Origin of the sequence: Chloroflexus sp. MS-CIW-1 (genome assembly GCF_030444705.1) — a bacterium.
GTDB lineage: Bacteria > Chloroflexota > Chloroflexia > Chloroflexales > Chloroflexaceae > Chloroflexus.
Genome location: NZ_JAUBWR010000001.1, coordinates 581,715 through 697,057, shown reverse-complemented (window position 1 = coordinate 697,057; position 115,343 = coordinate 581,715). Strand labels below are relative to the sequence as shown.

The 115,343-nt window shown below is 54.1% G+C and carries 89 protein-coding genes and 1 rRNA gene (2 of these 90 cut by a window edge); 47 read left to right on the top strand and 43 right to left on the bottom strand.

Annotated elements, in window-relative coordinates:
* Positions 1–440, bottom strand: partial view of a glutamate 5-kinase gene (gene proB / locus QTO31_RS02775; protein ID WP_031459375.1) — the 5' end (the start) only. The gene continues 667 nt to the left of window position 1, outside the view; the window shows 440 of its 1,107 coding nt (coding positions 1–440); the start codon lies at positions 438–440; the stop codon falls past the left edge of the window.
* A gap of 119 nt (positions 441–559) precedes the next feature.
* Positions 560–2,347, bottom strand: a complete 1,788-nt coding sequence (locus QTO31_RS02770) for an aldehyde ferredoxin oxidoreductase family protein (RefSeq protein ID WP_301428019.1) — start codon at positions 2,345–2,347, stop codon at positions 560–562.
* Positions 2,348–2,462: 115 nt separating this feature from the next.
* Between QTO31_RS02770 and QTO31_RS02765 the strand changes: the two genes are divergently transcribed.
* Positions 2,463–3,896, top strand: coding sequence for a cyclic nucleotide-binding domain-containing protein (locus tag QTO31_RS02765; protein WP_301428018.1), 1,434 nt, complete (start codon positions 2,463–2,465; stop codon positions 3,894–3,896).
* 11 nt (positions 3,897–3,907) lie between these two features.
* Here the strand turns inward: QTO31_RS02765 and QTO31_RS02760 are convergent, their stop codons facing one another.
* The 10 genes from QTO31_RS02760 to QTO31_RS02715 form a co-directional block, all read right to left on the bottom strand.
* Positions 3,908–5,023 (bottom strand): glycosyltransferase family 4 protein, encoded by a 1,116-nt coding sequence (locus tag QTO31_RS02760; RefSeq protein ID WP_031459372.1) that lies wholly within the window; start codon positions 5,021–5,023, stop codon positions 3,908–3,910.
* 426 nt (positions 5,024–5,449) lie between these two features.
* Positions 5,450–6,079 carry a uracil phosphoribosyltransferase gene (upp, locus tag QTO31_RS02755; RefSeq protein WP_031459371.1) on the bottom strand — a complete coding sequence of 210 codons (630 nt, stop codon included), beginning with the start codon at positions 6,077–6,079 and terminating at the stop codon, positions 5,450–5,452.
* Positions 6,080–6,382: 303 nt separating this feature from the next.
* On the bottom strand, positions 6,383–7,120 hold the full coding sequence (locus QTO31_RS02750; RefSeq protein WP_031459370.1) for a response regulator transcription factor: 738 nt from the start codon (positions 7,118–7,120) through the stop codon (positions 6,383–6,385).
* A gap of 102 nt (positions 7,121–7,222) precedes the next feature.
* Positions 7,223–8,512 carry an ATP-dependent Clp protease ATP-binding subunit ClpX gene (clpX, locus tag QTO31_RS02745; protein WP_301428017.1) on the bottom strand — a complete coding sequence of 430 codons (1,290 nt, stop codon included), beginning with the start codon at positions 8,510–8,512 and terminating at the stop codon, positions 7,223–7,225.
* Positions 8,513–8,568: 56 nt separating this feature from the next.
* Complete coding sequence (locus QTO31_RS02740; protein WP_031459368.1) at positions 8,569–9,234, bottom strand: ATP-dependent Clp protease proteolytic subunit; 666 nt, start codon at positions 9,232–9,234, stop codon at positions 8,569–8,571.
* A gap of 10 nt (positions 9,235–9,244) precedes the next feature.
* The gene (locus QTO31_RS02735) at positions 9,245–10,807 is read right to left on the bottom strand and encodes a trigger factor (RefSeq protein WP_301428016.1); all 1,563 of its coding nucleotides are present in this window, start codon (positions 10,805–10,807) and stop codon (positions 9,245–9,247) included.
* Between the two features lie 189 nt (positions 10,808–10,996).
* Positions 10,997–11,167, bottom strand: coding sequence for a hypothetical protein (locus QTO31_RS02730; protein ID WP_160173270.1), 171 nt, complete (start codon positions 11,165–11,167; stop codon positions 10,997–10,999).
* Between the two features lie 95 nt (positions 11,168–11,262).
* Positions 11,263–11,703: an NUDIX hydrolase gene (locus tag QTO31_RS02725; RefSeq protein WP_031458018.1), complete on the bottom strand. Its 441-nt coding sequence runs from the start codon at positions 11,701–11,703 to the stop codon at positions 11,263–11,265.
* Positions 11,704–11,709: 6 nt separating this feature from the next.
* Entirely contained in the window at positions 11,710–12,630 is a 921-nt protein-coding gene (locus QTO31_RS02720; RefSeq protein WP_031458017.1) for a cytochrome c biogenesis CcdA family protein, read from the bottom strand.
* On the bottom strand, positions 12,627–12,932 hold the full coding sequence (locus tag QTO31_RS02715; protein WP_301428015.1) for a hypothetical protein: 306 nt from the start codon (positions 12,930–12,932) through the stop codon (positions 12,627–12,629). The genes QTO31_RS02720 and QTO31_RS02715 overlap by 4 nt, the downstream gene beginning before the upstream one ends.
* A 308-nt stretch (positions 12,933–13,240) precedes the next feature.
* Between QTO31_RS02715 and QTO31_RS02710 the strand changes: the two genes are divergently transcribed.
* From QTO31_RS02710 to QTO31_RS02675, 8 genes are all read left to right on the top strand, one after another.
* Positions 13,241–14,374, top strand: a complete 1,134-nt coding sequence (locus tag QTO31_RS02710; RefSeq protein WP_301428014.1) for a glycosyltransferase family 4 protein — start codon at positions 13,241–13,243, stop codon at positions 14,372–14,374.
* A gap of 629 nt (positions 14,375–15,003) precedes the next feature.
* Positions 15,004–16,023, top strand: coding sequence for a LacI family DNA-binding transcriptional regulator (locus QTO31_RS02705; protein WP_301428013.1), 1,020 nt, complete (start codon positions 15,004–15,006; stop codon positions 16,021–16,023).
* Positions 16,024–16,175: 152 nt separating this feature from the next.
* Positions 16,176–17,660, top strand: a complete 1,485-nt coding sequence (locus QTO31_RS02700) for an ABC transporter substrate-binding protein (protein WP_301428012.1) — start codon at positions 16,176–16,178, stop codon at positions 17,658–17,660.
* Between the two features lie 75 nt (positions 17,661–17,735).
* Positions 17,736–18,725 (top strand): carbohydrate ABC transporter permease, encoded by a 990-nt coding sequence (locus tag QTO31_RS02695; RefSeq protein WP_301428011.1) that lies wholly within the window; start codon positions 17,736–17,738, stop codon positions 18,723–18,725.
* On the top strand, positions 18,725–19,789 hold the full coding sequence (locus QTO31_RS02690; protein WP_301428010.1) for a carbohydrate ABC transporter permease: 1,065 nt from the start codon (positions 18,725–18,727) through the stop codon (positions 19,787–19,789). Before QTO31_RS02695 ends, QTO31_RS02690 begins: the two co-directional genes overlap by 1 nt.
* Before the next feature lie 7 nt (positions 19,790–19,796).
* Positions 19,797–21,656 (top strand): glycoside hydrolase family 3 protein, encoded by a 1,860-nt coding sequence (locus QTO31_RS02685; RefSeq protein ID WP_301428009.1) that lies wholly within the window; start codon positions 19,797–19,799, stop codon positions 21,654–21,656.
* A 98-nt stretch (positions 21,657–21,754) separates the two neighbouring features.
* Complete coding sequence (locus QTO31_RS02680) at positions 21,755–22,519, top strand: family 16 glycosylhydrolase (protein WP_411278398.1); 765 nt, start codon at positions 21,755–21,757, stop codon at positions 22,517–22,519.
* 68 nt (positions 22,520–22,587) lie between these two features.
* On the top strand, positions 22,588–25,041 hold the full coding sequence (locus tag QTO31_RS02675) for a glycoside hydrolase family 3 C-terminal domain-containing protein (RefSeq protein ID WP_301428007.1): 2,454 nt from the start codon (positions 22,588–22,590) through the stop codon (positions 25,039–25,041).
* A gap of 176 nt (positions 25,042–25,217) precedes the next feature.
* Here the strand turns inward: QTO31_RS02675 and QTO31_RS02670 are convergent, their stop codons facing one another.
* Positions 25,218–26,951, bottom strand: coding sequence for a long-chain-fatty-acid--CoA ligase (locus QTO31_RS02670; RefSeq protein ID WP_301428006.1), 1,734 nt, complete (start codon positions 26,949–26,951; stop codon positions 25,218–25,220).
* Between the two features lie 156 nt (positions 26,952–27,107).
* Positions 27,108–27,278 carry a hypothetical protein gene (locus QTO31_RS02665; protein ID WP_152555976.1) on the bottom strand — a complete coding sequence of 57 codons (171 nt, stop codon included), beginning with the start codon at positions 27,276–27,278 and terminating at the stop codon, positions 27,108–27,110.
* A gap of 221 nt (positions 27,279–27,499) precedes the next feature.
* Between QTO31_RS02665 and QTO31_RS02660 the strand changes: the two genes are divergently transcribed.
* Positions 27,500–28,540 carry a tagatose 1,6-diphosphate aldolase gene (locus QTO31_RS02660; protein WP_301428005.1) on the top strand — a complete coding sequence of 347 codons (1,041 nt, stop codon included), beginning with the start codon at positions 27,500–27,502 and terminating at the stop codon, positions 28,538–28,540.
* 180 nt (positions 28,541–28,720) lie between these two features.
* Here QTO31_RS02660 and QTO31_RS02655 read toward each other — a convergent pair whose 3' ends face one another.
* From QTO31_RS02655 to QTO31_RS02645, 3 genes are all read right to left on the bottom strand, one after another.
* On the bottom strand, positions 28,721–29,821 hold the full coding sequence (locus QTO31_RS02655) for an aminopeptidase (RefSeq protein WP_301428004.1): 1,101 nt from the start codon (positions 29,819–29,821) through the stop codon (positions 28,721–28,723).
* Between the two features lie 10 nt (positions 29,822–29,831).
* The gene (locus tag QTO31_RS02650; RefSeq protein WP_367620630.1) at positions 29,832–32,333 is read right to left on the bottom strand and encodes a U32 family peptidase; all 2,502 of its coding nucleotides are present in this window, start codon (positions 32,331–32,333) and stop codon (positions 29,832–29,834) included.
* Between the two features lie 109 nt (positions 32,334–32,442).
* Complete coding sequence (locus QTO31_RS02645; protein ID WP_031458006.1) at positions 32,443–33,444, bottom strand: radical SAM protein; 1,002 nt, start codon at positions 33,442–33,444, stop codon at positions 32,443–32,445.
* Positions 33,445–33,599: 155 nt separating this feature from the next.
* Here QTO31_RS02645 and lepB point away from each other — a divergent pair, with 155 nt between their 5' ends.
* From lepB to QTO31_RS02615, 6 genes are all read left to right on the top strand, one after another.
* Complete coding sequence (gene lepB, locus QTO31_RS02640) at positions 33,600–34,310, top strand: signal peptidase I (protein WP_031458005.1); 711 nt, start codon at positions 33,600–33,602, stop codon at positions 34,308–34,310.
* 15 nt (positions 34,311–34,325) lie between these two features.
* Entirely contained in the window at positions 34,326–35,474 is a 1,149-nt protein-coding gene (locus QTO31_RS02635; protein ID WP_301428002.1) for a glycosyltransferase family 4 protein, read from the top strand.
* A gap of 54 nt (positions 35,475–35,528) precedes the next feature.
* Positions 35,529–35,717: a twin-arginine translocase TatA/TatE family subunit gene (gene tatA / locus QTO31_RS02630; RefSeq protein ID WP_028457550.1), complete on the top strand. Its 189-nt coding sequence runs from the start codon at positions 35,529–35,531 to the stop codon at positions 35,715–35,717.
* Between the two features lie 244 nt (positions 35,718–35,961).
* Positions 35,962–37,281, top strand: coding sequence for a GTPase ObgE (gene obgE, locus QTO31_RS02625; protein ID WP_301428001.1), 1,320 nt, complete (start codon positions 35,962–35,964; stop codon positions 37,279–37,281).
* Entirely contained in the window at positions 37,278–38,762 is a 1,485-nt protein-coding gene (locus tag QTO31_RS02620) for a S10 family peptidase (protein WP_301428000.1), read from the top strand. The genes obgE and QTO31_RS02620 overlap by 4 nt, the downstream gene beginning before the upstream one ends.
* A 3-nt stretch (positions 38,763–38,765) precedes the next feature.
* A complete protein-coding gene (locus QTO31_RS02615) occupies positions 38,766–39,590 on the top strand; it encodes an alpha/beta fold hydrolase (RefSeq protein ID WP_301427999.1) in 825 nt (274 codons plus the stop codon).
* Between the two features lie 65 nt (positions 39,591–39,655).
* Here the strand turns inward: QTO31_RS02615 and QTO31_RS02610 are convergent, their stop codons facing one another.
* The gene (locus tag QTO31_RS02610; RefSeq protein ID WP_031458000.1) at positions 39,656–40,609 is read right to left on the bottom strand and encodes a tyrosine-type recombinase/integrase; all 954 of its coding nucleotides are present in this window, start codon (positions 40,607–40,609) and stop codon (positions 39,656–39,658) included.
* Between the two features lie 1,040 nt (positions 40,610–41,649).
* On the opposite strand from QTO31_RS02610, the gene QTO31_RS02605 reads away from it, so the two are divergent.
* The 6 genes from QTO31_RS02605 to QTO31_RS02580 all read left to right on the top strand — a co-directional run bounded on the left by QTO31_RS02605 (position 41,650) and on the right by QTO31_RS02580 (position 50,222).
* Positions 41,650–43,962, top strand: a complete 2,313-nt coding sequence (locus tag QTO31_RS02605) for an RNA-binding domain-containing protein (RefSeq protein ID WP_031457999.1) — start codon at positions 41,650–41,652, stop codon at positions 43,960–43,962.
* Between the two features lie 84 nt (positions 43,963–44,046).
* Positions 44,047–44,706, top strand: coding sequence for a response regulator transcription factor (locus QTO31_RS02600; RefSeq protein ID WP_031457998.1), 660 nt, complete (start codon positions 44,047–44,049; stop codon positions 44,704–44,706).
* Positions 44,707–44,731: 25 nt separating this feature from the next.
* Positions 44,732–45,691, top strand: coding sequence for a ring-cleaving dioxygenase (locus QTO31_RS02595; protein ID WP_301427998.1), 960 nt, complete (start codon positions 44,732–44,734; stop codon positions 45,689–45,691).
* A 442-nt stretch (positions 45,692–46,133) separates the two neighbouring features.
* Positions 46,134–47,021: a zinc metalloprotease HtpX gene (htpX, locus tag QTO31_RS02590; RefSeq protein WP_031457995.1), complete on the top strand. Its 888-nt coding sequence runs from the start codon at positions 46,134–46,136 to the stop codon at positions 47,019–47,021.
* A gap of 331 nt (positions 47,022–47,352) precedes the next feature.
* The gene (locus QTO31_RS02585; RefSeq protein ID WP_301427997.1) at positions 47,353–49,359 is read left to right on the top strand and encodes an immune inhibitor A domain-containing protein; all 2,007 of its coding nucleotides are present in this window, start codon (positions 47,353–47,355) and stop codon (positions 49,357–49,359) included.
* A 23-nt stretch (positions 49,360–49,382) separates the two neighbouring features.
* On the top strand, positions 49,383–50,222 hold the full coding sequence (locus QTO31_RS02580) for a hypothetical protein (protein ID WP_301427996.1): 840 nt from the start codon (positions 49,383–49,385) through the stop codon (positions 50,220–50,222).
* Positions 50,223–50,224: 2 nt separating this feature from the next.
* On the opposite strand, the gene QTO31_RS02575 is transcribed toward QTO31_RS02580, so the two are convergent.
* Entirely contained in the window at positions 50,225–51,643 is a 1,419-nt protein-coding gene (locus QTO31_RS02575) for a malic enzyme-like NAD(P)-binding protein (protein WP_301427995.1), read from the bottom strand.
* 489 nt (positions 51,644–52,132) lie between these two features.
* On the opposite strand from QTO31_RS02575, the gene QTO31_RS02570 reads away from it, so the two are divergent.
* The 7 genes from QTO31_RS02570 (at position 52,133) to QTO31_RS02540 (ending at position 59,680) form a co-directional block, all read left to right on the top strand.
* Entirely contained in the window at positions 52,133–52,468 is a 336-nt protein-coding gene (locus QTO31_RS02570) for a hypothetical protein (RefSeq protein ID WP_301427994.1), read from the top strand.
* The gene (locus tag QTO31_RS02565; RefSeq protein ID WP_031457989.1) at positions 52,461–53,729 is read left to right on the top strand and encodes a glutamate-5-semialdehyde dehydrogenase; all 1,269 of its coding nucleotides are present in this window, start codon (positions 52,461–52,463) and stop codon (positions 53,727–53,729) included. The genes QTO31_RS02570 and QTO31_RS02565 overlap by 8 nt, the downstream gene beginning before the upstream one ends.
* 2 nt (positions 53,730–53,731) lie before the next feature.
* Positions 53,732–54,478: a type 1 glutamine amidotransferase gene (locus QTO31_RS02560; RefSeq protein ID WP_301427993.1), complete on the top strand. Its 747-nt coding sequence runs from the start codon at positions 53,732–53,734 to the stop codon at positions 54,476–54,478.
* 24 nt (positions 54,479–54,502) lie between these two features.
* Positions 54,503–54,754 carry a hypothetical protein gene (locus QTO31_RS02555; RefSeq protein WP_031457987.1) on the top strand — a complete coding sequence of 84 codons (252 nt, stop codon included), beginning with the start codon at positions 54,503–54,505 and terminating at the stop codon, positions 54,752–54,754.
* 454 nt (positions 54,755–55,208) lie between these two features.
* Entirely contained in the window at positions 55,209–56,597 is a 1,389-nt protein-coding gene (locus QTO31_RS02550; RefSeq protein ID WP_301427992.1) for an FAD-dependent oxidoreductase, read from the top strand.
* Positions 56,597–57,739 carry a glycosyltransferase family 4 protein gene (locus QTO31_RS02545; protein WP_301427991.1) on the top strand — a complete coding sequence of 381 codons (1,143 nt, stop codon included), beginning with the start codon at positions 56,597–56,599 and terminating at the stop codon, positions 57,737–57,739. The genes QTO31_RS02550 and QTO31_RS02545 overlap by 1 nt, the downstream gene beginning before the upstream one ends.
* A 774-nt stretch (positions 57,740–58,513) precedes the next feature.
* Positions 58,514–59,680 (top strand): PP2C family protein-serine/threonine phosphatase, encoded by a 1,167-nt coding sequence (locus QTO31_RS02540; protein ID WP_301427990.1) that lies wholly within the window; start codon positions 58,514–58,516, stop codon positions 59,678–59,680.
* A 121-nt stretch (positions 59,681–59,801) separates the two neighbouring features.
* Here the strand turns inward: QTO31_RS02540 and QTO31_RS02535 are convergent, their stop codons facing one another.
* The 4 genes from QTO31_RS02535 to QTO31_RS02520 form a co-directional block, all read right to left on the bottom strand.
* On the bottom strand, positions 59,802–60,983 hold the full coding sequence (locus tag QTO31_RS02535; RefSeq protein WP_301427989.1) for a thiolase family protein: 1,182 nt from the start codon (positions 60,981–60,983) through the stop codon (positions 59,802–59,804).
* Positions 60,984–61,455: 472 nt separating this feature from the next.
* A complete protein-coding gene (locus tag QTO31_RS02530; protein WP_236631096.1) occupies positions 61,456–61,842 on the bottom strand; it encodes a hypothetical protein in 387 nt (128 codons plus the stop codon).
* Between the two features lie 258 nt (positions 61,843–62,100).
* Entirely contained in the window at positions 62,101–63,063 is a 963-nt protein-coding gene (locus tag QTO31_RS02525) for a CPBP family intramembrane glutamic endopeptidase (RefSeq protein ID WP_301427988.1), read from the bottom strand.
* 188 nt (positions 63,064–63,251) lie between these two features.
* The gene (locus QTO31_RS02520) at positions 63,252–65,621 is read right to left on the bottom strand and encodes an alpha/beta hydrolase family protein (RefSeq protein ID WP_301427987.1); all 2,370 of its coding nucleotides are present in this window, start codon (positions 65,619–65,621) and stop codon (positions 63,252–63,254) included.
* A gap of 785 nt (positions 65,622–66,406) precedes the next feature.
* Here QTO31_RS02520 and pdxS point away from each other — a divergent pair.
* The 9 genes from pdxS to QTO31_RS02475 all read left to right on the top strand — a co-directional run bounded on the left by pdxS (position 66,407) and on the right by QTO31_RS02475 (position 75,293).
* Entirely contained in the window at positions 66,407–67,288 is an 882-nt protein-coding gene (gene pdxS / locus QTO31_RS02515; protein WP_031457980.1) for a pyridoxal 5'-phosphate synthase lyase subunit PdxS, read from the top strand.
* Between the two features lie 43 nt (positions 67,289–67,331).
* Entirely contained in the window at positions 67,332–67,904 is a 573-nt protein-coding gene (pdxT, locus tag QTO31_RS02510) for a pyridoxal 5'-phosphate synthase glutaminase subunit PdxT (RefSeq protein WP_031457979.1), read from the top strand.
* Positions 67,901–68,896, top strand: coding sequence for a hypothetical protein (locus QTO31_RS02505; protein ID WP_031457978.1), 996 nt, complete (start codon positions 67,901–67,903; stop codon positions 68,894–68,896). The genes pdxT and QTO31_RS02505 overlap by 4 nt, the downstream gene beginning before the upstream one ends.
* 6 nt (positions 68,897–68,902) lie before the next feature.
* Complete coding sequence (locus tag QTO31_RS02500; RefSeq protein WP_031457977.1) at positions 68,903–70,522, top strand: R3H domain-containing nucleic acid-binding protein; 1,620 nt, start codon at positions 68,903–68,905, stop codon at positions 70,520–70,522.
* Positions 70,523–70,590: 68 nt separating this feature from the next.
* Complete coding sequence (gene tmk, locus QTO31_RS02495; RefSeq protein ID WP_031457976.1) at positions 70,591–71,271, top strand: dTMP kinase; 681 nt, start codon at positions 70,591–70,593, stop codon at positions 71,269–71,271.
* A 30-nt stretch (positions 71,272–71,301) separates the two neighbouring features.
* Positions 71,302–71,628 (top strand): cyclic-di-AMP receptor, encoded by a 327-nt coding sequence (locus tag QTO31_RS02490; protein WP_031457975.1) that lies wholly within the window; start codon positions 71,302–71,304, stop codon positions 71,626–71,628.
* Positions 71,629–71,632: 4 nt separating this feature from the next.
* Positions 71,633–72,145 carry a zinc ribbon domain-containing protein gene (locus tag QTO31_RS02485; protein ID WP_031457974.1) on the top strand — a complete coding sequence of 171 codons (513 nt, stop codon included), beginning with the start codon at positions 71,633–71,635 and terminating at the stop codon, positions 72,143–72,145.
* On the top strand, positions 72,142–73,113 hold the full coding sequence (locus QTO31_RS02480; protein ID WP_301427986.1) for a P1 family peptidase: 972 nt from the start codon (positions 72,142–72,144) through the stop codon (positions 73,111–73,113). Before QTO31_RS02485 ends, QTO31_RS02480 begins: the two co-directional genes overlap by 4 nt.
* Before the next feature lie 404 nt (positions 73,114–73,517).
* The gene (locus QTO31_RS02475; protein ID WP_301427985.1) at positions 73,518–75,293 is read left to right on the top strand and encodes a peptide ABC transporter substrate-binding protein; all 1,776 of its coding nucleotides are present in this window, start codon (positions 73,518–73,520) and stop codon (positions 75,291–75,293) included.
* A 188-nt stretch (positions 75,294–75,481) separates the two neighbouring features.
* Here the strand turns inward: QTO31_RS02475 and QTO31_RS02470 are convergent, their stop codons facing one another.
* Both QTO31_RS02470 and QTO31_RS02465 read right to left on the bottom strand, forming a co-directional pair.
* On the bottom strand, positions 75,482–76,663 hold the full coding sequence (locus QTO31_RS02470; protein ID WP_031457971.1) for a glycosyltransferase family 4 protein: 1,182 nt from the start codon (positions 76,661–76,663) through the stop codon (positions 75,482–75,484).
* Positions 76,664–76,669: 6 nt separating this feature from the next.
* A complete protein-coding gene (locus QTO31_RS02465; protein ID WP_031457970.1) occupies positions 76,670–76,912 on the bottom strand; it encodes a cyclic-di-AMP receptor in 243 nt (80 codons plus the stop codon).
* 180 nt (positions 76,913–77,092) lie between these two features.
* On the opposite strand from QTO31_RS02465, the gene QTO31_RS02460 reads away from it, so the two are divergent.
* Entirely contained in the window at positions 77,093–77,782 is a 690-nt protein-coding gene (locus tag QTO31_RS02460; RefSeq protein WP_031457969.1) for a phosphoribosyltransferase, read from the top strand.
* A complete protein-coding gene (locus QTO31_RS02455) occupies positions 77,779–80,823 on the top strand; it encodes an ATP-binding protein (protein ID WP_301427984.1) in 3,045 nt (1,014 codons plus the stop codon). The genes QTO31_RS02460 and QTO31_RS02455 overlap by 4 nt, the downstream gene beginning before the upstream one ends.
* Positions 80,824–80,960: 137 nt before the next feature.
* Here QTO31_RS02455 and QTO31_RS02450 read toward each other — a convergent pair whose 3' ends face one another.
* The 6 genes from QTO31_RS02450 to QTO31_RS02425 form a co-directional block, all read right to left on the bottom strand.
* Positions 80,961–82,064, bottom strand: coding sequence for an ABC transporter ATP-binding protein (locus tag QTO31_RS02450; RefSeq protein WP_031457967.1), 1,104 nt, complete (start codon positions 82,062–82,064; stop codon positions 80,961–80,963).
* A 16-nt stretch (positions 82,065–82,080) separates the two neighbouring features.
* Positions 82,081–83,097 (bottom strand): ABC transporter ATP-binding protein, encoded by a 1,017-nt coding sequence (locus QTO31_RS02445; RefSeq protein ID WP_031457966.1) that lies wholly within the window; start codon positions 83,095–83,097, stop codon positions 82,081–82,083.
* A gap of 472 nt (positions 83,098–83,569) precedes the next feature.
* Positions 83,570–85,249, bottom strand: a complete 1,680-nt coding sequence (locus QTO31_RS02440; protein ID WP_031457965.1) for a cbb3-type cytochrome c oxidase subunit I — start codon at positions 85,247–85,249, stop codon at positions 83,570–83,572.
* 39 nt (positions 85,250–85,288) lie between these two features.
* Positions 85,289–85,777: a cytochrome c oxidase subunit II gene (locus QTO31_RS02435; RefSeq protein ID WP_031457964.1), complete on the bottom strand. Its 489-nt coding sequence runs from the start codon at positions 85,775–85,777 to the stop codon at positions 85,289–85,291.
* Positions 85,774–85,935: a hypothetical protein gene (locus QTO31_RS02430; RefSeq protein ID WP_152555975.1), complete on the bottom strand. Its 162-nt coding sequence runs from the start codon at positions 85,933–85,935 to the stop codon at positions 85,774–85,776. The genes QTO31_RS02435 and QTO31_RS02430 overlap by 4 nt, the downstream gene beginning before the upstream one ends.
* 14 nt (positions 85,936–85,949) lie before the next feature.
* Entirely contained in the window at positions 85,950–86,612 is a 663-nt protein-coding gene (locus QTO31_RS02425) for an SCO family protein (protein ID WP_031457963.1), read from the bottom strand.
* A 744-nt stretch (positions 86,613–87,356) separates the two neighbouring features.
* Here QTO31_RS02425 and QTO31_RS02420 point away from each other — a divergent pair.
* Positions 87,357–88,841, top strand: coding sequence for a phytoene desaturase (locus QTO31_RS02420; RefSeq protein WP_031457962.1), 1,485 nt, complete (start codon positions 87,357–87,359; stop codon positions 88,839–88,841).
* A gap of 85 nt (positions 88,842–88,926) precedes the next feature.
* On the opposite strand, the gene murJ is transcribed toward QTO31_RS02420, so the two are convergent.
* Positions 88,927–90,492: a murein biosynthesis integral membrane protein MurJ gene (murJ, locus tag QTO31_RS02415; protein ID WP_031457961.1), complete on the bottom strand. Its 1,566-nt coding sequence runs from the start codon at positions 90,490–90,492 to the stop codon at positions 88,927–88,929.
* Positions 90,493–90,593: 101 nt separating this feature from the next.
* Between murJ and rpsT the strand changes: the two genes are divergently transcribed.
* Positions 90,594–90,887 (top strand): 30S ribosomal protein S20, encoded by a 294-nt coding sequence (rpsT, locus tag QTO31_RS02410; protein WP_031457960.1) that lies wholly within the window; start codon positions 90,594–90,596, stop codon positions 90,885–90,887.
* A 155-nt stretch (positions 90,888–91,042) separates the two neighbouring features.
* On the opposite strand, the gene holA is transcribed toward rpsT, so the two are convergent.
* From holA to QTO31_RS02395, 3 genes are read right to left on the bottom strand one after another with little or no spacing between them, the layout of a single operon-like run.
* A complete protein-coding gene (gene holA, locus QTO31_RS02405) occupies positions 91,043–92,014 on the bottom strand; it encodes a DNA polymerase III subunit delta (protein WP_031457959.1) in 972 nt (323 codons plus the stop codon).
* Positions 91,989–93,134, bottom strand: a complete 1,146-nt coding sequence (locus QTO31_RS02400; protein ID WP_301427983.1) for a hypothetical protein — start codon at positions 93,132–93,134, stop codon at positions 91,989–91,991. The genes holA and QTO31_RS02400 overlap by 26 nt, the downstream gene beginning before the upstream one ends.
* A 16-nt stretch (positions 93,135–93,150) precedes the next feature.
* Positions 93,151–94,623 (bottom strand): PPC domain-containing protein, encoded by a 1,473-nt coding sequence (locus tag QTO31_RS02395; RefSeq protein ID WP_301427981.1) that lies wholly within the window; start codon positions 94,621–94,623, stop codon positions 93,151–93,153.
* Positions 94,624–95,736: 1,113 nt separating this feature from the next.
* Here QTO31_RS02395 and QTO31_RS02390 point away from each other — a divergent pair.
* The gene (locus QTO31_RS02390) at positions 95,737–96,060 is read left to right on the top strand and encodes a DUF4342 domain-containing protein (RefSeq protein WP_301427979.1); all 324 of its coding nucleotides are present in this window, start codon (positions 95,737–95,739) and stop codon (positions 96,058–96,060) included.
* 325 nt (positions 96,061–96,385) lie between these two features.
* Here QTO31_RS02390 and QTO31_RS02385 read toward each other — a convergent pair whose 3' ends face one another.
* Positions 96,386–97,576, bottom strand: coding sequence for a hypothetical protein (locus tag QTO31_RS02385; protein ID WP_301427978.1), 1,191 nt, complete (start codon positions 97,574–97,576; stop codon positions 96,386–96,388).
* 701 nt (positions 97,577–98,277) lie between these two features.
* On the opposite strand from QTO31_RS02385, the gene QTO31_RS02380 reads away from it, so the two are divergent.
* From QTO31_RS02380 to QTO31_RS02370, 3 genes are read left to right on the top strand one after another with little or no spacing between them, the layout of a single operon-like run.
* On the top strand, positions 98,278–98,898 hold the full coding sequence (locus QTO31_RS02380; RefSeq protein WP_031460480.1) for a hypothetical protein: 621 nt from the start codon (positions 98,278–98,280) through the stop codon (positions 98,896–98,898).
* A 7-nt stretch (positions 98,899–98,905) separates the two neighbouring features.
* A complete protein-coding gene (miaB, locus tag QTO31_RS02375; protein WP_301427977.1) occupies positions 98,906–100,306 on the top strand; it encodes a tRNA (N6-isopentenyl adenosine(37)-C2)-methylthiotransferase MiaB in 1,401 nt (466 codons plus the stop codon).
* Positions 100,284–101,132, top strand: coding sequence for a tetratricopeptide repeat protein (locus tag QTO31_RS02370; RefSeq protein ID WP_031460478.1), 849 nt, complete (start codon positions 100,284–100,286; stop codon positions 101,130–101,132). Before miaB ends, QTO31_RS02370 begins: the two co-directional genes overlap by 23 nt.
* 395 nt (positions 101,133–101,527) lie before the next feature.
* On the opposite strand, the gene QTO31_RS02365 is transcribed toward QTO31_RS02370, so the two are convergent.
* From QTO31_RS02365 to accD, 7 genes are all read right to left on the bottom strand, one after another.
* Positions 101,528–103,336 carry an ABC transporter ATP-binding protein gene (locus tag QTO31_RS02365; protein ID WP_301427976.1) on the bottom strand — a complete coding sequence of 603 codons (1,809 nt, stop codon included), beginning with the start codon at positions 103,334–103,336 and terminating at the stop codon, positions 101,528–101,530.
* Between the two features lies 1 nt (position 103,337).
* Entirely contained in the window at positions 103,338–105,155 is a 1,818-nt protein-coding gene (locus QTO31_RS02360; protein ID WP_301427975.1) for an ABC transporter ATP-binding protein, read from the bottom strand.
* A 462-nt stretch (positions 105,156–105,617) separates the two neighbouring features.
* Positions 105,618–106,838 carry a hypothetical protein gene (locus QTO31_RS02355; protein ID WP_301427974.1) on the bottom strand — a complete coding sequence of 407 codons (1,221 nt, stop codon included), beginning with the start codon at positions 106,836–106,838 and terminating at the stop codon, positions 105,618–105,620.
* A 169-nt stretch (positions 106,839–107,007) separates the two neighbouring features.
* Positions 107,008–108,249: a hypothetical protein gene (locus tag QTO31_RS02350; RefSeq protein WP_301427973.1), complete on the bottom strand. Its 1,242-nt coding sequence runs from the start codon at positions 108,247–108,249 to the stop codon at positions 107,008–107,010.
* A 131-nt stretch (positions 108,250–108,380) separates the two neighbouring features.
* Positions 108,381–109,556, bottom strand: a complete 1,176-nt coding sequence (locus QTO31_RS02345; protein WP_301427972.1) for a MalY/PatB family protein — start codon at positions 109,554–109,556, stop codon at positions 108,381–108,383.
* Between the two features lie 81 nt (positions 109,557–109,637).
* Positions 109,638–110,486 carry an acetyl-CoA carboxylase carboxyltransferase subunit alpha gene (locus tag QTO31_RS02340; protein ID WP_301427971.1) on the bottom strand — a complete coding sequence of 283 codons (849 nt, stop codon included), beginning with the start codon at positions 110,484–110,486 and terminating at the stop codon, positions 109,638–109,640.
* 18 nt (positions 110,487–110,504) lie between these two features.
* Complete coding sequence (gene accD, locus QTO31_RS02335) at positions 110,505–111,422, bottom strand: acetyl-CoA carboxylase, carboxyltransferase subunit beta (protein WP_301427970.1); 918 nt, start codon at positions 111,420–111,422, stop codon at positions 110,505–110,507.
* 1,078 nt (positions 111,423–112,500) lie between these two features.
* On the opposite strand from accD, the gene QTO31_RS02330 reads away from it, so the two are divergent.
* Positions 112,501–115,343: ribosomal RNA gene (locus tag QTO31_RS02330) — 23S ribosomal RNA — on the top strand (it continues 99 nt past the right edge of the window).

The following is a 115,343-nucleotide window of genomic DNA, read 5'->3' as shown; positions in this document are numbered from 1 at the left end:
TTGTCGCCAACTCGAATTTCAGCCGTCGCCACCGCATCATTTTCATTGATAATCGGTACGATACCCTGCGCGAGACAGAGGGTAAGCGTATTACGAGCATTAAGGTAACGGCGTCGGTCGCGGAGATCATCACGGGTGAGTAATGCCTGTGCTACTTGCAACCCGTACAATTCAAAAATCTGTTCGTAAAGATGCATCAAACGGCTCTGACCAACCGCAGCAAAAACCTGCTTCATCGGAATAGTGCTGCGCTGCTGCGGGCTGACACCGAGCCGCTCCTTGCCGGCAGCAACTGCCCCTGATGAGACGAGTACTACCTCGTGACCGCTCTCCTTCAGGCGTGCAATTTGTCTGGCTAATTCGACAAAATATGGTCGATGAAGTCGGTCAGTCCCGGCTGTCAAGACACTGGTTCCTAGTTTGACCACGAATCTGCTCATATCACACCAGGTTGTATATCACCCTTTGGCTAACCCTGCTTGCGGAAGGGTTCGTGTGGTATTCTCTCCCTAGCGGCTGGCCCGATCTCTCTGGCAGGGAGAGCCAGGAGAGGGTATAACTATATCCCCAACTCGGCCAGCCGTGCCGACGTGGGATCACCTGCCGAATCCCAGCCGTGGCGTGCATAATACTCGGCCAGGAGCGAGTCTAATGGCGGGGTATGACCGGCAGTTGGGCCACTGCTCAGTGGTTCACGCAGGTAGCGCTCGGGCAGTGTATCCTGACTGTTACTAGCATAACGACGAGTAAACAGACGGTCAAGCGTGACAATTCGCTCGCCAATACGAACCAGATCGGCCCCCGAAACGGTACGCCCGCTGACTGCACCGAGTAAGGCAATAAGTTCGCCTGGCGTGATCTGATAGGCCATCAGGCCCATCCGCCGACAGAAACCACTGGCATCAAGTGCGGCGGCAAACCGTTCGTGCCAGATTAAACGTAACGCTTTTCCTTCACTCTCTCGTGGCCCACTGGCCGGTGGCGGCAGCCAGGCTGGAGGTTCTGCGACCAGCTCTTCAAACGTCATCGCGTAGCGATAGTCACCTCCTATCGGACTGGTCGCCATTGCCAGCCCGATTTCAGTTAATGCCCGCGGATCGAGCGCTGGCATTGCCAGTCCCTTCACCTGCGGCGCAAACGCTGATGAACCCCACACGGCCTCTTGCATCTCGCCTACGCCAAGTGAGAGAATATCACGCTTCTCTTGCCGCTGACTCATTCGGTCGAGAGCGGCAATCACCGCTGCACTGTCTCCCCAGTTCAGCGTGCGTTGACGCACAAGACCTTCGTCTTGGGCCTCGGTCATAAAAGTGATGGCGGCTGCGGCAGATGCCGGATCAATACCCAATCGGAGACAACGATCGGCAATAGCCAACATCGCATCGGCATCGGTAATACCGACACGGGCAGCAAAGCCGGCAATCAGTTCGAGACTGGGAAGCGGGTGGGTTTCTCCACTTCTGGTCCGTAAATCGATATAACAGGGCAGCGGGCAATGCGCACAACCCCGTTCGTGTCTACCACCACGGCGAGCGATCTCGCTAAACATACGGGCGATCGCGACCCCATCAGCCGGTGTGCGTGCATCGCGACTGGTAAGTGCCCCTAATTTGATAGCAGCCGGCAGCAGACCGGCGCTGCCGATTGCCCGAATAGCATTTGCGGTCGGATGTTGTTCACCGCGCTGCTGGATCGATTGAAGGACACTTTGCATACGCGCAGGATCAACGGCTGGCAGAGGTGATCGATCCCGCACGACAATGGCCTTGAGCTTTTTATCGGCCATCACGGCACCGGTTCCGGCAGGTTCAACCAGATACTGCCCCTCGGCAACGATACTAGCATACGCCACTCCAGCCTCACCGGCAGGGCCAAGCGCCAATACCCGTATATCGCTACCTAGTTCGTTACTGAGCGTGGCCGTCGTCACAACGGTGTCGCGCCCAATCAGATGGCGGGCCGAACGCAGGCGCACGGTATCGCCATCGATGAACAGGTAACACCAATCAGGCGCTTCGCCGCGAATAATCAAAACATCAATTCCATTCCGGCGCAGCGCTGCTCCCCAATGCCCCGGCGCCCAACCGTAACTAATTCCGCCGGTTAACGGCGAACGTGTACCAACCGTAAAGCCGCCGGTCGCAAAGGCACTGCTACCGGCCAGAGGACCGGCAGCAAAGATGAGCAGATTATCTGCCGAAAGTGGCGGTGTGTCCGGTTCAAGCTGATACCAGAGTAACCACGCAATAACCCCTCGCCCACCCAGATAGTCGCGTTCGACTTCGTTGGGTAAGGTCTGGCGCGCATGGCCACGAGCAAGATCAATAGTAAGACTACGCAACGGCATGCGATTATCCTGTATGGGTGCGATTTTCGCCGTTCTATTATACTGCTCTTAGGCGATCTGTATGGTACAATAGAGATGCTTTACCCTCACTCTGTATTGTACCGCAGAGCTGCCTATGTCGTCATTAAAACGCCCCAGGCGCAATCATCTGGATCAGGCGCGTACTGCACATCTGCAAGAACGTCGGCAAGCTGCAATCGCCGCATTAGCCGCGCTCGACTGTCTGCGCGGCGTTTCACCCACCGAGCTGGCTGTTTTGTACGAACGAGGTGTCTTTCGCGCTTTTCCCGCTGGAGCGACAGTAATCGGTCAGCGACGTGGCTTTCGCTACCTCTTTTTTTTGTTGCGTGGCTCATTGCAGTTGCGATTGCGTGACAAAGATGGGCACGAAGTGTTAATGGGAGTATTAGGACAGGGTGATTGCTTTGGCGAGGGGCCACTCTTCGGGAAGTTCTTTCGCCATATGAGTGCCCTGACCCAGTCGGTCTGCTATCTCTTACAAATCGAGATTGCCGCTCTGCGTGACGAGCTGGCAACATTACCCCTACTCACCACGGCTCTCCGCCAGGTGTATCGGCGCCGCATGATCGATGCAACGCTGGCCCGTATTCCTGTTCTAAGTCAGTTGCTCCCGCTCGAACGCATAGAAATCGCATCCCGGTTGCAGCCACGCCATGTACCGCGTGGGACGCTGGTGGTCAAGCAGGGTGAACCTGCCGACTCACTCTACCTGATCGAGAGCGGTCAGGTGATTATCGAACAGAGTGGGCAAACGATTGCCAGCCTGAGTGAAGGCGATCTTTTTGGTGAGATTTCATTACTGACCGGCGGTACCCATCGAGCTAATGCCCGTACCCTGACCACGACCGATCTGTTGGTCTTACCGGGCACGGATTTTTATCGTCTGATTCGGCAGTATCCAACCCTTGAAGCTGAGTTACGGACAATTGCCGATCGCCGTTTGAAGCATTTAGCTGCGGTACGAAGCGATGCGGCGCGTGTTCGTGACATCGAACTGGCAGTGAATCGTGGGGTGCTGCGCGCAACTCACGTGCTGGTTCGTGATCCGGCCCGCTGTCCACCCGGTTGCCGCTTGTGTGAAACCGGCTGTGCTGCCCGCCATGGTCATACCCGACTTCATCTGAATGGCACACCCATTGATCGCTTTGATGTTCTCGATCACTGTCGGCAGTGTAGCGTTGGCGCCGAGTGCGTTGAAGCCTGCCCGGAAGACGCCATCGAACGGGTGGATACCGGCGTGTTGCGTATTACTGCGCGTTGTACCGGCTGCGGTGAATGCGTAAGCGCTTGTCCATACGATGCTGTGCAGTCAGTGCCCCTTCGTCCTCATGCCAGCGGCCCGTTATGGCAACTCTTCCGCCGCTTGCAGCAGCGGCTACGTCCGTCTATTCCGCTGACGCCTATCGGTGTGACGCACCGTGCCGATAAGTGCGATCTGTGCTTTGGCCATTCTGATCTAGCTTGTGTGCAGGCCTGTCCTATCGGAAACCTGCGTCTAATGCCAGTTGAAGATGTCGTGCCCTTGTGAAGAAGACCGATTTACCGGCGTCTACGGTCAGGTTGTAAGAGCAAGAGAACAGTGAAGATCGATCCGGCCAGGACGAGCAAGGCGATCAACTTGAACAAGGGCGTAAAGAAATCGAAGATACCAATTGCCCCAAATGTGATGCTTAGCCCGTAGTAACAGCCGACCACTTGACGTTGACTCAATCCCAGATCGAGCAAACGGTGGTGCAAATGGTCGCGTCCGGCTTGGGCAGCCGACCGACCGTGCAACGTGCGTGAGAGGATCAACCACGCCATATCAACCAGCGGTACCCCCATCACCAAGAGTGCGGTCGCAAGTTTGGCACCCCCAATAATCGCGCAGATACCCAGTGTATAGCCAATTGTCATCGCGCCAACATCACCCATAAAGATGCGGGCCGGATGCGTATTGTATAGCAGAAATGCTGCGCAAACACCGCTCAGCGCCAGCGGCAAGAGGGCAACCGTCAATTGTGGTGGATCGAGCGTTAAGGTGTGAATGGCAAGCACTATTCCCGCAATGCAGGTTACCCCGGCGGCCAGTCCATCAAGACCATCGATCCAGTTCACCATATTTTGGATGCCAACGATCCAGAACACCGTGGCGGCAATCGCCAGCCACGGACTGAGGTTGTGCAGGTGAATCTGGTTGACGAAAGGAAAATTAAATGCGGTCAGAATAATCCCCCGCGCTTCAGTAGGGTGCCCTAACGCATCGGGGTAGAGTGTTTGATCCCAGGCATACGGGCCGACGGCGATCAGAGCAGCCACAATGTGCACCCCCAGGCGGGGTAGAGCGGGCAGATCGTAGAGATCGTCAAGAAAACTGATCAGTGCAATCGGCGCAATGCCCAAGAGGAGCAAGCCGATCCGCAGATGTTCAAACGGCGAACGGCGCAGCACAGGATCGATAGCTTCAACGCCAAGACTCACCACAAGAGCGCCTACCAGACCAGCGATCATAGCCAGCCCACCAACGACCGGTGTTGGTTCACGATGGACATGGCGTGGGCCAGGATGCGCTACCCATCCCTCCTGGCGCGCTAAACGAATCAGCGGCGGAACGAGGATGGCGGTAATCGTAAAGGCGATCAGTGGAATACTGGCAATGGCGAAGATTGTGACCATGATAGTCCTGCGCTGCTCGAAAGCCTTGCTCGAAAAAAAGACTATTCGTATCCGCCATACGGCTTGGTTCGCAACCCGTGTGGCGATGTGCAGGCAATCATATCAGATTTTGGTGAAAAGTCGGATACTAATGCACCTACCCCGCCACTCGGCGCAGCGACCGTGCCCATGCTGCCCATCCCGCAACGCCACCATGACACGCATCCCGTGACCATCGTCTCGGCGGATAGCGGTGCACCGGATGCCGCTCCGGTGTACGGGCGCAGCAGTGCTATGCCCTGACCGATCTGCTGCTGCGATAGGATAGGTCGGAGAGGCGCTCTATGAATATCGTCGTGGACACCAGCAGGGGCAAGACATCGCCTCGCCCCTGCTGACCAGGTTCATTCGATATAGACGTGACGATACGATTATTCGGAAAGGCTCTTAGCCGGTTCCAAACTGGCGATCACCGGCATCGCCTAAACCGGGCACAATGTACCCTCGCTCGTTGAGATGGCTGTCGATGGCTGCCAGGTGAATGGCCACATCGGGGTGTGCGCCGGTAAGCGCCCGTACTCCTTCTGGGGCTGCGATCAATCCCAGAAACTTGATCCGTTGTGCCCCCCACCGTTTCAGAATATCTACTGCCGCCACTGCTGAACCACCGGTTGCCAGCATCGGATCAACAATAATTGTTAGATCGATGTCTGGCTTGCTCGGCAACTTGTTGTAATACGTGACCGGCTGCAATGTCTCGTGGTCGCGATAAAGACCAAGGTGCCAGACATGAACCGTCGGTAAGATGTCTACAATCGCTTCTGCCATTCCCAAACCGGCGCGGAGAATGGGAATGATGCCGATTCGCTCGGCAACTTCGTAGCCAGCACAGGTTGCCAGCGGGGTTTCAACCGTCAATGGGGCCAGCGCCAAATCCTGAGTAGCTTCGTAGAACAGCAGTTGCGCAATTTCGCGCACCAATTCGCGAAACTTCTTCGGTTCAGTCCATTTGCTTCGCAAAAGCGCCAGCTTGTGCTGGATGAGTGGATGGCGTGAGACAAAGACTTGTGATGACATATTTTGTTTTCCTGCCTGGGTGTGTGAGCCAATCGCTTATACCATCGGGCGTTGGACGAGAACGCTTGAATCTGCATCATAGCAGATTTGCTCTAACCCAGATCAGTGATAACAACGCCTAACCGAACGTATCATTGCCAACGGCGTTGAGGCCCGTGCATGCGTTGCAAGATGAGCTGGCACAAACCATCACCAGCCGTATCTGCATATTCTGGAGCACGTTTGATACTCGCTCCGGTCGATTGCGCCGTAGGCCCCAACCCTCTCCGCGATCCGTTTATCGTTCTATCCGGCGACGCGGTGTTACACTTGTTCGAGCTTATACCCTACACCACGGACAGTAATAATAATTTTTGGTTTCGACGGCTCAATTTCCACTTTTTCGCGCAGACGACGGACACAGACATCGACCAGATTCGTTTCACCAACGTACTCGTAGCCCCAGACTTCACGGAAGAGCACTTCGCGGGTAAACACCTGACCGGCATTAGCAGCCAGAAAATACAGAAGTTCAAACTCCATCGGTGTCAACTTAACATCCTTCCCGCGAATCGTAACCTTATGAGCGACAGCGTCAATGGTCAACTCGCCTACCTGCACAAACGTAGGCGCCGTTCGCGCTTTTTGCATATCGACGCGGCGCAAGATAGCTTCAACGCGAGCCACGAATTCGGCTACTTTGAACGGTTTGGTAATATACTCATCGGCCCCACGGCGAAAACCATGCACAATATCGTCAGTACCATCGCGTGCGGTGATAATCACGATTGGCACATCACTTTTAGCTCGAATCCGTTCACAGGCTTCAAAACCATCGACGAATGGCATCATCACATCGAGGAAGATCAGGTCGAAGGATTCGCGTTCAAAGGCTTCAAGCGCTGCCAAACCATTCGCCACCACCTTTGTCTCATACTGTTGGGTCGGAAGTGCAGTCTGGATCAGGCGCCCGATAGCAGGATCGTCATCGGCAACCAGTATCCGACGCTTCGGCGGTGGTTGATCGGCGGCACGTTGAGATGTGCGATGAAAAAGTGGCATAGGCTTTCAATACCGCATGTAAAACCGATGTTCCGGTCACTTGCACATCAGAAACTGAAGCGGCAATCGAGCATAACTGCTATTGCCGCACCGCACAGCACTTCATACTGCTTCATCGAGTCGACGACGATATTCGGCTCGCGGCACCAGAATGGGTCGTCCGCGTCCCTGTACAACTTCAGCATTAATGATACAGCGCCCAATGTGTTCTTGCGATGGCAACTCGTACATCACTTCCAGCAGTATTTCTTCCACAATGCTACGGAGGGCACGTGCACCGGTACGGGCTGACATCGCCCGATCTACAATTGCTTCCAGACTATCGGGAGTAAACTCCAACTCGCAGTGATCGAGGGCAAACAACTTCTGATACTGCTTGATAATCGCGTTTCGTGGTTCGGTCAGAATACGCAGCATCGCTTCGCGGTTTAGCGGATCAAGCGCCACGATCACCGGCAAGCGCCCAACAAACTCAGGGATAAACCCAAAGCGCATGAGATCATCGGGTGTGATCTGCGCCAGCAGTGCGCCCTCATCCTCAACCGGATTAATCGGATTACTCCCAAAGCCCATCAACTGCTTGCCACGTAGCCGTTTGGCGATAATATTGGTAATACCCTCAAAGGCGCCACCGCAGATGAAGAGCACATTCGTCGTATCAAACGGAATGTACTCCTGTTGAGGGTGCTTACGACCGGGCAAGGGGGGCACATGGGCAACCCCACCCTCGAGGATTTTCAGCAGAGCCTGCTGTACACCTTCACCAGAGACATCGCGGGTAATCGAAGGATTATCAGACTTGCGGGCAATCTTATCAATCTCATCGATATAGATAATCCCTGTCTGCGCCCGTTCAACATCACCGTCGGCGGCCTGGATCAGGCGTAACAAAATATTTTCTACATCTTCACCCACATACCCGGCTTCGGTGAGGGCGGTAGCATCGGCAATGGCAAATGGGACATCGAGGATGCGCGCCATCGTTTGCGCCAGCAGCGTTTTCCCACTACCGGTTGGCCCGATCAACAGGATGTTACTTTTGCTAATCTCAACATCGTCGATTCGGGCGCCAGACCGCACACGTTTGTAATGATTATAGACGGCAACGGATAGCGCTATCTTAGCCCGATCCTGCCCGATCACATATTGATCAAGCTTTTCACGCAATTTTCGCGGCGTTGGCAGACGAGACGGGCCAGGGGGTGGGGTGCGTCGGGCGCTTGATGTCTTCTGATCGCTCTCTTCGGCAATGATAGCGCTGCACAGGGCAACGCATTCATCACAAATGAATACATTGCCGGGACCAGCGATCAGCCGTTGCACTTCATCCTGTCCGCGCCCACAGAACGAGCAGGCATACGGATCACGACCAGGATTGCGGGTTCGGCTCATGGGAAATTCTCCAGACGGGCGGGTGAGAGCAGAAACCGCTCTCACCCGATACGTCATTACTTCTTTCCATCCTCGCGGATGAGGATTTCATCAATAATACCGTACTCTTTCGCCTGTTCAGGCGTCATAAACAGATCGCGGTCGAAGTCCTTTGCGATCCGTTCAATAGGCTGGCCGGTATCTTTGGCCAGCAGCTCACGCACTAGTTGTTGGAGGCGGAGAAGCTCACGAGCCATGATTTCCACATCGGGCGCGTAGCCACGTGCGCCACCACCTGCTGGATGCATGTGGATCGTTGAGTGGGGAAGGCTGTACCGTTTCCCCTTCGCGCCACCGGCCAAGATCGGTGTTGCCATACTACCGGCCATCCCGACACAAACTGTTGCAACGTCAGGTCGAATATGGTGCATGGTATCGTAGATACCGAGACCGGCTGTAACCGATCCACCGGGGCTGTTGATATAGAGCCAGATGTCACGATCTGGGTCTTCACTCTCAAGGAAGAGCAGTTGGGCGACAATCAAATTAGCAATCTGATCGTCAATGGGTGTTCCCAGAATGACAATCCGCTCTTTCAACAGGCGTGAATAGATATCGAAAGCCCGTTCACCTCGGCTGGTACTCTCGACGACCATAGGAATCAACAGTTCTGGTCGTTGTGAGAGCCATTCCGGACTCGGCATACTACGCCATTCGTGGGTGTAGCGTGTTGACCAATTCATAACAAACTCCTCATTCAGTAGTTGAACGACTAACCGGTTCGCCAGGAGCGGTCGCTTCCACTGCTGAGCCGCTATCGGCACCAGCAGATGCATCGGCGCCTGCCGCCGATTCGTCGTGAGTTGTGCTGGTTGTATGTGTTTCTGGCGCATCGTCGGCAACAACCGGTGAAGCAGCCTCTTCATCGAGCTCACCGCTTGCAATGGCCTTTATACGTGCGCGCAGCTTCTTATCAATCACCATACTCGCGACTGACGAGAGTAACTGACCACGCAGCGACTTCTCAAGTTGTGGTCGTTGTTGCTCGTCGTAGCGTTCCAGCAGCTCCTTAATCTCGGCTTCAATTTCTTCGGGGCTGACCGTGATCTTTTCTTGCTTAATCACTTCAGCCAGAGCAAGATTCACCTTTACCTGCTTCTCTGCTTCCGGTAGCAGTTCTTCAATTGCCTGATCACGGGTCATACCCCGATATTGCAGGACATTATCGATTGTAATACCGAAGCGCGCAAACTGTTGGCCTTGCTCCTCGAGCATCGACTCGGCCACATCCCGGACGATCACATCTGGGATGTCGAACGTCGATTGCTCGACCAATTGTTCGATAAAAGCGTTAAGCTGTTCTTGCTCAGCACGGCGTAGCTGGTGTTCCTCAAGCTCTGATCTAACGAACTGCTGAAACTCGTCGAACGTACCATTAAAATTCTCAAGCGCGAGTAATTCTTCCTGCGATGGTACAATCCGATGCTTAATACCGATTAACTCAACGTCGTAGATGATCTTTTTCCCGCGCGACGACTCGTTGGGATGATCGTCAGGAACTACCGCGACGATGGTCTTCTTTTCGCCAATGTTCATCCCCACCAGGCCATTGTAAAGCTCGTTGGAGAGACGATGGGGTTCGAGAACCACAATCTCTTCACGCCACTGCGATTGATTATCGTCAGCGTTGTTGTTCTGATCGGCTTCGCTCGTCGCTTCCGCCGCTTCTGCCAACGTTTCGGTAGCGGCAGTGGAAGATTCCTCGGTTTCCGCTGATGTTTCGGTATCGGTGCCCGCTACTCTCATGCGTAACCGTAATTCTACCTGGTCGCCACGCTGTGCCGGTCGTGGTTCATCGAGTTCCTGGAGCGTCGTATGCTCATCGAATGTATCTTCCAGGGCATTCTTGAGCATCTGCTCAGTCACCGGTTCTACTACGAGCGGTATGCGAATCTTGCGGTAATCGCCGAGAGTAACAGTCGGTGGCACCGGTACGTTGACGGTGAAGATAAATGGCTCGATGGAGTCGATTCGTTCGAGTGTCGGCGGGCCAACGACTTCAATCTTTTCTTGTTGAATAGCCTTCTTGTAGGCGCTGTTGATCAACTGTTCTGTGGCTTCTTCGATCAACGCTGCTCGCCCGAAGGTGCGTTCAATAATAAAACGAGGCGCTTTACCGGGACGAAAGCCATGGATGGGAAACTTCTGCGACAGGCGGCGCGCCGCCTGATCAAGCCCTCGTTCGAACTGATCCCGGTCGATTTCAATCTTCAATGAGATCAGACTCTTTGGTAATTTCTCAGTAGTAATTTTCACGGTAGTATCCTTAACACACTGCTACTTTGGGCAACAAGGAATGCCTGTTTGCCTCACCAAAGACGCACGCATATACTGGTGCGCCGTATGTTGCATTATAGCACGTCTATCCACGAGATGCGAAGGGGTATTAGGAGTTTTAGGGATTTTCAGCGTCTTCAGTCTTGGATGGAGCGATACCGAAGCATGTCAGCACGTGCTGATAGTGATCCCTAATCCATTGGCCCGCGTCGTGTGGTCATTTAGCACTTCTGGGGTGGAAACCACCTCTGCAATAGCGGTGACAGGTGCAATCGGCGCACCAACGAGAATCTGGCAGCAGATCACTATCGAAACAGGAAAGTTACCGCTTCGGCGCATACTGCTGTGCTCATTTCACTTACCACTCTTCTCTCTTTCTCACCAGAGCAGCGTAAAACGTTGACAAGCGCCAGGATTTTTAGCAGTATATCCGCTTACGGTGCGCTATATCGGTCGAGACCTAATCGGCGTGCTACCCGTTGAATAAGGGTACGAATTTGGCGGTATCCCACCTTCTTGCTCGCTTCGTCAAGGGGTACCCAGGCCGCATCTCGAATACCTTCAGCCAGAGCCGGAGTTGGTGGTTCGGGCGCTGCGCTGGCCAGGAAAAAAGTCACCTGCTTGTCACGCCAATGCCCACGGCGGTAGATCGGATACGTGATCTGTTCAAGCCGTTCGGCAATCGTACAGTGAATACCAGTCTCTTCGCTGACCTCTCTGACGGCTGCCTGTTCATCGGCTTCACCTTCATCAATGTGACCTTTCGGCAATGTCCATACGCCTTGCTGATCTTGGATTAATAACACCAGAGGTCGTCCCATCTGATCGCGGGACAGTACAATGCAACCGGCGGCGCGGATTGGTGTGTCGGTCATATTCCCTCATAGTCCGAAGAGACGGCCAATGGTGGCTTCAATCTCTACCCACCATTGGGCCATCGGTGTAGCATTTGCCTGCTGCGAAATCCACTCTAAGCGTCCACTTGCCAGCAGTATTCCCATTGCAACCATCAGTGTACCACTGGCAAGGCTAGTCGTGTGAAGAAACAGTTCATGCCCGAAGACCTTCACGGTAAAGCCGCGTCCGCGCAGAAAACGCCAGAATCGCGATCCGGTTCCCAGGCGATGGAAGAAGGTGGCAATGACAATCAGGGGTAACCCTAACCCCAGCGAATAGATGAAGGCCAGCACAGCGCCTTGAAGAATGGCAACATCACTGGTTGCGGCCAGCAGGGTCAGCAGCGCACCCAAAATCGGGCCGACGCAGGCCGTCCACCCCAGTGCGAACGTGGCGCCGAAGAGGTACGAACCGGCAAACGTAGCAGCCGGACGCTCTTGCAGTTGTGGCCCGGCGAAACCTTTACCCAGCATTCCCATAATGCCAAAGCCGATAATAATCAAGCCGCCCCAAAAGGTAAGGGTACTCCGGTTGGCAAAGAGCAGGCCGCTCAGAGCAGTCGCGCTGGCGCCGAGGAGAGTCATAGTTGTCGCCAGGCCAAGGAAAAAGGCAATACCCATCATTGCGATCCGCGCTCGTTTCTGACTGCTGGCCTGAAAGGTGAACGCGAAGTAGGCTGGCAGGATGGGAAGGGTACACGGCGACAGAAAACTGAGCACACCGGCCAGGAATGCCGGTAGTGCCAGAACAACAACGCTGCCGCTACCGGTGAGAAAGCGGGTCTGCTCACCGGCATCTAAGCTCAAGGCGAGCAGGACCAGGATCGCCAGCACACCAATCACTGCAAAGGTGATCAGGCTGCGCTTCCCAAAGCGGCGTGGTGGGTCAATCGGGTGAAGGGTCATACAATCCTCGCTGGTTGTGAATGGCCTGTGACCAGGCGAGGAGCAGTGCGCCGAATGCGCGCTGCTTCCTCGTCGCTAACCGGTGTTGCTCCCATAAAGAACAGGGCTGCGCTAAGCACGTCATACCGATAGCGCCGTCGCTCCCATCTTCCAGATGTATTCCGGTACAGTAAGGTTACCCGCCAGAACATACCTTCGTTGTTATACTCTTCCGACTCGATCCAAACCAGTTCTCCTGGTGAAAAGAGGTTTTGCAACCGCTGATAGCAGGCATCGCGGCTAGACGTTGCGGTGTCGATCATACCTGCACACCTCTCGCACATATCTTCGCGAAGCAAGCGATAGTGAGAACGTCAGGTTCTTCCTCGTCGCTTCCTCCTACCACATTTGGGATAGATGTGTTCTGCCATCGTACCGATTGGTCAATTCCACATCGCTATGCTGCTATGCTTTTTATCACTATACCATTATACCCTTATACCCGCTCAATACAACATCACACAACCAAACGTTAGACAACACTTAATGTTCCATGCATACCTGCTTAATATCAATAGCCTATGCTGAGTAATGATGTAGAACAGTCGCATCTCGTCAGGAGTCGGGAACAATGCGTGTGGCACTGGTATGCGAGACCTTTCTCCCTGATGTCAATGGGGTAACGACCACTCTCTGTCATTTGCTGGAATATTTGCAACAGCAGGGTCATGAAGCGCTCTTGTTTGCCCCCCAGGGTGCGCCGACGAGCTACGCTGGGGCCGAGATTGTCCCACTCAGCGGGATGCCATTACCGCTCTACCCTGAAGTAAAGGTAACCCCGCCTCAACCAGGGTTAACGGCCCGGCTCCGTCAGTTCCAACCTGAACTGGTTCATCTGGTTGGCCCGGTAGTGCTAGGTGCAATTGTGCCCGGCATCGTCCGCCGCCTTGGTCTACCGTTGATTGCTTCCTATCACACCGATTTCGGCGCCTACAGTCGGCACTACAGTCTTGGCTTTCTCCAACATGGGGTCAACGCCTGGTTACGCTGGATTCACAATCGCTGCCGGATCAATCTGTGTCCTTCCAGTTTTACGCTGCGGGTACTGCGTTCAGCCGGTTTCCGCCGTTTACGAATCTGGGGACGAGGTGTCGATACTGAACGGTTCCACCCACGGTATCGGAGCGAAGCGTGGCGGGCAGCAGTTGGTGCCCGACCTGGTGAGCGCATCCTGCTTTACGTAGGACGGCTGGCCGCTGAAAAGCGGATCGATCTGCTACCGGAGGCGATTCGTGGCATCCCAGATGTCCGCCTGGTCTTTGTTGGCGATGGGCCGTTTCGCACCGAGCTACAACGTCGTTGTGCCGGTCTACCGGTTCACTTTACTGGCTATCTCAAAGGCAACGACCTGGCAACAGCGTATGCGAGCGCCGATGTGTTTTTGTTTCCCTCTGACACCGACACGTTTGGGCAGGTTATTCAAGAAGCTATGGCATCGGCGTTACCGGTCATTGCCGCTCGTGCCGGTGGTGCGATTGACCTGATACAACACGGACAGAACGGCTACCTCTTCGCCCCTGGTGTCGCCTCCGATTTGCGCGCCCGTCTCCGCGAATTGCTGGCGAATGACGATCAGCGATTGGTGCAGGGGATGGCAGGTCGGACCATCGCCGAGCAGCGTTCGTGGCCGCGGGTGATGAACGAACTGATGGGGTATTACGCTCAGGTCTGCCGTCGCAGCAGTCGGCGTAAGACCAGAGGTTGAACGGTGATGCGGTTTCAGGGCGATACCATCCTCTGTGTGAACATGGTTAACTATATCGGTTCACCCTGCATTGTTCCCCTATAAACCCTACTGCCTGAAGTGAACAGGTAGAATCAGCGCACGCCGTGTCGTATCCCGCCACGGTGATCTATTCATTGGTGCAAAATCACCATTCTCCCTTATACCGCTAACCTACGTTGTTCTCTGGGTGCGCGGGCCTCTGGCCCGCATCCGGCGGTGCATAACCGGAAATAATCATGTGTCGTATCAGCACACCATGCGGACAGGTTGGAAGCCGTCCTTGCCAGTGCAATGAGATGATCAATGCGCAGCATCATTCTCCTGGCAGCAGTGTGAACTGCCAGCGATGAATGAGAGTGGCAGCAAACAGCCCTCGGAAAGGACATATTCAGACACGCTCACATCAACGTGACAGTCTTCATGCTGGGAAAACATCAAATGCACGATACATCCCGGCTATGCAACAACAATACCGCCTCGTTTTCATCAATAGCTGAAAGCGCTTTCACGGTTTTGTACAAGTGTTTCGCGCTTTTTTGAAAGTCAGCAACCTTGCTCTTTTGTACTATAGACGTAGTTGGAAGCGTTCCCAGTAAGTGATGGCTCCTATGAATATCACCCTTGATGAAATTGCCCGTCGGGCAGGAGTATCGCGATCCACCGCATCGCGCGTACTCAACCATCATCCGCACGTCAACCCGGCAGTGCGTGAACGAGTCTGGCAGGCTATTCGCGAAACCAACTATCAACCCAACCATACAGCACGATCCTTGGCCATTCGTCGCTCGCAGGTGATAGGGATCATTATTCCGCAGCCAATTCACACCCTCTTCGCCGATCCCTACTTTCCGCTCTTGATCGAGGGAATCGCTCATACCTGTAACGAGCGACAATTTGCGATGATGCTGGAACTGGCAACGAGCACCGGTAATCACCCCTATCTGCATATCGGTCGGCGCGGTTTTCTCGATGGTGCCATTATTGCCTCAGCCGTCGAAGATCAATTCCTTTTGCAGTGGCTCCAGCAAGAAACAATTCCGGTAGTCTCGATTGGTCGGATCATATCGCATCCGGGTATCCCCTACGTCGATGTTGATAATCGCCACGGGGCACGGATGGTTGTTGAACATCTCATTCATTGTGGGTATCGTCGGATTGCCACCATTACCGGACCGATGAATATCATCGCTGGCCGTGAACGCTATGTGGGCTATTGCGATGCTTTAACGGCTGCTGGCATCTCAGTTCAGCCCGAACTGGTGATCGAGGGCAATTTTAGTGAGGAGAGTGGATATATCGCGATGAATACGCTCTTACGGTTTGATCCGCGTCCCGACGCTGTTTTTGCAGCTAGCGACATGATGGCGCTTGGCGCGCTCAGGGCATTAAGGGCGGCCGGTTTGACAGTACCGAATGACGTTGCCCTGGCCGGATTTGACGATATTCCACTCGCGGCAGCGATGATGCCAGCCCTTACAACAGTGCGGCAGCCGATTGCAAAATTGGGGCAGACAGCGGCCTGTCTGTTACTTGACTATCTGCTTAACCCTCCTGCTGAACCGACGGTTCAGCGCGTGATTCTACCCACCGAACTGGTTATTCGTGAGAGTTGCCATAAGCAACCTTGAAAGGAGGTGTAGGTAAGCAGGTTTTTGATTGATCTGCTTTATACCAATTTCACGACGGCGAAAGCAAGCCGGTTAAGGCACACTGTTCGGATATGCAGCTTTAACTCTATCAAAAGCACGACGGCGTAACAACTTCCACAGGAGGAAACCAAATGAAGTCGTTCAAATTATTGTTCGTCAGTATCATGCTTATGCTGGCCGCGGTTCTCAATGCGGCTTGTGGGAGCAGCCCGTCAACACCATCGGCTCAACCTACGACCGCTCCAGCAAGTGAACCAACCCAGGCCGTTGCTCCTACTCAGGCTTCTGCTCCAACCCAATCTGCCGCGAGCAGTCGCACGAAGATACGCTGGTTTGTTGGCCTTGGCGCCGGTTCTGACGAAGGTGCCATCCCGGCCCAGAATGCGTTCGTCGAACGATTCAACGCCAGTCAGGATAAGATTGAACTGGTCATCGAGATCGTTGACAACAACGTTGCCTTCGACACCCTGGCTACCCAGATTGCTGCCGGTAACGCACCATGTGTCGTCGGACCAGTTGGTATCCGGGGACGTGACAGCTTTAAAGGCGCCTGGCTCGATCTTCAACCACTGATCGATAAGTACAACTACGATCTGAGTGATTTCGATCCAAACCTGATCAAGTTCTATCAGGTAAAGGAAGAAGGTCAGCTCGGTATTCCGTTTGCCATCTTCCCTTCATTTATCATCTACAACAAAGACCTGTTTGACGAGGCAGGATTACCGTACCCGCCAGCCGAGCATGGTGCGCCCTGGGTTGATGAGAATGGTGTCGAACACGAGTGGAATATCGAGACCCTCACCGAACTCGCGAAGAAGCTGACCGTTGATGCCAACGGTAATGATGCGACATCTCCAAATTTTGATCCCCAGAAGATTGTGCAGTTCGGCTGGATGAACCAGTGGACTGACCCACGTGGGATCGGAACCTTCTTCGGCCCTGGCTCACTGGTGGATGAGAAGGGGAATGCTCAGATTCCTGATCACTGGAAAGCGGCGTGGAAGTGGACTTACGATGGTTGGTGGAAAGACTGGTTTATTCCTAATGGTCCTTACGGTGGTGCTGATTTCCTGCAAGGTCCGGGTGGTCCGTTCTCATCGGGTAATCTGGCGATGATCCACATCCATATGTGGTATGTCGCGCCGTGGGCACTGGGTAATGTCGATTTCGACTGGAATCTGGCAGCCACACCAAGCTACAACGGCACTATCACGGCGAAAATGCACGCCGACACCTTTGGTATCCTGAAAGGATGCCCCTACCCCGATGCTGCGTTCGAGGTTCTGAGCCATATGCTCAGCGCCGAGCATGCCAGCGAACTCCTGACTATCTACGGTGGCATGCCAGCCCGGCTCTCACTCCAGCCCAACTATTTCCAGGAATACAACAAAACGAGCTTCCCCAATAAGACCGACATCAACTGGGATGTCGTGGTAGAAGCAATGAAATACGCCGATAACCCCAACCACGAGAGCTGGATGCCTAGTTTCCAAGAGACAACCGACCGCTACAACGAGTTCTGGAACTACCTTGCCAACACTCCAGATGCCGATTTTGAGGCCGAAGTAGCGAAACTCAAAGCCGATCTGCAAAAAATCTTTGACGCGGCGAAGTAGTTCACACGATCACTAGTAGAACCATCGGTCCTCCACCGATGACAGGACCGATGGTTCGTTCAGGAAGGGGTTACTATGGCAATCGTTCCCGATCTGAGTGGCGCACTGCGTAGTAGTATCGGTAAAGCAAAACGCCGCAAACTAAGCCAACTCGAAAAGAAAGAGATGCGCTGGGGTTTGATGTTCATCAGTCCATGGATCATCGGATTTCTGGCCTTCTATCTGCTGCCGATGATCGCCTCCTTCGGCTTTTCGCTCTACGATTTTAACCCGGCAATACCCGATCAGGCGCGATTCATTGGTTTTGCGAACTGGCAACGGGCACTGTTTCAAGATGCAGAAGTATGGCGTTCATTGCGCCGTACCATCCACTTTGCCGCTATTTCACTGCCGATCTCACTCCTTTTTGCGCTCTTCCTGGCTATTCTGCTCAATTCTGAAAACGTTCTCGGCCGCAGCATCTACCGTACTCTCTTTTATATGCCGACGATGATCCCGCTGGTCGCGACTGTTCTGATCTGGAATGGTGTTCTGAATGAACAGACCGGTTGGATTAACGTCATCATCGAACGATTAACCGGGATTCGCGCTACCGGCACCCAAGGGCTTCGCTGGCTGGCTGACCCCAATCTGGTCTACTATGCGTACACCTTGTTCGGGCTATGGGGGGTTGGGAACGCAATGATTATTTTCCTGGCCGGACTCCAGGGGATACCGAAAGAGTTGTATGAAGCCGCCGAAATTGATGGCGCCAATTGGTTGCAACGGTTGATCTTCATTACCATTCCGCTCCTAACGCCGGTCATTTTCTATCAACTGGTGCTGGGAGTCATCGGCTCGTTACAATATTTCCTCGCTCCTTTTGTGCTTAATAACGGCACCGGCTTCCCCGAAGGTATGACTCGCTTCTTCATGGTCTACTTCTATAAGCAATCATTCACCTTCTTCAGCATGGGATACGGAGCGACACTAGCCTGGTTAATGCTGATCATTGCCATGATCATTACCATTGTGCTTTTCGGTACTGCACGTTATTGGGTCTTTTACACGACGGAGGAACGGTGATGGTACACGCCCAACGCGCCCCGATGCGCACCCTGTCAAAGAGTGCTCGCACGATGATTGCCCGGATCGTTCTTACCGGACTCACTCTGTTCGTGCTTGGTCTCTTTCTCATTCCGATGGTGTACGGGATCACGACCGCGGTGAAGACTGATAATCAGATCGCTGAAACCGGTGCACCGTGGTGGCCAGCCACTAAAAAGACCTTCGAGTACGAAGGGAAACGCTACGATGTATACCTTGTGCCGATCGATGGCGAGCTGCGCGAACTGGCCCTGTACCGTCCTGGGCGACAGAGCAGCCTCTTTCTCGATCCTGAAAATCCGGCAGCCGGCCCGATTGAGTGGCAGGGCCAGTGGCGTCAATTAGAACGAACCTGGGTCCTTGATATTCAGTGGAGCAACTTCGAGCGGGCCTGGAATACCATCAATTTTCCCAATCTGCTCCGCAATACCATCACCTATACCGGGATCACAACCTTTGGCGCTGTATTATCGGCAGCCCTGGTTGCCTACGGGTTTGCTCGCTTCCGTATTCCGGGGAAGCAAATCCTCTTTATGATTATGCTCTCAACCGTTATTTTGCCCGGTGCAGTCACCCTTATTCCTACCTATTTCGTCTTCCTCCAGATCGGATGGGTAGGAACCTGGCTACCGCTGATTGTACCGGCCTTTTTCTCTTGGGGTACAAATGTTTTCTTGCTCCGTCAATTCTTCCTCTCGATCCCACGTGACCTTGAAGAAGCGGCGATGATCGATGGCGCCAGTCCGTTGCGTATTTTCTACTCAATCATTCTACCAATGTCACGCCCGGCGCTCACGGCAGTTGCCCTCTTCCATTTCTTCTGGGCCTGGAATGATTTCTTTGGACCGTTAATTTATCTGGCCGGTCATCCTGATAAGTTCCCTATCACAGTTGGCCTCACCGCGTTTAACAATCTGTATTCACAGTCAACCAATCTCATCCAGGCTGCATCATTGATCTCGGCGGTCATCCCGATTATTGTCTTCTTCTTTGCCCAGCGCATTTTCCTTGAAGGGGTCGTGATCAGTAATCTTGAGAAGTAGGCGAACTATGCGCGTCCAGCGTTATATCTATCTCTTCCTGCTTTCGTTTGTCATTAGTGCATGCGGCGGGCAATCGGCCGTCTCTCCCTCGCCAACGTCGGCTATCGAGACCTACCGCGATCCGGCAGCACCGATTGCAGCACGTGTCGATGATTTGCTCCGGCGCATGACACTAGCCGAGAAGATTGGTCAGATGACCCTGATCGAAAAGAATAGTCTAACCCCTGATCAGGTTCGTGAACTGGCAATTGGCGGGGTGCTAAGCGGTGGTGGCGGCTACCCGCAGCACGAGAACTCACCGGCGGCCTGGGCAGCGATGGTCAACGAATTTCAGCATGCAGCCCTCAGCACCCGCCTCGGTATTCCGATTCTATATGGCGCCGATGGTGTTCATGGTCATAATAATCTTTACGGTGCCGTTATTTTCCCGCACAACATCGGCCTGGGTGCCGCGAATGATCCGCTCCTTGTAGAACAGATCGGGCGAGTGACCGCGCTTGAAATGGCGGCTACCGGTGTGTTCTGGAACTATGCGCCGGGCGTTATGGTCCCGCAAGACGTGCGTTGGGGGCGCACCTACGAAGGGTATGCCGAGCGTCCCGAGCACGTTGCCAGTCTAGCCAGTGCCTTTCTCCGTGGTTTACAGGCTTCTGACATTGTTGCTCCAAACCGCGTCATCGGTACCCCAAAACACTATCTTGGTGATGGTGGAACACGATGGGGATCATCAACGACCGAGAATTATCAACTCGATCAAGGGGAGACGCTTGGCGACGAGGCCTTCTTGCGGGCAGTGCATCTCTCACCGTACCGGGCAGTGATCGCGGCAGGGGCCCAGGTCATCATGGCTTCATATTCGAGCTGGAATGGGCAGAAGATGCACGCTAGCTCCTACTGGATCAATGAGGTACTTAAGCAGGAATTGGGCTTCACCGGTTTTGTGGTTTCTGATTGGGCTGCCATCGATCAGATTAACGCCGACTACGATCAGGCCGTTATCACCGCGATCAATGCCGGCATCGATATGAACATGGTGCCGTATGATGCGCAACGGTTTATTACGTCGCTCACACGGGCGGTCGAAGCCGGTGTGGTGAGTGAGGAACGAATTAACGATGCGGTACGACGCATTCTGACGGTTAAGTTGACCATAGGGTTATTTGAACAGCCGTTTGCCCATACCGATTTGTTCGATCAGATCGGTAGTGTCCAACATCGCCAACTGGCGCGGACGGCAGTAGCGAAATCAATGGTGCTCTTGAAAAACGATAACAATCTGCTTCCCCTCCCAAAAGATATTGGTCATCTGTACATCGGTGGGCAGGCCGCTGACGATCTTGGCATTCAGGCTGGGGGGTGGACGATAGAATGGCAGGGACGCACCGGCGCAATTATACCTGGCACAACGATACTGGGAGGGATTCAGGCAGCCGTCTCACCAGAAACCCTGATCGAATACAATCCTCACGGTCGTTTTACCGGTGATCCAGGGGCGGCCGATGCCGTCTGTATTGCTGTTGTCGGTGAGTTACCGTATGCCGAGGGGCGTGGCGATAGCGCCAGCCTGAGTTTACCACCTGCCGAGAATCGGGTGTTGCGACGTATGGAAGAAGCGTGTCACCGATTACTCGTTGTGTTGGTGTCTGGCCGACCACTGCTTGTAACCGACGATCTGCCAAAGTGGGATGCGTTGGTTGCGGCATGGTTGCCCGGTAGTGAAGGGGCTGGCGTTGCTGATGTGCTCTTTGGTGATCAACCGTTCCAAGGCCGCTTGCCGGTAACCTGGCCGCGCGACCTCGATCAACTACCGCTGGGGAGCGGTGATGGTCAACCGCTCTTTCCCTACGGTTTCGGGCTAACCCCGTAACAATATGCTGGCGCTGTGAGTGACCGGTAAATCGGAAACAGAACTGGAACAGGTAGAAGACTGTGCGACGGCCATTATTTCGTATCATAACCCACTGTATGATCTGCTCAGGGATCATCACTCTGCTCCTGATGGGTTGTTCGACCTCTACTCCGTCCGCTTCGGTACCTGCAGAACCGATACCGACGGTATCACCGTGGATACTGGTCTGGAGTGATGAATTTGACGGCGAGACACTGAACAGCCGTAACTGGTTGTTCGATAAGGGGGCTGGCGGTTGGGGGAATAACGAGTGGCAATACTACACCGACCGGCCAGAAAATGTACGTATCGAGAACGGAGTTCTGAACATCGAAGCCCGCAACGAAGAGTATCTGGCGTGGAAATACACTTCTGCCCGCATTAAAACCCATTATCTCCAGAGCTGGACGTATGGCCGTATTGAGGCCCGGATAAAATTACCGGTTGGCGGTAAAGGCGTTTGGCCTGCCTTCTGGATGTTGGGCGAAAACGTTGCCACTGCCCGCTGGCCAAGATGCGGCGAGATTGACATCATGGAGAATATTGGTAACCCTACCACCGTGTACGGTACGGTGCATGGCCCCGGCTATGCCGGTAATAAGGCGATTTCCAAGGCATTTGTCAGCCCGGTTGATCTATCTGCTGATTTCCACATCTACGCTGTTGAGTGGGAAGCAGACGAGATTCGTTGGTACGTAGACGATCAGCTCTACCACACGGTACGGCGCGATCAAGTACCAGGTGAATGGGTCTTTGACCATCCCTTTTTCATTATTCTCAATCTGGCCGTGGGTGGTAACTGGCCGGGGTATCCCGACGAAACGACTATCTTTCCCCAGTAGCTCCAGGTTGACTATGTTCGGGTCTATCAAGCCGGTTCATGATTAGCCGGCCTAGCACGAGGAAAATTATGACGACTCATCTTGACACTGAGACATTGCTTGCTCAACTCACACTTGACGAGAAGATTGCGCTGTTGGCCGGCACCGATGCCTGGCACACGGTTGCTATTCCGCGGCTTGGGATTCCCGCCATCAAGGTTACCGATGGCCCAAACGGTGCACGGGGAAAAAGTCGTAATGGCATTCACACGTCGGCATGTTTTCCGGTAGGCATCGCGATGGGTGCGACATGGAATCCGGAACTGGTGCGTCAGATCGGTGAAGCCCTCGCCGAAGAGACCAGGGATAAAGGGGCACATATCTTACTGGCGCCAACCGTCAATATTCATCGTTCACCCCTGGCCGGGCGCAATTTTGAGTGTTTTTCCGAAGACCCCTACCTGACCGGTATCATGGCTTCGGCCTACATTAGCGGGCTGCAAAGTCGTGGCATCGGTGCGTGTATCAAGCACTTTGTCTGCAACGATTCAGAATTTGAGCGGTTTAGCATGAGTTCAGATGTTGGCGAACGGGCACTCCGCGAAATCTATCTGCGACCATTCGAGATGGCAATACAGCGTGCTCGCCCCTGGGCGCTTATGTCGGCGTACAATCGTATCAACGGCGTTTGGGCTAGCGAGAATCGTCGTCTTCTCGTTGACATTTTGAAGGGGGAATGGCAGTTCGACGGCCTGGTCATGTCCGACTGGTACGGCACCTACAGCGAGCACGCTGTGAACAACGGCCTCGATCTGGAAATGCCCGGCCCGGCTCGCTGGCTCAGTCGCGAGCGAGTACTTTCAGCGCTGGAACGCGGTGCACTGAGCGAAGACGAACTCAACGATAAGGTACGGCGTCTCTTGCGGACGATAGAGCGGGTAGGTGGCTTCACGCACCCAATACCGGCTTCTGAACAGGCAAATGACCGACCGGCACATCGGGAGCTTATCCGACGAGCCGGTATCGAAGCGATTGTCCTGTTGAAGAATGACCGTCGCGTGTTGCCTCTCAACGCCGCTCAGCCGCAAACTATTGCCGTTATCGGCGCTAATGCTCACTGGGCGGCAATTATGGGGGGTGGCAGTTCCGAAGTAGCCCCCCATTATGTCGTGACACCGTTGCAGGGTATTCGGGCACGGGTTGGTGCACAGAGTGTGGTCGAATATGCAATGGGTTGTCCAATCTTTCGTCGGCTTCCAAACATCGAAACAACCTGGCTACGAGTTCCCGATAGTGATCAGCATGGCGCCCTGCTCGAATATTTCGCTCTTCCTGATCTCAAAGGTACACCGGTGTACCGTGAATATCTGCGCACCACGGAGGCGAGCTGGTTTGGCGATCAGGTTGAGGAATTACCAAACCCAACCTTCTCGACCCGCCTGAGCTGCGATCTGATACCGCCTCATAGTGGAAGCTACCGGCTTGGGCTGGCTTGTGTTGGTCAGGCCCGGCTCTGGCTGAACGGTGAACTGTTGATCGATCTGTGGAACAAGGCCCTGATGGACGGTAGTGATAAACGCCATACTGTGAGCCTGGAGGCTGGTCGGCGTTATCGGCTTACAGTAGAGTTCCGTTGGCCTGAAGCTGGTAACTGGCGCGGCTGGCAGGTTGGCCTGTTGGCCGAGAGCGAGCACGATCCGATTGAAGAGGCGGTTACGCTGGCAGCCCGCTCGGATGTAGCAATTGTGTTTGCCGGTCTGACCAAAGAATGGGAAAGCGAAGGGTTTGATCGCAGCGATATGGAGCTACCTGGCCGTCAGAATGAGCTGATCCACCGCGTTGCCACTGCCAATCCGAACACAATCGTGGTTCTCAACGCCGGCTCACCGCTCAGTATGCCCTGGCTAAGCGAGGTAGCCGCAGTTGTACAGGCCTGGTATGGCGGGCAAGAGGCTGGCAATGCCATTGCCGATGTGCTGTTCGGGCTTGCCGATCCAGGTGGGCGGTTACCAACCACTTTCCCCAAACGACTTGCTGATAATCCAGCCTACATCAATTATCCTGGTGAAAACGGGCATGTGCTTTACGGCGAAGGGTTGTTTGTCGGCTATCGCTATTACGACCGCAAAGGGGTAGACCCACTCTTTCCATTTGGGTTCGGTCTCAGTTATACCGAATTCGCTTATGAGAATATCCGTCTTTCCACAGACACCATTCGTACCGATGAAACACTGACTGTCAGCGTTGATATTACCAACATTGGTGCGCGCACTGGAACGGAAGTAGTACAACTGTATATCCACGATAACGTAGCCCGGCTGACCCGTCCCGACAAAGAGTTAAAAGGGTTTGCCAAGATCGAGTTGCAACCCGGATCGACCACTACCGTAACATTTACCATTGATCGGGAGGCGCTGAGTTACTACGATCCGGCTATACCTGGTTGGGTCGCCGAGCCAGGTGAGTTCACCGTATTGGTCGGACGGTCGGCTACCGATATTCGGTTGAGTGCAACATTTCAACTGGTAGCAGGGGAAGCCTGAACAACCACCGGTGCAGCGATAGCGCAGGTAGAGTTAAGAGGGTCTTACCCCGTTCTTTCCCTACCCAACCGTAGTACTGGGGAAGATAGAGGTTAGGAGTGAAAGGCAGGGGCGAGTTCCAAACTCGCCCCTGCCGTAATGATGAGACGTGATGCGTACTGATTGCTCGTCTTTGTTCAGGCAGTTGCCATTGCCGCCTTTTGCTTGGCCTTCTCCTCTTCAACCAGCACCCGGCGCAGCACCTTCCCAACTAGCGTCTTCGGTAGCTCACTACGGAACTCGACCTCACGCGGCACTTTATACGGCGCAAGGTGCAACTTGCAGAACTCTTTGATCTCTTCAGCGGTTGGGTTCTCGCCCGGCTTAGGCACGATAAAAGCCTTCACCGTATCATCACCACGCTGCGGATGCGGTATTCCCACCACCACTGCTTCCATCACCTTGGGGTGCATGAAGAGCACTTCCTCGACATCGCGGGGCAACACCTTCAGACCACCCACGTTGATCATGTCCTTCTTGCGGTCAACGATGTAGAAGTAGCCGTCTTTATCAACACGAGCAATATCGCCGGTATGCAGCCAACCATCGGCATCAATGGTTTGGGCGGTTTCTTCGGGACGTTGCCAGTACCCCTTCATCACCTGCGGCCCACGTACACACAACTCACCGGTCGCCTCACTTCCCGGTTCGATCTCTAGACCGGTATCGAGATCGATCACCTTTGCTTCCGTATCCGGCAGCGGAATCCCAATACTTCCGGCGCGTCGCTCACCGAACACCGGGTTGCAGTGGGTAACCGGGCTAGCCTCAGTCATCCCGAAGCCTTCAACCAGCCGACCACCGGTAAGCTGACCAAACTTCTCCTGAACCTCCATTGGTAACGGAGCCGACCCGCTGAGACACGCCTTCACACTGCGCAGATCATACTCGTTAACCTTCGGATGGTTGATAATACCGATATACATGGCCGGTACGCCGGGGAAGAGCGTACAACGCTCACGCTGAATCACGTTCATCACGTTATCGATAGGCCGTGGACTGGGCACAATCACAATCTCGGCGCCAAGATGAATGCTATACAGCATAGCTACTGTCATCCCGTAGACGTGGAAGAAGGGAATAGCTGCCATCATCTTCTCGGCGCCAGGTTCGCCACGTGGCAGCCATGCCGCGATTTGCAACGTGTTGGCGACCAGGTTGCGGTGAGTCAACATAGCGGCCTTGGGCAAACCGGTTGTACCACCAGTGTACTGGAAGAGGGCCACATCGTCTGGTGACAGATTTACCTTTGGCGGAGTAGGACCATACTTTTCAAGCAAGTGCTGGAAGAAGAAGATGTCTTGCTCTGGCATGACCTCAACCCATTCAGGAGTCTTCTTCTGGGCACTCTTCACCAGCAGATTCGAGGGGAAACCCAGCGTATCGAAGACATGCGCTACAATGACTCGCTTCACCGGAGTCTCGGCGCGTACTTCTCGCAAACGCGGCCAGAAGATATTAAGCAAGACGATAGTTTCAGCTCCTGAGTCGTGCAACTGATGTTGCAATTCGCGCCCGGTGTAGGTCGGGTTCGTATTGACAACAATTGCCCCTAACCGCATACAGGCGAAAAAGGTGATGACATAATGCGGCGAATTAGGCAACATAATCGCCACCCGATCACCCTTGCGCACCCCAAGCTGATAGAGCGCCGTTGCCATCCGGTCAACTTTTTCGTTTAACTGCCGATAGGTGAGCTTGCCACCAACCGTAAAGCGCCCGCCTAGGAGATAGCGTAAAACGAAATTTGTTGCAGTGTGATCGGCGTAGGTCTTGGCGCTGTTGCTCAACATATCATTGAGCGTGATGTCAGGATACGTCAGCGTCTTTGGTACGCCCGGTTCATAGTACGACAACCAAATCTTTTCCAAGTGGCACCTCCTTGTGCTTTGATCGGGTAGCGATCATTGATTTACCGGATACTTTTACGATGAAGAAGACAACGTTTCATCGTAGAACCAGATTGGCAACCCTTCCCCTCGCCCCCTTCTGCGCTCAAGAGAGCAGCGAAAGGGGGAGGGTTCCGCCTACACATCGTCGCGTAGCCAGCCTCGCTCGCGAGCGATAAACTTGATTGTAGCATCATCTGGTGGATACAGACCGGCAGCCTGATATGCATAGGCCAAAAGTGCTGCACCACCAATTAACCCGATAATAAGCCCCAGGATGAAGGTAAAGGCACCAAATACCTGTTTCATAGAACCTCCCCGTGTCTATTCCCATGCTGATTGGGGAAATACACTTCGATTGTACCACATTTTAACGTCGTTGGAAGTGGATCGGTTATAATAAGGCTATCACGATGTTGCTCATTTCCAACATACCACATCATCACCGTTCTCTGGTCGCAAAGATCGTTCCCATCAAGGCCTACCTATCGATTACTGACGAATGATGACTAAGTTTAAGGAGTTGACCCATGGCCAAAGTAAAGATGACGCGAGGCAAATTTAACGGGATTCAAGCTTGTGCAGATGCTAACGGCATTATTGCCGCAGCGGCAATGGATCAGCGCGGTTCATTGAAGAAGGCGATTGCTAAAGCCCGTGGCGCCGAAGCAACGAGCGAAGATTTAACCGCGTTCAAAACGGCCGTTACCCGCATTTTGACGCGCTATGCCAGTGCCATTTTGATGGATCCCGAATATGGGTTACCGGCCATTGCGCAACGTGCGCCGGGTACCGGTGTGTTGCTGGCTTATGAAAAGACCGGCTACGATGCCTCGGTACGCGGACGTCTGCCCGATCTGCTCGATACCTGGAGCGTGCGACGCCTGAAGGAGGCCGGCGCGGATGCGATCAAGATTCTCCTTTATTACAATCCCTTTGATGATGCGGCAATCAATGATGTAAAGCACGCTTTCATCGAACGAGTCGGCGCGGAGTGTGCGGCAAACGATATTCCATTCTTCCTCGAGCCTATTGCTTATGACGATACGGTTGGTGATGAGAAGAGCTTTGAATTCGCGTTGGTCAAACCAAAGTACGTGACTGCGTACATGGCTGAGTTCTCCAAGCCACATTACGGTGTTGATGTGCTGAAGGTGGAAGTGCCGGTGAATGTGAAGTTTGTTGAGGGTATGCGCGTTTTTAGCGGCCAGAAAGCGTACAGTCGCGAAGAGGCCAAAGAGTACTTCCGCCAGGCCGCCGATGCCGCTCGTAAACCCTTTATCTATCTGAGCGCCGGTGTTTCTGATGAGGTGTTCCGCGAGACGCTCGAACTGGCCGCCGAGGCCGGTACACCATTCGCTGGTGTCTTGTGCGGACGCGCAACCTGGCAAGATGGTATTCCGGTCTACGCGCAGCAGGGCCTCAGCGCGCTCGAAGCGTGGTTGGAAGATCGTGGTGTCGCCAATATTACCGCGCTAAATGAAACACTAGCGAAGGGTGCCAAGCCGTGGTGGACGATCTACGGCGGTTTGGATAATATCGAGATCGTAGACCTGCCAGCCCTGCATTAGTTTCTTGCCCTTCAGCCGACGCCCCTGCTGAGAGCCTGATCAAAACCACGGGTTTCTGATCAGGCTCTTTTGTTTGCAAGCGGTACGACCGCGAAGGAATGACGCATCCGTCGTCTTTTCCTTATCACCGGCTAGCGGTTTGTCGGGTTGTTGTGCCGTAGATAGTTTTGCAATTCACAACTACTGAATAACTGTTGATAATGGATTGACAACTAATCGGCCCTGGTCAATGATCAACTGATCGTCAACATGAAGGTTGGCCGCACCGATGACGAAGTCAAGCTGGTAGGGTACGGCATTCGCTCCACCGTGATACCGGTTCTCGCCAAAGGTAATTCGTAGCGTCCCTTGCACATGCTGGTCAACCATCGGCCAACCAAGGGGCTGAGATAAACGCGGATTAAGACCGATCCCGATATACCTGATCCGACGCGCAGTACTTTCGTAACGGTCGAAGAGTTCAAGCAGACGTTCGGCGCCGCTCGCTGCTTCGATCTGTGTTACCCGACCACCATTCAGGTGGAGATGCGCAGCGCGAGCCGGCCCCGCAACCGGCAAAAAGAGATCACCTTCAGCACTCTCTGCGATGACGGTGGTATACACTGATCCAGAAGGCAGGTAACTGATGATTGGATCCGCTTCACCAACAGGTACTGCTATACGTCCCGTATCGCATAGCCATAACCGATCATCACGGCGGAGATGTAATTCGTATCCAGGCCCAGTGCTGATAGTGATGGTTGAGGTCCTGTTCAGCACCGGTACGAGCTGATCGGTGATTGTCTGTAGTTCATTCGATGAAACCAACAATGCCGGCATCATGCGCAATTCCAGATCTTCGTGGCTCAATCCCAATTGGGCTGCTTTGCCAATCGTTGGAATGGCCGCAATGATCTGCGGGATGCGTCGAGTGGCGCGAATCTGCTCCAGACGGTTATACGCCGTGCCAAAAGCGTGTAATGCCTCATCTGTCATCTGTGACATGTTCGGATAAGCACCGACGAGGAGCAGCGAACGATCAACCTGATGTAACCATTCAGCGTATCGCCGACCACGGGTGGCGAGTGTATCTGGTGATGCCGTTACTAGCAACCGTTCAACCTGCTGAGCCGGCAGAATAGAGACGAGCGGTTCAGCCCCAACACTTTCAAGCGCCAACAAGACGGCATGGAGCAATCGTTGATTACCTGCCTCATCCCGTACCTCGATCAATTCACCGCGTTGGGCGCCCAGTGCGTCAACCAGTCGTCGTGCCAGTTGATCCCAAAGACTCTCGATCATGGTCTGCCCCTTATAGTAATGGAATGTACTGATAGTTTGGTGGCACGAAGAAGCTCCCTTCGGTTACCCCCTGTGGCGCACACTGACGCAAGCGGCGCCCTAACTCAGCGGCACTGATGTCGTTGTGGAGATAAGCAAGGAATGCCTTACTTACCGCCATCACCTGATCAGCCGATTCGTGTACAAATTCTAGCCGGTAATGCGCAATACCGGCAGCACGCCAGCGATCAATGTATTTACTCGCTTCCTGGGCTTCAGCACCAAATACCGTATTGCGACAACCGACATCGGCAATCACTGGATGGACACGTCCCTCCGTATCACGGAGTGCCACACGATGCCGTTCACACGGGCGTCCACAATCTTTGTAGCTGGTGCCGGTCGACAGAAAACGACAGAAAACACAGTGTTCAGTATGAAAGACCGGCAGATGGTGGTAGGCAATGACTTCAATACGACCGCCGCCAATCCGCTCGGCCAGATGAGCGATCTGTTCGGCGTTGAGGTCGTGGGTTGGAGTCAAGCGTTGTAATCCCAGGCCAAGCAGTAGATCGGCTGTGAGGATGTTAGCCGCATTCAGACTGAAATCACCGGTGAGTTCGAGCGCGGGATCATCACGCAGCAGCTCGAGCAGACCGGTTGAACGTACCAGCAGGGGAGCGTTTAGTTTGCGCAGAAACCGTACTACTCGCTCATCTTCAGGCTTGAGAATGCGTGGCGCTGCAATTCGGGCAGGAATACCGGCATCACGAATCTGGGCCAGTGCCGGTTTCAACCCTTCAAGATCAAGATAATCAAGCGTAATACTGGCCGGACGCAGGGCAATCGCCGCCGCCAGTTGTTCAGGAGAGCGAACCAAGAGGTGCAGATGAAGAACATCAGCGGGTGCTGTCGGTGTAACAGCCGTAAGCCATTCGTCTAATACCTGCTCTGGTTCACGAATCGTATACGTCGGTGGTTGACCCTGTAATGCTGCCAGCGCTGTTGTCGCCTGACGTCGTAATTGATTAAGCAGCGATACCGGTACAAAGGGGTTCCCCTCAATCTGGGCAGTCAGTTCGGCCAGCAGGTAGGGAGTATCACCTAACCGACCTAACTGTTCACGCAGCATTGATTCGTCGAGTGGGCGATGTTGAGCTGGTGTCAAAGGAGACTCGCTGCGCACCGTTACACACAACGTCGGCTGTTCAATCAGTGTCCAGCGCAGTTCAAGAGCATTCCCGACACGTGCCTGCACATCAACGCGCACCGGTTGACGGCGTACCGGTGCGGCTGGTTGCACGAAGGGGCGGGCGATACGCTCTGTATGCGGATCGGCAGTGCGCCACAGCAGATCACCAACACGAATACGACGTGGATTGATCGCACCTTTAACAAATCGGATTGCCAGCAGACCGTCGCCGACCGCTTCAACGGCCACGATTCGTCCACCCTCCTCTGGTTCTTCGGGGCTACGCCAGTCGGCTGCATCAAACACCACTCCATCACCAGGTTTAAGCGGAGCTGCCTCACGGCCAGGCTCAGGCTCAATAATGATGACATCAGGACGTACTCGAACGACGCGCCCCATCAGTAATCCGCGATGGCGAGGCGCACGCCCCTTGACGACTGCCTGATGATTCGTCCCGTGTAGAAAATGTGGTCCCAACCCACGTGAGTAGACCTGTTCGAGGTGCAGACGGTCGGCGATAGTCAGATCAGGCGGTAAGCCAGCCCAGGCTGCATCGAGAGCACGTCGGTACATGTGGGTCGTAATCGCCACATATTCAGCATCTTTGTAGCGCCCTTCGATTTTAAGCGCACTAACACCGAGGTGGGCAATCGTTGCCATCTCATCAATCGCCGCCAAATCGCCCGGCGAGAGAAGATAGCGGGCAGCACCCAGGGGATGATGTCGTCCATCAACAATCAAATCGTAAGGCAGCCGGCAAGCCTGAGCACACTGACCACGGTTGGCACTGCGCCCACCCCACGCCTCCGAAGAAAAGCACTGGCCGGAATACGACACACACAGCGCGCCGTGTACGAACATCTCTAGCTCGATCGGACTCCGTGATCGAATAGCCGACACGTCCGCCAGTGACAACTCGCGGGCCAATACCACTCGTGCGACCCCATAGCGTGCAGCGAGCATGACCCCCTCGGCGCTGGTAATACTCATCTGCGTGCTGCCGTGGATCGGGAGATCAGGCACGATACGGCGCGCCAACGCTGCTACGCCGAGGTCTTGCACGATAATCGCATCAGCACCGGCAGCAGCAATTTCGGCCAGTGCCGTGGCCGCTGCTCGTAGCTCGTGATCAAACACCAGCGTGTTGAAGGTTACATAACCCTTCACCCCCCGCCGATGGAGCGTCTTCATCACCTCCGGTAGTTCACTCAGGCTAAACCCTACCTTAGCCCGCGCCGTGAAATGGGTAAGCCCAAAATAGACTGCATCCGCTCCGGCTTCGATAGCGGCATGCAGTTGTGGCCAATAACCGGCTGGGCTCATAATTTCGGGTTTACGCATATTCCTGCTCACTTCTGTAGGCTGTTCTTGTTCAAGCACCTGCAAACCGTCGCCGATGAAACGATTGCGCATAATCGTTGCTTCTCGCACCCAGGCTAGCCATCAGATTTCAGGTGCGGTGAATTTTGAAAATCGACAGATACATATTTGTGGCGTAGCCACAATGACGACAATGATAACCATCAAGCCCTACTTTGCGACTCACCCCGTGCTGGCGATCAATGAGGGTCGCATGGCACATCGGGCAGCGCGTAGCCTGATTCGCTTCCTGACCGTAGATAAACTGCAACCCACCCTCGTGCCCAATCCGACGCGCTCGCATTGTCGCTGCGGCTGTTTCACTGCCGGCATCACCTGGTAACACGTGCCACGGCGTTGCTTCACCGAGCGTCGTCTTTATCCAATCAACCAGATCGCGCAGCTCATCGGGATGATCGTTGACACCATGGTGAATACGAGTGGTAATTTCAATGTGACACTTCCAGCGGTGGTACGCCTCTTCCGCGAAACGTAAAATCTGGCGCCACTCGCTGATACCACCTAATCGGTGATATGCGTGATCTGAGAAGCCTCGCAGATCGAGACTGATGCCGTTTAGATATGGACCAAGTTCACTCAACGCTTCTAGACTGAGCATGCCACTCGTGACGATGGCCGTATAACGGCTGGCAGCACGGCTCAGTTGGAGCAAGGCCAACAGGTATTCAAAGTTCACCGCTGGCTCAGCAAATGCCCACACTATTCCTCGACAAAGTCGCTCAAGCGCGAAATCAGCAGCGCGCTGCGGATCAAGCCGCCGCTGCTTCGACGGATCGGTTGGTAGTGCACCGTAAGGCCCTCGCTGTTGGTCGAGTGGGAGCGCATACCCCCACCCTCCAATTGCTAGTACGGTTGTATCAGGAAAAAAATGCCAGAGCCGGTAATCTTCTATTGGGCCAATAGCAGCGCCGCTAATCAGCCCGTGATTCAGCAGCTCGATCCCTTCGGCCCGACCTATCCGCATCTGACAGCGGCCAATCTCACCCGGCGCCAATGTACAACGCCACTGGCAAGCCAGACACTGATATGTATTGTCAGCAAGCGGCTGCGCTAATGTAGCCAGCGATGACATATCCTCTTTGCCTCTCTTACTGCTCGGCCGTCACGTCTTCCTACTGGCAATTTGCCATATCTTCGAGTATAATGCCAGAGGCAGCGGAGGGAAAGATTCCCTCCGTGCACTATCTGTTACGTATTAGTGTAGCATAGAGCACGCAATATGATATTATGAACGACTATCCTCCACCATCAGAACCGCTTATGACCGACCTGGAAGCAGCCTCGGTACGTCAGCCCCATACTCCTGTTCGTTACGTAGTACGTGAACTTCTGGAAACTGCCGTTTTTATTTTGCTCGTTTTTTTGATTGTGCGCGGTGTCGTGCAAAACTTCAAAATTGAAGGCTCAAGTATGGAGCCAACGCTGCACACCGGTCAGTATATTTTAGTGAACAAGCTCATCTACTTTCATTTCGACCTGAATGCACCTCTGCGCCTGCTTCCCGGTCAAGCTGATTTACCGCCACGGATCGTATACCCCTTTCGTCAACCGCAGCGGGGCGATATTGTTGTCTTTGAGTATCCCCGCGATGTACGAAAAGATTATATCAAACGGGTCATCGGTTTACCGGGTGAGGTGATCGAGATTCGAGAGGGAAGCGTGTACATCGACGGAAAGCGTCTCGATGAACCGTACCTGCGCGGCGCTTCAACGTACTGCCTTAGCGGGTATCGCTGTGCCCAGGGACCGATCACTGTTCCGCCTGGAAGTATTTTTGTAATGGGCGATAATCGGGGAAATAGTTCTGACTCACGTGAATGGGATGCGCTACCGCTTGATCGGGTCGTTGGGCAAGCCTGGCTCATCTATTTTCCGTTTAGTGACTGGGGATTAGTTCCGCACCATCGCTACGATATCGACACTGTAGCCACACGCTGAAAAGTTATTCTCCTTATGCACATTGCAATTAACGCTCATTTGCTTGCTCATACCCATTCGTTTCGTCGGGCTGGTGTCTCACACTACATCGAACAAGTGCTCCTTCATTTGGCGCAGATCGATCACGTCAACCGCTACACGGTGTATACAACACGGGGTCTAGATCAGGGAGCCCTTGGCCTACCGGCAAACTTTGTCGTGAAACCTTCGCGATTGCCGACTATCAATCCACGCATTCGTATCCCATGGGAACAGGGAATTGCACCGTTGATATTGCGCGGCAATGCCGATCTCTATCATGGGTGTCTCAACGTGGCTCCATTGTTGAGTCCGGTACCGACGGTCATTACCATCCATGATCTAGCCTTCATTCGTTTCCCACAGACATTTCGCGCCTACAACCGTATCTACCTCGATCTGGCAACTCGACTCAGCGCCCGCCGGGCCAGCCGGATTCTTGCGGTATCTGAACATACCAAACGTGAGGTCGTTGGGTTGCTCGGTGTTGATCCAAACCGTGTGATTGTGACGCCCAACGCTGCACGTAGCCACTTTCGCCCACCAGAAGCGGCAGTGCTGGCTCAATTCCGTATCCGTCATCAACTACCCGATCAGTTCATTCTCTATGTCGGCACGCTCGAACCGCGCAAAAATCTGACGACGTTACTCGAAGCGTTTGCTCTGCTGCAACGCCGTATACCGTCGATCCCCCTACTGATCGGGGGTGGTAAGGGTTGGATGTACGAGCCGATCTTTGCTCGCCTTGACCAGTTACAGTTGCGTGATCGGGTGAAATTCGTCGGCTATATTCCTGAAGAAGAATTGCCACTCTGGTATGCAGCGGCAACGGTCTTTGTCTTTCCTTCTATCTACGAAGGGTTTGGTATGCCTCCTCTTGAGGCTATGGCGTGTGGTACACCGGTCATTACCTCTAATACCTCAAGTTTACCTGAAGTTGTCGGTGATGCCGGTCTAATGGTTAACCCAACCGATACGCAGGCTCTGGCTGAGGCAATCTATCAGCTCCTGACCGATCCTGATTTGCGGAACGAGTTACGTACACGCGGCCTGGCGCGTTCCAAACACTTTTCCTGGGCTAAAACGGCGGCTGCGACGTTAGCAGCGTATCACGCTGCGTTGACAACCCCCTCTGATGGGATATAATGAATTGAGATATGTAATACCCACAGCGAGATCGCACAGGGAAGGAGCACGGCTATGATCGGTGGTCTGGGTTGGGGTGAGCTTTTAATCATCCTTATTATCGTGATTGCGATTTTTGGTGCTGGAAAGTTGGCCGGTTTGGGTGGTGCACTCGGCAGCAGCATTCGCGAGTTCCGCAAGGCAGTCAGAGGTGATGACGAGCCACGGAACGATACCAAGACCGAGGGTGAAACGAAGGCTTAAACGGCAGCAGATGGGTGTTTCTGTTATTACCAGAGTATTCCTCTCTGGATAAGTCTTCTCATTGCCACCTCAGCAGAAATTGCTGTGTCGGTGTGTATTGACCCAGATCGGTGAAATATTCGTAACGCGACGGGAATGGTGCTGAGCGTATGCTGCGGCACGTTGTTCCTGGAGCGTAGACTCGCATGATCTGGTTGTGGGGCAGGTCAGCGACCTGCCCCTATTGACCCTACGATAGTGCAATATGAAATCCGAAACTGATTTTTTCGATCAGGCAACCATTATTGTCCGTGCCGGTAATGGTGGAAACGGCGCCGCCACATTTCGGCGCGAAAAGTATGTCCCGCGTGGTGGCCCTAACGGCGGCGACGGTGGTCGGGGCGGGCACGTTTACTTAATTGCCGATCCCGAATACAATACGCTGCTCCACTTCCGCTATCAGCGCAAATTCGTCGCCGAAAATGGTGGTCACGGCGGTAAGAATGCGATGCACGGGCGAAACGGTGCTGATGTGTATGTGCCGGTTCCGCCAGGTACCGTAGTACGGACAACTATCGACGGCGTGACCTACAGTGTTGATCTGGCCCGCCCTGGTCAGCGGTTGCTCGCTGCTCGCGGCGGACGTGGTGGACTGGGGAATATTCACTTTGCGACATCAACCCGACAGACACCGCGCCTTGCCGAATTGGGTGAACCCGGTCAGGAGCTGACACTTGAGCTTGAACTGAAAATGCTGGCTGATGTGGGGTTGATCGGTTTTCCGAATGCCGGAAAATCAACCCTGCTCTCAGTGATCAGTGCTGCCCGTCCCAAAATTGCCGCCTATCCCTTCACGACACTCACGCCCAATCTCGGTATCGTTGAAGTTGGTCTCCAACGCTTCGTTGTTGCCGATATTCCCGGTCTGATCGAAGGTGCTCATGCGGGTGTTGGCCTCGGTCACGACTTTTTACGTCACGTTGAGCGGACGCGCCTGCTGATCCACATCATCGACGCCGCAGGTGTCGATGGCCGTAAGCCGTGGGAAGACTACGAGCAGATCAACACCGAGCTGCGCCTCTATCAGCCCGAACTCGCTCAACGTAAGCAAGTGGTGGCGCTTAACAAAGCCGACTTGCCCGCCGCGCAAGAGAATTTGCCAATTCTCCGGGCGCGTTTACCGGTCGCCCCGGAAGACCTCTTCGTCATTTCGGCGGCGACCGGCAGTGGTATCGAGCCACTGCTGCAACGGGTAGCCGAACTACTCCGCGCCGATCCCCCCCCACAACGCGATCCGGTCGATCCTGATGAACCACCGTTGCAGTGGCCGTTGCCGCCAGTTGATGAGAATGCCTTTACAATTGAGCGTGAAGACGATGGCTTTCGGGTGCGTGGCATCAAGATCGAACGCCTTATCGCGATGAGTAATCTGGATCAGGATGAAGCAATTGACCGGATTCAACGTGTCCTTGAAGCCAGTGGTATCAACGAAGCCCTGATCGCAGCAGGCGTTCAGGATGGTGATGTCGTGCGGATTGGACGAGCAGAGTTGATCTGGGATGATAGTGGACGACATGCGCTATGACGACAACTGATAACGCACCGGCTTCTACGCCTCCAACACCATCCGCACCGCCGACCGATCAGATCGTGCAAACCCATCATACCGTGACGATCAACAGTGTTGCAGTGAACTATACGGCAACAACTGGGATCATGATCTTGAAGGAAGAGGTTGAAAAAGACGGTGTACGAACTGGCGAACAGGCACGAGCCGGTATCTTCTTTGTTGCATATACTCGTGATGATGTTACCGATCTGAGTCAGCGTCCGATCACATTTGCCTTCAACGGCGGTCCTGGCTCATCATCGGTATGGCTTCATCTCGGTTTGCTTGGGCCGCACCGTGTGCGGATGCAAAAAGATGGCTGGCCGCTTCCGTCACCAGGACAACTGATCCCCAATCAGTATTCGTTGCTCGATGTCAGTGATGTAGTCTTTATTGATCCGGTGAGTACCGGCTATAGTCGCCCAGTGACCGGTGAATCGGCCAAGCAGTTTCACGATTTTCGTAAAGATATTGAGTCGGTGGGTGACTTTATCCGGCTTTACGTGAGCCGCTATGGACGCTGGCTATCGCCAAAATACCTGGCCGGAGAAAGCTACGGTACCACGCGGGCGGCCGGTCTGGCCGGGTATCTGCAAGAGCGCCATGGCCTCTATCTCAATGGTCTCATCCTCATCTCGGCTGTGCTCCACTTCCAAACCCTCTCCTTCGATCATGGTAACGACTTACCGTACCTACTCTTCCTGCCATCATACACGGCTACCGCATTCTATCACCAACGACTCGAACCGGAGCTACAACGCGACCTGACAACCACGTTACGCGCTGCTGAAGCCTTTGCCCTCGGTGAATACGCACTGGCGTTGTTGCAAGGCGATCAACTCGACTCGGCTACCAGCGAGCACATTGTTACCCAACTCGCCCGCTACACTGGTCTCAGTCGCGATTATATTCGGTGGTCGCGATTGCGCATCCGTGATGACCGGTTCGTCAAAGAATTGCTGCGTGACCAACAACGAACGGTTGGCCGCCTCGATAGTCGCTTTACCGGTAATGATCGTGATGCAGTTGGTGAGACGGTTGAGTTTGATCCGAGTCTCAGTGCTATTATTGGCCCCTACACGGCCGCCCTGAACGACTACGTGCGTCGTCAATTAGGGTTTAGCAGCGATCTTCCCTATGAAATCCTCACCGAACGGGTCTGGCCTTGGAGCTTCACCGATCATCAGAATCGTTACGTTGATGTTGCTGAGACACTCCGACGGGCTATGCACCGGAATCCAGCCCTTCGGGTTCACGTCGCGAGTGGTTACTACGATCTGGCTACACCCTACTTTGCCACTCGCTACACACTCAATCATCTCGCCCTCGATCCGGCTCTGCGCAGCCAGATTAGCGAGAGCTTTTACCCCGCTGGTCATATGATGTACATTCACGAACCATCATTAGCCGAACTCAAAACCGTGTTGGCCGATTTTGTTACCGCTGCCGAAAGGTGAACAGTGCACACGCATGAGGATTGCCAGATTACAGCCCAACGCAACACAATAGCGTTGGCCCACGGAAACGTCAGTTTTCTCGAATGGTCGAGCGATGGACCTGCTGTCTTACTCTGTCATGGCATTACCAGCAGTGCCGCCACTCTCTGGCGATTAGGTGCCGATCTGGCAGCCGATGGCTGGCGAGTCATTGCCGTTGACTTACCTGGTCACGGCCAGAGCGATCTCAGCCCAGCTCATGACATAGACACCATTGCTGGGATCGTTGGTGACCTGATCCAGGTGATTGGTCTGACCGATCTGGCCCTGGTTGGTCATTCCTGGGGCGGCGCCACAACGCTGGCTCTGCTAACTGGGACGCATCCGGTACGCACGCAGATACGGTGCGCCATCTTACTTGATCCGTTGCTCAGGCAAGAAGCGGCTGTCGCACCTGGGTGGCTACCCCAATTTGCAGTTGGTGTCGGTCAACCGCCAGCAGAGACGCTGCCACGGTTGCGCGAGCTGAATCCTGACTGGCACCCCTGCGATCATTACTGGAAGGCACAGGCGTTGGCCGAGTGTCGTTATGAACAGGTCGCCGGTCTGTTCCTTATGCCAGAGGATTGGACGCTCATCCCGCGTCTGGCGCAGGTCCATGTACTAGTCCTTTTCTTGCTGGCCGATCCGGCGTATACCATTATTCCACCGGCACTCGAAGCCGAACTGCGTGCTGTCGCACCGTCAGAACAGGTCCAGATTCAGGTCATTCCTGGTACAACGCACAACATGCTGCGCGGGCCAGGGTATAGGCCGACGTACCAGGCCATCCGCCAGTTTCTGGGATAGATAAAAAAAGTGGTGGCAATGAGCCACCACCATCAATCCGAACAATGACCGGCGCAGACAGGGCGCTACATCGCCTCACGCCGTGATGGCGCCTGGAGGCTTGACGGCTGTTCGGCGGTATGATGCTGTTTGCGCACAAATTCACTATAGCGACGGGTCGAACGTGGATCACGATGACCGAGAATACGACGTACTACCTGTTCGGGATAGAACGTAATGAGAGCGGCTGCCGCTGTATGGCGAAGGTGATGCAGCGTATAGCGCGGTTGCTCGCGTCCATCAACCACATCCACCAGGCGGGCCGCCTTGCAGACTGCTACCCAACGACGGTGGAGCGTGTCGTAAGATGTCCGCGTTCCTCGTGATGAGCGAAACAGAGGCGTCTCAGGGGGTAAATGCTCCATGTCGCGCACCCAATACCGCAATCCACGTAGCGAGCGTGGCATCGCATCAGGGGTCAAGACAATCATCCGTTTCTTCCCACTCTTACTATCCCGGACCAACAACATCTCACGTCCAGGTTCAAGGATCACATCACCGAGATTCAGATTCAGGACCTCATCGGCACGAATACCGATTTCGCGCAATAAGGTAAAGATCAGACGGTACGGTTGTGGTGCGGCAGCAATTGCCTGATCCAGTGCCCGCAAGTCGGTCTCATTGGTAATCGGTTGCGGTCGATGTTCGGTTGGAAGTCGGCAACTAATCTGATCGACCGGATTGTGTGTCACGTAACCGCGCGTCTGGGCCCAGCGGAAAAAACGGCCTAGACTGGCAATGCGCCGATTCGTTGTTCCCGGTTGCTCCTGGCGATTAGCGAGAAACTGCTGGATGTCGGCGGTGGTAATGGCAGACAATTCCTGGCGTAAGACAGCACCGGCGGTTCGTAAATCACAACGGTACGAGGTAATGGTATTGTCACTCAGGCCATCCTCGTGCTTGAGATCGCGCAGAAATTGTTCTAACTCGCTGTTGATGGTCCGCACACACTGGCGACCAAATCCGTTTTCATCTGGCATAGGACACTCCTCTTTCCTGCTGTGATGACAACCTCTTCTTCTCATCATCCACAGCAAGCAGCTCACAGCACGTCGATCAGTGCTGTAAGCGGTTCCTCTCTGTTATGCCGATTGCACAGCCCCACACCGGGAGTGAAGAGCTGACCATTCCATACTCGGTAAAGCACTCGTTGCTGATAACGCGAGGATACCCGGGTACGAATTGCCTTTACCCATCCCCTTCCCAGAAAGACGCTCGGCGCGTGTGGAAGGCATAGTATTCCCAGCGCAATCCTGAACAGATTTACCACCATGCGCATCTAATTGCATTATAGCAAATGCTTCGACATCATGCTAGTTCTAAAAATGAATATTTTGCATGTCGGCAAGAAATTGAACAAGCCATCGAAGTAAGGCAGGGCCGACATGTTTGACATCATTAAATTGTTGGGAATACCCGTCCGCATTATGACACAACAGAACCAATCCTGCAATACCTTCTTCCCGGCAATGAGGGCTTTTTAACGTTCTCACCCGACCCTGGAGATTGGAGCGCAAAAAGAGGAATGAACGCTGAAGAGGTACCATCCTGCTCGAACAGAGGTCTACGGTTCGACCTCCCACGAGCGCGGCGATAATGCTCGTCAGTGTATTGTAGGGAAAGTTCCTCCTTGCCCGTGCTTGCGGGGGGCGGGGGACGCCAACCAATTTGTTGTTACGCACTGCATCATGCGGGTTAGCGGCTCGTGCTTGTGGTGGATTGCGCAGAGCGAGGCTGCTCGGCGGGTGTGAAAGACGTTCATCGGTGAATACGACCAAAAACTGAGACCTCTGAAAATCCCCGCCTTCCTCATTGGCATCATCATGGAGCTTGCCCGAATCTGGTATACTATCAATACAGGGTTAAATAGACACAGCAACCCTTGAGGTCAAGCTGACGGTAGTTGCTACAGAGGAGGTCTTTCGCATCATTCCATTTCACTATCAGAATAGACTATTCAAAAACGAGAGACAATCTAAAAGCATGTTAAAAAGTTCTGAAAGTCTAAGGTTTTTGCAATATGAACACAACAGGAGAAGAACGCAGCGAAATGCGTTGGATTCGGGTTGATTTGCACCTGCACACACCAGCTTCAGAGGATTACGCTGAACCGAACGTTTCTTACCTTGACATTCTGCAAGAAGCCGAGCGCCGTGGTCTTGAGATTATCGCGTTCACCGACCATAATACAGTCGCAGGATATGAGCAGTTTCAACGTGAACTTGAGTTTCTGACCGTACTGGAAAAGGCCGGTCGCCTGACAGGAGAGGAAGCAACGCGACTGGCAGAATATCGGCGTCTACTCGACAAGATTACCGTTTTGCCGGGTTTTGAGTTCACGTCACATTTTGGTGCCCATATTCTTGGCATCTTTCCACCAAATCGGCCGCTGAGTCTGATTGAAGCAACTCTGTTACAACTCGGTATTCCAGCCGAAGTTCTGAAGAATGGTGTGTGCAGTGTAGCTAATACTCGCCATGTAACCGAAGCCTACGAGATTATTCATCGTGCCGGGGGTATCGTGATCGCTGCTCATGCCAATGGACCAAACGGTGTCATTACCGAAACGCTCCGTTTAGGAACGAGCGGTCAGGCGCGGGTGGCTGTCACGCAAAGCCCGTATCTGCATGCGCTGGAGTTTATTAATTTCTATACCGATCACGAAAAGTTTACCTCGCCCGGTTTCTACAATGGGAAAACCGAGCATTACGAGCGCCGGATGTTTTGCATTCAGGGTAGTGATGCCCATCGCCTCCGTCGCCTACCCGAATCAGACGCCCAAGCGCTCCATCGTCACGGGATCGGTGATCGGTATTTCGAGGCGCTCCTGCCCGAACGAAGCTTCGAGGCGCTGAAGGCGCTCTTTTCTAGCCAGGATTTTGATCGGGTACGTGTACCGAAACGTGATCAGAAACAGTGGTCAATCGATGTCGCCCGTTTCAGTGGCAACAGTGAACGTCAGATACTGCACGCCGTTCATGATGCGGCGGCGGCTGTGTCACTCTGGCCCGACATTGCTGCGTTGGCCAATATTGGCGGCGGTGTTCTGATCATCGGCTGCGAACCGGGCGGCCAGGTGATTGGTGTTGAACGCCCTGATCAGGTGACCGAAGCACTCCGCCAGAGTATTGCCGAGCACCTTACACCTCAACCCTATCTGTCATTTGAGCTGATGCACTACGAAGGTCGTGATGTCATTCGGGTAGAAGTTAAGATGCAGGACCCGCCACCCTACGTTGGTAGTAACGGCGCCATCTACATCCGTCGTGATAATGAGACTGTGGTCGCCAATCGGAGCGAGATCATTCAGCTCTGCCGTCAGGCCATAGCGGTCGGAGAACCTTCAGCGCTCGACAATGGTGAAACGCTTGAATTGCCCCGTTCTGGCGTCGAGATTGTCAGTAGTCAGCGACGTGGTGGATCATGGGTGTACGAAGTACGCGATCTCCGTACAACTGTCGGTGTCACTCGTGATCGGGCACAGGGGTTGTGGGCCTACGCGATTGGACGCCACGAAGACCTACGGGAAGGTCGGATTGATCTCCAAAGCCAGGTACGCTGGCGCGGGCGGCTCGGTCTCTGGCGGGCCTATCGGCAGGGATCACGGGTGAAATATGATCTCGTACACCGCGATCAGAACGGTGTGATTGACCATATTTTCTACGGTGTCAGTGATTGGGGTCTCGGTGAGTCCTGGATGAGTCTCTTACAGGAAGCAGGGGCCCGCATTGAGACTGATACCGCCGATTTCGATCAAGAGGAGCCGCTCGAGCCAGTACCCCCACCTGACATCGAATCCTGGGGTGAACGGCGCATTCGCTGGCGCGGTCGCGGCGGCATTGTCCGCATTACCGTTGACAATGATGGTCTGCCACGGTTCGATCTGGTGATGAAAGATAAAGACACGGGCGTGGTACAGGAATACAATGGCGTCCCACGTGAGAAGCTGTCAGAGGCATGGCTGGCGCTCATCCGTGTACCACGCCCGCGCACCGGAATTGAAGTTGTGAATGCCGTCCGCGCAGAAGATGGTGACTGGCTCTACACCTTCCGTAATCTGCGCACAGGCGATGTGAGTGGCGCACCGTGGCGTTTACAAGACATCGAGCCTGGTACGGTACGTGAATATGCAGCACGAATGTACCACCAGGATATTCCACTCGATGAAGATAAGGTGCGATGGTGGGGGAACATTGGCTATCTGCGTCCGATGCGTTCACAGGTCGATCTGGTGTACGTTGATGAGCAGGGAACTACCCACATCTACTATGCAGCCCGACGCGATGAGTTGACCGGCGAATGGCGCGAGCTGCTCCAGTTGTACGGTGAGTAGTGAGCACAAGCGGATATGTTCGCCCGTATCGGTAGCATAGGCGAAAGGTTTAGCGCCTATGCTCGACTAGATTTCGGAGGCACGATGAGTAAGCCGATAACTATCTTACTCGCCGATGACCATACCATGTTCCGGCAAGGCCTGCGCGAGATTCTTGAGCGTAAAGGCGGGTTTCAGGTTGTCGCCGAAGTACGCGATGGCGCGGCAGCCGTTGAGGCAGCTAAAACCACCTCTCCTGACATCGCCTTGCTTGATGTTTCAATGCCGGTGATGACCGGTATCGAGGCTGCTCGCCAGATTGCGCAGGTTAGTCCACAGACACGCTGTGTCGTCCTGACGATGCACCGCGATGAGCAAACAGTGCTCGAAGCACTGCGCGCCGGCGCTAATGCTTACTTGTTGAAAGATGCTGATGCAACCGAACTGATTGAAGCCATTCATGTGGTACATCGTGGTGAAGCAGCATTGGCCGGAAGTGCTGCGGCACGTGTCCTTGAACTTCTCCGTCGCAATGATACAATGCCAGCCTTGAATGAAGTATTGACGCCACGTGAACGTGATATTCTGGCGCTGGTTGCGCAGGGTGATGATAACCGGGCAATTGCACTCAAGTTGAGTCTGGCCGAAAAGACGGTTGGTAATCGTCTGAGCGAAATTTTTCAGAAACTAGGCGTAAGCAACCGCACCCAGGCGGCCATCGTCGCGGTGCAGCGTGGTCTGGTGCCACCACCAGAACTTCGCTAGCATGCCCGACGTGAAAGCGAAAATCATGCGACAACTCACCGGCCTTCATCACGTTACTGCTATCTCAGCCACTATTCGCCAAAATTACGCTTTCTACAGTCGCGTTCTTGGGATGCGGCTGGTTAAACGAACCGTCAATCAAGATGATACCAGCGCTTATCACCTGTTCTACGCCGATGGCGCAGGTACTCCCGGTAGTGATCTGACCTTCTTTGATTGGCCATTGCCGCCTGAACATCGTGGCACTTGCAGCATCATTCGTACCGGACTGCGGGTCAACGGATCTGAAGCTCTAGCGTGGTGGGCTGAGCATCTGCGCACGACTGGGGTATGGGTTGGTGACATCGTGCAACGCGATAACCGTCTAACCCTTGACCTGGAAGACCCCGAAGGGCAACGTCTGATGCTTGTTGATGATGGTGGGATTGGTGAGTTTGTGCCGTGGCAACGCAGTCCGGTGCCTGTTGAGTACCAGATTCGTGGCTTGGGGCCAGTGCTGTTAAGTGTGCCCCGTCTCGAGTTGACGGACGCTATGCTCCGGCTAGTGTTGGGTATGCAACTCCACCACACGTATGTTCACCCCGACTTCCCTGAACAGCCTGTACACGTCTACACGATCGGACAAGGTGGCCCGGCAGCCGAGGTTCATGTTGTTGCTCAACCCAATCTACCGATAGCGCAAGCAGGTGCTGGCGGTGTCCATCATGTTGCCTTTCGTGTCTCAACCTTTGTCGAACATCAGGATTGGGCGCGCTGGCTCCGTGAGTTGCGGATTCCCAATAGCGGGATCGTGGATCGCTACTATTTTCGCAGCATCTATGTTCGCGAACCGAATGGTATTCTCTTTGAACTAGCTACTGATGAACCGGGTTTCGCTGTCGATGAGCCAACCGATACTCTTGGCGAACGATTAGCACTGCCACCATTTCTTGAATCACGACGAGCACAGATCGAGGCAGGATTGAAGCCGCTAGATACGGATTGACTACACCTCATCATTCTGTCAGGCAGAATCGCGGATCATAGCACGACTTTCAGCGTGCTCTGCTTCAGCAAACCTTTGCTTAGCAGACAGTATAACAGCGACGTAACACCGGCGAACATCTCGTACCTGGTGCCGATAACTCCCAACCTGTAGTCACCCAGGTAAGCGGGCCGCCGAACCGCGTTGTGCGGTAGGTGGCTTGCACCCATCGGTTGGCAAACCAGCACCTCATCACTTATGGCGTGGGGATTCCCATACCCACATCCTGCGGTCAGCAGAGACGGCAATTCAGGTCCCCTCCTTCTTTCTAGTGGGAACTTCTCCCCATTCAGTCAGGAATGCCATCCCTTGGTTTGCGCTTTAGCGCTGGTTATACTGGTAGTGCATGTGAAAGCATCCTGTCTCGGATAGTATTGATAGACGTGGAGGAAACGCTGTGACAATGTTGGTCAATAGCTTGAAGACTGTTGGTTTGCTTGGTCTGCTCACCGGTCTGTTCATCGTCATCGGTGGTGCTATTGGCGGCCAGCTCGGTATGATTATCGCTCTTGTGCTGGCCGTAGCGATGAATATGGGTGCCTGGTGGTTCTCTGACACGCTGGCACTCAAAATGAGTGGCGCCCAGGAAGTTTCACCTGATGAGGCGCCAGAACTTCACGCCATGGTTGAAGAACTGTCACGGCGTGCAGGTATTCCTAAACCGCGTGTCTACATTATCGACACCGATGCACCAAACGCCTTTGCTACCGGTCGCGATCCCGCTCATGGTGCAGTCGCCGTGACAACTGGAATTGCGCGATTGCTGACTCGTGAGGAACTTGCTGGTGTAATCGCTCACGAACTGGCCCACATTAAGCATCGTGACACCCTTATTTCTTCAATTGCAGCTACCATCGCCGGTGCTATTGGTATGCTGGCCGATATGGTCATGTGGGGGATGATCTTTGCCGGTCTTGGTGGTAGTGACGAAGAAGAGGATGGTGGCATTGCTGGTCTGGTCGGTGGCATACTAACAGCAATGCTGGCGCCAATCATGGCTCTGATTATTCAGATGGCTATCTCGCGCTCGCGTGAGTACATGGCCGATGCAGGCGGTGCGCAAATTCTCGGCAACCCGCTACCGTTGGCAAGCGCTCTTGAGAAACTAGAGTGGGCAGCAGGTCGTATGCCTATGGAAGATGTGCGTCCAGCAACTGCACACATGTATATTGTCAATCCGGTCCTTGGTGGCCTGGCCAGTCTCTTCCGCACTCACCCTGAGACCCATAAGCGTATCTCGCGTCTGCGTGCGATGGCGAACCGGGGCAACAATACTGCCATAGCGGTTTAGTAGCCAGGAGTATGTAGCGCGTTCACATAGATAGCTCCCCCCCCCCCCCTTCGACGGGCATTACTCAATGGCGAGTGATGCCCGTTTTTGGCTTCCTGTGATGAGCATCGCAGATGTACCGACCTACTTACGCCGAGTGACGAGATAACCTTCGTCCTCGATCCTATACCACTTGGTGTTGAAATCGATGAAGAGACAGCATGGCGCTGCACTCTCGTTCCACCGCAGTACGTGGGTTGCATTGTGCGCAAAGATCAACCATAATGATGGTGAACCCCTATGACGAGGGTTGCCTGCCCATCAATCCTTCTGATAAGGAATAAACGATATTATGAAACGCAATCTCCTCAGCTCCCTTTTTCTCATTCTCCTGGTACTAGTAGGTTGTATGGCACCGGGTGATTCTGCGCCGGTAACACCTACTGCCGTATCGAAACCGGTTGTCGGCTCGACGAATGCCCCTCCCCGTCCGTCCACCGCTGTAGCAGAGAGCACTCCCGAACCCTCTTCTCAGATCGACGAGATCGCCTTGCTCGACGCAGCCAGGCGTCTGCCGCGTGATCAGATAGAGCTGGCACGACAACTCGGAAGCTGCCGACCAGCACCTGATGAGTGTCCGAATGTGGCGCGAACTGAACCGCTCGAGGTACAGGTTGGCGAGCGTCGCACGTTTTTTGTCACCGATTTCGGTACCGACACTCAATACGAGATTACTGCCGAATTGCGCTACGCTGGGCCGGTGGTGCTGATGTATGTCGAAGTTGGTGTACCCTACAATCAGGCTGCGCTTGAGCGGGCTGCCCGTACTTTTGAAAGGGAGATCTACCCGCGCACACGCGAGATTTTCGGCAGCGAAATTCAACCTGGTGTTGATGGTGATAACCGAATCACTATTCTCAATGCCGTCGAGCGGAGCAAGCAGATTCTTGGCTACTACTCATCGAGCGACTCGCTTCCCCGCCAGGTCAATCGCTACAGCAACGAGCGTGAGATGTTTTTTATGAACATCGATCTGATGCCATTTGATAGTGATACCTATCTCGATGTGCTAGCTCACGAGTTCCAACACATGATCCATCAGAATGAACAACCCGGCAGTGCGCTCTGGCTCAATGAAGGAATGTCACAGCTTTCGGAAGACTTGAACGGATTCCAGAGCGAGGGCTTTATTCCGCTTTACCTGCGCAACACTGATATTCAGTTGACCGGTTGGGGATTTGCACCCGGTCAGTCAGGTGTACATTACGGTGCAGCGCACCTCTTCATGCGCTACATCTACGCTCAATATGCCGGTAAAGAGCAGTTACGCCCTCTGATTCGGGCTGATGCCGGTAATAATTTGGAAGCATTTGTCGAGTTAGCGGCCAAAGTACGCCCTGATATTGGTCATTTCCGTCAGATCGTCGCCGACTGGGCCGTTGCGAACCTGATCAATGATCCACGGGTTGGCGATGGGCGATATACCTACGATACCGGCACTGAGCTATCCAATCTGCTCCCGCGTAAAGTACGACCGACACCGATTGGCAATCTCTATCGTGATGACGTTGTTCAATTTGGGATCGATTATCTCGCTCTTCCCCGCAAGACGCGAACAGTCATATTTCGAGGCGATCAGACGGTGCGTATTGCGGGTCAGATGCCACGTGGGCGCTACGCCTGGTGGAGCAACCGTGGCGATGACAGTATTGCGACCCTGACGCGGGTCGTTGATCTACGCAACGTAAGCTCGGCAACGCTCACATTCGATACCTGGTTTGAGATTGAGGATGATTACGATTACGCCTTCGTGACTGTCTCAACTGACGGGGGGCAAACCTGGGAGACACTGCCCGGCAAGTGGACAACCGACTACGATCCGCAGGGGGTCAATTACGGTCATGGGCTGACCGGCGTATCGGGACGACCGGACGCAAATCTGGAGGATGGTCTACGTGGTCTCTGGGTGACTGAGCAGATGGATCTTACCCCCTTTGCGGGCCAAGCAATTCTGTTACGTTTCTGGTCAATTAACGATCAGGGCGTGCATGCACCAGGTATGTTGATCGATAATATCGCTATTCCCGAAATTGGGTTTCGCGATGATGTAGAATCTGGTACCGGAGACTGGGAGGCTGCCGGTTTTGTACGGATAGACGGTGATTTGCCTCAACTGTGGGAATTACGACTGGTACGCACGGCTTCCGACGGTCGCATCACGGTGGAAGCACTTGTGCCAGACGCCGACGGTACCGCTACTGCAACGCTCAACTCCAACGAGCAAGGTGTGTTGATTGTCATTGCGGCTACGCCGCACAGTAGTGAACGGTCACAATATGAGGTGAGCTGCGCGGAATAATGGGATCGTAAGGCGGGGCTGGAATGGATCGGGAACTAAAAATCCATTGGCTGGCAGTACTGAGTATAACAATGCTGGCGACGCTGATTGTGTTCATGCAGATGAACCAGCCACCGAAACTGGGCCGGCTAGTCGGTGATCTCAACCCGGTTGGGAACATTCCAGCACGCAGTGATGATACGGTACAACCGACAAGTAATGAACTCTTACGAATCAGGGTAGGATCGCACGCCGTACCGGACGATGTGAGCATCAACGCAATAACTGCCGAACTTTACACAGCACTGGCGTATGTGAGTGTCCGTACTGCAACCCGACTCAACGGGCCAATCACCGTCGTCATTACTGCTAGCCCGGATTGCGCATTGCATGGCGTTGCCTACACTGATATTCGCGAAGTTCAAGTGTTTACTTGTGCTAACCTGCCGCTGTCTCGCGCCGTTGCCATCCTCGCTCATGAGTTTGTACATCAACTGGCTCACGACCACTACGGTCCTGCACACCTGCGAAGTGATCCTATCTTGCTTGAAGGCTGGGCAACCTGGGGCGCAGGTTACTACTGGCTGGGGAGTCAACCAGACTTCCGCACCTTCCTGAGCGGTTATGCAACTTTGCCACTGGTAAGCAATCATCGTGGTCGGTCCGCAGATGAAATGAACACCCTCTACTACCAGTGGGCCTGCTTTGTCGAATACCTGCTCAAGACGTATGGACGAGAGGCCTTTGACAGACTTTATCAGAGCGGCGCTGACGACGTTGGCAGTGCCGCTTATCAAGAGGTCTACGGTGTTGATCTCTCTACCCTCGAAGCACAGTGGCGGGTTTGGCTCAGCATAAACACTGAAGCTCAACCTGCCCCTTGAATTCAATCACCCGGCATATATTTGCGACGGGCCACACCATCGGCAATTGCTGCCTGAGCAACCGCAGCGGCGACTGTCGGTACAATCTGACGATTGAACACGCTGGGCACAATGTAATCTTCGTTCATCTCTTCAGGTGGGATCACCGTGGCCAGAGCATCAGCCGCAGCTAAACGCATCGCTGAGGTAATTCGGCGAGCGTGTACATCAAGTGCGCCGCGGAAGATGCCAGGGAAACTCAAGACGTTGTTTATTTGATTAGGCTGATCACTGCGTCCGGTAGCAACCACGCGCGCATACTGACGGAGCATATCGGGATCACCTTCGGGAATGGGGTTTGCCAGCGCAAACACGATTGGATCGCTTGCCATTGCTGTTATGTGATCAGGTGTGAGAATATTGCCACGTGAAACCCCAATAAACACATCAGCCCCCTGAAGCGCCACCGCCAGATTACCACGCCGTCGATCACGATTGGTCTGCGAGGCAATGATTCGCTGCATCGGCGTCTGTCGTGCGTAATCGTCCTCAACCAGAATCCCAAACCGATCAACCGCCGTGATTTCCCCAATCCCGGCTTCAATCAGGGTACGGATAATCGCGGTCCCGGCTGCGCCAACACCGTTAACAACCACTCGTACATCGTTCAGCCGCTTGCCAACGATTCGCAACGCATTACGCAAAGCAGCCAATACCACAACAGCAGTACCGTGCTGATCATCGTGCATCACCGGCAGATCAAGACTCTCTTCCAGCCGTCCTTCGACAATAAAACAATTGGGCGCGGCAATGTCTTCCAGATTAATTCCACCAAAGCTCGGCGCAATCTGTTCGACCGTTTGTACAATCACATCAGGGTCTTGCGAGCGCAGACAGATTGGTACCGCATCAATATTGGCTAGCTCTTTGAAAAGGATTGCTTTGCCCTCCATCACCGGCATAGCAGCTTCTGGGCCTAGATTGCCAAGACCAAGAATAGCCGAACCGTCACTGACCACAGCGACACTGTTACCCTTCCATGTCAGTGAGTAAACTTTTTCGGGATCGTCGGCAATAGCCCGACAAACACGCGCAACGCCCGGCGTGTAGGCCAGCGAAAGATCATCGCGTGTCTTGAGAGGTACCCGACTCTGGGTGGCTAACTTACCGCCAAGGTGCGTGAGAAAGACACGGTCGCTTACCTGAAGCACTTTGATGTTTTGCAACGAATTGATTGCTGATACCAATTGTTCGCCGTGCTGCTCATCTTGTACGCGCACGGTAATGTCGCGCACTATAATGTTACGCTCGGCACGCACAATATCAATCGCACCAATGTCACCACCGACCTCGCCAATTAAGGTTGTTAATCGTCCAAGCATCCCCGGACGGTTTTCAATTTGACAACGCAAGGTCAGCGTATAAGCCACCCCAACCGACATAACCTTCACCTCTTATTCTGGATGAAATACACAAAAATGCCCGTCACGGCGACGGGCATCACTGCCTTATTATTGCATAGTACCACAACTGTGAGTTTAGAGTGCATCTGGTTCCGGTTGTCGCAGAGGGTGATCAGAAACTCAGCTTTCTCATTGGGCACGTACCGTACCTGTGCGACCATCGCGTGAGAAGGAGCCACCCACCCCCCTTTCTCTCCCGTTGTAGAAGAGGAAGGGGGCAAAGGGGAAGGTGAGGGGACCAACTTCCCCCTTCCTCTCCCGTTGTAGAAGAGGCAAGGGGGCAAAAGGGAAGGTGCGGGGGTAGCCATCCCCCCTTCCTCTCCCGCAGCGCGGGAGAGGAAGGGGGGTGGGGGGAAGGTGAGGGAACCAACCTCCCCCCTCCCCTCCTATCTCAAAACGAACCATGCAGACACAACCCTAGCGTTCGTTCGTGGTACAATGCAACAAATAACAAACCACGGAATCAGTATGGGCCTTGAAATCATTCGTGCAATTGTGGCATTTATTCTCGGTGTCCTGCTCGTTGATCAATACCGACGCAGCATCGCCGGTTCACGCCGTCGCCGAGCATTTGCTCTGGGTGCAGCCGCGATGCTGGTCATTGCCACTTCTAATCTCTTTTCAGCAGCTCTGGTACCGTTCATGGTAATTGGCGGTGGCCTGACCCTGGCAGCCGTTTGGTTTCTCTGGCAAGCGTACCGACACGGTGAGCTGCAAGATCGCTTTGAACGAGCCCGTAACTACCTGGAAGTAGAGCGTCGCAGGTACGATGAACAAGATGGGGGAGGTTCCCAACATGATTGACCTGGAGATGATCGGGCGGCGGGCCAAAACGGCAGCCCGTGCATTGGCAAAATTATCAACTGAACAAAAAAATGCGGCATTGCATGCAATTGCTGATGGGTTATTGGCACAGCAACAGGAGATTCTTGAAGCTAACGCCGCTGATGTTGCCGATGCCGAGAAAGCCGGTACTCCTCCGGCAATCATTGATCGAATGCTGCTCAACCCATCGCGGCTGGCGACCATTGCCAAGGATTGCCGCAATGTTGCCGCTTTGCCTGATCCTGTCGGTGAAATCTTCGATCAACGCGAACTCCCATCAGGTTTGCGACTTTATAAGCGGCGCGTTCCAATTGGGGTAATTGGCGCAATCTATGAAGCTCGCCCCAACGTTACGATTGATATTGCTTCACTGTGCCTGAAAGCCGGTAACGCCGTTATTTTACGTGGTGGCAGCGATATTGCTCGGAGTGTTGCGGTAACGACGAGGGTTATTGCATCGGCTTTGGAACAGGCCGGATTACCGTCATTCGCGGTACAAAGTATCACCGATCCTGATCGTGAGCTAGTACGGCAGTTGTTACGACTTGATCGCTACGTTGATATGATTATTCCGCGTGGTGGTGCCAGTTTGCACCGCTTCTGTGTTGAGAATGCTACAGTTCCTGTGATTGTCGGTGGTATGGGTGTCAGTCACATCTACGTCGAACCAAGTGCGAATTTCGCCCGTGCCGTACCGGTTATCGTTAATGCAAAGGTGCAACGACCAGGGGCCTGTAATGCGCTCGATACCTTGCTTGTGCACCGTGATGCCGCACCGGTCTTTTTACCAATGGTCGCAGCCGCACTCGCGCAACATGGCGTTGAAATGCGTTGTGACCTCGAAGCATTGGCGATTCTGACTGATGCCCCTGGTCACGAAAGCTGGAATGTAAAACCGGCCAGCCCAACCGATTTTGGTTGTGAGTTCCTGGCGTTGATTGTTGCTATCAAGATTGTTGGCAGTATCGATGAGGCGCTCGATCACATTGCCCTCTACGGTGGTCATTCAGAGGCTATTCTAACCGGTGACCCGGTCAGTGCCAAACGTTTCACCCGTGAAGTTGACGCTACTGCCGTTTTTGTTAATGCCAGCACACGCTTTAACGATGGTGGTCAATTTGGCCTGGGTGCAGAAGTAGCGATTTCGACTAATCGCTTGCACGCCCGTGGCCCAATGGGGTTACGCGAGCTCACCACCTACACCTGGATCGGCGAAGGTGATTATCTCGTGCGAGCGTGAATATGCAACTGACCCTGCGACTGGCCCATCTCTATCCAGATCACATGAACGTGTACGGTGATCGCGGAAACATCATTGCCCTCCGTCAACGGTGTCAACGCCGTCATATTGTGCTTGAGGTCATACCGGTCAATCCCGGCGACACCGTTGACTGGCAGACAACGGACCTGGCGTTTTTCGGCGGTGGTCAGGATAGTGGTCAGGCATTGATAGCCAGCGATTTGATCGAGCGCCAGGGACCAGGGTTGCGGGCAGCGATTGCCGCTGATCTGGTGGTACTGGCGATCTGTGGCGGTTATCAATTGCTGGGCCATTACTTTCTTACCCATACCGGCGAGCGCTTACCTGGCCTGGGTGTGCTTGATGTTTACACTATTGCCGGTAAACGTCGTATGATTGGTAATATTGTGATTGAGGTCGATCTGGGGAAGGGGCCGTGGCAATTGGTCGGCTTCGAGAATCACAGTGGCCGCACCTTTCACGGCCCTGGTGTACAACCGTTAGGACGTGTATTGGTTGGCTATGGTGATAACGGTCAGGATCGTAAGGGTGGTGCCATCTATCGCAACACCTTTGGCTGTTATCTTCATGGTGCCTTGTTACCTAAAAATCCTCAACTGACCGATCATTTAATCGAACTGGCTCTACGGCGACGGTACGGCACACAGGTTGAACTAGCTCCGTTACCTGCCGAACGTGAGCTTACAGCCCAGCGCGTTATGGTACAACGTTTGCTGTCACGCCGGTAATTCACCTACAGAAGAGGTAAACCGATGCAGTTCACAACAACAGGTTCTCCCTCTGCAGAAGAGGCTGCGGCAGCAGTGGCCGCAATTATGACGTTGCTGACCGAAGAGGAAGTTGCAATCAACGACCAACCTGCATCGACGACACGCTGGCAAGACTCGATGCGTCTGATCGCACAGGGGATGCCACCGATGCGTACACCGGTTCCACCGCGTTGGTCAACGATAGAGCGCATCCGTCGCGCCGGTCGCGGCGGGATGGGTATTGTGGGGATGTAACGGTTCAGCAGTGCTGGACACTCAACATTCGCCAGCGGTTTTCAACATTTCCAGACCTCTCGTGGCTGGGAAAGTGGACCGCTGGCGTTTGTCATGTAGAGCATAGCATTGAACTATCGTTTGTCGTATATCGGGATACCATCGCTTCCATGCAAGAGGGGCTGGCGAGAACGCCCCCTTTCCAATGCGGTAAAGAACATGACCGGCTAGGCAACAGGCACGTGGCCCCACACCACTGGCGGAACGAGAAGCGGCGCATCTTCGCACGCGCTGCTGACAGATCAGAATATTCCTTGCCATCCTTCTCAGTGCTGGCAAGGTAGACATGTTGAAACGTTCTACGGCTCATGTGCATCATTTGACATGACGTAACATACGTGGTACATTGCTTTCAATCTGTGCAGTAAATCACAATCAGGAAGAGCATAACAAAACGACAGCAAAGGAGTACACCGTGAGTGAACCCCTTGGAAGTGCACAGCGCCCGCTGCGTGTAGCAATCATCGGCGCCGGCCCGGCTGGTTTTTACACCGTTGAGGCCCTCCTCAAGCAGAAGAATCTCGTCTGCCAGATCGATATCTTTAATCGTTTCCCAACCCCTTACGGTCTGGTACGCGAGGGGGTAGCCCCTGATCATCAATCGATTAAAGCCGTAACCCGCGTCTATGACAAGCTGGCGGCTCACAGCAGTGTGCGCTACTTTGGAAATGTGACTTTTGGCGTTGATATTACCCACGCTGATTTGCGTGCTCGCTATGACCAGATCGTCTATGCAGTCGGTGCTCAGTCGGATCGCCGGATGGGCATTCCCGGTGAAGACCTCTTCGGCAGTATGCCGGCAACTGCCTTTGTGGGATGGTACAACGGTCGTCCCGACTATCGCGATCTGGAAGTAGACTTGAACGTCGAACGAGTTGTGGTCGTCGGGAATGGGAATGTGGCAATGGACGTTACACGCATTCTGGTAAGCGATCCCGATGATCTGGCAAAAACCGACATTGCCGACCACGCTCTGACTGCATTACGACAGAGCAAAGTGCGTGAAGTGGTTATGCTTGGACGGCGTGGGCCAGCACAAGCTGCGTTCACTAACCCTGAACTAAAAGAGTTTGGTGAATTGCGTGGTGTTGATGTGATTGTTGACCCGGCCGACCTTGAACTTGATCCGCTGAGTGAAGCAGCGCTCGCCGAGGATAAGACCGCAGCGAAGAATGTGGAGCTGTTGCGGGCCTATGCGGCTCGTGGCGCTACGGGCGCGCCACGCCGCATTGTGATGCGCTTCCTGGTCTCGCCAATTGCGATCCACGGCGCTAATGGACGAGTGACGGGAGTGACTATTGAGCGCAATCAATTGGTGCAGGCCGCCGATGGAAGTTTGCGTCCACGCGGGACCGGCATTACCGAGGAATTGAGCTGCGGGATGGTTCTCCGCTCGGTCGGGTATCGGGGTGAACCATTACCCGGTGTGCCCTTTGATGAAGCCAGTGGCACTATTCCCAACCGTGATGGACGAGTGCTGACCGCTCCGAATGGTGATCTGGTACCAGGTGAATATGTGGTAGGCTGGATCAAACGTGGTCCTTCGGGGGTTATTGGGACCAACAAGCCGGATGCGGTGGCAACTGTTAACAGCATGCTGGCCGATCTACCCAATTTACCCGGCGCACCCCAGAACGACGATATTGCCGACCTGCTACGCGAACGCGGGATTGATTTTGTGACTTATGCTGATTGGCAACGGCTCGATGCGTATGAAACGGCTCAGGGGGCAGCTCAGGGGCGACCGAGGGTCAAAGTCACTCGAGTTGATGAGATGATGAAAATTATTCGTGCTGGTCGCTGATGCGGATTACGATGATTGCGCCCTTCGGTATTCGACCGAAGGGCACATTGCTTGCCCGCATGCTGCCATTAGCGCAAGCATTACAGCAGCGTGGGCATACAGTCAATATTGTTGCGCCACCGATTCACAATCCTGCTGATGGTGGTACAACCCGTTACATTACTGGGGTAGCGGTTACTCATACCGTTTCCCCACCGTTTACCGGTCTACCGGCAGCACTCTGGCATACGATAGCTCTCTGGTGGACTGCCCGGCAGACTCACGCCGATGTTATCCATCTTTTCAAACCAAAAGGGTTTGGCGGGTTGGCGGCATTAGCGCGTGGTCAGATACCGTTGGTTGTCGATTGCGATGATTGGGAAGGGCCAGGGGGCTGGAATGAACTGTTGCCATATCCTGCACCGGCCAAAGCATTCTTTGCCTGGCAAGAGCGCGATTTGCCACGTCGAGCCAGAGCAGTAACCGTTGTTTCGCACACGCTGGAAACCCTGGTGTGGGCCATGGGTGTCCCACCGCAACGTGTCTTCTATTTGCCCAATGGTGCGTCGTCTCCGGGCTTATTCCGCTGGCAACCATCATCGCAACCAACAATAGTCCTCTACACCCGCTTTTGGGAGCTTGATCTGGTAGAAGTAGTGATGGCGTTAGCGCTTGTGCATCGATCCCGTCCTGATGCCCGTCTTATTCTGATCGGCAAAGGTGAGCGCGGAGAAGAGCAGCGATTGTTGGCGCTTGCTAAAGCTCTTGATTGTGCAGCGATGATCGATTATCGCGGTTGGCTCGAGCCATCGGCTATCCCAGCCCTGCTCGCCAGTGCCGATGTCGCGTTGGTGCCAATACGTGATACGTTGATCAATCGGGCACGGGGAATGGCCAAATTGGTTGAGCTGATGGCCGTCGGTATCCCTATTGTCGCCAGTGACGTGGGTGCGGCACGCGATTACCTTGCGCCTGATGCCGGTATCCTGGTTCCTCCGGGCAACGCAACCGCATTGGCGACGGCTGTCATTCACGTGCTTGCCGATGAGACGGTACGTACACGTCTACGTACTGCTGTCCTTGCCGCAGCCCAACGTCTACGCTGGGATCAGCTCGCCCCAATTGCTGAGCTGGCCTATCAGCGCGCCAGGGAACGATCATAGAGCCTATCCGAAAAACTGGTATCCTTCATCGTATACGAGCAAAACGAACCTGCCTTTCTGTTACAACCACAAATTGGTCTGTTAGCTGCTCCGCATAGCCTTCGAGCAATCATTGAGTACAATGATGTGCAGGCATATCGCTGAATGCTGGTGCATCCATGCAGCGATCCCTTGTTTTCCCCTTTGTCCCGTGAAACTCATGCATCCGCGAAACGGAGGGATGATGCGCTGCCAATAGTCGTCCTGCCCTTTCGGTATCCGAGCTGTCGGCTAGATGCACGAGCACACGCACCAAGAACCTATTGGAACCTCAGCATATCGTCGTCGCGTGTGCCACCTCCTGCGGTCGTTGTGACGGCTTGGGAATCGAGGACGCTGTTCGATGGCTCCGAGTCGCGATTCAGCCCGTGTCGCGCCAGGTCCGCAGCGTATCATTGATGGTGATGAAGGTTTCAGCACGATTCCATATTGTCGAAATAGTATCGGACGGACCTCATTGGCAGAACATCCGCAAGTGTCATTCCCCTCAATCCGAGACCACGTTTGGGTGCCGACAGGCATCACCGACACAATACCCCCAGGGGTGAGGCGGTGCCATCACCCAACTCATCGGGAGTCGCAGAGGGGTAGGGCGGTGCCGCGCACCCCTCTCCTCAATGTGCGACAACCGTGAGGTATCGCAACCGCCTTGCCATAGGGCATATCAGCAAGAGCGTGAATGCCATATGGTATCATAGCAGTGGCTATGTAACGATATATGCTTTTGAAATCAGAATGCACAAACCTGTATCGGGACACATCCTGATTGTTGATGACAGCGAATATAATCGCTTACTCCTCGAACGCCAACTTACCCGGCGTGGACATACCGTGCTGACCGCGGGTAGTGGGCTGCAAGGCCTCACCTATGCCCGTCAGCAGCGCTTTGATCTTATTGTGCTCGATTTGATGATGCCCGAAATGGATGGGCGGGCGGTTTTGGCTGCGCTAAAACGCGACCCTCAATTACGGCATATTCCGGTGATCATCGTTTCAGCACTCGATGAGATCGACGATGTTGTGCACTGTATTGAAGCTGGTGCTGAGGACTATCTGACGAAACCGATTAACACAACGTTGTTGTATGCCAAAATAGACTCCTGTCTTGAGCGAAAAAGATTACGCGATCAAGAGCAAGCCTATCTGATGGCAATGCGCTATGAACTAGAGTTAGCGCGACGCACTCAGGCTGATTTTCTTCCCGCGACATTACCTTCAATTACGAACTGGCACATTGCGGCTAAACTTGTGTCGGCGCGTGAAATGGCCGGCGATTTTTACGACGTGTTCCATCTATCTGACCAGAGATGGATGGTTCTGGTCGGTGATGTTTGTGATAAGGGGGTAGGGGCGGCACTCTTCATGGCATTGACACGGACGCTGCTACGTGCCTTTGCCGAGCAAGCGGTAGCCATTCATCATAACGATCCACTACAGGCGGTAATGATGACGAATGAATACATTGCTCGCCATCATCATGGCAGTCGCACGTTTTCGACCATCTTTTGTGCGGTTATTGATACTTCCAACGGAACCATGAGCTATATCAACGCCGGGCATCCGCCGCCATATATCTTTCGTTCTGCTGGCGGTATTGAAACGCTAGAGCCAACCGGGCCAGCAGTAGGTTGGATCGGCAATGCCCGTTTTACTGTTGGCACAACGTTGTTAGAGGTTGGTGATAGTTTATTTGCTTATACCGATGGTGGTATCGAAGCTCGTGCGGTAGATGGTACCCTGTTCGGTGAAGAACGACTGCTGGCGACTGTCACCGTGAATTACCGTAACGGAGCTTTGCACCTGGAAGCGATAACGCAGGCAATACTAGACTATTCGGGTCGTCAGCTTCCTGATGACGATATAACGCTATTGGCCGTATGTCGCTTGGGGAGCGTTGAATGAGTTGTCGCTGCAACCGTTCACCGTTGCGCAGCAGTTGCTGATAGAAATCCCCTTCCGTTTCTGTGGCAGAAATCAGAAGGGGACGCAACAAATGGCAAACGTAGAACGTTTAGTGCTTTCGCTACATAACTTCAACTTCCAGCGCGACTGCCTCACCTCCACCCAGACAAAGCGCCGCGATGCCTCGCTTTCCACCTCGCTGACGTAATGCGGAGATAAGCGTCACCAAAACACGAGCACCACTTGCGCCAATGGGATGACCAAGGGCAATCGCACCACCGTGAACGTTTACCCGGTCGGTATCAAGTGTCAGTGCACGCAGATTTGCTATCACCTGCGCGGCAAAGGCTTCGTTGATTTCAAAGAGATCGTAGTCATCGAGCGTGCGGCCTGCCCGTTTCATCAACTTTTCGATTGCGAAGGCAGGTGCCGTGAAGAGTTCGAGCGGCTTCACCGCCGCCTGAGCAGCAACCCCAATCCGTGCCAGCGGTTGCAAGCCGAGCTGAACAGCACGACTTTCCCGCATCAAGACCAGCGCTGCTGCACCGTCGGTAATGCCAGGGGCATTGCCAGCGGTAACAGTACCATCGGCGACAAAGGCCGGTTTGAGTCTGGCCAAGGCAGCCATCGAGGTGTCACGGCGTGGCCCTTCATCGGTGGTTACCAGATTGACCTGTCCTTTTGCCCCTGGTACTGCAACCGGTGCAATCTCTTCCTGAAAGGCGCCACAGTCTTGGGCAGCAATGGCGCGTTGATGCGATTGTAATGCGTAAGCGTCCTGCTGTTCACGACTGACGTGAAAGGTACGGGCAATCCATTCGGCGGCGACACCCATATGATGGTTTTCAAACGCACACCACAGGCCATCGTGTACCACAGCATCGATAATCTGTCCGTGGCCGAGCCGGTAGCCGTGGCGGGCCTGTGGCAGCACATAGGGCGCTCCGCTCATATGCTCCATACCACCGGTGACGAGTACCTCGGCTTCTCCTGCTCGGATCAGAGCGGTTCCGATCATCACGGCCTTGAGACCGCTGCCACACACTTTGTTCACGGTCAAACCGCCGACTGTGTGCGGAAGGCCAGCGCGAAGTGCTGCCTGGCGGGCTGGTGATTGCCCTAAACCGGCAGTAACTACACAGCCCATAATACATTCGTCAACTGAGTCTGGTTCAATCCCGGCTCGTTGGACGGCCGCCTGTATCGCGGCTGCACCCAGATCAATGGCACTCAGTCCGCTGTAGGCGCTGTTAAAACGCCCAATGGGGGTACGAGCTGCCCCAACAATGACTACATCGTCCATAGGTTACTTCCTCGTGGTGTCAAAATAGAAAGGTCAGACCACACGCTTAAGATACCGAATATTATAGCCAGTAATGGTACAGAATACCAATCCCCGTCGCGTTCCAGGGTTTGCCGGTGTTTTCAGCTTCGCGTTGTCTGCACAAGCCGAACGTGATCAATTAACGAGAGATACTGCCTGCTAACAGTGACACGCAATCTACGTAGTCATCTGGGTGCGCGACCAACGACCATCGTTCGTCGCATCAGCAAGATTGGAGGCAGGGTTTTCTTCTCTTCTGCTCTTTGTGTGGAAGCGAAGGAGAGCGGTAGACAGATACACTCCACAGCACGGGCACCAACGACCTTGCAAACATCTACGCCGTTCACGCTTTCTGGTCTAGTATGTCAAAGGCGAGCCAGCAGGCGGCATGCTCAACCCATCGCATGCAAGGGTACTCACATCCTTGATACTGCTAACAGCATCCATCTGGTCAGTGAAATCTGAAAAAAACGGCAACCCTTCCCGTCTCGTACAACCGCCCCACAACAATCAAGAGCATCAACATAATGCCGGCATACGCCAGACCAGCATTGCGTGGGGGGCGATGTCGTAGCGCAATCTCTGCTGCCGGAATCAAACCCACAGCAACGATCCCGTAAATCACATGGAGCGCCATCCGCAGCACATCAGCCTGCCAGAGTAGCACAAGACCAATGGCGGATTGCGCCATTATCAGGAGTTGCAATATCCCACTCAGTGGCTGCATCCCACCCTGGTTACGCCATGCTACAATCAGCGCCCAGATCAGGCCAACCACTATCACCGCCGTAATCGTGATTTGCAAGCGACTATGCAGTGTGAACAGCCGTTCCATCATACGGCCATTGTAGCATGATGTGGATCGGTTGCAGTATACTGGCATTATGACGGAACTACCGTCAGCTCAGCTCCGAATATCTATGTCAACTATTAGCTTTATTGAATGTCTGATCATCCTGCTGCTGGTGGCCGTCGTTGCGGCAATTGCCTTTCGCGCCGGATACGTTCGGGGACGCAATCGGTGATAAGAAACGAAGAACAGGGGCAACATTGGTGTTGCCCCCTCCTGAGATCGCCAATGGGTAGACTTTTGCAGTTACGACTGATGTGTCGTTACTGGTTGCGTGATCATCTGCTGCCCGCTGGTCGGCCACCACCAGATGATCGCCATACTCAACAACAGCACGATAGTCGTTGCCAATCCGCCCTCTGGCCCGAATGCCCCGCCGGTCAACCAGTCAGGCCCGCTCTCCATCAAGTTGAAGATCATACCGCCACTGACACTCTGACCACTCACTTCCAGACCGAAGAGGTTCCCTTGTGCCCAATTCCAGATGGAATGAAAGGCGCATATTCCCCACAACGATTCTTCGCGCAGCGCATAAAGCGCAGCAAAGAGACCGTACAACCCCAGGTTAATCATTGCCAGAATGCTCAGGTTAGGATTAAGACCGTGCATAACAGCGAAGAAGAGTGACGAGATGAGCAGTCCGAGCCACGGACGATAGCGAGCTGCCAGTGTCGGCAACATCCAGCCACGGGTAAGAACCTCTTCGGCAGCGCCCTGAATCAGCCAGCCCGGAAAGAAGACAAGCAAAACCCCACCGAGGGCAGCCAGACCAACCTGCTCCGGATTGCTGTTTTCTACCGTGATGTACCCCAGTGGTGCTAACAGTCCTACAATCGCCGTGAACGATGCTAGGCCGATCAAGAGACCGCGACCGTATAGAAAGAAGACCCTACCCGGCTCAAAGCCAAGGGTCACGAATGAACGCTTCTCAAAGAAACGAATCCACAGCCAGGTCAGCAAAATCATAGCACCAAAGGAAACCGCTAGTACAAGCGACAATATCAGTCCTGATACCAGTGGCGGTTGATTGACCGTGTTTTCCTCGACCATACCGAGGAAAAACAACACGATTGAGATAGGAAGAGCAAAAATTTGCGAACCGAAGGCGATGAGGACACCAATACCTATGACGCCCCACCAGGGTGTCAGGCGTCGACCGCTGCGCGCCAGCTCGTATAAACGGTTGTGTGTAAGCCACTGCGGGATCATGGGAGACTCCTTTCCTAATACACGACAATCGGTGTGAAGTTTTGTCGAGTGTTCCTGTTAATTACGTAAGCACATCTCTGGAATCGAACGATTGTTGTATCCCATTTTGCCAGACAGACCTCCGTTGAGGATTGCTCCGTTAGTGCAGGGTAAGTCACAGGCTTACCCTGCACTTTCTGACCCACGCCTTACTTGAGATGCTTCCGGAACCAGCTAATCTGCTCTTGCGCAGCGTAGAGCTGGTTCTCTTCCATCAACAGCCCGTGTCCTTCGAGGATAAAGCGTACCATACGGGCCGTCACTCCACGATTGACCAGTTGCAGGTGGAGGTTCTCATTGTGTACAATTGGGAGGAAGTCATCGGTTCCGTGGAATGTCAGTACAGCCGCCTTTATCCGATCAGCGTTGAAAATTGGCGAATCGTTCGTGTATTCAGCGATGGCTTTGTAAGGTGGCAACCCTTGTATATACGCCATCAGCGTCTTGTACCCCGATTGCCATTCACTGATCGTATCGGCCAGAGCGCACTGTGGGTTCGCAGCAGCGTAGAGATCAGGGTGGCGAATGATGCTTTGTAAGGCAAAGTAACCACCATACGAGCATCCGGTAATCCCAACCTTACCCCGCGAAGTCCAACCGCGGGCAATCATCTGCTGCACAATCTCAGCCTGCTCGTCAATATCGATCTGGCCGAAGTTATTGCTATCGTACAGCGAGTTAAAGGCTTCCGGTGTGTAACCACTGCGACCGGCCAGCGGTGTAATCAGTAACGCAAATCCGAACGAAGGCAGCAGTGCATAAGGATTCTCGACATTTGCTGCCCAGCGGTTATCCATCGATCCACCTGGCCCACCCTCTTGCCAGACGATCAGACGCACATCACGCGGTGGAAAGGGTGCATTCGCGGCCTGGATCAATGTACCGACACGTACCTGACCATTCCGCAGCGTAAAGGTGACCGGGTCCTGCCGTAAATTGGCTTCCCGACGCAACTCCTCATTAAACCAGCTCAGCCGGGCCAACGCCGTGCCATCCCAGCGGAGACGATAGATGTCCGGCGGGGCTGTATAGGAGGTATACACGAAGACGATTTGACGGGTCCGACTACTGGTCGCTACCAAACCATAGTAGCTGCCAGCACGGTCGGCGAGGTTACGCAATTCCCCAGACACACGGTTGTAATAGTATGGATGATGATTACTACCGACCATACCGCGAACGATCACCTCATCAGGGCTGACGAACTTGGCATCTTGAGATGCAGCAGCGCTACCAGAAAACATTGGGTGTGAGAACGTACCAGTATGACGCAGTTGACCGTCACTCCCCTGATCGTAGAACCTAAAGCTTGTTCTGGAAGAATATTGAGGATAGTAGAGAGGGTGGGTGCGCCCTTTCAGATAAGCCGGGTGATGTGCTCGGACGAGGAGCGATCGGCCACCAGGCGCCCAATCGTATGCCTCCAAAATTGGCGCACCAAGTGCAGGATCGGGTCGGATCAACTGGGTGCGACCGCTAACAGCATCAACGACATAGGTGTTGTTGTTCTGGATGAACGGATTTTGGGATGGCGGCAGATTACCGGTCGCATCGCGGTATATCTCTTCCGAAAAGAGTGAACCTGAAAACGTAGGTCGCTCTCTACCATCGGCTGTACCGAAAAATGATACCGCCACGTGAGCCGAGTCATCCGTCCAAGTCGCCCTAAGAAGACTCGAAGCGGATGGGATGGTGGTAATGTACTGTTCATCCCCAGTGATTGCGTCGTAGAGGAACAGGTCAGTAGTAGTATTAGTGACTTCCAGGATGTTTGTGTCATTCTGCCGCCAGAGCAGACGGTTGAGTAAATCGGGTCGCTGCTGGTGCAGCCGATCAACACCCCGTTGGATGTGAGCTGACCATCGGTGCCAATCGTTGAGACGGTCACCTACTGGTAACGGGAAGCTGATAGTATGGCGGGTGGTGAGAGGTTTAAATTCTCCAGATGTACCGTTACCTGCGCGCAGGATCAACCAGGTCGTTACGTTTGGAGCAATCGAGATAATTCCGTCTGCAATACTCGCATCGGGAACGCCAATGATGGATGCGGCGATCTCGCCGCTGTACCGATCTATCGCCAGCACAGCAAAAATGTCTTCATTGCTGGTAGCGAAAGCGTTTAAGGCTAACGTACCAATCGTACGCTCGTCCTGCCAGCTAAATTCACCTAACCCTAGTGCAGGAAGCGGTGTCAGAAATGCAAAGGCAGAGGTGTCAACCGGAACGGTATCGCCGGTTTTGATCTCGAGAAAGGCCAGGCCATTGCTCGTGCCGATCAACACTGCGCCGTCGTCCGGGCTGATGTCACTAATGATTCCGACTCCTATCGCCCCATTTTGTAAGCGGTTGATTCGCTCAATTTCTTCATCGCTGAGCAAGTTAGGGGGAAGGTCTGCTTCGTCAGCAAATTGATCAACATTCACTATGTTGTTGCGCATCGGCGCAGCAGTTGCTGGTGCTACCAGGCCAACCACTACGATCAATAATCCAATCCAGGCTATCGAGCGAAGGTGTAACATTGCACATCTCCTGTGTGGTAAGCAGCGTATCTCATAGTGTGTTCAGACGGACAACCCCTATACTCCGAGCATTAGGCTAGACATCCTAGCTCCAAATACCGTTTGTGCTTGACTGGTTCGACATCACTCCCTTGCAGATCGTCGCTTGATCAAGCAGCAGATATTCGCACGAGATGAGGAAGCAATAGGTGAAGTATCGTCGTTGATAACTGGCGGGGTGCATATTTATCACCGTGTGTTAACATTTTCTGATATGATAACAAATGTTAATATAATATCGTTATCATTAATTATAATTATCGTCTGACCTCTTGTCAAGTGGTATCGAGAGGTCAGGGGGCAAAGTTTTCACCCCACCTGCTAAAGGTGATGTGAGGAGAGAGGAATAAAGGGTTTTCCAAGCCGTTTGCTGTGCATACGGAGGTGCGCAGCTTCCCCCCGATCCGACGAACATCTTGCAGTCACCGCTCATCAATTCACCGATGATGCCGTCACTGCATTGTCGTGGCAGGTCTACTGATGCACCGTGCAATCGTGTCCCTGCGCACCGCGAGGTGTAGGTCGGCGGTCTGAGCGCTCAGACAACTGCGTGGGTTGGGGGTGTTGTGAGCCACGAGATGTCCTTATACCGTTGTGTTCCTTTGTTCATTTCCGGTGACTTGGCGCTCAAAAAATGATCATAAAGCATTACTCAGCCTTTGGGTGCATTGCCCACCATGGAACAGCGTGGTACAATAAAATGACGAGATAAATCAACGTCACCGATTTGCATAGAGCGAGGCTGTATGGAAAAAGCAACGTGGACAACAAAAGTTGGGCTGGCGCAGATGCTTAAGGGTGGTGTCATTATGGATGTTGTCACCCCCGAGCAAGCTCGGATCGCCGAGGAAGCTGGTGCAGTAGCAGTGATGGCGCTCGAGCGTGTGCCAGCCGATATTCGCGCTCAGGGTGGCGTGGCCCGGATGAGCGATCCAGAACTGATTCTGGCGATCAAGCAGGCAGTAACGATCCCAGTGATGGCGAAAGCACGCATTGGGCACTTCGTTGAAGCTCAGGTCTTGGAGGCAATTGGTGTTGACTATATTGATGAAAGCGAAGTCCTGACGCCTGCTGACGAAGAGCATCATATCAATAAACACAAATTCCGTGTCCCGTTTGTGTGCGGTTGTCGCGATCTCGGTGAAGCACTGCGGCGTATTGCCGAAGGTGCGGCGATGTTGCGTACCAAGGGTGAAGCTGGTACCGGTAACGTGGTAGAGGCGGTACGTCATGCGCGTGCTGTGTACCGCGAGATTCGGCGGTTGCAGTCGATGAACGAAGATGAGCTGTTTACCTACGCAAAGCAGATTCAGGCACCATACGAACTGGTGAAGCAGGTGGCGGCTGAAGGCAAACTGCCGGTTGTGAACTTTGCTGCGGGTGGTATTGCGACACCGGCTGATGCAGCCTTGTTGATGCAACTGGGTGTTGATGGTATCTTTGTCGGATCGGGTATCTTCAAGAGCGGTGATCCGGTGAAGCGTGCACGCGCCATCGTTGAGGCGACAACCCATTATAATGATCCGGAAATCATTGCCGAGGTGAGCAAGGGTCTCGGTGAAGCAATGGTTGGAATTAATATCGATCAGATTCCGACCGAACAATTGATGGCACGCCGTGGTTGGTAAGAGTGTGTGGATGGGACATCCTCCCATCCACGTTGAGTGAGCTATGACAGTTGGGGTATTGGCACTTCAAGGCGATTTCCGCGAGCATTGTACCGTTCTGCGCCGACTCGGTGTTGAACCGATAGAGGTGCGCTTGCCACGTCAGCTCGCCCAGGTCGAGCGTCTGATCATTCCCGGTGGCGAAAGTACTACCATCGGTCGATTACTGACGATTTATCAGATGTTGGAACCGATCCGTGTTCGTGCAGGGCGCGATCTGGCGATATGGGGCACATGTGCTGGCGCGATATTGCTTGCCAGTACTGTGACCGATCAAAAACAGGGTGGTCAACCTACGTTGAGCTTGATGAATCTGACAATTCAGCGAAATGCTTATGGCAGCCAACTCGATAGCTTCGAGGCGCCGGTCGCGATGCCGATCATCGGTGAGATGCCGCTCCGCGGCGTCTTTATCCGGGCACCACGTATCGTTGCGTTGGGGGTAGGATGCGAAGCTGTCGGCTGGCTAGAAGACGGTAGCGTTGTGGCTGCACGTCAGGGTCGCTTGCTGGCGACAACGTTCCATCCTGAGCTGACCGATGATGATCGGGTTCATCGGCTCTTTCTGGAACTATGATTCGAACGATCACGCCGGGCGATCTCTGGTCGTTGCGGCGTAAACCTCGCTACCAACAGGTGCTCTACACCGAACGACTGCTGGCGTATAGCCATCGGCCACTCTGGTTTGCTGTGCAAAGCATGCTGGCAGGAAACCATCGCGAACGAACAACCCTGGTGCTGGCCGAACGTGGTGGGTTTGCGTTAGTGCAGGCAATGGGCCGTCGTGGCAGGCCAGAGCAGGATGTGATTTATCTGGCGACAAACGGTACTCGCAGCGAGCATACTCCAAGCGATTACGAACTCTGGTTTCATCTATTACACCGACTCTGCACTGATGCGGCATATCACTCGGTGCAGCGTCTCTATGCGGCATTACCCAGTCAACATAACGAGCTGCGCGAGATTTTCCGTCAGGTTGGTTTCCAGGCGTATACCCATCGCCATCTCTTTCACCTCTCTGGGCCGGATTGGGATCAGGGAACACGCCTGGCGCCGATGCGATTACAGGCTCACCGCGATCATTGGGCAATCCATAAGCTCTATGGTATGTCCACCCCGCATCTGGTACAACAGGCTGAAGTGCGCAATGCCCGTCACTGGACAATCTATCGCCCCTATTCATTCCTGCGTCGCCAGTCATGGGTGTTGGGGCCTGATGATGATCTGGTCGCTAATTTGCGTCTGCTCAGTGGGCCAAGCGGGCATGTCTTCTCGATCTTGATCCGACCAGATGCCCGTGAACAGGCGGTTGATGTTCTACGCTTTGGGTTGGCCCAGCTCAGTGATAGTCGTCCAGTGTATCTCTTGTTGCGCGAGTATCAACAAGAATTGTTTGAACCGGCGATGCGTCTGGGTTTTCAACCGGTTGGTGAGCAGACCTTGCTGGTCAAACATACGGTTGTTCCGATTCGGCGGATGGTGTTGACACCATCGTTAGAAGTTGGCCTGGAGCCACGGGTGTCAGTACGTCGCTATATACTACCCCCAACTGTGCGTGAGGAGTGTTAAGCAGCTATGGCTGTTACGGATGCAAGCAACGACATTCAACTGTTATTAGCAGCGCTACCGCCAGCAATTAGCGAGGCGATTCGCAAGGCGAATGATCAGGACAATCTTTTGGAGATTGTCATGGATCTTGGCCGATTGCCCGAGGCGCGTTATCGTGGTCACGAGCTGTTTCTCAGTGATCGTGAGGTGACAGCCGAGGATATTCAGTATGTTATTGAACGAATCGGTGAGTTTGGCGAAGATAACCGAGCCGGTATCCCGCGCACGCTGCACCGAATCTCTGGTATTCGCAACCGTCGTGGGGTGGTCATCGGTCTGACCTGCCGTATCGGACGAGCAGTCTACGGTACCGTTGACATTATCCGCGATCTGGTTGAAACTGGTCGGAGCATTCTCCTGCTGGGGAAGCCGGGCACAGGCAAAACAACACTCCTGCGCGAGACAGCTCGCGTGTTGGGTGATGAATTGCGCAAACGAGTGGTGATTGTCGATACCTCGAATGAGATTGCTGGCGATGGCGATATTCCCCATCCGGGCATTGGGCGCGCACGTCGGATGCAGGTGCCACGTCCAGCCGAACAACATAATGTGATGATCGAGGCAGTCGAGAATCACATGCCCGAAGTTATTGTGATCGATGAGATTGGCACTGAGCTGGAGGCAGCGGCGGCACGCACAATTGCTGAGCGTGGGGTGCAACTGGTCGGTACTGCTCATGGGAATACACTCGATAACCTGATGATCAACCCAACACTTTCTGATCTGGTGGGTGGCATTCAGGCTGTTACGCTGGGTGATGAAGAGGCTCGCCGACGCGGTACGCAGAAAACCGTCTTAGAGCGCAAGGCACCACCGACCTTCAATATTCTGGTTGAGATTCAATCGTGGGATCGAGTGATCGTCTATCCCGATGTTGCCGCCGCAGTTGATGCCATTCTGCGCGGTGAAGACCCTCCGTGCGAGCAGCGTTTTCGTGATGCTAACGGGGTCGTACACCGTGAACCGGTCCATCGTTCACCGATCGATGCGCCAGCTTTCGGTGTGCGACGGGGCCGTGGGTTTCGTGAACAGGGTCAGATGGGTGGGAGTGGACCGCGTTTGCGTGATCGCAATGGAAGTAGCACCTCAACAGTAGCGATCCCTCCCCAGCGCATCTTTCCCTTTGGTGTGAGTCGCAATCGCTTGCAGAGTGCTATTGATCGGTTGCGTGTACCGGCAGTGATTGTGCGTGATTTGAAGGATGCCACGCTGGTCATGACGCTGAAAAACTACTATCGTCAAAGCTCGCAACAGTTGCGTCAGGCTGAAGAGCAGGGCGTACCGGTCTACGTGTTACGGAATAACACGATGACGCAAATGGAACGTCAGCTCGCGCAGGTCTTTCAGTTGCGTGAGTTGATGGATGAAGAGTCACCGGGATTCACAAGTGACTCGGTTGTGGAAGAGGCGTTACTGGAAACCGAACAGGCTATCACGCAGGTGATCAATGGTGAACGTCATGCGGTGGAATTGGCCCCGCAGAGCAGTTATATTCGCCGCTTGCAGCATCAAATGGCCGATCGTTATAATCTGCGCTCGGAAAGTCGCGGCGAAGACCCTAATCGTCGCGTGAAGATCTTTCGATAATCGACAGATTGGCAAAGATCGGCTATCCTTATACAGCAAGATGAATCGTACTGGTTGGCAGTAACTCCATGAAGCGAGGGTTCTTTATCACATTCGAGGGTCCTGAAGGTGCCGGAAAGAGTACACAGGCGCGCCGGTTGTATGAACACTTGCAAGTTGCTGGCTACCCGGTGATACTTACCCGCGAACCGGGCGGTACCCGGATTGGCGAGTTAATACGTCGTATTTTGATCGATTTGCGCCATACGGAAATGGCTCCGACTACTGAAATTTTGCTCTTTTCTGCGGCACGGGCGCAATTGGTCAGTGAACTGATCCGCCCATACCTGACCACGGGGGGGATCGTGGTATGTGACCGCTATGCCGACTCGACATTCGCGTATCAGGGGTACGGTCTTGGTCGCGATATAGATGAGTTACGCGCAATTACCAACATTGCCACCGGTGGTCTCAAACCTGATCTGACATTCTATTTGCGGATCGATGTTGAGGTTGGGTTGCAACGGAAACGGGTCGGTCGTGAACGGGTTGAGGGTAGTAGTGGGCATCCACCAGAGTGGAATCGACTCGATGCCCGTGATCTGGCATACCACCGTCGGGTTGCCGAGGGCTTCAACGAATTGGTGAGGCAAGAACCGGAACGCTGGTGTGTGTTGGATGCTGAACAATCAGTAGACGATCTGGCCGAACAAATTTGGCAACTCGTGATGTCGCGGTTAGCGCAGGATACGCCGATTGCCGCGCAGTGATACACCGTATGATCCGTTAGGGTAATGAACATGCGCCTTATCCTTGCTGTTGTCCAATCTCAAGACGCAACCAATTTGGTTGAAGCACTCACCGAACATGGCTATCGGGTAACCCGCCTGAGCAGTCAGGGAGGGTTTTTGCGTGAGGGAAACGTCACCCTCATGCTTAGTGTGGAAGATCAGCAGGTCAATCCGGTGATCCATATCATTCGTGAGCATTGCTCGACACGCACACGCTACGTTTCACCGATGCCGCCAATTGCTGAGTCGGGAGAGTTTTATCCACCGGCTCCGCTCGAAGTGCAGGTAGGCGGGGCAACCGTCTTCGTGCTTCGCGCCGAAACGCGCAAATTGTAAGGATATGGAAGCAATACAGGAATTTCTGAACAATATCTTACCGCTCGTTCGTCTCGCTGCAATCTTTCTTGGCGCCTATGCTGTACTGTTGTGGGCGGCATCAGTCTTGTGGGCGTATCGCGATATTCGTCGGCGTACTGAGGATGTGTCAGTGCAGGTGCTGGCCGTGGGTATTGTGTTGCTCCTGCCGTTTCTTGGCATACCTCTCCACCTGATACTGCGCCCACCGCAGACGCTGGCCGAGAAGTACGAGCGTACTCTCGAAGAAGAGTTTCTACGACGTGACCTGGAAGAACGGTTTGTCTGCCCTGAATGCCAGCGCCCTATCGAACCTGATTTTATTCTCTGTCCACATTGCCATACGCAGTTACGCCGACACTGTGAAGCGTGTCGTAAGGTGATCGATCTGACCTGGCGAATCTGTCCGTATTGTGGTCATCGGCAAGCTGGTCATGTGCCAACGGTACGTGCTGATGGTTATTCGGTTGCACCTCCAGTTGAGGTACGTCAATCATGAACACACCATCAATTACTCAAGTTCAGGGGGTGCTGGTTGGTCATGCTACCAATGAAGAGGCACTGACCGGGGTGACCGTAGTTTTGACGCCAGAAGGTGCAGTGGCTGGTGTTGATGTGCGCGGTGGTGCCCCTAGTACGCGAGAAACCGATCTGCTTGATCCGGTAAATCTGGTGCAACAGGTGCATGCAGTGGTTTTAACTGGTGGTAGCGCCTTTGGACTGGCCGCTGCGACTGGCGTCGTGTCGTGGCTTTATGAACGTGGCTACGGCTTTGATGTTGGGTTAACGAAGGTGCCCATTGTACCGGCAGCCGTGATCTTCGATCTGGGCATTGGTCGAGCGGACATCTGGCCTGATGCCACTATGGGGTATGCTGCTTGTGTTGCAGCAGAAACGACGGTCGCTGAAGGAAGTGTTGGCGCCGGTACGGGGGCAACCGTAGGGAAGGTTGGCGGCATGGGAACCGCTATGCGCGGTGGGGTTGGTACCTGGAGTGAAACTCTGGCGAACGGGGTGACGGTCGGGGCACTGGTGGTCGTGAATGCGTTTGGTGATGTGGTTGATGACCAGGGTCGCATTGTCGCAGGTGCCCGTACTTCTGATCGGACGTTAATTGGTACCGGTACACTTTTGCGAGGAGGCTTGAGTCGACAGTCGTTTGCCGATTCGGTCGGGCAGAATACAACAATTGCCGTGGTCGCAACTGATGCCCGTCTCGATAAGGCGGCTGCGACTAGACTGGCAATGATGGCCCAGGATGGGCTGGCCCGTGCTATTCGTCCGGCCCATTCGCCTTTTGACGGTGATACTGTCTTTGCATTGGCTACTGGGGTTCACGAGGCGCCACCACTGGTCACACTAGGTGCTGTTGCCGCCGATGTATTGGCGACGGCTATTGTCCGTGCAGTTCAGGCGGCAACGACGGCGGCTGGTGTTCCGGCGGCTCGTGATCTGGCAGGCAGTTAACCAAGTCGGCTGATAAAGCTATCCATCTACGGCAAATAAGAGTTTTACCACAGAGAGTTGGGTAGCGAGTGGCTGACCATGCGCTATATCGGGAGAGTGTAAGCTGTTGACCTGCCTCTTGATGTAAGCGGGTAAAACGCTGTCGAGGCGGTTGACCGACGGCGGTCGCGCAGATCGCTCCTCGGTGCAGTAGATTCCTCACCTTCCCTCTCTCACAGCGATCAGGTGAGGATGACCGGCAACAAAAGGCTTTTTCAGACACACTCTTCAATCATCGCGTTTGATGTGCTCGGTGGTTCCTGTTTGTAGTGGAATACAGACATTGAACGCAACTTACGATATAATTCCCCAGTAGCAGGCCGTTTATTCCATAAGATTATCAACCTATATACTGAAGTGACGCCATGAAGCGTTTTATTCCATCTCTAATCGCCTTGCTTGCGCTCATCTTGTTAGCCGGCTGTAAACTTGTTACCGATGTGCCGCCGGCTAGTCCATCTGCACCCATAGCAACACCCGAGCCAACGCCAACAGTGGTTGAAAAACGGGTGTTGCGCATTGGATTAGTAGCTGAACCACCTGATTTGTTGCCATATCACAGCAATCCGACCGACGAGCGATTAACTGCGGCCTTGACCGAGCTGCTCTTCCCGTCACCGATGCTGGCCGTGGATTTCAAGTTACAATCGACAGGTGTGTTAACGCGCCTGCCCGACTTCGCCAACGGTGATGTCGTTACTAAGACGGTCACCGTTTTTCGCGATGAACTGGGGCGGATTACGGACACACCGACTGCTACAACTGATGAAGTGACGCAGGTCAGCGTGACATTTCATTGGAATCCTCGGCTACGCTGGGCGGATGGCACGCCGGTCACTGCAGCCGACTCGGTCTTTGCCTACGAACTGGCACAACGCATTGATCTCGGTCAAGCGGCAAATAGCCGTCTGGCAATGATCGAGCGCTACGAGCAGGTCGATGAGTATACGACTCGTGCCGTCTTGCGTCCTGATGTTACCGATCCGGCCTTCATCACCAGTTACTGGGTACCGTTGCCGCGCCATCTGCTGGCAACACGTGATCCGCAAAAGATAACAAAGAGCGAATTTGTGCGTCGGCCATTAAGCTACGGGCCATATATGGTGAGTAGTTTTGAGGGGGGAACGCTTGAACTGGTGCGCAATCCGTACTACTGGGGCGAGCCTGCACCGTTCGACACAATCATCGTTGCGTTCCGCAGCGATCCGGTGCAGTTGCTCGAACTGGTACGTGGTGGCGGGATTGATCTGGCATTTATCGAGCAACCAACACCGGCATTGCTGGGTGAACTTTTACAAGCGGCCGACCGGCAAGAACTCCAGATGAGTACTTCTCCCAATGCAATCTGGGAGCATCTTGATTTTAACCTCGATATTCCATTGTTACAGGATATTCGCGTGCGGCGGGCTATTGCCTATGCCATCAATCGTGACAGGATTGTGAAAGAATTATTAGGCGGACAGAGTCATGTATTAGAGAGCTGGATTCTGCCCGGTCAGCTTGGCGAGCCGCCCCTCGATCAGATTACTCGTTACCCGTATAACCCCGATGAGGCCCGTCGTTTGCTTGATGAAGCGAATCTGCTCGATACCGATGGTGACGGTTGGCGTGAGTATGAGGGTCTGCCACTTCTCTTGTCGTTAGTGACAACAGCTAATTCGCCGTTACGTGAAGCTGTTGCCGAACAGATCGTCGCCGATCTAGCTCAGGTTGGTGTACAGATTGAAGTAGCGCCGTTACCGCCGACCGAATTGTACAGCGTCGATGGGCCACTCTATCAGCGAACCTTCCAGTTAGCCCTTTTTGGTTGGATTGCTGGATTTCATCCACGAGGCTGGGAATTGTGGAGTTGTGCTGGTGTGCCAGACGAAGCAAATAATTGGACGGGGAATAACTTTGCCGGTTGGTGCTTTTTCGAGGCTAATGAGCAGATTAACACTGCGACGACTTCTCTTGATCCGTCCGAACAAGTTACTGCCTACATTCGTCAGCAACAACTCTTTACACAGGAATTGCCGGTATTACCCCTCTTCCAGCGCATTGATGTGCTGATTGCGCGTCCTGGTCTTACAGGATGGCAACTCGATCCGACTGCACCATTTACGTGGAATATCAGTTCCTGGCGGTTGGGAGAGGAGTGAGGATAGTTGTAGCCCAACTAGGCCATGGGGGTGGGTTCCGAACCGCTACCTACCGATGCGGTGACGATCATGATCGGCGGGGCAATAGAGGCGTGGCGCCACCGACGGAACGAGACGATGACAGCTTCTTCACGTACTGCGGCCGGATTGGGAACCCGCGTCTGCCTCAGAAACCGACCATCAACAACCTAACACCGTCTATGATCGCTGGCTACCAATTCGCTGGCGATGCGTTCTAGCTCGCGGCAATGCTGTTGCCAGGAAAATTCAGCCACGACTCGCTTGCGAGCACGCTGGCCCATCGCGAAGGCTGCCGCTGGATCACTCAAGACTCGTTCAATGGCCGCTGCCAGCCCAGCAACGTCACCTTCAGGAAAGACAGCCCCCTCTTGCCCTTCGCGAATGATGGACGTGAGCGGCGGAATAGCTGCTGTAACAACCGGTAAACCGGCAGCCATATATTCGTAGATTTTCAACGGCGACCAGAAGAAGCCGGCAGCGCGCAGAGCTGGATGCGGGGCGGTATTGAACGGGGCAACGCCGAGATGGGCCTGCGCTAAGAGGGCAGGGATGTCTTTGTAAGGTACTGCACCGGTAAAGGTGAAGTGCTGGCGGTACGGTGCTGCCAGCGTTTCGGCGACTGTTCGCTCAGGGCCATCACCGATCAGGGTAAAGTGGTAAGGACGACCTCGTTCAAGTAAGATACACGCTGCCCGTATGAAGTCGGTGACCCCATGCCACGGTCGAAATGAACCCATAAAGACAATGTTGGGCGGGCCGGGAGGTAGAGCGGAAGGCGGGGTAAAGGCGTCAACGTTGGCTCCCCATGGTAGTTCGATAATCTTGCTTCGTGGAATGCTTGCCGGTACAGTAGTATGCAACGGGGTAATGATCCGATCGGCCCAACGGCACTGCTGCTCGGCCCAACGTCGGCACGGGCCGCCTAACGCATCGTCGATCTGGCGTTTACGGATACCGGGCGGATCAACGATCAGGGCATTCACTTCCAGGATGGTTGGTACCCTTAACCGTCGGGCAGCAATCATTCCCGCTCCGGCGAAGTTGTAATATCGTTCCATAATCAGATCGGGCTGAAGCCGGTCGGCCAATCGGACCACAGCGACAATACCTGCCAGGCTTAATGCTTTGGGGATGTCTTGATGGTAAAGGGTAAACCCAGCATACGGTTGACCGTGCAGCCGTATCAGTGACCGCACATGAAACTGATAGAGCGGTAGCTCGCGACTGGCGGCAACCACGTGGACTTCATGTCCCAAACGGGTCAGGCCACGAGCTACTTCCAGGGTATGGACGCTACCGCCTAATGTACCGGGCGTTGGAATGCCAGAAGCAAGATAAAGGATGCGCACAACAACCTATAACCGCTCGTAGCGTTCGAGATCCATCGTAATCGCGAGGGTACCTGGTGCTGCCCGCTGCATAATCTCGTGTGCTCGCTCAACCTGTGAATCTTCCACTCCAACCAGCAGAGTCGTGTTGCCACGGCGCAAAAAACCACCGGTTGTCGCCAGACGTGTCACCCGGAAGCCAGCGGTAACCAGGGCATCGACCCCGGCATCCGCGTAGGCGTCCTCGGTTACGAAGATAATCAACTTCATACTCACCCTTTCGCTTCTGCAAGCAGTTGCTGCCGAGATTATACGGAGAGCTGGCGTTATCGTCAATGTTTTGTATTGTTGGGCAATGACTGGCGTGCTATCATTGTCGTAGGTGTGAGCGGGTGTGTCGTGGCGGAGATAGCACGATGTTGTATCTGGAAGTTACAGCAGGAGGCGGCTATGCCAATACCGGTAGGTTTACGTCGCTTTGCCGACCGTCGTGCAGCCGGAAAGGCACTGGCCTGGAGTCTGAGCCACTATGCCGAACGTCCTGGATTGCAGATTTTGGCTTTGCCCCGAGGCGGTGTGCCAGTTGCTTATGAAGTGGCGAAGGCGTTGTCGGCACCACTCGATGTTTTGCTCGTGCGCAAACTCGGTGTGCCTGGTCAGGTTGAGCTAGCGATGGGAGCGATTGCTGAAGGTGGGGTACGGGTGCTCAACCACGAGATTATCGCCGATTTGTGTATCGCGCCCCAGGTGATTGAAGAGGTAGCTGCTCGCGAACAGTTGGAGATCGCCCGTCGTGCTCAAACCTACCGTGGTCAGCGTCCACCACCTGAACTGCGCGATAAGACGGTTATTATCATTGACGATGGTCTGGCAACCGGTGCTACCATGCACGCAGCAGTTGATTGTGTGCGGTTGCACCAACCACGGTGGATTACGGTTGCGGTGCCTGTAGCTAGCAAAGAAGGAGTGCGCATGGTACGTTCGGTGGCCGATGATGTAGTGGCAGTGTGGACGGTTGAACCGTTTTACGCCCTTAGCTACTGGTACGACGATTTTCGCCAGACCACCGATGATGAGGTGCGAGAATTGTTACAAGCTGCGCAACCGGCAGGTGCTGTGTCCGATCACGAGGGAGCATGATCACGGTTTGTCTACTTGGTTCGCCGCGAATTGTCGTTAACGATCAACCAATCTCGCTGCCACGTCGGCGTAGTCGGGCATTGTTTTACTACCTCGCTACGCACACCCGTCCGGTATCACGCGAACAGGTTTTGTCACTCCTCTGGCCCGATCACGAACGGGGAGCAGCACAGCAGATGTTGCGTTCAACGCTGTATGATATCCGGCGGGTATTGCGGGAAGGTTTAGTTACCGACGAAGAGTGGCTGGCACTTGAGGCAGTGGTAGATGTGCGTCATTTACAAACCCTGGTCGCCGCTGCACAGGTCGATGCAGCGATGCTCTTGAATGCGTTGCCTACTGGCGATGTGGAGTTCCTGGCGGGCTTTGCGCTCCCCGATTGTGAGCCGTTTCAGCTCTGGCTAGAGGCTGAGCGTGAACGAACACGAGCGTTGCTTGCCCGCGGTTGGTTGCGGCTGGCTCGCTTGTATGAACAGCAGGGTGATATGGTGCCAGCACTGGCCGCGCTCGATCAGGTGCTCAAGATCGATCCGCTCCAAGAAGATGTGCAGCGCGATGCGATGCGTCTGGCGTACCTGAGCGGTGATCGCGTAGGGGCTATCCGTCGTTTCGAGCGCTTGCGCGATCTGCTCGATCAAGAGTTGGGCGTGCCACCTATGCGCGAAACCCAGGCTCTGTACGATGCCGTTATTACCGATTCACTCGCTACGTCGCCGACGATACCGATGCGGCTGCGTCCGTCCTTGACCAATGGCTCATTCCCTTTCACCGGTCGGGAGCTTGAATTGGCAACGTTGCACTCAGAAGCACGTCCTGGCCGGTTGGTGCTCATCGAAGGTGTCCCCGGGATCGGTAAGACACGGCTGGCAGAGGAGTTTTTCACACGACGGGGTGGCTTGGTGATGATTGGCGCTGCCCGTGAGCTGGAACAACATCTGCCCTATTTGCCGATCAGGAACGCATTACACGATCTGATCAGCCGCCCTGACTGGCCGCTTCTGCGTTCGCAATTACAGCTTGCGCCGATCTGGTGGCATGAATTGGGCCGCTTACTACCCGATCTGGCCCCACCACCGGCTGGTTTCCCCGATGAGGCCCGCCTCTGGGAAGCAGTGACCCGTCTGTTGCTTGAACTGGCTCGCCATACTCCTGTAAGGTTTTTGTTCGACGATCTGCAATGGGCTGATGTCAGTACGCTTGGTCTGTTAGGGTATCTCTTGCGACGGAGTGCCGATGTTGATCTCTTGGTAGTGTCCACCAGTTGTCCACCTGAACCACGGAGCGCGCTCGCTAGTCTCATCCGCTCGCTGGTACGCGAAGAACGGCTGTTTCGCTTACCGATTAATCGTCTTGACCAAACAGCCGTGTTGGTAATCGCTCGTCATCTGAGTGAACCGTTCGCGCACCCGTTGGCCGATTGGCTCGAGCAGAGCGCCGAAGGCAACCCCTACATTATCGTCGAACTCATTCGTCATGCCCGCACTGCCGGTTGGCTCACCGATAACGGGATGGTCAACATCAGCACATTATCGGCGCAACCGATCGTACCGCAGACGGTCTCTAACCTGATTGAAACTCGTCTGAGCCGACTTTCGGAAGCAGCACGGCGTGTTCTTGATGCAGCCGTCCTGGTTGGGCGTGAGTTTGAATTTGGCGTTGTTGCCAGGGCAGCCGCTCTGTCCGACGACGCTGCACTCGCTGCGCTCGATGAATTGCTGGTAGCCCGACTGATTGTTCCGCTTGCAGATGGTCGATACCGTTTCGAGCATAGCTTGACAATGGAGATTGTGCGTCGTGATGGCGGAGGACTGCGCCGGCAGATGTTGCATCGGCGCATCGGTGAAGCACTTGAAGTGCTCTACCGCGAGCAGATTGATGATGTCGCTGGTCAAATTGCCCTTCATTTTACCAAAGGCGGTTGGCGAGAACGTGCAGCCGGTTATGCACTTCGTGCAGCAGAGCGTGCCGCATCAGTAGCTGCGTGGTCGGAGGCGGCTGAGTTCTACCATCAGGCCCTGATGGGCGTACCGGTGAATCAACGTGCAGCCGTTTTGATAAAACTGGGTGATGCACGGCTGCAATCCGGAGCAGCAGCTGCGGCAGCCGAGGCCTTTCGTGATGCAATGGCAGCCGCGCAGATGCCAAACGATGCGCTCGTTGCCCGACTGGCGCTGGCACGGGCACTGATCCCTCAAGGTCGCTATGCCGAAGTGATCGAACTGGTCAGTCAGCTTGACTCTGCCGCCGATCCGTCCGCGCAGGCAACCGCTCTCTTTCTCTGGGGAACGGCACTCTCGCTTGAAGGTGCCGATCTGGCTGCGGCTGCTATGCGGTTGTTTCAGGCCGAACAGATACTCCGCACCCACGCCGTCACTGATGGGGCGGCACTGGCCCACGTTAATTTCGAGTTGGGGAACGTTGCGGCGCAGCAGGGTGATCTCGACACGGCGATTGCCCGCTACGAGCAGGCCTGCCGCATTGCCGATGAAGCTGGTACGCAGGCAATGACCTGGCGGATCTTATCGCGCAATAATCAGGCGTATCACCGGTTGTTACGCGGTGAAATTGAGATGGCTGCGGCGATGATTACCGAGGCGCTAGCGTTGGCAGAGGAATGGGGAGCACTGTCGTTGCAGCCCTATCTCCTTTCGACTGCCGGTGAAGTGGCGCTGGCGCAGGATGATGTGACAACTGCCGCTGCACGATTTCAGCAGGGATTAACGCTTGCCACGCAGTTGGGTATTCCCGAGCGGATTGCCGGTATCACCGCGAATTTGGGGCTGGTAGCGTTGCGCCGTGGCGAAACGACCTGTGCCGTTCACTATCTCTCTTCGGCACTGGCCCAAGCCGATACGCTGGGGGCACGCCATCTGGCGGCCCAGATTCGTATCTGGCTTGCGCCTCTCTTACCAGCAGGGGAAGCGCGTACCCTGCTCGCCGAGGCGCACGAGATTGCTGAAATCGGTGGTCGTCGCCTGTTGTTAGCTGAGATTGAGCGGCTGCGGTCAGCGTTCACCGATCGTGAAATTGCGATACGTTGATCGGTGAATGCTCTGTTTAGAGCCTATCCGAATAATTGTCTCACCGTACAGCGAATGAAACCTGATAAGTGTACGGGCGCAGCGCCGCTGCGCCCCAACCGAATCTTCTTCTGCGACAAGGTATTCCGGATAGGCTCTTAGTGCTCGTGTGAAACACTCTTCACCCGTTCTGCCTCAGCAGCGATTCGTGCTGCTACTGCCTCTGCCTGCTTGCGGGCTATTTCTGGCATCAACGTGATGCTCTCGCGGGCACGCCAGCAAGCGGCAAAATGCCCATCGCCATAATCGACAAATGGCGGCTCTTCTTCCTTGCACTTCTGAATAGCGATCGGGCATCGGGTGTGGAAATGGCAACCTGATGGCGGATTGAGTGGACTCGGTACATCACCTTCAAGAATGATCCGTCGGCGCTGCTTTTCTACTTTAGGATCAGGAATGGGGACTGCCGAGAGCAAGGCCTGGGTATAAGGGTGCAGCGGCATTGAATAGAGCTTTGGCCCTTCGGCCAACTCGACAATCTTGCCGAGATACATTACTGCAACCCGATCCGAGATATGGTTGACAACACTCAGATCGTGGGCAATAAAGAGGTACGTCAGGCCAAGTTTATCCTGCAATTCTTCAAGCAAGTTAACTACCTGCGCCTGAATTGAGACATCGAGCGCCGATACTGGCTCATCGCACACGACGAAATCTGGTTCAACGGCCAGGGCACGGGCGATACCGATGCGTTGCCGCTGACCACCCGAAAATTCGTGCGGGTAACGGTTGGCAAAAGCTGGATTAAGACCAACCAGGTGTAACAGTTCTTCGACCCGTTCACGGACTGCCCGCCCCTCACGTAGTTTATGGACACGAATTGGTTCGGCAATAATATCACCCACCGTCATTCGCGGGTTGAGTGAGGCATACGGGTCTTGAAAGATCATCTGCACTCGCCGCCGCATCTGGCGCAGAGCATTCCCTCTCAGCTTCGTGAGGTCAATCCCCTCAAATAGCACCTGACCGTCAGTTGGTCGGTACAGTTGCAGAATTGCTCGTCCAGTCGTGCTCTTCCCACAACCAGATTCACCGACCAGGCCGAGCGTTTCACCACGTTTAATGCTAAAACTGACCCCATCAACCGCCTTCACCGTACCAACCCGCCGTTGAAAAATGATTCCGCGGGTGACCGGGAAATACATCCGTAAATTTTTGACTTCGATGAGATGTTCGCCTGATGGTGATGTTCCTGTTGTCATGCTTTGCCTCATCTACTCAAGCTGCAACATCGGTGGTCGCTTGTCTTGGAACAGGTGTATCCAGCGTAATCTCGAAATGACACGCTGCCCGATGATCGTTGCCAACGCTCCGCAGTTCGGGCACACTGCTCAGACATTCTTCGCGAGCGTAGTCACAACGCGGACTAAAAGGACAAATCGGCGGCAGATCGATCAAATTCGGTGGCAGGCCACGAATCGGGGTCAGGCGTCGACCACGTTCTTCATCGAGTCTTGGGATGGAACGGAGCAATCCAATCGTATACGGCATACGTGGATTGGCGAAAATCTCACTTGTTGGACCTTCTTCAACAACTTTACCGGCATACATGACCGTCACCCGATCAGTCATACCGGCAACAACACCAAGGTCGTGGGTGATCAAGATCACTGCGGTTTCAAGCTCTTCACGCAAGCGATTGATCAGCTCAAGAATCTGGGCCTGAATGGTGACATCGAGGGCTGTCGTTGGCTCATCGGCAATCAGTAGTTCGGGGTTACACGAAAGGGCCATCGCGATCATGACTCGTTGGCGCATCCCGCCCGAAAACTGGTGAGGATAGTTATCAAGTCGTTTACTGGGGGAGGGGATCCCAACCATGTCAAGCAGCTCGATGGCGCGATCGCGGGCCTCTTTTTTACTCAGCTTCAGATGTAATTCAAGCGATTCGGTAATCTGGCGGCCAATCGTCAAAACCGGATTGAGCGATGTCATAGGGTCTTGAAAAATCATCGCAATCCGATTCCCGCGAATATGCCGCATCTCTTCTTCACTGGCCTGGAGCAGGTCTTCACCATCAAACAAAATTTGCCCGCCGACGATCTTGCCTGGCGGATTGGGGATCAACCGCATGATCGAGAGGGAGGTCACCGATTTGCCACACCCCGACTCGCCGACGATACCGAGTGTCTCACCACGATTGACATAAAAAGAAACACCGTCAACCGCTTTGACGATGCCATCCTGGGTATAAAAGTAGGTGCGCAGGTCACGCACTTCAAGCAACGGGGCCATAAGACCGATCCTTTACTGTACCACTCTGTACATCACGCTGATGTCAGCAAGAAAATGTGATTTACCTTGCTATGACGCGGATATTGAGGATAGTACCACAAAAAATCAGTTAGTGTCAAGGGAGGGGGCAACGTTCACGGCGTTGTCAACAGGTGCCTCCTCTTTGGCAGTGGTGAGGTATGAAGGGCAGAGGAAAGAGCAATCGTCTCACGGTACGGCAGATGACACCTGATAGCTGTACGGGCGCAGTACTGCTGTGCCCCAACGATCTGCTGCTGCGACAGGGTATGCCGGATAGGCACTGAATAGCTTTCTGTTCCGAACGTGGTGTGCGACCAGCCCTGATCCGCTCACCCCTTCCTTCATTTCTCTTTTCTCTCTTGTAAGGGTGGGTTTCACCCCATAAACGCTCCCTTCCTCTCTTAGATTGAGAGAAAGGGAGCCTGGGGCACAGTGAGGAATACTCACCCAATTACCAGACACGTCGGCCCGGAATATCAAAGGTTGCCGTGCTGATAATATCAATAATTGTCGGTAGATAGTTGATCAAGATCAAGACAGCGGCGACTGCCACCCACACCAGTAGGCGATCAAGAACCTTCGGTGCGTCTTCGGGTCCAGAAAGAGCACGGGCGAAGGTAATATCGGGCACTTCGGCTAGCTTCTTGCCTCTTGTCAGGGTCATGATCATGTTGAGGTAGTAGAAGATGGCGCTTACAAACATGATCAGACCCCCAATCATGGCGAAGAAGAGGAAGAAGCGCCATTCATCTTGCACGTAAGGCGCACCGCCAATGTCGGAACGACGTGGCATTCCACGCAATCCCAGCTCATGCATGAAGTGCGAGAAGAGACCCATGCCAACGAACCATAGCCAGGCTTGCGCTACGCCAAGGCTCCTACTCCAGAGCGCACGTCCGGTCAGATGGGGGACCAGCCAGTATGTGATGCCCATAAAGCTCAGTGCAACTGCTGTTCCGACCGTTAGATGGAAGTGCCCCGAAATCCATGAAGTATTGTGTACAACCAGGTTGACGTTGTACGAAGCGTTAACCAGACCGCTAATTCCCCCAAAGGCAAAGAGCATCATGGCCACGAGCTGGGCCGAGATTTCCGGTTTCCCCCATGGCAGGTTGAAAATCCAGGCCAGCCAGCCTTCACCGCCATTCCGACGCCCGGCATACTCGAGTGAGGCCACGACGTTAAAGAAGGTCAGCAGACTGGGGAAGAAGACCCCGAAGGTAAAGACAGCGTGTACTAGTTTCCACATCTCCGAAATACCGGGGTCGGTCACCTGATGGTGCATCCCAATCGGGATTGACAGAATCAGGAAAAGGATGAACGAAACCCGTGCCATAGGGTCGCTGAACAGCTTACCTCCAGCTTGGGCCGGAACCAATGTGTACCACGAGATGTAGGCTGGCAGTAACCAAAAGTAGACAATCGGGTGTCCGGTAAACCAGAAGAGGGTACGGGCTAATACTGGATCGGTCCCTCCTACCAGGCCCAGTGACCATGGAATAACCAGGAAGATCATTTCGCTGGCTACACCAATGGTCGCGATCGTCCACATCAGCATGGTGACGATGGCCATAAACGCTGGCAGCGGCGTGCGTTGACCGGGATTATCGGCCAGCCAGGCATTCCGAGTCAGGATCATGTTCACCAACAAGAGCCACGTCCCGGCGACCACCATTGTCAACCCAATGTAGAAGAGTGAGTCGGCTTTCAATGGTGGGTAAAAGGTGAACATCACGGTAGCGTTGTTGGTGAGCAACGGGATGGCGGCTAGCAACAGACCGCTAACCATCACCCAGAGCGTGGCCCACGCCAGCCGACTACTGGCCAATGGCCGATTGAGAGCCTTGGCAAAAATGTACGTTAGAAAGCCAATAATGTAAAAAGTGGTGAAGACGAGAACGTTGAGCACCCCATGCACGGTCAGGCCCTGATAATAGCCCCCGGGCAAGAGTGGTTTTGCCGGTGTGTAGAGATCAAGCCCGTTGTAGCGCAAAATTTGCAATACACCCATCAATCCGCCTACTGCCAGTGCGGCAAGGGCGATAAAAATGTTAATCCCGGCAAGTTTGCGCTCGACGCTTAAATCAGCGCTGATTGCTAACGGGCGGGCACGTGCTGCAATACTGGCCATGCAACTCTCTCCTTTATTCCAGCCGAGCAAGTCGTATGCTCAGTTCACAATAACCTTGCCGAACATCACATGATGACCGGCGCCGCAGTATTCATGGCAGACAATCAGATATTCACCGGGCTTGTCGAAGGTGGCTGTTACACGCGAAACCTGGCCTGGAATGACCATCACATTGACAGGGACACCTTCGATCTTGAAGCCATGGATTACATCTTTGCTGGTCAAGACGAATGTGACCTTAGATCCGGCCGGAATTTCTATCGTATTGGGAACAAACATAAACGTTTGCGCCAGCATGATGGCCTCATAACGCCCAGGCGCAATCTCACGTAAACCGGTCTGACTGAAGGTGGAATCAGTACCTGCCACTACCGCACTGATACTCACCCGGCCGGCTGACGTCGGTACTCGAACCCCAACTGCAAAGGCGGTAACTAAGATGGCTACCATCATCGAGACAGGGATGGCAACACTGGGCAGAATCCAGGCTACCTCGAAGAGGTAGCTGATAAACTTTTTGTCTTTCATGACGCTGGTATCCCTCCGTTGTTCAACAAGGTCAGATACACCTGCATCCACAAGATACTCAGGGCGAGCAAGAAACCGAGCGTGATCATCAGTGCGCCACGTGGTGGCTCATGATCGTCATCATGCTCGTCTTCCGATGGGCGGCGATAGCTTGACATCCTGTCCTCCTCTTCTATTCCGGATAACACACAAATAGATGAGACGCTTCGTACACGAACCGCATCGCTCCCTGGCTACTCATCTCACGTGCGATCAGGTCGATGTCACGGAGTGCAATCTCCAGGGGTGGACCTTCGGCTGGGTACGAGGTGCGGATCACCCCACTGGGATCAATCAGAAATGTGCGCCGTTCGGCGTACAGTTTGCCGTTCTCGTCAGGTTCGGTGTAGTACACCCCCAGCCCACCACCGACGATCATTTTGATTTCGCGGGGATCACCAGTAACAAATCGCCAGCTCTGCGGGTCAACCCCCAGTTCGCCGGCCAGTGCCGACAGGTCGGCGGGTGTGTCGTGAACAGGATCGAGCGTGATAGTCAGGAAAATGACCTCACTCCCCAATCGACCACTGCTTTGAAGTACCTTACGTAGCTCAAGCAGACGTCGGGTCTGCTCTGCACATTCCTCCCCGCATCGCCGGTGCATCAGGCTCACGAATACCATACGCCCGCGTAGATCACTGTCGAGCAAACGGCTGCCCCGCTGGTCGGTAAGCGCGAATGGTGGAAACTGTTCACCACGCGGCAATACCTTGACCGGTCGGGCAATGACAAACCAGAGCATCGTTGTGAGCAGACCAACCAGTACTGTTGAAATGAGTGCTATTCCCAGGCGCATGCGGTGACCTGTCTAGCTCTATTGCTTGCAAACCGAGTATACCCGCCTCTTTTCCCTTGCGGAGTAAAGCGGTTATAACAAACAGTTGTAGTCTTGCAACAATTTGTGTCTGTATTCACAGTGAATGCACATACGATGTACTAGTAATTCCTTTTCTCGAAAGCTCGTGTTGGCTACATCAATATGTGAGGAATGAAGTGTGACTCGATCCCAGGTCTGAGAACACGTAGCCCGTAGCGGGCGTATCTGAGAGAGTGTCTGAAATGTATCTGGTGCCCTTGCCAGGGATTGACGGAATGATTGGCTTGCTGAAATCAAGTCTCAGTGTTGTACATAACTCAACATTTTTCAGACACACTCTGAGAGTTTCCTGCCTGGCAGTTGCCTGTGTCGCTCGCGTTCAGCACACCTTGGGACACAGGTTTGACACCTGTTCCTTCCGTAACGATCGTCGGGTGAACACCAGAGCAGACTGCGTATTTGCAATATGGAAAAGTCATCGTTGTGCAAACGTTCTGTGCTGGCGTGCGGTGAGCTGCATTTTTCAGTCCTGTTACCGTTTGCCCCTTTCGCTCCCATTGGAGAAGCCTGTTGAAACGCGCTACCATTTGCTCCTCAGTTGTTGTCTCTCTACTCAGAACGAATAAGCTCTCTCTGTACATACCGTTTCACATCGTTACAATCGGTATGGCCGGTCTCTGTACGGCGTTCCGGCACGCCAGTAATCGGCTAGAAGGAAGTGATATGACGCAAAAAAAGATTGTTGTGATTGGGAGTGGCTTTGGAGGTTTGAGTGCTGCGATTCGCCTGGCAGCTCAGGGCCATGAAGTAACAATTCTCGAGCAGCGTGATCGTCCTGGTGGTCGGGCTTACGTGTATCAGACCAAAGGTTATACATTTGATAGTGGTCCGACCGTCATTACCGCCCCGTTTATGTTTGATGAACTCTGGCAGTTGGCCGGTAAGCGTCGTGAAGATTATTTCACCCTCGAACCATGTCGGCCATTCTATCGCCTGTTTAATCACGAGGGGCGCTATCTCGAATACGGTGAAGATGAGCAGGCTTTACTCGATCAGATTCGGCAGTGGAATCCCGCCGATGTTGAGGGGTATCGCCGTTTTATTGCCAGTACGCGACCTATCTTTGAAAAGGGTTTCAGTTTGATTGACAAGCCCTTTCTTCACTTTAGCGATATGCTGCGCGTTACCCCCGATTTGATCCGGCTCAAATCGCATCAGAGTGTATACCGCTTCGTTTCCCAGTTTTTCCAAGATGATTTTCTCCGCCGTTGTTTCTCATTCCATCCGTTGTTTATCGGTGGTAATCCCTTTGATGCCACGTCGATCTATGCCATGGTACATTATCTCGAACGACGTTGGGGGGTCTATCACGCACGCGGTGGCACTGGCTCAATCGTAAAGGCAATGGTGCAGCTCTTCACCGAATTGGGTGGTCGTCTCGAATTGAACACCAAAGCAGTTGAAATCGTGATTGACGGCCGTCGAGCACGAGCTGTACGTACCCAAGACGGGCGGATGTTCCCTGCCGATGTAGTGGTATCGAACGCCGATGTGCCACAAACCTACATGGCGTTGATCCCACCACGGTACCGTAAAGTGCAAACTGACCGTCGGCTACGCCGGATGCGCTACAGTATGTCGCTGGCGGTGATTTACCTGGGCATTAATCGCCGCTATGACGATGGTCGGTTGGTCCAGCACAACATCATCTTTAGCGAACGCTACAAAGGCCTGCTCGACGATATTTTCAACCGCAAGCGATTAGCCGACGATTTCTCGCTCTATCTGCACCGTCCGTCGCACAATGATCCGACGCTGGCGCCGCCTGGGCACGAGGCTCTTTACGTCCTGACGCCGGTTCCCAATCTGGCTGCACCAATCGATTGGTCGGTAGCCGGGCCGCGCCTGCGTGAAGCGATTTTAACCTTCCTCGAAGAGCATTATATGCCTGGTCTCCGGCGTCATATCGTGGTTGAACATATGGTCGATCCGAGGTATTACCGTGATGCACTAAATAGCTATCTGGGGGCAGGGTTCTCTATCCAGCCACTCTTAACGCAATCGGCGTGGTTCCGTCCGCACAACCGCTCGGAGGACATTGATAATCTCTACCTGGTCGGCGCCGGTACCCATCCTGGTGCTGGCTTACCCGGTGTAATTGCTTCAGGTGCGATTGTTGCCAACCTTGTGGGTCAGGAACACTCGTAAGCCTATCGTAGTGGGGCAGTAATTTTACTGCTGCCTCACTCGCGTGCTCCTGTTCTATACCCTCTGTATAGCGAGTAAACGCTGCTTACTTATCTCGTCTCTTCCCTACCTCATGGAACAACACGTAAAACGCGATACCAATACCTCCCAATCCCACCAAACCGACGAGTAAACTGATCAGATCATCTGGCCAGTGGTAGACAGCCGAAGGTGTAGCACCGGGAATAAACTCGCGCCCATACCACCAGCCCAGCCCGATGACGATACTGGCTACGAGCGCATAGAGCACGCGCTGCCATAGCCCCGGCGCCTGCCAGATACCCGGCAGCATCCGACCGAGCACTATCGCCAGCAACAACGCCTCGGCCGAATTCGCAATGCTGAAGGCAATCGCCAGACCGCCGATGTCACCGCCACCGGCAAGCAATACCACACCTAACCCGATGTTCATTGCTACTTGCGCCAATCCAATTAATACTGGAGGCCAGGTGCGCTGCATCGCATAAAAGGTACGGATCAGAATCTCGGAAGCGGCAAAGGCCGGTAAGGCACACGCATATCCGGTGAGGGCAGCCGCTGTATAACTCAGCGAAATCGTGTCAAATGCCCCCCGTTCAAAGAGTAGTCGTGCCAGTGCTGGGCCAAGGGTGAGCAGACCAACGGTTGCCGGCAAGGTGAGCCAGAGAATACGTTCCAGCGTTGATCGTACATCATCGATCAGGGCACTGAACTGTTGATCTGCTACCAGGCGGGCTAGACGAGGGAAGGCCACGGTGCTCAGGCTAAGTGCAAAGATGCCGTATGGTAGCAACATCAACTGATATGCCCAGCGTAATCCAGCCAGTTTGGCGTCTCCATCAGGTAAACGGCTTGCCAGGACCAACGTGGCTACGATACTTAGATGCGCTGCAGCCTGTCCGATCACTCTTGGACCCATCGCCTGCGCTACTTTCACAAGTTCGGGCAGATTACGCCCTAAATGTGGCCGTAGGCGCATCCCCAACTGCATAAGGACTGGGATCTGGATCAGCAAGTATCCTGCTGCGCCGATGACGACACCCCAGGCCATACCCCAGATGCCTAGCCAGGGCGCCAGCAGGGCGCCACCGGTGATCCCAAGGTTGTAAATGCTAGGCGCTATGGCCGGCATCGTAAAGCGATCGCGGGCATTAAGGATCGCCATTGCCAAACCTCCTAATCCCAGCAGTAACGGTGAGAGCAGGAACAGTCGGGTGAGGGCAATGATCAGATCAAGCGTTGCCGCCGAGAAACCTTCACCGCCGTACAGCATTGGTACCAGCCAGGGCGCAACGGCAAAGAGTACCATACTGGCGATGCCTAAAGCAATCAGCGCCCACGTGACCACAGCACCGGTCAGGTCCCATGCTCGTGTTGGATGTTCTCGTTCCCACAGTTCGATAAAGACCGGGATAAAGCTACTGCCGAGCGCCCCGCCAATAATGACCAGATACAACAGATCGACAGTGCTGATAGCAGCTCCGTAAGCGGCCATCTCGGCTGAGGTGCCAAAATAGTAAGAGGCAACAATATCGCGGATGAGCCCCGTCAACCGACTCAAGATGAATCCAGCCATGACGATCAGGCTATAGCGTTGTGTGCTCAGGCGTCGTAGGATAGAGCTTAGTTGCACGGTTGGCATTCCTATGCTATACTTCACAATTAGCGCGGCGAGCAAGCGCTCGCCGCTTCACGTGTCACATAACGCGCCAATTATATCCGAGGAGTTTAGCCTTGGCGAACACAAAGTCTGCAAAAAAGCGTATTCGGAGCGATGCGCGGAAGCATCTGCGAAACAAGTCGTACCGCTCGCGGGTGAAGACGATGATCAAGAAGGCCGAGCAGGCTCTGGCAAGCGGTGTTGTTGATCAAGCTGCTCTGCGTATGGCGTTCAGCACCCTCGATAAGGCAGCAGTAAAAGGGATTATTCACAAAAACAACGCTGCTCGTCGCAAGTCACGGCTGGCCCAAAAAGCAAAGCGAGTGGCGCTGGCTGCGCAGGCTGCACAGTCCGGTTCTGCCGCTTGACACTGTTTCGATGACAGCAGAGGCAACGCACAGTTCGCTGTGCGTTGCTTTTTTCTGCCAGCGAAGTTCCTTTCACGCTGCCATGCTTCGCTACCGAACCGTACCGCTTTCAGGCGAGGGCAGCGCAATCTTCACGCCCGGCCCACTTGACCCCGTTACCGCTTCCCCTTCGGCTGCTGAGCCTGACATAGTTCCACTACGAACAGTTCGAGCGCTGTTTCGGCCTGCATTCGCCCAGTTTTGATCGCGTGATCGAGTTCAAGCAAACGGTCGTGGGCATTGATCAGCTCGTCAATGCTAAAATTACGTGCCTGTTCAGTTGCCTTTCGCGCTACAAACGGTTTCAGATTGAGTTCACCGGCGATCTCTTCAGGTTTGCGGCGTTGGCTGATCAGGTGTCTGACATGCAAGAGGATACGAATCTGACGGGCCAGCATGAACAGAATATACTGTGGTGCTTCACCATCTTCCATCAGTGCCCGTGCACCACGGAGCGCTGAGGCCAGCCGTCGTGAACTCAGTTCATCAATAAAGGCAAAGAGGTTTTGCTCTTGTTGATCGGCAACCAGTCGTTCGACAGCACTTTGATCGATTGTTCCATTGCGGCCAACGTAGTTAGCCAGTTTGGTCAGTTCATTAACCAACAGGCGACTATCGTTTCCTGCCAGATCGACGAGGCATTGTGCTGCCGTAGAGGAAATGCTTACGTTCAGCAGCCGTGCCCGTTGCTCAATCCAGCGCAAAAGTTCTTGACCGGTGAGCAAGGGAAATTCGCGAACAACGCCATGTTTGCTGAGATAGGTAAAGAGGAGATGACGGCGATCAATCTCTTCTTGTTCAACAAACACCAGATCACAGGTTGCCGGTACCCGTGCGCAATAATCGCGCAGCTCTTCGCGCGCTTTTCCGGCTTTACTGTGCTTTAATGCATCGTAGACAATTACCAGCCGTCGTTCGGCCAAAAAGGGGTGCGCTTCACATGCAGCTACCAGGTGTTCGATGGTCAGCTTTCGACCATCGAGCACACTCATGTTCAGGTCGGCTACTTCTGCCGGTAGCCGGGCGCGGAGGCTGGCAATCTCCTCGCTCCGCGCCAGCTCATTAGGACCGTAGAACAGGTAGATCATCGTTCCGCTCTGCATCAAGGGCTTTCACAATTGCGATCATCAATCGGGCTGCACGCTCGATTACCGTTGGCTCGATCACCGGCTGTGCCTGCGATACAGCCTGGACACTCAGTGTGCGGAATCCACGTCGCCGAAAAGGCGATAAGATGCCGTCATAACGTGCCTGAGTGCGTGGCTCCAGATCAATGATCGGGTCGTTGCGGTCGGCCATCATCGCCAGGTGGTAGAGCAGCGGATCGGGATGTTCCTGGTGAAGAAGACCACTGCGACTGATCACGATGAGTTGATCGCCGGCGAGAGGGCCTAGCCCAACCACCAGGGTGTTCGTCGGATCAAACGGGTAGCGATCAAGCAAAGCCGGTATTCCATACGGATCACAGTGGGCTGCCCCCACCGCGATGGCCCATACCTCAACGTGATGGGTTTCGGGGAGCTGTTGACCGATCCGCACCAGGGCGGCCAGCGCCGCCAGCCCGCCATCAGGGTGTGCTAATGGAGGTTGGTTCCAGGCTGCCCATAGCAGGCTCATGCTACCGCCAAAGGCGCCAGCGCTCAAGAGCCAGCGCCACTCTGAACCCACCATTGTTGCGCACGCAACAACGACCGGCAAACAACTTATCCCTAGCCGCGCAAGCAATCCTGCACGGGTCGGTGCAATCAGGATGCTCAGCCCGCGCCAGGCCGGTGGTGTGTCGAGTGGCGCCAGGATCACAAAGCGATAACGGGGCAGGCGCGGCATTTGAGTCGTTGCTTCTACGATGGGGCGAGCGGCAATAATATGTTGACTGGTATGCCGTCGTTGCCATACCGGCAATGGTGCGTACAGCCCGTCAACCAGCAGCAACCCCATCAGCCACAGACTCAGGATCAGGCTCATTGGTGGTTGCCAGGCGGCCAACATTACCGCTCCCATCAGGAGGATCGCTACCGGTACTAGTCGAACCCCTGGTCGATGAACGGTAGACAGCGATCTGGTGTCAACACTAAAGCCCACCTGACGCAGGCGGGCATTGATTTGCGCTGCGGCAATCGCTTCTGCCGCCGAGGTTGCGATACGCGGACCAATTTGCTCGGACAACTCAGCCAGCAAGCCGGCGCCATCTGTCATTCTAACCGGCATTGTTTTGTCACTACCTCTACGGTTTTGGTGTTGGTGGTAATGGAGTATTCGTTGGATTAGTAACCCACGGTGCTCTAATCGGTGTTGAGGTTGCTGGTGGTGTCAGCGGATTTTCTGGCAAGCCGGGGAGTGGCGATGCTGGACGTTTACAGTCGGTCTGGCCGGGCAGACAGAGCAAGAGAACTAGGTCGTAGCGAATAAACTGGTTACCGATGTCACCCACGTTCTTCACCTGCACAAAGTAGAAACCATCGACGTTAGGAGTAAACTCAATTTGTGAGTCGAGCGTATTACCGCCTGGGATGTCATCGTTAATATCAAGGATGCTGACTCCATCGCGGTCAGTCAGAACGAGCACGGTGTCAGCTCCAGCCTGGGTATCACCGTTCACTGTATTAGAACCGCGATAGCGCCGGGTGTCGGTGTAGATGACGTACCGTTTCCCACTTTTGGCGAAGAACGTGACCCAGTCGGCATCACCACTGGGACACAGGCGGCGGTTCTCCTGAACTTCATTCGAGGTAATTAACCGGGCTTGCTCGGGGAGACCATCTGGTTCAAAGATATCCAGACAGACAGACTCAACCGTTGCCGGAGTCGGCCCGGTACTCTCGTCGAGCAGTACAATCACATACGAATAATCAATCCCGCCTCTACCGGCAGTATCACGCACTCTAATGTAGTAGCTGTCGTCAGCCGGAATACGTACTGTAATACGTGGTCGTGTATCACCAGGGTTCGGATTAGCCGGATCACGATTGTAGAAATCATCGTTGAAGGCAACTCGGTTAAGCTTGCTATCGAGCAACTCTAGTGATAAATCGATGCCCGGTCGCATCAACGGTACATCGATGGTGTAGACTTTCCCGGCTACGCCACCAAAGTAGAGCCAGTCTTCGTCGCCAGTCGGACAGATCACGTGTTCTTGCGGAATCTGAACATCAATGCGTTTCGCCTGGGCGGGGAAGTTATCCGGTTCAAAGCCATCACTACAGATGAACGCCGGTGTTGGGGTTGGTGAGACCGGCGATGCAGTTGGGGTTGGTGAGGGCTGAACGACCTGCACAATAATTCTGAAAAGCGCTGTCACACTTGGCGCACTGGTGCGGAATCCGAATATATCAATGATATAGGTGCCAGGTGTGGTGGTAGACGGAACGTCAAAGAAGAAGGTAAAGCTCTTTGACGCATTCGCCGCAATAGGAACCGGTTGCCCAGGTGAAATCGTTATCGGTGACCATCCGGCTGGCATTGTGGCGGAGATACCAAAATTATCCGCTGCCCCCTGATTTTGAAGTGTGGCATTGACAGCAACAGATATCTGGCCTGCCTGCGCGGTTACATTTACTGAGGTTGGTGACCATACAAAATCAATAACTTGCGTTTCTGGGGCAGCAACTACCGGAAACTGTTGCAAGGCAAGAAGCATTATTAAAAGGGTAGCGCATGCTGCAATAAAGAGATGTTGCGACCGTTGCGAGCGTTTCATGCTGCTTGCCAGCTCCCATTGCGTGCAAGACAACGAATCCACGCTCATTATACGCTGTTGATAGGAGTAGTGTCAAACGTTTCTTTTGCAGAGCAGGGATTTTCGGCGTTTTCACCCTGCTCAGGGAAGGGGATGAGGAAAAAGAAACGAGTGTAGGGCAGCGCATTCCCAACCTCCCCGCAGTGCATAAAGAGACGTGCAGCTTCCGCTGACGCTCCCTATTGGCTTGCCGATCATGGCCCGTCACCGCATTGTGGTGATGAGTTTACCGCCTCTTGGCTTGGGAAGATGCTGTGCCAACTGATATGTGCGGGTAGCGGCACCGTACAACTTAGAGCCTATCCGAAAAATCCCTCATCACCTCACGACGGAATGAACCGCGGCGATGGATGAAAGACGATTGCGAGCAGTGTCACCTCTTTGGGCCAGAGGGCGAGGCGCCGTTTTGCCCCTACCGGTGGCCACGATGATGGTCACGGAGCGCCGATCCGACCTATCCTGTTGCAGCAGATCGGTCAGGGCGCAGCAATGCTGTACCTGTCCATCCATCGCTGGGCTTCATCTGTGACACCCTGAGATGATTATTCGGATAGGCTCTTAGATGAACAAGAACCCTGATTTCTTATTGGGAACGTACTGTACCCGCGCAACCATTGCGTGAGGGTGCCAGGAGGAAGGTGCGGGAGCCAACCATCCCCCCTTCCTCTCCCGCAGAGCGGGAGAGGAAGGGGGCTAGGGGGAAGGTGAGGGGCCAACCTTCCCCTTCTATGCGCTATTCTCCTGCTGTTGTCGCGTCCGGTCATTGAAGGTCACCCGAAGCGAGAAGAGGCAATGCATAGCGGTAAACACTGCGCCGAACAAGCGTGTCTGAATAGTGTCTCGCTCGGTGAGGAGAGAGACAACGAGTGGCACCGGTACACGAGACAAGGTTGGAAGCTGCCCGTCAGGGATGAATGCCTTGAAGGAATAATAAAAATATCAAATATTGATAATTAAAATGTCTATACTCAAAGTATAGAGTCTCTTTCTCACAATACATGCTTCTGGAATTACACTGTAACATAGCGGAGAGTATTGTTATCGTAGAGCGCCAGCACGGCGCAGGAGGGAACCATGGACATCACGATTGAGGTCGTTCATGGCTGGCGCTTGCTTGCTCGCGTGCGCGAACTAATCGTGGAACCGAGCGTGCAGCGGTTAATCCTTCGGAATGAGCAAGGTGATACGCTGTTTGTCGTTGAAGGGACGACCTTGCGTTCCGTCACAACCACGCGCCCAATTCTGGCAGCGGTGAAAGCGGTTGCCGATGAGCTGCCCCGTGTCACGCTAGAAGTGGTACGAGATGAGGGTTTGGCGCACGAAGTGGGTGTTGCGACGATGAGCGAGGAGTTTGATCGGGCTATCGATGTGGTTGAGCCGGTGTTCGAGCGGTATTGATACCGTAGCCAGGTGACGACGATGGATCGGGAACGGTGCTCTACCCCAACAGTGTCCGTTCCCGGAAAAAATGTTATTTCTCCACAGTGCCAACTGTAACCGGTGGGAGCGGGTAGGCTGCCTGCCCGTGCGGCGCATGCGAACGCAACTTCCGACAAACGTATTTTTCCCAGTGATGTGCAGGATGAGTTCCTACTAAGCATTGGCATCGGCGATGGTAAGGCAGGTAACGGGTTCGTGCCATTTCTGTCAAACACAGGGCAGAACTCGTCGGTGAACACAGGTATTTGTCATGAAGCGGTTGTCTTTTTGCTGAGGACGTTGATTAACGTTGAGCAAGCAATAGACTGATGAGCGGAAAAGCATGTTGGAATGTCGCAAACAAAAGCCACATTGGTAGTTTCCAATTGATAAGGAATAGCACGATTCCGATCCAGACAAACGGCGTTTGATGGGTTTCTGGATCGATTCTGGCGGGCGATAATTGTAAAAACCAGAGTATAGTGAGCGAGATACAGGTTATGTGGATGCTGATGAATCGTCCGTAGTCGGCTGCAACGATGAACAACGGGATCGTGAGGACAATGGTTGCGCTGAAACATAATCCGATCAAGAACAGTACGGTTCTTGCGAGGCGTTCCCATAGTTTATACGAATAAACGACGTACAGGATCGGTATAACACTTAATAGACTGGTAAGAACGTATACAACAACTGTTTCAGGGGTAGTAAACAATCTGGTAAACTGAATTCCGAAAAATGTGTCTTTTGTTAAAAAGGTGATAGCACCCAAATATTCACCATGAGAAAGACAGTCTCTCGGTGGGACCGGTTGAATAGAACTACAGAGAACCTTCCACGTAGTCTCATTAATCGTTGGTCGGGTTACCAGCAGTATGGCGACGATCATACTTGGAAGCAGGGCCAAGAGCGTTCGTCGTGCTAGCTGACCAAATCGTCGTTCATATAAGATGACCGGTATGATCAAATATGAAAGGTATGCTACCAGCATTTCATGGATGAGCACGAGTACGATAGCGCTTATTCCAATAAGAATAGGCAAGCTGAACCCTTTTGGTGTTGATCTTTGCAGATAAAGGCAGGTGTATACCAGGGTAATATAGAGAAACACCTCCTTTCGTACACTAACGTAGGGCCATGACCAGACAGTAAAGAGAAGAAACGCTGGTGAAAAAATTAATGCGACAGTTGCTGGTGATAAAGGACTTTCCTTGATAAGGAAATATGTACTATAGAGGAATACTGCAAAGACAATAATTTGGGCAATGATCGTAAGATGTACGACATTTATCGACAAGAGATGTGAGAGTTGGAACAGGATTTCACCCAATAGACCACGCCGAATAAAACCTCCTTGATAGTTAATGAGCCATTCTCCTAAAATCCATTCGTGCGGTTCACTGGTTTGCCACAAAAGGTGGGCGAGGTAGATTTGACTAAAGAGTGCTACGTGTATCATCGTGAATATTGCTAACCGAAACTGTTTCTGCACCATAGTTTTGCTTGAAAAATACGCGATCGATAGAGATGCACCTGTATTGCTGTATTCCAGGTGTAATATTACCGCATATTGTCAGTTTGATCGGTAGAATGTCGCTTCTTCAGGGCGTTTCGATGTTTTCATCATACTCAGGAGCGGTAATGATTGCGGGACGAGTAACGCAAAACGTGCGCAGAAGCGACAGTTTCTCGTTTCAGCAGCTGGCTGCGGCCTGGTTTGCCGTTCCCTCGCTGATGATGCCGGTCAACATATGGTCGAGGCGGGTTTCACCCCTCTCGTCTCTACCGAGTGCAGTGGGGAGCGATGCAGAAGCTGACCGACCATTCACCGCTTCGCTACAGAAGAATCCTCCTCTCCCATCTACTCAATGCTCGTTCCGCTTAGAGCCTGATCGGAAACCCAGATTTCTTATTGGGAACGTACCGCGCCCGTACAACCATTACGTGAGGGGTGCCAACGTTCTTTCTCATCAGCTATCCCCCTAGCCCCCTTCCTTTTTTGTGGGAGAGGAAGAGGGCCAGGGGGAAAGTGAGGAGCCAGTTCCCCGCCAACGTTCCCCAAACCATTCTGGAGATGCCATGGTCGCCCCTCATCGAAAGCTCAGGTTTTCGATCAGGCCCTCAGACGTATTCGGATTGACGATAAGTGTGGTATACTATTACAGCACAATTATCGTGCTCAGTGAGGAGAAACCTATGTCTGCACAAGCTCCCGCCGAACTCGACCTGGCGGTTGCATCTCTCATTATGGTGCGACCTGATGAGGATCGCGCCGAATATGAAGAACAGTACGAAAGTGTGGCTGCCGTCCAGGATCAATTGCGCGAGTTCGGTATTGATATCGATCTGCTTAGTCAGCCCGGCGTCGAGATTTGGGAAGGGTCGATTGAGACCATGGGTGCTCTGTACCAGTTGGCCCGGATGGCGGCTCACCTTGAGCGCGGAGACGATCTGGCGCCGATCATTGCTGATGGTCCGGTACTTGAGGAAGACCTTGACCGTGCTGTGACTGATGTTTGGGATGAGTTGGTTCCTAGCCGCTATCGCCACCTGATCAATTTGCAGGGAATTAATAGCTATTATTTGCCGGTCGATTTTGCCGATCCTGTTTACTTGCCCTTTGAGACTGACGACGGCGAAGAAGATCAGGCATTCTTCGGCTCGTCGGTACAGTTGCTACGTGAACTATCGGAATTGGCTCCACAATTGATCAAGGCCGGTGTTTCGCCACGTTCTGATGCGTTCCGCTGCCTCGAATCGCTGCGGGAAGCGGCGCGACAAAGTGTTGAATGTGGCTTGCCGGTGATCGTTTGGTAAAGGCGCCATGCAGGATGTTATCTTCTTTGACCAGCGCCCCCGTCCTGATCGTGATCAGACACCGCGTGAGCGGCGCTATTACGTCTGGACGGTCGGGTGCCAGATGAATATCTCTGATTCTGAACGGCTCGAAGCTGCATTGCAGGGTGTGGGCTATAGTCCGGCTGCTCGCCCTGAAGATGCCAGCTTTATTGTGTTGAACTCTTGCAGTGTTCGCGCCTCGGCTGAAGAACGTATTCTCGGTAAGCTGGGTGAATTGGTGCGAGTCAAACGTGCTCATCCCGACACACGGATTGTGCTCTGGGGATGCATGGTTGGCCCGAATAATCGCTCGCTCTTCGCCGGGCAGTTGCCGATGGTCGACTATTTTGTCTCGCCTTCGGCTGTTGATGAGGTAGTGGCGCTGGCGCCAAATCCAATCTATACACTTGATGAGCCAGCTTTGCCCGTGCGCGATTGGTCGCATCCACCGGTTTCGGTGCACGTACCCATCCAGTACGGTTGCAATATGACTTGTTCTTACTGCGTGATCCCGTTGCGTCGGGGCCGCGAACGGTCGCGACCGTTGACTGAAATTGTTGATGAGGTGCGTCGCATTGTTGCCCGTGGGGCAAAAGAGATTACTCTGCTTGGTCAGATTGTTGACTCGTGGGGCCACGACCTTCCTGGTCGCCCTGAACTGGCCGATTTGCTTGAGGCTGTTGATCCGACGCCGGGTTTGTTGCGCTTGCGCTTCCTTACCTCCCATCCGGCCTGGATGACCGATCGTTTGATTGAAACGGTTGCACGCTTACCGCGTTGCCAGCCCGAGATCAATCTGCCCGTTCAGGCTGGTTCTGATCGGGTGCTTAAATTGATGCGTCGTGGCTATACGGTCGCTCGCTACAAGGCGCTGATTGCGAAGATTCGCGCTACTATTCCTGATATTTCACTGACAACCGACATTATTGTTGGTCATCCCGGCGAAACCGAAGACGATTTTCGTCAGACGATGGAGCTGTGTGCCGAGATTGGTTTTGATAAGGTACATATCGCTGCCTTCTCTGCTCGACCGGAGACGCGGGCTGCTGAAATGGAACAAGACCCGGCACTTGCCGTTCCGCCTGAAGTTAAAGAGGAACGTCGCCGTCGACTCGAACAGTTACAAGAGCGGATTGCCACCGAGCGTATGGCACGTTTCCTTGGTCAGACGGTAGAGGTTCTGGTCGAGGGTGAAAGTAAGGGGAAATGGCGTGGTCGTACACCCGGCAATCGCCTGGTGTTCTTTAGCCATCCCCAAGACCTGACCGGCCAGTTGGTACCGGTGAAGATTACCGCTACCAGTCCATGGTCGTTGCAGGGAGTACTGCAACGTGATGATTCGGTTCATACTCAGCACGAGGAGAATAACCTTGTCAAAGCAAGATGAAAAGATGCGCATTCGTCGCCGCCTTCAGGAAAAGGCGATTGAGCTGGCTGCCCTTAACCGCTGGCAAGAGGCGGCTGAGTTGAATCAACAGTTGCTGCGGGTAGGTGAAGATGTTGAAACCTACAACCGCCTTGGTAAGGCTCTCTTTGAGCTGGGAAAGTATGCGGAGAGCCATCGTGCCTATCAGAATGCGTTGCGCCTGAACGCAGCTAACCCGATTGCCCGTAAGAATGTTGCCCGACTTGAGTCGCTGTTGGCCCGTGGTATCACCGAGGCACCGATTACGCGCTCGACACGTCAGCAGGTCGATATGCGCATGTTTATCACGGAAACTGGGCGTACTGCACTGACGTCGCTGGTAGATGTGCAACGTGGTCCGGCGGTTGATGCTCTGATCACGGGTGAAAAGGTAGAATTGCGGGTCGATGGGAAGATGGTCTATGTCTTCGACCTCGATGGTAATCTGATCGGACGTATTGAGCCGAAGTTAAGCCATCGTCTCGTTGAGCTAATGAATGGTGGCAATCGCTATCTGGCCGCAGTGGTGCAGTCCGATTCGCGCAATGTGCGGATTCTCATTCGTGAGGTGTATCAAGACCCAAGCCAGCGTGGACGGGTCTCCTTCCCCGGTAAGCTAGGTGAAGGGGCTACGATCCTATCGTCACTCCGCTTCGACGATTACGAAGACCTGCTTGAGGAAGAAGAATTGATTGAGGAGCCAGAAACCTTTGATGAGGATTTTGTCGGCAGTGATGAGGAAGAAGAGATTGGTCTCGATGAAATTGATCAAGATGTCGCCGACGACGATGATGGTCTTGAAGAATGATTATTACGCCTGATGATCATTCGATAAAATGTGGGCGCGAAGGTCTCTTCTTCCCTTCGCGCCTTTGTGTTTTAGAACTGGTCCGAAATTTTCTATTCCAAGCGATGAAGGTTAGTGTAGGTTGTCCCCAGTCAGATCGGTGTACTGTCCAGAAGCCTCTCTCCTTGCGGTGCGACGATGGTCGGTATCACCGGCTCCGTGACCATCGTCGTGGACACCTGTCGGGGTGAAGCTTCGCCTCACCCCTCCGTGCATCGTCTTGCATCCATCGCCGCGGTTTATCCGTCGTGAGGTGATGATGGATGATGCGGATAGCCTCTTAATGACGTGCGCGACTCCGGTAGGAACTCCCATTACCGTCGTTACATGCTCGATGTCTATGTGTCCTGATCCTACTATTTACGCCCTGCGGCCTCGATGTACTCCAGACTCTGATGGCGGAAATAGGTGTTGTATAGTTCGGCATAATGCGTACCGGCTGCCAACAGTTGATGGTGCGATCCCTGTTCGAGAATCGTACCATGGCGCAACACAATAATGCGATCAACCTCTTGTACAGTACTGAGCCGGTGGGCAATGATGATTGCCGTTCGCCCACGCATCGCCTCATCAAGTCCCTCTTGAATCAGCACTTCAGTCAGTGGATCGATACTGGCCGTTGCCTCATCGAGAATGAGGATCGCTGGGTCTTGCAGCAACACTCGTGCCAGGGCAACCAGTTGGCGTTGCCCCATACTCAATCCGCTCCCACGTTCACCTACCGGTGTGTCAAGACCATGAGGAAGCGTTGCCAGCCAGTCGCCATGACCAACGCGATGTGCAGCCGCCAATACTGCATCATCATCGGCATCAGGGCGTCCGTAGCGAATGTTTTCTCGTACTGTGCCATCGAACAAAAATGGGGTCTGAGTCACCATGCCGAGCTGACTCCGGTAAGCGTTCAGATCGAGGTGGCGTATGTCGTACCCGTCAATCCGAATCTGCCCGCCTTGAAATTCGTAGAACCGTGCAATCAGCTTGGCAATGCTGCTCTTGCCTGAACCGGTGTGACCAACCAGGGCCACGCGCTCGCCTGCTTTGATGTGGAGGTTGAATTGACGTAACACCGGTTCGCCTGGTTTATAGGCAAAATCGACCTGCTCGAACACGATCTCACCGCGTAGCCGTCCGGGATCAATTCGGTCGAGTTGTACCACTCGCGGTTCGGCGTCGATCAGGGCAAAGACTCGCTCACCGGCAGCCAATCCAAGCTGAAACTGACTCCAGAATGACGCAATACTGGTCAGCGGGAACCAGAAATTCTGGAGACCCTGAATAAACAGAAACCAGGTACCGGTTGTCAATTCACCAGCGTACACGGCCTGTCCACCCAGGTAGACCAGGAGCGCCGTGCCTACTGCGGCAAGCAGATTGAGTAACGGAAAGATGCTACTAAAGGTATAACGGGTTTGTAGATTCACCCGCCGACTTTTCTGATTAACATCGAGAAAATCGGCATAGATAGCCTGCTCCTGGCGAAACGTCTTGGCAACCCCAATCCCGCTTACCGTCTCTTGAATATGATTGCTGACCTCGGCATTTACTCGACGTGAAGCAGTAATAACCCGACGGGCGATGGCGCGGAAGGCCAGGGCAGCGCCGATAATCAGTGGCGCCAGGCCGAGTAAAATCAGCGTTAACGACCAACTGACACTGGCCAGATAGCCGACTAACACGAAGACGAGCAGCAATCGGCTCAGCAAATCCATTGTCAGTGTCATCACCTGGGCAAAGGCTGCGGTATCGGAATTAACCCGACTCACAATCTTTCCCGATGGGAACTGGTCGTAGAAACTCAAATCACGGACTAGAACAGCATTGACTGCATCGCGGCGCATTGCCAGTACGACCTCGCCAATTGCCTTCACCGACATTGTCTGCCGAATCAGGTTAAATACCCACGCGAGACATGCGATGAGCGCCAGAGCACCGGCTAGTACCGCGACTTGATTGAGTGACGTTGCCGTTTGAATCTCGTCGATGCTGTACGCGATAAAGATCGGGATCAACGCCTCAATCAGAGCAGTGGCAGTAATCATCAATGCTGCAGTGATGATTTTCGACGCTTGTGGACGAAAGTAGTTCAGGATGCGCCGTACCAGCTCTCGATCACGGTATTTACGGTCGTATCCTTCCGCATCAAGACCATCAAACAGAAAACCCATGCTACGCAGCTCCTTCTGTTGCCCGCACAACCCCAGTTTCGGGTACTGCGTGTTCGTAACGCGCAAAGATGCGGCGATAGTGCGGCGATGTACGTAAGAGTTCTTCGTGTTTTCCTGACGCTACCAACCGACCTCTATCGAGGACCAGAATCTGATCGGCCCACCGTATCTGCGCCAACCGATGGGTAATCAACAGGACGGTACGTCCCTGCTGGGCCTGACGAATGGCACGTTGAATTTCGTCTTCGGTAGCACTATCGATCGCACTGGTACTATCATCGAGAATAAGGATACGTGGATGGGCAAGAAACGCACGCGCCAGTGCAATTCGCTGGCGTTGACCTCCAGAGAGTGTCACTCCACGCTCGCCGATCACCGTCTGATAGCCATCTGGCATGCGACTGATAAACTCATGTGCCTGTGCTGCCCGTGCTGCCGCCTCAATCTCGACTTGCGTTGCCCCAGGAGCACCAAAAGCGATATTTTCGGCAATAGTGCGAGAAAAGAGAAAAATATCTTGCTCAATCTTGCCGATTTGTGAGCGTAACGCATCGAGATTCCAGTCACGGACATCAACCCCATCGATCAATACCCGCCCACTGGTGGCATCGTAGGTACGATTCACCAACTGAGTCAGCGCACTTTTCCCGCTTCCCGTTTGCCCGACAATCGCTACTGTTTGCCCGGCAGGGATGTGAAATGAGATGTCATGCAGTACCTGGTGCGGAGATTCACCGGGATGAGCGGCAAAACTGAAGCTCACATGCTCGAACGTAATCTCGCCGCGTAACGGTGCACTATAGCCGTTCGGGTTCTCATCGAGATCGGTTTCAGCATTGATGATAGATAAAATCCGGCGCGCTCCGGCTAGACCGGCCTGGAACACCGAAAAAGCAAAGAGCGAAATGAAGGTAGGAAATCGTAATACATTCATCAAACCGATAACTGCAACGACCTGCCCTAAACCAATCTCGCCAATGCTGTAGAGCCAGAGTGCGTGAAAGAATTGGGCGCCTAGAGCGATTCCAAACAGCAAAAGTGGCAAATAGCGAGCTTCGATGCGGCCTTGTTCAATGAACAGATCACGAAAACGTTGCGCGTTCCGCAAATATTTCGAACGTTCGAGTGCTTCACGGGCACTGGCCTTAACTACCTCAATGCCGCTAATGGTTTCTTCCAACCCGGCGTTCATCAGACCGTACTGCTCACGTTGACGCTGAATAACCGGCATCAATCGACGAAGATACTGATGTGCCGTGATGATATACCCGATGACGAAGAGCAATGGGATGACAATCAATCGCGGCTCGGTAAAAAAGATAAACGTGAGCGGTACCACGATCCCCAACACTGTTTCAGAAATCAATGTGGTTCCGGGTACGATCATATTCGCTACCAGATTGGTATCATCAGTCGCACGGGCCATGAGATCACCCGCTCGCTGGCGATCATGAAACGCCTTACTCTTCGCGAGCAGACTTTCATAAAATTCCTGACGAATATCAGCTTCAACCCGTGCTGCTACCGTTTCCGCAGATAGACTGCCGATCAGCGCACTGAAGCTATCAGTGACCATCAACGCCAGAACTCCAAGCGTCAATGCAGTTAAGGCTGCATAGTCTGGCGGGCCACTCAGCACATCGGCTGCGCGCCCGATGACCGCCTGTGCTCCTGAATAGGCAGCCCATGCCGTGATAAAACAGAGATAAAATCCCAGCGCGAATGGCCAGTAACGTCCAACATGCGAGAGGAGCCAACGCGCTACGCTACGTCGGTCGTAGGTATACGCTGAAGTAATCGAAAATTCGCTACGCTGCACGATTGTTCTGCTCCTTTCGCCTCTGAAAATAGAACATGGTTGCTAGTATACTTGATCGAAATGGGTTAGAGATCGGTCAGAAGATGGAAAAAAGGGTTCTGCGTCCGTATCTCGTGAATTGCAGCAGCGGCGCCGTGTTTATGTCATAGACGGCGTCGCATCCCAACTTACCTGTCGATTCCCATCTGAATGAGCCAGACACCGCCTTGCTCCAGGCGATTCCAACATTGATCCCTTCCGAATCAGGTTGGTCGTCAGTCGTATTCCGTTCACTAACAGGTGCATCCGTCGTCTCATGACGACGATGTGTGAAGATAGGCGCTAAAAGTGTGTCCGAACCTTCCTCGACTACTAGAGGAATGAACAGAGAGAAGCGCAAGTTAAAGGAAAGGGGGCAGGTTTCGACCCTGCCCCCAGTGTGTGCTGCTACGAGCGGCAGTACAGTCCGCTTTCTGATGTGTTCTACGGTAGCGACCAGACACTTATATCGCGCACGTGCCAGTCAGCCCCCCACCAGCGATCTCCGCGAAATTCAACCTGCGTCGTTCCGGCTGGAATGGGCATCCAGAAATTGCGGAAATGTTCGTCTTTGAAATAGCGACTGTCTTGTAATTGCAGATGAGCGGTTTGCCAGGCGCCACCGTCAAAACGAACCTGCAAATTGGGGCCAATCCCAACGAAACGCAAATAGGCGTTGGCCGGCGCTGGGGCCGATAGGGAAACTGTGGGGTTTGCGCGGTCGGTATACCGACGGTTAGCGGCGATCATCGTAAATGGCCGAGAGGGGCTGATCGTAACGTTATCCCAGTGCCATGTTCCCGGTCGGCAGGGTGAAGTACAGTCCTTGAGCGGATTGTACGAGTGGTGACCAAACTGGACAACTCCTTGATCCCAGCCCAGATCGGCAATTCTGGTATCTACCCAATAGAAGTTATAGGCCGGCATTCCAAACTTGATACTGGTACGTGAGATTTGCAATTCAAAGGTGTCACGGCGCGTAGGACTTGGCTCAAGAAAGCGATCATACGGAATAGGGATACCATCGATCACTGTGGGCTGAAAATTGCGATAAATGATGACATCAAAAAAATTACCGGTGAGATCCATCCGTACCTGAACGGCATTGCGCGGTGGGCCACTGACATCGACCACCATATCGAGAGGGAGCTGGAGATGTTCATTGTACGGACTAATCCAGAGGTCAATCCAGTCGCGGAGACTGGTACGCAATGTTGAGACATCAAAGCGAATCGTTGCTGTGCCACCACTAAAATCGACCAGATGATTCGGCGTCAGATAGATCATACCGTAGCCGCTTGCCTTGATAGCGGTCATGATGTGGTTACGGCACTGATAAACAGCATCTTCGTAACGACTAATGGTATGCGTAGCCGGGGCTGGTGAACAATCGGCACCATGCTCAGCGGCCATTGGTTCAAGCTGATACCAGGTATTCACGTCACGCGAATGTACGGTAACATCCCAATGCGCCGGGTTCCAGCTTAGGGGCTGGCTCGGTTCACCGGTAAATGTTTCGGTGAAGATTGAAGGCTTCACAATGATTGGGATAAATTGACGATGACCACCGTTTGCGACAACAGCTAACGAGGGTTGACAGATGAACCAGAGCAATCCACTTAACCAGCAGACAGTCAACGTTGTCAGCCAGAATCGTCGTTGCATCAAAACCTCCAAAACATTCAGCGACGCCTCAGCTCTGGTATGACCAGGGTGTGAGGCGTCGTTGCGATGACTCGTAGTGCCATTCGATGCCATTTGAAAGATGACATCGGAACTTTACTACCATATTGTACGTTGTATCACGAACCAGAAAGTAACAGCTTTGTCTCAACTACTTGATTGCAAGCGGAATGTAGACGCGCACCGTTAACAATGAAGGAACGATCTGTAACTCCTGAGGCGCCGTACTAGCCAGTGAACGTACCGCTGTCTGGGCATCTGACCATTGACCGGTACCATCGTTCACATTGAAGTATGGCCATACCCACACACCGGCATAGCAGTTCGCGTGGAGCTCAGCGAGTAACTGAGTTGGTGTACGATGTGTACCGCCAGCATTCGCTGGCACCTCGCCGACCACAACCGGTTTGTCGAAACCTGCCTCGTACCAATCGTTGAAGAGCGGGGAATAGCTCCAATAACGTTCATCGCCGTTCATCCAGCCGTAGTAGTGAATCTGGTAGAAATCGAGATAGCCTTGCGGGTCGTAGACGGTCAACTGCGCGTCGCTCCAGAAATTACCACTGGCGCCAAGTGCTCGCGAGCTGTTCCACTTCATCGAGGCACTACCAACTGTCGTCAACTGGTTGGAGTTGCGATGAATAGCACCGGAAATTTCAGCAATAAAGCGCTGCATCTGGGCCAGTGTCACCGGCTGGGTGACCTCAGATGCCGGAGAAAAATGGGGAGATTCGCTAATGCCAAATTCTGGTTCGTTAAAAATGTCCCACGCCAGCACGTTCGGATGGGTGCCAATCGTGTACCCACTTGTGCCAACCGGATACCGGAGCATTGGTAACAGAGCGTTGTTGATAAACGAGGCACGTTTAGCACTATCAACAATGAGATCGCGGTGTCCGCCTGCATGTTCACCCCTATCGTAAGGGGTCGAGTCGGCGAAGAGCATATCAAAGCTCCAAAGGGTGAAGACAAGATAGACATTCTCTTCGCTTGCGATCTGGATAGCACTGGCCAGGCTGGGCAAGAAATTGGCATCAAGACCGGTCACTGCGCCGCCACTGTTCGCATTAAATTCTGGCGCCCCCCGACCATCGGCAAACAGCCACCAGCGCACAGTATTAGCCCCTTGCTGGCGAAGCGCACGAAACATCGAACGAGTTGCGTTGGCATCATAGGTGTGTTGATTCCACTCTTCGACCGTGCCAAAATCGGCGCCGAAGCCACCATTGAGCCAGGGTACGTTTGCACCTAGTAGAAACCAGTGTCCGCCAAAACGTGGAATCAGGTGTGAACGATCACCAGGACATCCTGCCGAGGTAGTAACAGTTGGTGAGACAAGCGAAAGAATACCGAAGAGGAGAGCAATCCAGGCTAATCGTCGTGTATAAGCCATGATGAGCCTCTTTGTAGTTTGGTTGATAAGTAACCCTCATTGACTCACCCTCCGGTACTCTAGCACTTGATGAAAGAAATGTCATCATGTGGTAGTTAAGTCTATAGTCCTAAAAACATTGTTCATGTGTTCTATAAATTCACGAAACGCTGTAAGGCAGCGTGTACGCGATCCAGTGCCTCATCGAGTTGTGATCTGGGGCAACCAAAGTTGATACGGATAAATCCTTCACCACCCGGGCCAAACATTGCCCCGTCAGAAAAAGCCACTCGTGCTTCATCGAGGAAGAATCGGTAGGGGCTGGTTGCGAGCGGTAGGTCACGGCAATCAATCCAACCGAGATACGTCGCTTGCGGCACTGTACAGCGGAGTGGTGCCATTTCGGTGGTAATGCGCGTGACATAGCGATCACGATTAGCGGTAAGGTAATGCAGCAGCGCTGTCAGCCATTCATCACCATGTTCGTAGGCAGCCAGTGCACCGGCGAATCCAAACACGTTCACATGCGGCACAATACCGGCTGCAGCGCGACTCACCTGGCGGCGTAATTCAGGATTGGGGATGATCGCCATACTACAGCCGAGGCCAGGAAGATTGAAGGTCTTGCTCGGCGCCATGAGCGTAATGGTATGTGCTGCAATATTCGAATCGAGCGCAGCCAGGGGGATATGTTGCGTATCCCCTAGCAATAAGTCGCAGTGAATTTCGTCAGAGCAAATAATGACATTCCGCTCAATGCAAATCTCGGCCAGGCGTCGCAGGGTTGGCGGATCATATTCGAGACCAACCGGATTGTGTGGATGGCTGAGCAGCAAGAGTCGAGTGCGTTGGTGGATAGCATCGGTAAAGGCATCAAAATCAATAGCGTAAGTGAGCGTGGACCCGGAAACGGTCAATGCTAGCGGACAAGTGTCGATCTGGCGTTGCTGATTACGCGGTGCACTCAGGAAAGGCGGATAAGCTGGAGTCAGAGTAAGGACACTATCACCGACTTCACCAAACGCCCGACAGAGCACATTAATCGCCGAAACCAATCCTGGCAAAAAGAGGATCTGCTCCGGCTGAACATCCCACTGATAGAGACGAGCCATACGCTCACAAATCACTTCGGCCAAACGATGCGGATGGGAGGGATAGCCGAATACAGCGTGGGCAGCCCGTTCCTGGAGTGCGGCAACTACCGCCGGTGGTGAAGCAAAATCCATATCAGCTACCCACATTGGTAAGACATCGGCCGGATACTGTTCCCACTTGATACTACCGGTACCTCGGCGGGGAATGATCTGATCAAAATTGAAGTTGCTCATTGACTGTGTCCTTACGGCAATAAAAGGCGCGTGGTAGCCATCAATACAACCACGCGCAGTTCATTATCATCCTTGCCATCGCTATCTGCGGCTAAAGAGTTCCATCTGTTGTTCCTGATACTGACCGATTGACCGATACTTTTGATAACGTTCGCGCAAGATCGTCTCAATATCCCGTTGCTGCAAATCGGCCAGATGGAAACGAAGCCGTTCACCGACAGTTGTAATCGCGGCTAGCCGGTCAGTATGTGCACCACCGGGTGGTTCGGGGATCACCTCATCGATAATGCGCAACTCGTAGAGATCAGACGCGGTAAGTTTCAACGCCTTCGCTGCTTCTGGGGCTTTCGCTGCATCACGCCACAAGATCGACGCTGCTGCCTCTGGTGGTGCTACCGAATAGATAGAGTTTTCTTGCATCAAGATACGGTCAGCAACACTGATTGCCAGGGCGCCACCACTTCCACCTTCACCGATCACGACCGCGATGCTGGGTACCCGCAACGTTGTCATCAGCATGATGCTTTCCGCAATGGCATTTGCCTGTCCGCGCTCCTCCGAACTCTTGGTTGGATCGGCAGCCGGCGTATCGACAAAACAGATCACCGGCAGACCGAACTTTTCAGCATGGCGCATGAGGCGCTGCGCTTTGCGATACCCTTCAGGATGCGGCATTCCGAAATTACGGCGCATATTCTCGCGCGTATCGTTGCCTTTCTGATGCCCAATAACCATAACCGTCTGACCGGCGAAGGTTGCCATGCCGCCTACCATTGCCGGATCATCGCCGAAGCGACGGTCGCCATGTAGCTCGACAAAATCTTCACACAGCGCCGCGATGTAATCGAGCGTGTGCGGTCGCTGCGGATGTCGCGCTAATTGCACACGATCCCAGGGAGTCAGGGTTTGTGGAATAGGAGTCTCTTCCATGCCATGCCTCACGTGGCGCTACATAATTGGTTGCGGTAAGGTTGCTCTTCGGGTTGCGAGATCGGCTCTCGTTGCAGGTATTGGGCGCTGATGGTACAGGCGAAGGATCTTGGCCAGTGTATCGCGCATTTCACTGCGCGGCACGACCATATCGATCATGCCGTGTTCAAGCATGAACTCTGCGGTCTGGAAGCCGGCTGGCAACTTCTGACGCATGATCTGCTCGATCAAGCGCTTACCTGCAAAACCAATATTTGCTCCTGGTTCAGCAATAATAATATCGGCGACCGAGGGGTAAGAGGCGGTAACGCCACCGTAGCAGGGATCAACGAGCAGAGCAATATGGGGTTGGCCGACAGCCGCCAGGCGGGTCAGGGCCATAGTCACTTTGGCCATCTGCATGAGGCCAATGACCCCTTCTTGTTGACGAGCCCCGCCTGAGGTATTGATGGTGAGCAATGGTACACCCAGTTCAGCAGCCCGCTCAGCGGCGCGAGCCATCTTTTCACCATAGACACTACCCATCGAAGCGCCCATAAAGGAGAAATCAGCAACTGCGATGCAGAGTCGGATTCCATTAATCGCACCAACGCCTGATATGACCGCATCAGCCATTCCGGTGCGCTGCTGGGTTTTGACCAGCTTATTTGCGTAGCTCTCCTCGTCGGCTACAAAACCGAGTGGATCGGTCGGAAGTAAGTTGGCATCCATTTCACGGAATGAACCAACGTCGAGCAAACCGAGCCACTCGTGGGCACTCATACGCATGTGATGGCCGCACTTGGGGCAAACCTTCAGGTTGTCGTTGAGCTGTTTTTTGTAGATAAGCTCACGACATACGCTGCATTTTACCCACAGATCATCAGGGATTTGAGCGCTCTCTTGATCCTCGCGTCCGGTAAATCCTTTGCGACTAAAGCGGAAAAACTCTTTCACTGCTCCTGCTCTTTCACTTGGCGCGAATGTGCGCGTCGGCTAGTGATTTTATTCACAGTACGTCGGTTGCTTTATATTATAGCATGACCTGAGACGGAACAATATGGTTGATACATAAAAAGATACGCTTGATGACTATTGTATATTCGATGGTATCACACTCGTTTCAGCATAAACGCCGCGTCTGCCTACCCAATTGGCCCGGCAATAATTGCGAGCGCATCTAAGAATGTGATCAGAAACTCGTGGTTTTGATCAGGCGCTCAGCAGGGGCGTCGGCTGAAGGGGCGAGCAACGAATCGCCTCATCAACGAAGTGGGCTGTTGATAAGACTTGGCCATTGCATCTCCAGAATGATACGAGGAACGGTGGCGGGGAACGCTTACGTCTTTTCGACGCGATAGAAACGGGTAGCACCGGGTTCAGCGCTGGTGCTGCGGAGCACGCCTGGCGCCCCCTTACCTTCCCTCCTAGACCCCTTCCTTACCCAGTGGTTATGGGTACGGGGCGTGCCCAATGAGAAAGCTGGGTTTTTGATCATACTTTCAAGTATGTTCTAAAGTGCTTTCCTCCCCTAATGAATGATACCGCCAGTACCAGACTGCTCATAGAATATGTGACCTCCATCGAAGTCAGCGGCATCGAGACAGTCCGGCTCCCTGCTCCGTGTGCGCACTATCTGCCGAACCGTCGCCGGTACAGCGATGCACACCGATTGAGGCATCGTGATGCGCTCAGCGACGGTCATGGTGTGGTAGAACGGGTGCGGCATCCGGTCGTCTGTGGTACCTGTGAATCCCGCTCCTAACCCGCTTGACAAAATCCGCCAGGCTTGCTATACTCTTCCTCGTCAATCGCTCCGGCGATGACACGGAGGACGACCCACAGCGGTACGCTCCGCAACCAATTGGCCCGTTGCTTCCGGCGCAGCGCACTTTGCCTGCACCGCTTTTTTTCGCCAACGGGCGTGTCGTACCTTAACAACTCACGCGATTGCAAAGAGTTATTTGCTGCCGGTCAGCGGTGTGTGCGTCCACCCGCACCGTGTGACCGGGTCACGGTCGGTTGGCCGTGACGGAAGGAAGACATGATGAGCACACGATGGATGCCATGGCGCTGCGTGCCGATGAAGGACGGGGCACGGCACCGATATGCTCCGGGGAGCCGCGTGCAGGCTGTGATCCGGAGGTCTCCGAATGGGGCAACCCGCTGCCAGCTGGCAGCGCTCCGCTGATGCGGAGCGGGAACCCGGCCAACTGAAACATCTCAGTAGCCGGAGGAAGAGTAAACCACACCCGTAGTAGCGGCGAGCGAACCGGGTGCAGCCTAAACCGCGTGCGTGTCCAAGGGAGCAGCCGTTGCGCACGCGGGGTTGGAGGACGACCCCTGACCGACCTGCTCGTCGGTCACCCAGGCGACCGCGCTGCGCCGAAGCAGTGTGGAACCCTGCACCGCAGAGCGTGAGAGTCGCGTAGGCAAGCGCCTTAGCCGGGTGGGTCGCTCCTGAGTAGGTCCGGGCACGAAGAACCCGGGCTGAAGCCGGGCAGACCACTGTCCAAGGCAACCTACACGCAGTGACCGATAGCGCACAGTACCGTGAGGGAACGGTGAAAAGTACCCCGGTGAGGGGAGTGAAAGAGACCCTGAAATCGTGTGCTTCCACGCCGTGGGAGCCGGAAACACCGGTGACCGCGTGCCTTTTGGAGTATGATCCGGCGAGTTATCCTCGGTGGCGTGGTTAAGGCAGTGCCAGCCGGAGCCGGAGTGAACGCGAGCCTGAAACGGGCGACCGTCGCCGGGGATAGACCCGAAACCGTGTGAGCTACCCATGGCCAGGCTGAAGCGTCCCTAACAGGACGTGGAGGGCCGCACCGGTGTCTGTTGCAAAAGGCTCGGATGAGCTGTGGGTAGGGGTGAAATGCCAATCGAACACGGAGATAGCTGGTTCTCCCCGAAATGTATTGAGGTACAGCCGCGGCTCTGGTTCCCCTGGAGGTAGAGCCCTGTTGTTGTGCGGGGGCTTCACCGCTTACCAAGCGACGGCAAACTGCAAATGCCAGGGGTGGGCACCGCGCGTGAGACGGCGGGTGCGAACATCCGTCGTCGAGAGGGAAACAACCCAGACCGCCAGCTAAGGTCCCCAAGTCATCGCTGAGTGGGAAAGGTTGTGGCGCCGCTCAGACAACCAGGAGGTTGGCTTAGAAGCAGCCATCCTTGAAAGAGTGCGTAACAGCTCACTGGTCAAGCAGCGCTGCGCCGACGCTGTAACGGGGCAAAGCGATGCACCGAAGCTGCGGGTTTGCCATCGGCAAACGGTAGGGGAGCGTCGTCGTCGCAGCGAAGGCGGCGCGGAAGCGTCGCTGGAGTGACGACGAGTGCGAATGCCGGAATGAGTAACGGAGAAGCGATGTCGCAATCATCGCCACCGAACGTCTAAGGGTTCTGCCGCACGGGTGCACCGCGGCAGGGTAGTCGGGCCTAAGGGGACGGCACACGCCTGACCTGATGGACAACAGGTTGATAGTCCTGTACCGTGGAGCGGTCGCTTGACCAATGCCGGACGCTGAGGGGTAGTCGCCGCGGCGAGACGAGCGCCGTCCAAGCCGGTAGGGAGCCGCACGACGCAAATCCGTGCGGCGGTGACCGAGAGGCGAGTGAAAGGGGGGCGGACCTCCGCCTCCCAATGGCGAGGCGCCTGTGCAGCCAAGAAAGGCCGGCTCGGGAGACCCTCCACGCCCGTACCGCAAACCGACACCGGTAGACAGGTCGAGGAGACCAAGGTGGACGAGTGACCCCCGGTTAAGGAACTCGGCAAATTGACCCCGTACCTTCGGAAGAAGGGGTGCTGCGCGTAGCGTGAAACCCCTGGCGGGTGGAGCGCGAGGCAGCCGCAGGGTCCAGGCCCGGGCGACTGGTTACCAGAACCACAGCTCCCTGCTCAAGCCGAAAGGCGACGTATAGGGGGTGATGCCTGCCCAGTGCCGGAAGGTTAAGGGGCGGGGTGCAAGCTCCAAACCGAAGCCCCGGTAAACGGCGGCTGTAACTATAACAGTCCTAAGGTAGCGAAATTCCTTGTCGGGTAAGTTCCGACCCGCACGAAAGGCATAACGACCTGGGCACTGTCTCGACCGGGGGCTCGGTGAAATTGCAGTGGCCGTGAAGATGCGGCCAACTCAGAGCGGGACAAAAAGACCCCGTGGAGCTTTACTACAGCTTGCCATCGGGTAGCGGAGGCCGATGCGGAGGATAGGTGGGAGGCGGAGAAGGCTGGCTTGCGGGCTGGCTGGAGCCGACGGTGAAATACCACTCTTCGGTCTGCGCTGCCCTCACCCGCTGCAGGCGGGGACGGTGGCTGGTGGGTAGTTTGACTGGGGCGGTCGCCTCCTAAAGGGTAACGGAGGCGCGCAACGGCGCCCTCAGGCGGGATGGTCATCCGCCGTGGAGTGCAACGGCAGAAGGGCGCTTGACTGCGAGGCAGACCGGCCGAGCAGGGATGAAAGTCGGCCGTAGTGATCCCACAGGACCGGGTGGAAGGCCTGTGGCTTAACGGATAAAAGCTACCCCGGGGATAACAGGCTCAGACCGCCCAAGAGTTCATATCGACGGCGGAGCGTGGCACCTCGATGTCGGCTCGTCGCATCCTGGGGCTGGAGTAGGTCCCAAGGGTTGGGCTGTTCGCCCATGAAAGCGGCACGCGAGCTGGGTTCAGAACGTCGTGAGACAGTTCGGTCTCTATCCGCTCTGAGCGCCTAGAGCAGTGCGCGGGGCTGGCCCTAGTACGAGAGGACCGGGCTGGACGGACCGCTGGTGGAGGAGTTGTAGGGCGTCCTGCAGGCTCCGTAGCTATGTCCGGGAGTGAGAACCGCTGAAAGCATCTAAGTGGGAAACACGCCGCAAGACGACTGCTCTCACAGCGCAAGG

Excerpts from the sequence above, each read along its gene's own strand:
- clpX (WP_301428017.1), bottom strand. The coding sequence starts at position 8,512 with ATGAGCCGAACCCGCAATCCTGGTCGTGATCCGTATGCCTGCTCGTTC.
- QTO31_RS02490 (WP_031457975.1), top strand. The coding sequence starts at position 71,302 with ATGCGCCTTATCCTTGCTGTTGTCCAATCTCAAGACGCAACCAATTTG.
- QTO31_RS02715 (WP_301428015.1), bottom strand. The coding sequence starts at position 12,932 with ATGATCGACACCGCAACGTCTAGCCGCGATGCCTGCTATCAGCGGTTG.
- QTO31_RS02675 (WP_301428007.1), top strand. The coding sequence starts at position 22,588 with ATGACGACTCATCTTGACACTGAGACATTGCTTGCTCAACTCACACTT.
- QTO31_RS02730 (WP_160173270.1), bottom strand. The coding sequence starts at position 11,167 with ATGCGCCGAAGCGGTAACTTTCCTGTTTCGATAGTGATCTGCTGCCAG.
- QTO31_RS02750 (WP_031459370.1), bottom strand. The coding sequence starts at position 7,120 with ATGCCACTTTTTCATCGCACATCTCAACGTGCCGCCGATCAACCACCG.
- htpX (WP_031457995.1), top strand. The coding sequence starts at position 46,134 with ATGTTGGTCAATAGCTTGAAGACTGTTGGTTTGCTTGGTCTGCTCACC.
- QTO31_RS02660 (WP_301428005.1), top strand. The coding sequence starts at position 27,500 with ATGGCCAAAGTAAAGATGACGCGAGGCAAATTTAACGGGATTCAAGCT.
- QTO31_RS02400 (WP_301427983.1), bottom strand. The coding sequence starts at position 93,134 with ATGCCGGTTAGAATGACAGATGGCGCCGGCTTGCTGGCTGAGTTGTCC.
- QTO31_RS02425 (WP_031457963.1), bottom strand. The coding sequence starts at position 86,612 with ATGCGCCTGGGAATAGCACTCATTTCAACAGTACTGGTTGGTCTGCTC.
- QTO31_RS02520 (WP_301427987.1), bottom strand. The coding sequence starts at position 65,621 with ATGTTACACCTTCGCTCGATAGCCTGGATTGGATTATTGATCGTAGTG.
- QTO31_RS02465 (WP_031457970.1), bottom strand. The coding sequence starts at position 76,912 with ATGAAGTTGATTATCTTCGTAACCGAGGACGCCTACGCGGATGCCGGG.
- QTO31_RS02445 (WP_031457966.1), bottom strand. The coding sequence starts at position 83,097 with ATGGCCCCGTTGCTTGAAGTGCGTGACCTGCGCACCTACTTTTATACC.
- QTO31_RS02500 (WP_031457977.1), top strand. The coding sequence starts at position 68,903 with ATGGCTGTTACGGATGCAAGCAACGACATTCAACTGTTATTAGCAGCG.
- QTO31_RS02460 (WP_031457969.1), top strand. The coding sequence starts at position 77,093 with ATGCCAATACCGGTAGGTTTACGTCGCTTTGCCGACCGTCGTGCAGCC.
- QTO31_RS02760 (WP_031459372.1), bottom strand. The coding sequence starts at position 5,023 with ATGGTCACAATCTTCGCCATTGCCAGTATTCCACTGATCGCCTTTACG.
- QTO31_RS02475 (WP_301427985.1), top strand. The coding sequence starts at position 73,518 with ATGAAGCGTTTTATTCCATCTCTAATCGCCTTGCTTGCGCTCATCTTG.
- QTO31_RS02655 (WP_301428004.1), bottom strand. The coding sequence starts at position 29,821 with ATGATCGAGAGTCTTTGGGATCAACTGGCACGACGACTGGTTGACGCA.
- QTO31_RS02685 (WP_301428009.1), top strand. The coding sequence starts at position 19,797 with ATGCGCGTCCAGCGTTATATCTATCTCTTCCTGCTTTCGTTTGTCATT.
- QTO31_RS02530 (WP_236631096.1), bottom strand. The coding sequence starts at position 61,842 with ATGATGGAACGGCTGTTCACACTGCATAGTCGCTTGCAAATCACGATT.
- QTO31_RS02680 (WP_411278398.1), top strand. The coding sequence starts at position 21,755 with ATGATCTGCTCAGGGATCATCACTCTGCTCCTGATGGGTTGTTCGACC.
- QTO31_RS02560 (WP_301427993.1), top strand. The coding sequence starts at position 53,732 with ATGCAACTGACCCTGCGACTGGCCCATCTCTATCCAGATCACATGAAC.
- QTO31_RS02575 (WP_301427995.1), bottom strand. The coding sequence starts at position 51,643 with ATGTCGGTTGGGGTGGCTTATACGCTGACCTTGCGTTGTCAAATTGAA.
- QTO31_RS02705 (WP_301428013.1), top strand. The coding sequence starts at position 15,004 with ATGAATATCACCCTTGATGAAATTGCCCGTCGGGCAGGAGTATCGCGA.
- QTO31_RS02645 (WP_031458006.1), bottom strand. The coding sequence starts at position 33,444 with ATGTCATCGCTGGCTACATTAGCGCAGCCGCTTGCTGACAATACATAT.
- QTO31_RS02620 (WP_301428000.1), top strand. The coding sequence starts at position 37,278 with ATGACGACAACTGATAACGCACCGGCTTCTACGCCTCCAACACCATCC.
- QTO31_RS02390 (WP_301427979.1), top strand. The coding sequence starts at position 95,737 with ATGGACATCACGATTGAGGTCGTTCATGGCTGGCGCTTGCTTGCTCGC.
- QTO31_RS02540 (WP_301427990.1), top strand. The coding sequence starts at position 58,514 with ATGCACAAACCTGTATCGGGACACATCCTGATTGTTGATGACAGCGAA.
- QTO31_RS02385 (WP_301427978.1), bottom strand. The coding sequence starts at position 97,576 with ATGGTGCAGAAACAGTTTCGGTTAGCAATATTCACGATGATACACGTA.
- QTO31_RS02765 (WP_301428018.1), top strand. The coding sequence starts at position 2,463 with ATGTCGTCATTAAAACGCCCCAGGCGCAATCATCTGGATCAGGCGCGT.
- QTO31_RS02440 (WP_031457965.1), bottom strand. The coding sequence starts at position 85,249 with ATGGCCAGTATTGCAGCACGTGCCCGCCCGTTAGCAATCAGCGCTGAT.
- QTO31_RS02480 (WP_301427986.1), top strand. The coding sequence starts at position 72,142 with ATGAACACACCATCAATTACTCAAGTTCAGGGGGTGCTGGTTGGTCAT.
- QTO31_RS02635 (WP_301428002.1), top strand. The coding sequence starts at position 34,326 with ATGCACATTGCAATTAACGCTCATTTGCTTGCTCATACCCATTCGTTT.
- QTO31_RS02695 (WP_301428011.1), top strand. The coding sequence starts at position 17,736 with ATGGCAATCGTTCCCGATCTGAGTGGCGCACTGCGTAGTAGTATCGGT.
- QTO31_RS02430 (WP_152555975.1), bottom strand. The coding sequence starts at position 85,935 with ATGTCAAGCTATCGCCGCCCATCGGAAGACGAGCATGATGACGATCAT.
- QTO31_RS02605 (WP_031457999.1), top strand. The coding sequence starts at position 41,650 with ATGAACACAACAGGAGAAGAACGCAGCGAAATGCGTTGGATTCGGGTT.
- miaB (WP_301427977.1), top strand. The coding sequence starts at position 98,906 with ATGCAGGATGTTATCTTCTTTGACCAGCGCCCCCGTCCTGATCGTGAT.
- obgE (WP_301428001.1), top strand. The coding sequence starts at position 35,962 with ATGAAATCCGAAACTGATTTTTTCGATCAGGCAACCATTATTGTCCGT.
- pdxT (WP_031457979.1), top strand. The coding sequence starts at position 67,332 with ATGACAGTTGGGGTATTGGCACTTCAAGGCGATTTCCGCGAGCATTGT.
- upp (WP_031459371.1), bottom strand. The coding sequence starts at position 6,079 with ATGTCATCACAAGTCTTTGTCTCACGCCATCCACTCATCCAGCACAAG.
- QTO31_RS02570 (WP_301427994.1), top strand. The coding sequence starts at position 52,133 with ATGGGCCTTGAAATCATTCGTGCAATTGTGGCATTTATTCTCGGTGTC.
- QTO31_RS02525 (WP_301427988.1), bottom strand. The coding sequence starts at position 63,063 with ATGATCCCGCAGTGGCTTACACACAACCGTTTATACGAGCTGGCGCGC.
- QTO31_RS02365 (WP_301427976.1), bottom strand. The coding sequence starts at position 103,336 with ATGGGTTTTCTGTTTGATGGTCTTGATGCGGAAGGATACGACCGTAAA.
- QTO31_RS02355 (WP_301427974.1), bottom strand. The coding sequence starts at position 106,838 with ATGCAACGACGATTCTGGCTGACAACGTTGACTGTCTGCTGGTTAAGT.
- QTO31_RS02340 (WP_301427971.1), bottom strand. The coding sequence starts at position 110,486 with ATGGAAGAGACTCCTATTCCACAAACCCTGACTCCCTGGGATCGTGTG.
- QTO31_RS02725 (WP_031458018.1), bottom strand. The coding sequence starts at position 11,703 with ATGACCGACACACCAATCCGCGCCGCCGGTTGCATTGTACTGTCCCGC.
- QTO31_RS02555 (WP_031457987.1), top strand. The coding sequence starts at position 54,503 with ATGCAGTTCACAACAACAGGTTCTCCCTCTGCAGAAGAGGCTGCGGCA.
- QTO31_RS02580 (WP_301427996.1), top strand. The coding sequence starts at position 49,383 with ATGGATCGGGAACTAAAAATCCATTGGCTGGCAGTACTGAGTATAACA.
- QTO31_RS02435 (WP_031457964.1), bottom strand. The coding sequence starts at position 85,777 with ATGAAAGACAAAAAGTTTATCAGCTACCTCTTCGAGGTAGCCTGGATT.
- QTO31_RS02650 (WP_367620630.1), bottom strand. The coding sequence starts at position 32,333 with ATGCGTAAACCCGAAATTATGAGCCCAGCCGGTTATTGGCCACAACTG.
- QTO31_RS02665 (WP_152555976.1), bottom strand. The coding sequence starts at position 27,278 with ATGAAACAGGTATTTGGTGCCTTTACCTTCATCCTGGGGCTTATTATC.
- tatA (WP_028457550.1), top strand. The coding sequence starts at position 35,529 with ATGATCGGTGGTCTGGGTTGGGGTGAGCTTTTAATCATCCTTATTATC.
- QTO31_RS02535 (WP_301427989.1), bottom strand. The coding sequence starts at position 60,983 with ATGGACGATGTAGTCATTGTTGGGGCAGCTCGTACCCCCATTGGGCGT.
- QTO31_RS02455 (WP_301427984.1), top strand. The coding sequence starts at position 77,779 with ATGATCACGGTTTGTCTACTTGGTTCGCCGCGAATTGTCGTTAACGAT.
- QTO31_RS02600 (WP_031457998.1), top strand. The coding sequence starts at position 44,047 with ATGAGTAAGCCGATAACTATCTTACTCGCCGATGACCATACCATGTTC.
- QTO31_RS02505 (WP_031457978.1), top strand. The coding sequence starts at position 67,901 with ATGATTCGAACGATCACGCCGGGCGATCTCTGGTCGTTGCGGCGTAAA.
- QTO31_RS02770 (WP_301428019.1), bottom strand. The coding sequence starts at position 2,347 with ATGCCGTTGCGTAGTCTTACTATTGATCTTGCTCGTGGCCATGCGCGC.
- QTO31_RS02380 (WP_031460480.1), top strand. The coding sequence starts at position 98,278 with ATGTCTGCACAAGCTCCCGCCGAACTCGACCTGGCGGTTGCATCTCTC.
- QTO31_RS02690 (WP_301428010.1), top strand. The coding sequence starts at position 18,725 with ATGGTACACGCCCAACGCGCCCCGATGCGCACCCTGTCAAAGAGTGCT.
- pdxS (WP_031457980.1), top strand. The coding sequence starts at position 66,407 with ATGGAAAAAGCAACGTGGACAACAAAAGTTGGGCTGGCGCAGATGCTT.
- QTO31_RS02450 (WP_031457967.1), bottom strand. The coding sequence starts at position 82,064 with ATGACAACAGGAACATCACCATCAGGCGAACATCTCATCGAAGTCAAA.
- QTO31_RS02720 (WP_031458017.1), bottom strand. The coding sequence starts at position 12,630 with ATGACCCTTCACCCGATTGACCCACCACGCCGCTTTGGGAAGCGCAGC.
- QTO31_RS02700 (WP_301428012.1), top strand. The coding sequence starts at position 16,176 with ATGAAGTCGTTCAAATTATTGTTCGTCAGTATCATGCTTATGCTGGCC.
- QTO31_RS02585 (WP_301427997.1), top strand. The coding sequence starts at position 47,353 with ATGAAACGCAATCTCCTCAGCTCCCTTTTTCTCATTCTCCTGGTACTA.
- QTO31_RS02395 (WP_301427981.1), bottom strand. The coding sequence starts at position 94,623 with ATGAAACGCTCGCAACGGTCGCAACATCTCTTTATTGCAGCATGCGCT.
- QTO31_RS02710 (WP_301428014.1), top strand. The coding sequence starts at position 13,241 with ATGCGTGTGGCACTGGTATGCGAGACCTTTCTCCCTGATGTCAATGGG.
- QTO31_RS02595 (WP_301427998.1), top strand. The coding sequence starts at position 44,732 with ATGCGACAACTCACCGGCCTTCATCACGTTACTGCTATCTCAGCCACT.
- QTO31_RS02345 (WP_301427972.1), bottom strand. The coding sequence starts at position 109,556 with ATGAGCAACTTCAATTTTGATCAGATCATTCCCCGCCGAGGTACCGGT.
- QTO31_RS02610 (WP_031458000.1), bottom strand. The coding sequence starts at position 40,609 with ATGCCAGATGAAAACGGATTTGGTCGCCAGTGTGTGCGGACCATCAAC.
- holA (WP_031457959.1), bottom strand. The coding sequence starts at position 92,014 with ATGATCTACCTGTTCTACGGTCCTAATGAGCTGGCGCGGAGCGAGGAG.
- QTO31_RS02485 (WP_031457974.1), top strand. The coding sequence starts at position 71,633 with ATGGAAGCAATACAGGAATTTCTGAACAATATCTTACCGCTCGTTCGT.
- lepB (WP_031458005.1), top strand. The coding sequence starts at position 33,600 with ATGAACGACTATCCTCCACCATCAGAACCGCTTATGACCGACCTGGAA.
- tmk (WP_031457976.1), top strand. The coding sequence starts at position 70,591 with ATGAAGCGAGGGTTCTTTATCACATTCGAGGGTCCTGAAGGTGCCGGA.
- QTO31_RS02740 (WP_031459368.1), bottom strand. The coding sequence starts at position 9,234 with ATGAATTGGTCAACACGCTACACCCACGAATGGCGTAGTATGCCGAGT.
- QTO31_RS02350 (WP_301427973.1), bottom strand. The coding sequence starts at position 108,249 with ATGGCTTATACACGACGATTAGCCTGGATTGCTCTCCTCTTCGGTATT.
- QTO31_RS02565 (WP_031457989.1), top strand. The coding sequence starts at position 52,461 with ATGATTGACCTGGAGATGATCGGGCGGCGGGCCAAAACGGCAGCCCGT.
- QTO31_RS02420 (WP_031457962.1), top strand. The coding sequence starts at position 87,357 with ATGACGCAAAAAAAGATTGTTGTGATTGGGAGTGGCTTTGGAGGTTTG.
- QTO31_RS02545 (WP_301427991.1), top strand. The coding sequence starts at position 56,597 with ATGCGGATTACGATGATTGCGCCCTTCGGTATTCGACCGAAGGGCACA.